This window comes from Paracoccus salipaludis (assembly GCF_002287065.1).
Taxonomy (GTDB): domain Bacteria; phylum Pseudomonadota; class Alphaproteobacteria; order Rhodobacterales; family Rhodobacteraceae; genus Paracoccus; species Paracoccus salipaludis.
Genome location: NZ_NSJZ01000004.1, coordinates 168,498 through 279,443 on the forward strand (window position 1 = coordinate 168,498; position 110,946 = coordinate 279,443).

The following is a 110,946-nucleotide window of genomic DNA, read 5'->3' on the forward strand; positions in this document are numbered from 1 at the left end:
CCATGGCCGTCTTGGGCTTCGTGCCTGGGATGCCCACGCTGATGTTCCTGGCCATCGCGGCACTCGCGGGCTGGTTCGCCTGGCGCAACGCCACCCGTCCTCCTGCGGCGCCCGAGGAGAACAAGGCCGCCTCCCTGCCCGCGCCGGAAGCCCGTGCGCGCATCGGCGATGTCCTGGACACGGACGAGATCTGCGTGGAAATCGGCGCGGACCTCATCGCGGCCGCGCTCGACCCCGCGCGGGGCCTCGGCGGGCGGATCAACAACCTGCGCATCCACATCGCCCGCAGCTTCGGCATCATCCTGCCCGAGGTGCGGATCACCGATGCGGTCGGGATGGGGGGCGGCGACTATGTCATCCGCGTCCACGGCGTCGTGCGCGCGCGCGGGCGCCTGAACCCGCACCAGATCCTCGCGCTGGGGTCCGAAGACACCCTGGCCGGCATCCCCGGCGAGCGGACGCGCGAGCCTGTCTATGACAGCCCTGCCCGTTGGATCGACCCTTCGCACCAGGACGAGGCCGCCATCGCGGGCGCCAGCGTCGTGACGCCGATGGAGGTCCTGTCGACCCACCTGATGGAGACCGTGAAGTCCCAGATGCCCGCGCTGCTGACGCTGGGCTCGATGCAGCGGCTGATGCAGGAACTTCGCTCGCTGTCGGACGAGGCGCGGGCCCAGGCCTATCAGCGTGTGTTCGACAGCATGGTCCCCGACAAGGTCGCGCCCGAGCATCTTCTGTCCGTGCTGCGACTGCTGCTGGAAGACCGCATCTCGATCCGCAACCTCGCGCTGATCGTCGAGGCGGTCCACGAAAGCCGCTCGCCCGACCCCGAGGCTGCCGCCGAATTCGTCCGCCGCCGGTTGCGCGGCCAGATCACCGAGGCCCTGACGGACCCGGAGGGGCAGCTGGATGTCCTGCAACTGCATCCGGGATGGGAGGCCGAGTTCCTCCGCGCCGAGGCAGAGCCCGGCCGCACGGCCGGCGCCGTGACCCCGCCGCTGATGCAGCGCCTGACCGAGAAGCTGCGCCAGGCTGCGGCCGGCCTGCCGCCCGAAGCCCAGCCCGCCCTGGTCGTCCCTGACCATCGCCGCCGGCTGGTTCGCGCGGTGGCCGCGGGCGCGGGCCTTTCCTGGCCGATCCTCGGCATCGACGAGGTCGATCCCCAGGCCCGCATCCGGCTGGTGGGCTCGGTGGAGCCATGACGCTGGCTCCGCAGCTTCTTCCCTGGCTGATGCCGCTGCTGCTGGTCTATGCCCGCATCCAGGCCTGCCTGCTGGCGATGCCCGGCTTGGGCGAGCGCATGATTCCCATTCGGGTCCGCGTGGCCGCCGCGATGGCGCTGACGCCGCTTTACGCGGGCGCCGCGCGGCCTGCATCGCTGCCCGCGCCGCTGCAACTCGCGGGCCTGGTCGCGGCCGAGATCGTCGCGGGGCTGGCACTGGGCCTCATGGTGCGGGTGGTCGCAATGGCGCTCGACATGGCCTCGACGACCTTGGCGCAAAGCGCCTCGATGTCGGCGATGCTGGGCATCTCCGAGGACATGCCGCCCCATCCGATCGGCAACCTCATGCACATGGCGGGCATGGCGCTGCTGATGGCGCTGGGCCTGCCGGTTCTGGTCTGCCGGCTCCTGACCGACAGCTTCGCGCTGAAGCCCGCAGGGCTCTGGCCCGAGATCGGGCAGGTTTGGCCTGCCTTCTTGGCGCTGGTCGTGCAGGGCTTCACCCTCGCGCTGCTGATCGCCTCGCCCTTCGTGCTGGGCGGGCTTCTGTTCCAGATGCTCTCGGGCGTGGTCTCGCGGGTCATGCCGGCCATGCCCGTTGTCTTCGTGGCCGCACCCGCCGCCATCCTGCTGGCGCTGGTGGCGCTTGCGCTGCTGACACCGGGGCTGCTGGCGATCTGGGCCGACGCCGTCCTGTCGATCGACCTGCCGGGGCTGCGATGAGCGGCGGCGAGGACAAGGACGACCGCCAGCACGAGCCGAGCGAGCAGAAGCTGCGTAAGGCCCGCGAGCAGGGCGACGTGCCGCGATCCGCCGAGGCCACGACGGCTCTGACCTACCTGGGCGTCTTCGGGGCCTTCGCCATGGGCATGGCGGTGGTGGTGCCGGCGTGGCTCGGCCTGGCCGAGCGGCTGCTGGGGGCCGAAACCCTGCCCGACGGCGCCGAGAGCGTCGCACGCTCGCTGGGACTTCTGTCGGGGGGGGCGGTGCTGGGCGTGGCACTGGTTCCGGCCGCGCTGGTCGTGGCGGGGCTGCTGGCGCAGCGCGGGCTTGTCGTCACGCCCTCGCGGCTGGCTCCCGATCTGAAAAGGATCGATCCCTTCAGGAACGCGGGCCAGAAGTTCGGCAAGACCGGGCTGGTAAGCTTTGCCATCTCGCTGGCCAAGCTTTGCGGCGTCACGCTGGGGGGCGTGCTGCTGTTTTCCACTCTGGGCCGGACCGTGGCGCAGGCGGCAAGCATGGGCGCCACGGCCTGGATCGGGGCCCTGCCGGTCCTGATCCGCCAGGTTCTGCTGCTGGCGCTGTCGGTGGCGGCGGTCTTCGCGGGCATCGACCTGCTGTGGAAGCATTTCGATTTCCGCCGGCGCAACCGCATGACCCGGAAAGAGGTCGAGGATGAACACAAGGACAGCGAGGGCGATCCCCATCTCAAGGCCGCGCGCCGGCAGAAGGCGGTCGATCTGGCCCTGGGCTCGATGCTGGCGGATGTCGAACGTGCCGACGTGGTGATCGTGAACCCGACCCATTACGCGGTCGCGCTGGAATGGAAGCGGGGCAGCGGCCGGGCCCCGGTGTGCCTGGCCAAGGGCGTGGACGAGGTGGCCGCCCGCATCCGCCAGCGCGCCCGCGACCACAAGGTCCCGATCTGGTCCGACCCGCCCTGTGCCCGCGCGCTGCACGCCGGGGTCAGGATCGGCGACGAGATCCCGTGCACCGAGTTCGGCCCCGTCGCCGCCGCCATCCGCTTTGCCGAGGCCATGCGGGCCAAGGCGCGGCGCGGCTATGACGGCGCCCTCGAGGGAGCCGCGCGATGATGTCCACGGGAAAGCCCTGCCCCGGTTTCGTCGCGGGCCGAAAGGGAAAGCCCCGTGGAACAAGGGGAGCTTGCGGGCGCGGACCTGACCGCGCCGGCCGGACGGGGGCGCCCGACCGGTCCGCTGCGGGAACCGGCCGGACCCCGAGGGCCAGACCGGCAGCGCGCTATTCACCCTGGGTCATGAGCCGCGGGCCCGCCACGGTTGCGCGAGTTCGGCCGCTTGCCACGGGGCGCGGGAAATGAGCCGCAAGGCCGATCAGCTCGGCAAGCTCGCGCGGATCGCGCGCCTCAAGGCCGATGCCGACCTGCGGCGCTATTCGGCCTATCGCGCCCATGCAGACGCGATGCAGCGGCAGGTCGAGGGCATCCGGACCGAACTTGCCGAGGCGATCGCTGCACCGGTTTCGGACGGCCTCGACCAGTGGCGGCTGACCACCGCCCTGATTGCCTACCGCGCCCGAGAGGTGCAGCGCAGCGAAACGGCGCTGGCACGGATGAAGCCGGGACTCGACGCGGCCCATCGCGCCGCCGTTCTGGCCTTCGGACGGGCCGAGGCGCTGCTGCAGGTGCAACGGGAAATCCTGGCGCAGGAGAAGACCGAGGCAGAGCGCAGGCGATGGTGACACGCACTTCGGCCCTGATCCTGGACAGGATCCCCTGCCCTTGCCTCCTGCCATGCCGTCTGTGCCCGAGCCGTCGTCAGACCGCGCCCGTTTCACCCGCCGAGCGGCATCCGTCTTGAGGCCGCCTGCGGACCGGACGGCTGCCCTGACGGGGGCTTCGGGACACAGTGCCCGGCCTTGCAGCCGATCAGGCCAAGACCACGCTGCATGGCCAAAGGCTTTCGCGATAAGGGTGGAACTTCGGCCTGCGCCCCGGGATCAGGCGCGCGCTGCACCGGGATCACCATGGCGCTTCATGACGCGGCCGACATCACGGTGGCCCGGCGCTGAAGCACCCTGCTTTCTCCCGGACCATCCTGAAAAGTGCGTCCCGGGAAGAACCATCCCGGGAGAGGGCAGTCCGGCCTGACACCGCTCTCTGTCGCGCCGCGGCGGCGAGTGTCCACGCGCCTTCGGCAGCGCCGGCCGCGAGCCCGGGTTCGTCGGCCCGGCGATGGAATGTTTCCGGAGCGGTCCTTCCGTCAGGCTGGCTGCGCCAGCCCATGCCGCATCACCACGGCGTCGATGCCGGGGGCATAATAGGCCGGGCGGCGCCCGACGCTGTCCCAGCCTGTCCGGTGATAAAGCCCCAGGGCGGCCTTGTTGTCCGATGCGACCTCGAGAAAGGCCGCCTCGGCGCCCTCGGCGGCGCAATGCGCAAGGAAACGCTCGACCAGCGCGCGACCCTGACCCGAGCGGCGCGCCTCGGGCGCGACGGCAAGGGTCAGAAGTTCGCCCTCGCCCCCTGCGACCCGGCCGAGAAGAAAGCCCATCGGCGCCGTCAGCAGGACGCAGCCGGGCGCCGAGAGCAGTCCTGCGAACTCGGCGGCAGTCCAGGGGCGGGGCGTCACGAAGCACCGGCCGTGCAGCGCGGCGAGTTGCTCGGGGCTCATCGAAGGATCACGGGCGGCGGGTCGCGTGGCGGCGCGGCATCGGCCGGACGCAGGTAAAGCGGTGCAGGGCGCGGACCCGAGGCCGCAAAGCCCGGGAAAGCCTGCAAGCTGCCGTCCGCAATGCTTGCGGCGCCCGAAGTCATGCGCTCATGCGCGGCCAGCGCGACGGCGACCGCCACGGGCCAGAGGGGGGTGCAGACAGGCGGGCCGGACGGGAGGCCGTCGATGTGGCCAAGCCTGGGACCGGGCGCGAAGGAGCAGCCCGCGCCGTCCTCTTTCTTGCCTGCCGGGACGTGGGACAGGGCAGCCTCGGCGAAGGGCAGAGCTTTGCCCCTGTCCGCCCTTGTGTCCGCGCCCTGGCGCTCGGGTCCGGGGGGATTGGCCACGGCCTCGTGGATTGCGCCGGGAGAAAGCGCGGGCCCGTCTTCCGCCGTCCTGCCGGGCGGCTGAGACTCGCCCGCCTGTCCGTCCTTCCCAAGGCCCGGGCGGGGCCATGCCGTCCCCAGCACGTCGTGATCAGCAGTGCCGCCCAGTGAAGAATCCGGGGATAGGGCATTCCCTTCCGGCATGGTCGCGGCAGGTTCAGGCCCCGCCGCGCGTTCTGCCGCCGCACAGGTCTTTCCGGGCGCCGGTCCGCCTTCTGCAGGGCCGGAGGGGCCTGCCTGCCCAAGCGCGATCATGGCCTTTTGCGGCCCCGCGCCGTCCTGCGGCAGGCCGAAGTCCTCCCACACGACCTCGTCGCCGCGCAGTGGGACCACCGCGCGGCAGGGGCGGGGCGCGCCACAGGCGGCGGCCTCGGTCGCGCTGATCCCGATCGCCGGGATGCCCAGCGACAGTGCCAGGCCGCGCGCCGCCGCCACGGAAATGCGCACGCCCGTGAAATTGCCCGGCCCGATGCCCACGCCGATAGCGTCGAGGTCGGACCAGGCCAGCCCCGCCTGCGCCATCACCTCGCCGATCAGGGGAAACAGCCGCTCGGCCTGACCCTTGGTCATGGCTTCGGCGCGTTCGGCCAGAACCCGGTCGCCGCAAACGACAGCGGCCGCGCAATGCGCGGCCGACGTGTCCAAGCCAAGCACCCGAAGAGGGTCAGGCAACGGGACGCACCTCGACGACTTCGGGGATATAGTGGCGCAGCAGGTTCTCGATCCCCATCTTCAGCGTCAGGGTCGAGGACGGGCAGCCCGCGCAGGCCCCCTGCATGTGCAGGTAGACCACGCCCCGGTCGAAACCGTGGAAGGTGATGTCACCGCCGTCCTGGGCAACCGCCGGCCGGACGCGGGTATCCAGCAGTTCCTTGATCTGGCTGACGATGTCCGCGTCGGGGCCGTCATGGGCGGCATGCGCGCTGGCCTGGGTCGCGGCCGCGCCCGGCATCACGGCCTCGCCGGACTGGTAATGGTCCATGATCGCGCCAAGGATGGACGGCTTGATCTGGTCCCAGATCGCCGCGTCGGACTTGGTCACGGTCACGAAGTCAGACCCCAGGAACACGCCCGCGACGCCGGGCACCGCGAAGATGCGGCGCGCGAGGGGGCTGGCCGCCGCGCCCTCGGAGGTCGGGAAATCGGCGGTGCCGCTGCCCAGCACGGTCTCGCCGGGCAGGAACTTGAGCGTGGCGGGGTTCGGCGTGGTTTCGGTCTGAATGAACATCGGATGCTCCTCGGTCAGGCCCGATATGGTCCCGGCGGCCCCCAAGTCAAGGCTGGCGGCCTTGTCCCCGCCTCAGGTGATCTTCTCCAGCCGCTCGCGCGAGATGTCGCCCGGCACGATGGTCAGCGGACAGGGCAGGGAGGTCAGTTCGCGCATCAGCCGCGTGACCAGAGGGCCGGGCCCGCCGCTGTCCGAGGCCGCCGCCAGCACCACCACGGCGATCTCGGGATCGTCGCTGATCTGGGCGATCAGCTCGGCCCCGGGGTCGCCTTCGCGCACGACCAGCTCCGGCTCGACGCCGGGGCGGTCACGCATCCACTTTGCGAACACCTCGAACTGCTGCTCGATCCGTTCGCGGGCCTCGGCGCGCATGACATCGGCCACGCCGAAGCCGTGCTGGATCTCGCTGGCCGGGATAACCGCCAGCACCTGCACCGCGCCGCCCGTGTTGGCCGCCCTGAGCGCGGCATAGCGGATCGCGTTCAGGCACTCCTTGCTGTCGTCCAGCACGACAAGAAACTTGCGCATCGTCCGTCCCTTCGGTGCCGTCGGCCAATTCCTGCCGGTCAGAGTCGCAAAACTGCATCAGCTTCTCAACCCCCGAACGGGAGGGGGGTTTGCTGCACTTGCAATGCCCCCCCACTATGTTAACCGCGATCAGGGTCCCCAGCATGACCAACCAAAGGTGGCAGGGCAAGTGACGGTCCAACACGACTGGAACAGCGAAAAGATCGGTCTTGCCCCGTTCCTGGCCCCCCTGCCGGGCGACGGGAGCCTGATCGCGTCCCCGCCTGTCCGCCGTGCGCCAGGTGCGGGGATAACCCTCGGCAAGCGGCTGTTCGACGTGGCGCTGGCACTGCTGCTGCTGGTGCCCTTGTCGGTCCTGATGCTTGCGGTCGCCGGGCTTCTGCTGGTCTTCGAGGGCCGGCCTATCCTCTATGTCTCGGAACGGATGCGTGCGCCCGGCCAGCCCTTCCAGCTGATCAAGTTCCGCACCATGACCGCGGTCGAGAAGGACGCCGGCGCGACGGGCGCGCACAAGGCCTGGCGGATCACGCGCCTGGGCTGCGTCCTGCGCCGCACCCGCATCGACGAGCTGCCGCAGCTGTTCAACATCCTCAAGGGCGACATGAGCTTTGTCGGCCCCCGCCCGCCCCTTCGCGAGTATGTCGAGCGCTTTCCCCGCCGCTATACCCAGGTGCTGCGGACGCGGCCGGGCGTCACGGGCCTCGCCACGCTGATCTATCACGCGCATGAGGACCGGATCATGGCGCGCTGCCATTCGCCCGAAGCGACCGAGGCCGCCTATTACCGGCGCTGCCTGCCGACCAAGCTGCGGCTGGACCTGATCTACCAGCAGCGCCGGACGCTGGGACTGGACCTGTGGATCATCTTCAACACCGTGATGACGGTCATCATTCCCGGCTGGAAGCGGCGTCGCTGAACGGGTCCGCCGGGTAGTCCACCCCCACGAGATAAAGCCCCTGCGGCGGGCAGACCGGCCCGCAGGCGGCACGGTCGCGCGCATCGAGCGCGTCACGCACCCGCCCGGGCGCCCAAGCCCCTGCCCCCACGCGTTCCAGCGTGCCCACGATGGACCGGACCTGGTTGTGCAGGAAGGACCGCGCGGACAGGTGGAAGCGGTATTCCGCGCCATGGGGAACCGCGATCTCCTCGATGGCGATGCGGTCCAGCGTCTTCACCGGGCTGGCCGCCTGGCACATGGTCGAGCGGAAGGTGGTGAAGTCGTGCCGCCCGACGAGGTGCGCCGCCCCCTGCCGCATCGCCTCGACGTCCAGCGGGTGGACAACCTGCCAGACGCGGCCCCGGTCGTGGGTCGCAGGCGCCCGGCGGGACAGCAGGCGGAACAGATAGCACCGCCCCTGCGCCGAGAAGCGGGCGTGGAAGTCGTCGCCCACCCGCGCCGCGGCCAGCACCGCCACGGGCGCGGGCTTCAGGTGCCAGTTCAGCGCCTCGGACAGCCGGAAGGGGTCCCAGTCGCGCGTCAGGTCCGCATGGGCCACCTGCCCCGTCGCATGGACCCCGGCATCGGTCCGCCCCGCCGCCGCGATCCGCGCGCCCGCGCGGAAGCCGGGGTCGAGCGCCGCCAGCGCGCGTTCGACCGCGCCCTGGACCGAGGGCAGCTCGGCCTGCGCCTGCCAGCCGGCGAAGGGCCCGCCGTCATATTCGATCTTCAGCGCGAAGCGCGGCATGGGACTAGCGGCGACGGAGGTTCTCGGGGATGCGGAACAGCTCGTCCGCGGTCTGCTCGGCGCGGTCCTCCAGCAGGGCGCCCTCGGGCGGGCGGACGCCCTCGCGCGCGAGGCGGTCGCGCAGGACCTGGATCTCGATGTCCATGTCGGTGCGCCCGCCCTCGTGCAGCCGCTGGGTCACGGCCTGGAAGCCGGCCTCGAGGTCGCCCAGCAGGGCTTCGTACTGAGCCCGCGCCTCTTGGTCGCGGGTGCGGGAATAAAGATCGACGAACTTGACCGTCGCGTCGCGCGCCCCGATCAGGTAGACGCCCAGATAGCGGCGGGCCGCGGCCAGCGCGTTGGGGTTCTGCTCGACCCCGTCGAACAGGTGGCGCGCGGTCGCGGCGAACATCCCCACCCGCGCCTCAAGCCGCCGGTCGCCCACACGCTTGATCGCGTCGGTGATGCCTGCCAGGTGCTTTTCGGCCTCTTCGACCATGCGGGCGGCGCGGTCCTGCTGGAAGCTGTCCACGCCTTCCATGCCCTTGTCGCTCATGGGGTCGGGGCCGAAGGTCAGCCAGTGCAGGATCGAGCCCGTGAAGCCGATGGCGAGCGCGCCCCCCAGCGCCCCCGGCTCGGCCGCGCCCACGGCAAGGCCAAGGCCGGTCAGCACGCCGCCGAACAGCTTGCGCGGGATCGCCGGGCGGCGGGCCACGCGGCGCGCGTCATAGGCGGCCTCGGCCTGCAGGCCTTCGCGCGTCATCCACATCGCGCCCGCCGTGATGCCGAAGCCCGCGAGGCTGGTCGCCATCACCACAGGGTCGCTCTGGAAGAAGGCCGTCAGCAGGAACGGCGAGGCCATGAAGGTGATCCACTTGGTCCGCCCTTCATGCGGATGCCGCACCTCGCCCGGCGCCGGGCGCGCGGGCGGGCCGTTGTCCGCGCGGTCTGCGTTGGGGGAATACTTGCCACCGAACCGTTTCGCCATGATCCCGCCCTCAGCCCGCGCCGAAGAGCGAGGCGTAAAGCGTCACCCCCATCAGAAGGAAGAAGGACAGGCGCTGCACGGCGGGACGGGACATGGGCGTGGTCTTTCGGCGGATCGGGCGTTGCGGCGGTGGCCGCCCTTGCGGTCGCACGGGGGTGGCCGCACGGTCAACCCCGCAACGGCCCGCCCGTTCCGGACGCGGCGCGGGAAAGGCGCGGGATGTGCCTGGGGTTCCATGGCCGGAACATCCCGGCCGCGCCAGCGGTTATGGCCGGCGGGTCGCTTCATGGCGGCCCGGACAGACCGTGACCCAGAGGTGCCCCGTGTTCTGGCGCACAGTCCTTGTTGCAGCCTTCGCCTGTTTCTTCCTTGCCGTGCCCGACGTGGACCTGCTGCTTCTGTCGCTGCTGCACCACCGCTCGATCCTGACCCATTCGGCTCTGCCCGCCGTGATCCCTTTCCTTTTCCGCCGCAGGATCGGCCTGATGCCCACGGCCGGGGCCCTGATCGGGCTTCATGTCCACCTGATCTGCGACGCGCTGTCACCGGCCGTGGGCTTCGGGCAGGTCTGGCTGCCGGCGCCCTTCAAGACACCGCTCGGTGCGCTCAGCCCCCTGTGGCTGATCGTGAACGCCGGCTTCTGCTTCGCCTCGGCGCAGGCGATCTGCCGCCGCCGGATGCCCGGCCTGTCCGGAGCGGTCATGGTGGCACTGACGGGCGGCGTGATCGGGGTTCTTTACGGACTGCTCAACGAAAGGTCGGTCCTGTCCGCCGCCGTCTGCCTGATCTTTCCCGGTTTCCTGGCCCTAGCGATCCGGCAACGGCTCCGCAAGGCTCCCTCGGGCGCCTAGGGGCGGCCTGTCCTGCATGCCGCTGTCGGCCGAAGGGAAGGATTGGAGCGGGTGATGGGAATCGAACCCACGTATTCAGCTTGGAAGGCTGCTGCTCTACCATTGAGCTACACCCGCATGAGGCGCAGCTTTACCCAAGCGGGCCTGCCTGCGCAAGCGGGCCGCGCTTGACCGGCGCAAGGGACAAGGGCAGTCAGGGGGGATGATCGACATCCGCCCCGTCGTCCAGGCGATCTCCAAGCTTTCGGTCGCCATGGGCGGGCTGATGCTGCTGCCGGCCGCCGTGGACTGGAGCGTGGGCGACCCGAACTGGCGCGCCTTCGCGGCGGCCGCTGCCGGGACGGTCGTTCTGGGCCTGATGACCATGCTGGCGACCCGTGGCGAAAGCGGGCGGCTGCAGATCGAGCAGGCCTTTCTTCTGACCACGGGCCTCTGGGCGGCCCTGCCGGTGCTTGGCGCCTTGCCCTTCATGCTGGGGGCGCCGGGGGCAAGCTGGACCGACGCGATGTTCGAATCGATGTCGGGCATGACCACGACCGGGGCGACGGCCTTCCAGAAGCTCGACAGCCTGCCGCTGGGCACGCATCTGTGGCGCGGGATCCTGCAATGGTCGGGGGGCCTGGGGATCGTCGTCGTGGCGATGGCCTTCCTGCCGATCATGCGGGTGGGTGGGATGCAGTTCTTCCGGTCGGAAGGCTTCGACACCATGGGCAAGGTCATGCCGCGGGCGGGCCAGATCGCGGCCGAGATGGCCCAGCTTTACCTGGGCATCACCACCGCCTGCGCGCTGACCTATGCCGCGCTGGGGATGAGCGGCTTCGACGCGGTGATGCACGCGCTGACGACCTGTTCCACCGGCGGCTTCGGGCGCTATGACGCAAGCTTCGCGCCCTTTGCCGGCCCGCTCGAATACGCGGCCTCGTTCTTCACGATCGTCGCCTCGATCCCCTTCGTGCGGATGCTGCAGCTTGCCCATGGAGACCCCGTGCCGATCTGGCGCGACAGCCAGATCCGCACCTACCTGGGCATCATCGTCGCGCTGTGCGTGCTGATCATCGCCTACCAGGCACTCAGGGGCACGGCCGCCCTTTCGTTCGACCTACTGCGCGAGGTCGTCTTCAACGTCGTCACTATCATCTCGGGCACGGGCTTCGCTTCGGCCGACGTGACCCAATGGGGTCACCTGCCCTTCGTGCTGCTGGTGCTGGCGGGGCTGATCGGGGGCTGCACGGGATCGACCGCCTGTTCGATCAAGGTCTTCCGCTACCAGGTGCTGTTCGAGGCGCTGCGCGGCCAACTGGTGCAGATGCATTCGCCCCATCGCGTCCGGCCGCTGCGGCTGCAGGGGCGCAGGCTGGACGCCGAGGTGGTGAACTCGGTCATGGCCTTCTTCACGCTGTTCGTGCTGACCTTTGGGGCGCTGATCGTGGCCCTGGCGCTGAGCGGGCTGCATTCCCGGACCGCCCTGACCGCCGCCTGGACCGCCATCGCCAACGTGGGCCCAATGTGGGGCCCCGAGGTGACCGCCAACGGCAGCGTCGCCGCTTTCCCCGAGACCTCGAAGTGGCTGATGATCCTGGGGATGTACCTCGGCCGGCTGGAACTGATCACCGTCCTGGTGGTGCTGCTGCCGCGATTCTGGCGGCAGTAGTCAGGCGGGATCGGCGGCGGTCTCGGCGGGGCCTTCCGCCTGGGGCGCGGGTTCCGGCGCGGGGGTCGCCCGCAGGCTGTCGAGGACCTCGGCCGCGACATGCGGCTGGTCCCCGGCGTCCATCACCGGCCAGATCAGCACCACGCCCTGAACCCGGCCATCGACGACCCGCGCCTCGGCCTGGCCGATATGGGTGTCGTTGCGCCCGATCAGCGAGGCGCGGCCCTGCGTCACCTGCCGCTCGGGCGAGGGCACCCAGCCCAGCGCGGTGACAAGGCCGGTGAAGTCCAGCATCTCCTGCTGGCCGCCCGGCGCGCCGTAAAGGATCAGCGCCGCGCCGGATTCGTCCTTCGGCCCGTAGATCGACAGCCCCTGTTCGTTGCGGTCGAACTGCAGCCGGTCCATCGGCACCATCAGCGACAGGCCCGACTGCGGGTCGTCCAGTTGCGTCAGGTTCATCCCGGCGCGCCATTCCTCGCGCCGGTCGATCAGCGCCCGCATGGTTTCGGCGGCATCCGGGGAGGCCCGCAGCGCCAGCACCTCGGCGGCGATGGCCGCGCGGGTCTGCGGGCCGTCCTTGCCGTCGATCCCGCCGTTGTAATGACCCGCCCAGCGCAGGGCGCGCTGGACGTCCTCCAGCGGCGGCATCTCGGCGCCGGGGCCGGGCGCGGGCAGTTCGATGGCGCCCGCAGGCTCCAGCGGCTGACCCAGGTCGTCGGGCGGCAGGACGGATGCGAAGCGGCCCACCCGCTCGGCCCGGCGGAAGGCGCCCAGCCAGGCCTCGGCCACGGCGGCGGGCATTGGACCCAGCGCGATGGCCAAGCCCCCGTCCGGCTGCTGGAACAGGCCCGCCTCGGGGAAATCTTCGCGCCAGGTCGCCAGCGCCGCATCCGCCGCTTCGCGCGTGTCGAAACGCTGCAGGCGCAGGTAGTCGCCGGGCGGCGGCGCAATGACAGGCTCGGCGGCCGTGCCAGGCGCAGGGCTTGCGGTTGCATCGGCCGTGTCCGCACCCTGCGGCGCGGAGGTGGTCAAGGCCCCTGCCGCCGGACCCGCCCCGTCAGGCTGAGCGCCGGCGGTCCCGGCCACGGCAGCCGTCACCGGCTGCGCGCCCTCGGGCACCGGCACGATGAAGCTGTCGCCGGGGATCTCGCCCGCCGCGCTGAGCCGCGCGAGTTCCGCCTCGGCCTCCTCGCGCTCCATCGGCCCAAGGCCGATGCCGGTCCAGCCGCCGGGCAGCGGGAAGCGCATCACCTCGGGGTAGCGGCCGGCCCAGCGGGCGGTCATCGCCTCGGCGGCTGCGGCGCGCTGCGCCTCGACCCGCAGCACCACGGGCTCGGCCAGCGCCGCCCCCGGCAGCATCGCGCAGATCAGAAAGGCCAAGCCCCGCATCGGTCACATCCCTTGCCCCGTGGGCCGATTGACCCGGCCCGGACCGCACCCTATGAGCGGCCTGCATTCGCGTCAGTTATGCGAAAGGACGCCGGGATGACCAGCCCCGAACAGGCCGACCGGCCACGCTGTTTCCAGGACGTGATCCTGCGCCTGCAGAGCTATTGGGCGGCCACCGGCTGCGCGATCCTGCAGCCCTACGACATGGAGGTGGGCGCGGGCACCTTCCACCCGGCGACCACGCTGCGGTCCCTGGGCACCCGCCCCTGGGCCGCCGCCTACGTGCAGCCCTCGCGCCGCCCGACCGACGGGCGCTACGGCGAGAACCCGAACCGGCTGCAGCATTACTACCAGTACCAGGTCATCATCAAACCCTCGCCCCCGAACCTGCAGGAGCTTTACCTGGGCTCGCTGAAGGCGATCGGGCTGGACCCGCTGGTCCACGATGTCCGCTTCGTCGAGGACGACTGGGAATCCCCCACCCTCGGCGCCTGGGGCCTTGGGTGGGAGGTCTGGTGCGACGGCATGGAGGTCAGCCAGTTCACCTATTTCCAGCAGGTCGGCGGCCACGACTGCCGCCCCGTCTCGGGCGAGCTGACCTACGGCCTGGAACGGCTGGCGATGTATGTGCTGGGGGTGGAACATGTCATGGACATGCCCTTCAACGCCCCCGACGCGCCGATCCCGCTGACCTACGGCGACGTCTTCCGCCAGACCGAGCGCGAATATTCCCGCTGGAACTTCGAGGTTGCCGACACCGAGATGCTGTTCCAGCACTTCAAGGACGCCGAGGCCGAATGCGCCCGCATCCTGGATGCCCCCGCGCAGGACAGCGCCGGGCGGCAGATCCCGATGGCGCACCCCGCCTATGACCAGGCGATCAAGGCCAGCCACATCTTCAACCTGCTGGACGCCCGCGGCGTCATCAGCGTCACCGAGCGGCAGGCCTATATCGGCCGCGTGCGGGCGCTGGCCAAGGCCTGCGCCGACCTGTTCGCGACCACCGAGGCCGCGACGGGCACCAACGCGGGGGATGCCGCGTGACCAGCGGAAAGATCATGGCGTCCATGCTGGTGCTGGTGGCGGTGCTTGCGGGCGTCGCCGTCTGGTACCTGCAGGTCTACGGCTTCTACGAGGACGTGGACGAGATCACCGGCGCCTCGCAGATGATGGTGACGCTGCCCGACGGCGCGACCCGGCCCGTGACGGTCGGAGAGTTCAAGGCCATCGACGCGGAGTCCTCGCCGATCCGCTGGCGCGCCTGCTTCACGCTGGACCCGGCCGAGGTCGCGGACGCCGCGCCCTTCCCGGCGGCCACGCCCCTGAACGGGCCGAACTGGTTCCAGTGCTATTCGGCAAAGGCCCTGACCGCCGACCTCGAGGCGGGGAACGCCCGCGCGATCCTCGGCCAGGCGGAAGTCCATCCCGACGTGGACCGCATCATCGCCGTCTATCCCGACGGCCGCGCCTTTGGCTGGCACCAGTTGAACGACAAGACCCCGGAACGCGGAGTGATGGACTGATGGACCTGCTGATCGAGCTGTTTTCCGAGGAAATCCCCGCCCGGATGCAGCCCCGCGCACGCGAGGACCTCAAGCGGCTCATCACCGACGGGCTGGTGGACGCGGGCCTGACCTATGCCTCGGCCGGGGCCTTTTCCACGCCCCGCCGCCTCGCGCTGGCTGTCGAGGGGCTGACGGCCGAGTCGAAGCCCGTGCGCGAGGAGCGCAAGGGCCCCCGCACCGACGCGCCCGAGAAGGCCATCGAGGGCTTCCTGCGCTCGACCGGCCTGACGCTGGACCAGCTGGAACGCCGCGCCGAGAAGAAGGGCGAGGTCTTCTTCGCCGTCATCGAAAAGCCGGGCCGCAAGGCTGCCGACATCGTGGCCGAGGTGCTGGACGCCACCATCCGCGACTTCCCCTGGCCCAAGTCGATGCGCTGGGGTTCGGGCTCGCTGCGCTGGGTCCGCCCGCTGCATTCGATCATCGCGATCCTGTCGGACGAGGGCGGCGCGCAGGTCGTGCCGCTGACCGTGGACGGAATCGAGGCCGGCGACACGACGCGCGGCCACCGCTTCATGGCCCCCGACGCCTTCCGCGTGACGGGCTTCGACGACTATGCCGCCAAGCTGCGCCGGGCCAGGGTCATGCTCGACCCCGCCGAGCGCGAAGCCGCGATCCGGCAGGAGGCCGCGAACCTCGCCTTCGCGCGCGGGTGGGAGATCATGCCCGACGAGGGCCTGATGACAGAGCTTGCCGGGCTGGTGGAATGGCCCGTGCCGCTGATGGGCGTGATCGAGCAGCGGTTCCTCGACCTGCCGCCCGAGGTGCTGCAAACCTCGATGAAGGAACACCAGAAGTTCCTGTCGGCCCGCAACCCGAAGACAGGCCGGATCGAGGGCTATGTGACCGTCGCCAACATCGAGACGCCCGACCACGGCGCGACGATCCTGGCCGGCAACCAGCGCGTCCTGGCCGCCCGCCTGTCCGACGCCGCCTTCTTCTGGGAAAACGACCTGCGCGAGGCTCGCGCGGGGATGGAGTCGTGGAAGGAGGGCCTGAAGGCCGTGACCTTCCACGCCAAGCTGGGTTCGCAGGCCGACCGGGTGGAACGCATCGCCGCGCTGGCCCGCGAGATCGCTCCCGCCGTGAACGCGGACCAAGATCAGGTGGAGCAGGCCGCGAGAATCGCCAAGCTGGACCTGCGCTCGGCCATGGTCGGCGAGTTCCCCGAGTTGCAGGGCACGATGGGCCGCTATTACGCGCAGGCCGCCGGGCTGCCGGATGCGGTGGCGGACGCCGCCCGCGACCACTATTCGCCGCTGGGGCCCTCGGACGAGGTGCCCAGCGCGCCGGTCTCGGTCGCCGTGGCGCTGGCCGACAAGCTGGACACGCTGACCGGCTTCTGGGCCATCGACGAGAAACCCACAGGGAGCAAGGATCCCTTCGCCCTGCGCAGGGCGGCGCTGGGGGTGATCCGGCTGGTGCTGGGGAATGGGGTGCGCCTCAATCTGTCCAAGACTGTAGGTTCACAAATTGCATTTTTATTCAGTCAGCTCCAGATGCGTGGGTTCGAGGAGCAAGTGGTCAGCCTCGATGCTCTGCCGGACGATATCGCAACTGACGCTCGTATGCGCATCGAGGCACGAATGGTGCCTTCCGATCCAGAAAGCGGCGTTCAAGGTCTTGGTAGGCATGAGAAGTGGGGTGCGCAAACGACCTCCGACCTCCTCTCCTTCCTCCACGACCGCCTCAAGGTCCATCTCCGCGATCAGGGCATCCGCCATGACGTGATCGACGCGGTGCTGGCGATGCCCGGGTCGGACGACCTCACGCTGGTCGTGCGCCGCGCGACCGCTCTGAACGGGATGCTGGCATCCGAGGACGGCCCGAACCTGCTGCAGGGGCTCAAGCGCGCCGCCAACATCCTGGCGCAGGCCGAGGAAAAGGACGGCGTCGAATATTCCTTCGGCGCGGACCCGAAGTTCGCGGAAACCGACGAGGAACGCGCGCTGTTTGCCGCGCTGGACGCCGCCGAGCCGAAGATCGCCGCCGCCATGCAGGCCGAGGATTTCCCCGCCGCCATGTCCGCCATCGCCGCCCTGCGCGCGCCCATCGACGCCTTCTTCGAGGCGGTGCAGGTCAACACCGACAACCAGGTGGTCCGCCGCAACCGCCTGAACCTTCTGTCCCGCATCCGCGAGGCCGGCCGCCTGATCGCGGATTTCGGCAAGGTCGAGGGGTGAGGAACGTCCGCAAACGGTCCGATGGACCGTTTGCAGTTCCGAAGGCCGGAAGCGAAAGCGAAGGGCCGGACCGGATCAGGAAAAGGTCCGGTGGACCTTTCCCCCGGCGAACGTCCGAAGCGAAGCCGAGGGGCCGGCAGGACGGCCGCAAACGGTCCGGTGGACGGTTTGCAGTCCCGGAGGCCCGGAGCGCAGGCCAAGATCGGGGCGGATCGGCATGGGCCCGGAGGGCTTTCCTTCGCACCCACGCCGCCGACGCCATGCCGCGCCCGGACCGACTTTCCTGCCGGTGTTCCGCTGGACCCGGATGGCGGCAAGGACGCCATGACGGATTTTTCCCGATTTGCCTTGCGTTCCGCGGATCAGCAGCCCCGAGGCTATCGAGAAGCCGTGGGGGCAGGCAGGTGCGGCATCGGGTCGCAATCCCCCTGCCCTGCCCCTGCGATCGCAGCGGTTCCTTGATCTTGCGGCCGCCGGTTGCGCTAATAGCCTCGGGCCAAGGGAGAGCCTCATGACCGACTTCGCCGCCACGCGCGACGCCTTCCGCCTGCCGGAGGGAATCACCTATCTCGACGGCAACTCGCTGGGGCCGATGCCGCGCCATGCCGCCGACCGGGTGGCGGCGATGATGCGGGACCAGTGGTCGGAAATGCTCATCACCGGCTGGAACCGGGCGGGCTGGTATGTCCAGCCGCGCCGCGTGGGCGACCGGATCGCGCGGCTGATCGGCGCGGGCGAGGGGCAGGTCGTCATGGGCGACACGCTGTCGATCAAGGTCTTCCAGGCGCTGTCGGCGGCGCTGCGGCTGCGACCCGGGCGGCGCGTGATCCTGTCGGACAGCGGCAACTTCCCTTCGGACCTCTACGTCGCGCAGGGGCTGGCCGAGACGGTCGGGGCCGAGCTGCGCGTGGTCGCCCCCGAGGACGTGGCGGCGCACACCACCCCCGACCTTGCCGTCCTGATGCTGACCGAGGTCGATTACCGCACCGGGCGGCGTCACGACATGGCCGCCCTGACGGCCGCCGCGCATGAGGCGGGGGCGCTGGCTGTCTGGGACCTTGCCCATTCGGCGGGGGCGGTGGACGTGGACCTGCTGGGCACGGGCGCGGATTTCGCGGTGGGCTGCACCTACAAGTATCTCAATGGCGGGCCGGGCGCGCCGGCCTTCATCTGGGTCCATCCCGACCATGCCGAGGCCGCCCGCCCCTGCCTGCAGGGCTGGATGGGCCATGTCCAGCCCTTCGCCTTCGACGCCGCCTATGCCCCCGCGCCCGGGATCGAACGGATGCGGGTCGGCACGCCCCCGGTCATCGCGCTGGCGGCGCTGGACGCGGCGCTGGTCATATGGGAGGGCGTGGACATGGCCACGCTCCGCGCCCGCTCGATCGAACTGTCGGAAGCCTTCATCGCGGGCGTCGAGGCCGCCTGTCCCGAACTGACGCTGCATTCCCCGCGCGATCCGGCCCGGCGCGGCAGCCAGGTGGGCTTCCGCCACCCCCAGGCCTATGCCGTGATGCAGGCGCTGATCGCCGAAGGGGTGGTGGGCGACTTCCGCGCGCCCGACGTGCTGCGCTTCGGCTTCGCGCCGCTTTACAACGACATGGAGGACGTGGACCGCGCGGTTGCGGTGCTGGCGGGGATCCTGCGCCGGGGCCTCTGGGACCGGCCCGAGCATCACCGCCGGGCGGCGGTGACCTGACATGGCGGCCCCGGCTTTCCCTGCGGCATCACTGCAACCCTGAGACCCACGTGGCCCCCGGAGGCTCCGCTTGACCGTTCGCCCGCTTCTGACCGTCTGCGCGATCGTCCTGGGGAACGGCGCCTCATGGGCCGACGACGCCCCCATCGCCGTCGAGATCGTTCCCGTCGAGGAACGCCCGCTCACCTTCGAGATCAAGCTGACCGGCACCATTGCCGCGCAGGACAGCATCGACCTGTCCTTCCCGGCCGGGGGCAGGATCACCAGCATCCTCGTTCAGGCGGGCGACCGGGTCACGGGAGGCTATGCGCTGGCGCGCAGCGACAATGTCCAGCAGCAGCAGGCGCTGGTGCAGGCGCTGGCGGGGGTCGAGGCCGCCGAGGCCGCCGAGCAGCAGGCCGCGCAGGCGGCCACGCGCACCGCCGGGCTGCTGCAACGGGGAGTGGGCACGCGCGCCGCCGCCGATGCCGCCGACCAGGCGCTGGCCGCGGCGCGGGGACAGCTGGAAAGCGCCCTCACCAGCCTCAGGCAGGCGCGGCGCGCCGTGCTCGACACCGTGATCCGCGCGCCGCAGACGGCGGTGGTGACCGCGCGCTGGGCCGAGCCGGGGCAGGTCGTGGGCGCGGCCCAGCCGATCCTGACGCTGGCGGCGCTGACGAGGCTGGAGGCGGTGTTCCAAGTTCCCGACACCCCGCAGCTTGAGCGCGCGGCGGGCGTGCGCGTGTCGCTGGCACCGCTGGAGCGGCCGGGGGTGGAACTGACCGCCCGCGTGACCGAGATCGCGCCCCTGGTGGATCCGGCCACCGGCTCGGTCACGGTGCGCGCAACGATCGAGGGACCGTTCGACACAAGCCTGCTGGGCGCAGCCGTGCAGGGCACGCTGCACATGCCGGCCGGAACCGGGATCGAGGTGCCCTGGACCGCGCTGAGCGCGGCTGGCCAGTCCCCCGTGGTCTGGCGGGTGGAGCCGGACGGCACCGTGGCCATCGTCCCCGTCGAGATCGAGCGCTTCGCAACCGGTCGGGTGGTGCTGCGGTCGGGCGTCTCGCCCGGCGATTCGGTCGTGGGCGAGGGCTCGCAGCTGATGTTCCCCGGCCGCCGCGTCGTGCCGGGCAAGGGGCGTTGAGGATGCGGGCGGCGGCGATCCTGATCCTCTGCCTGCTGGCGGGTGCGCCCGCATGGGCCCTGACCCTTCCCTTCGGGCAGGAAGAAGCGCAGGTGCCGCCCGCACCCCCCCGTCCCGTCGTGTCCGAGATCCTGGAAGGCGGCACGACCACCGCGACCGTCCGCAGCATTCCCGGCGTGATCGCGGCGGCGACCGAGGTGCAGATGGCCTTCCAGACGCTCGGCCGGATGATCGAGCGGCCGGTCGATCTCGGCGACCGCGTGAAGGCGGGCGACCTGCTGGCGCGGCTCGACCCCGAGGACCTGGCCGCCTCGACCCGCGCGGCCGAGGCGGCGCTGGTCGCGGCCGAAGTGGACCTGACCACCGCCCGGAACACCGCTGACCGGGCGCGGTCGCTGGCGCAGCGCAGCGTCGCCTCGACGGCGCAGCTGGAACTGGCCGAGCAGGTGCTGTCGGGGGCGCAATCGGCGGTGGAACAGGCCCGCGCCCGGCTGGAAAGCGCGCGCGACGCGGAAGGACATGCAGTGATGACAGCACCCATCGACGGCGTGGTCAGCGCCATCCGTGCCGCCCCCGGGGCGGTCGTGGCCGCAGGCGATCCGGTCCTCAGGCTGTCATCCGAGAACGAGCTCGAGGCGCGCGTGGACCTGACCGCGGCCGAGCTGGACGGCATCACGCCGGGGACCGAGTTCCTGATCTCCCGCGACCAGGACGACGCCCAGCCGATCCGGGGGCGCGTGGACCGCATTTCGCCGGTGGCGGATGCGCAGACCCGGACCCGCCGCGTCCATATCGCGCTGCCGAAGGGCAGCGGGCTGCGACTGGGCAACCTGGTGCGGGCCAGCCGCGTGACAGGGCAGACCCTTGCCCTCACCATGCCCGCCGCCGCCCTGCTGGACTCGCCGCAGGGTCCGGCGGTCTGGATCGTCCACCGCCAGGGCGACACGGCCCATGTGGGGCTGCAACTGGTGGAAACCGGCGCGCGCGTCGGCGACCGCATCGAGGTCATCCGGGGCCTGGCGCCCGGGGCCGAGGTCGTCACCCGGGGCATCCATTCCCTGACGGACGGCCAGCCCGTCGGCCGCAGGGTCGCGCCATGATCCGACAACGTCGCTTCAACCTGTCGGACTGGGCGCTGAAGCACCGCTCGCTGGTGTGGTTCCTGCTGATCGTGTCGATGGTCGCGGGCATCATGGCCTATCGCGGCCTCGGCCGCGAGGAAGACCCCAGCTTCACCGTCAAGGTCATGGTGATCACCGCCGCCATGCCCGGCGCCACCATCGGGGAAACGCTGGACCAGGTCACGGACCGGATCGAGACCAAGCTCGAGGAACTCGACACGCTCAAGTTCACCCGGTCTGTCACCCTGCCGGGGCAGGCGGTGGTTTATGTCGAGCTGCTGCCCACCGTGCGGGGCGAGGACGTGTCGCGCACCTGGCAGCGGGTGCGCAACATGATGGCCGACATCCGCCCCGAGTTCCCCCAGGAATTTGCGGGCTTCCAGTTCAACGACAGCTTCGGCGACGTTTTCGGCAACATCTACGCCTTCACCTCGGACGGGTTTTCCCAGCGCGAGCTGCGCGACCGGGTCGAGGACATCCGCAAGCAGGTCCAGTCCCTTCCCGCCGCCGGCAAGACCTCTCTTCTGGGGGTGCGCGAGGAACAGATCTACATCGAGTTCTCGCCCGCCCGGCTGGCCGCGCTCGGGCTGAACGAGGTGCAGGTCCTGCAGACGCTGGCCGCACAGAATGCCATCGCGCAGTCGGGCATCGTGCAGTCGGGCCCCGAACAGGTGCTGGTCCGGGTGGATGGCCAGTTCGACACGGCGCAGGCCATCGCGGCGGTCAACCTGCGGATCGGCGAGCGCTTCTTCAACCTGGGCGAGGTGGCCGAGGTCCGGCGCGGCTATGCCGACCCGCCCTCGGTCCTGTTCCGCTACAATGGCCGCGAGGCCATCGGGCTCGAGGTCGCCATGCGGCAGGGAGAGAACATCCAGGCCTATGGCGCGCAGCTGGACGAGATGATGGACCGGGTCGCGCAGGACCTGCCCATCGGCATCGAGATGCACAAGTTCGCCGACCAGCCCCATGTCGTCGCCGAGGCGGTCGGCCATTTCGTGCAGGCCTTGGCCGAGGCGGTGGCCATCGTGCTGCTGGTCAGCTTCATCAGCCTCGGGCTGCGGGCGGGCTTTGTTGTCGCGCTGACGATCCCGCTGGTGCTGGCGATCACCTTCGTGATCCTGGACATATGGGGGATCACCCTGCAGCGGATTTCCCTTGGCGCGCTGATCATCGCGCTGGGGCTGCTGGTGGATGACGCGATGATCGCCATCGAGACCATGATCTCGCGGCTGGAACTGGGCGAAAGCCTGACCGAGGCCGCAAGCTACGCCTGGACCTCGATCGCCTTTCCGATGCTGACGGGCACGCTGGTCACGGTCGCGGGCTTCATCCCCATCGGGCTGAACAGCTCGGCCGCGGGCGAGTTCACCTTTTCGCTTTTCGTCGTCATCGCCGTGTCGCTGCTGGTCAGCTGGATCGTCGCGGTGCTGTTCGCGCCGCTGCTGGGCGTGACCTTCCTGCCCCGCCAGCTGAAGCATCACGCGGGCCGCGCCGGTCCCCTGCGGCGGGCCTTCCACGCGATGCTGCGCGCGGCCATGCGCTTCCGCTGGACGACACTCGCCGTGACCCTGCTGCTGTTTGCGGGGTCGGTCTGGGGAATGCGCTTCGTCGAGCAGCAGTTCTTCCCCACCTCGGACCGGCCCGAGGTGATGATCGACATCACCGAACGCCACAACGCCTCGATCGCGCGCACTGACGCCTCGATCACCAGACTGGACGCCTTTCTCGCCAGCCAGCCCGAGGCGCTGTTCTGGACGAGCTACGTGGGCCGGGGCGCGCCGCGCTTCGTGCTGGCGATGGACGTGCCGACGCCGGGGCCCTTCATGGGGCAGATCGTGGTCCAGACGCCCGATATCGCCGCCCGTGACGCGCTGAAGGAAAAGCTGTCCGCCTTTGCCACGGCCGAGATGGTCGGCACGGACGTTTACCTGAAGAACCTGGAGATCGGCCCGCCCGTGGGCAAACCCGTGCAGTACCGCGTCAGCGCCACCGATCCGGCCGAGGCGCGCGACGCCGCCCGCGGCCTGGCCGCCGTGCTTGCCGGCGAGCCCCGGCTGCGCGACATCGCGCTGGACTGGAACGAGCCTGCGCGCGTGGTCCGCGTCGAGGTGGACCAGGACCGCGCCCGCCAGCTGGGCCTGTCCAGCCAAGACATCTCGAACGCGCTGGCCGCGCTGTTCTCGGGCAGGACGGTCACGCAACTGCGCGACGGGATCTTCCTGATCGACGTGGTGGCGCGCGGAGAGGAAGCCGACCGGCAGTCGCTGGACTCGATCCAGAACCTGGAACTCGCACGGCCCACCGGCACGCCCATCCCGCTGGCCGCCCTGGCGCGGCTCAGCTACGACACCGAGCAGCCGGTCATCATGCAGCGCGACGGTGTGCCCACGGTGACCGTCAAGGCGGCGGTCGCAACGGCCGACCAGCCCGCGACGCTGGTGGCGGCACTTGCGCCGCGCGTGGCGGACTATGCCGCGAGCCTGCCGCCTTCGGTCCGCATCGCCGTCGGCGGCACGGTCGAGACCTCGGGCGAAAGCCAGCAGCCGATCGCGGCGGTGGTGCCGCTGATGCTGCTGATCATGGCGACGCTGGTGATGATCCAGACGCAAAGCTTCCGCCTGTCGCTGATCGTCTTTGCCGCCGCCCCCCTCGGCCTCATCGGGGTCGTGGCGACGCTTGTGCCTTTTGGCGTGCCCATGGGTTTCGTGGCGATCCTCGGCATCCTCGCGCTGATCGGCATCCTGATCCGCAACTCGATCATCCTGGTCCACGAGATCCAGGCGCTGCTGGCGCAGGGCCGCAGCCAGTGGCAGGCCGTGTTCGAGGCCTCGGACAGCCGCGCCCGGCCGATCCTGCTGACGGCGGCGGCGGCGAGCCTCGCGCTGATCCCGATCTCGAGGCAGGTGTTCTGGGGACCCATGGCCTATGCGATGATGGGCGGCATCATCGCGGGGACGCTGATCACGCTGCTGTTCGTGCCGGCGCTGTATTGCGTGGTCTTCCGGGTGAAGACGCCTGCAGAGGCGGGCGGCTGAGCCTCAGCCCTCGGCGATCTCCTGCGCGAAGGCCGCGCCGAACCGGTCCAGCCGGGCGGCATCGAGATAGCGCGAAAGATCGCGGGGCCGGTCCTCGGCGATGCGGCGCAACTGGCTGGCCGTCAGCGACAGGGGCTTTTCCGTGCCGTCCTCGCCACGGGCGAGCCGCTGCGCCGCCTCGGCCAGACGGTCGTAAAGCGCGCCCGAGGCGCGGCCTGCCAGCGCCCGGCGCGCGGGATGCATCTCGGGCGCCTCGCCCGCGATGACGGACAGGAAGGCCGCGCCGTAGCTTTCCAGCTTCTTGGCGCCCACCCCGCCGATGCGGGCCATCTCGTCCAGCGTCTGGGGGCGGGCCTGCGCCATCTCGATCAGGGTGCGGTCGGGGAAGATGACATAAGCGGGCACCCGCTGCGCCTCGGCCAGCGCCCGGCGCTTGGCCTTCAATGCCGAAAGCAACGGCGCGTCCTCGTCGTCCACCTGCGTGCGCACGACCGTGGCGGGCCTGGCGCGGCGGATCAGGTCGCGGCGCAGGGTGACGGGGGTTTCGCCGCGCAGCACCGGATGGGCGGCGGCGGTGATGCGCAGGCCCCCGTGGCGTTCGGGATCGGGGCGGATCAGGTCATGGCCCAGCATCTGCCGCAGGATCGCCTGCCATTCGGCCTTGGAGGTCGCCTTTCCCACGCCGAAGGTCGGCAGCTGGTCATGGCCGCGCTGGGTGACCTTGTCGGTGGCGTTGCCCGTCAGCACGTCGATGACGTGTCCCTGCCCGAACCATTCCCCCGTCCGCAGGATCGCCGACAGCGCCATGCGGACGGGCTGGGTCGCGTCGAAGACCTCGGGCGGCGTGTCGCACAGATCGCAGTTGCCGCAGGGCTCGGCGGTTTCGCCGAAATAGGCCAGCAGGTGCTGGCGGCGGCAGCCGGTCGCCTCGGCCAGTCCCAACAGAGCGTTCAGGCGGCCGTGGTCGGCTTCCTTCCGTTCCGCCGGGGCCAGCCCCTCGTCAACCTGCGTGCGGCGCAGGCGGATGTCGTCGGGGCCATACAGCGTCAGGGTTTCCGCAGGCGCCCCGTCGCGGCCGGCGCGACCGATTTCCTGGTAATAGGACTCGATCGACTTCGGCAGGTCGGCATGCGCCACCCAGCGGATGTCGGGCTTGTCGATGCCCATGCCGAAGGCGACGGTGGCCACCACGACCAGACCGTCCTCGCGCTGGAAGCGGGCCTCGACCTCGCGGCGCGTCTCGGCCTCCATGCCGCCGTGATAGGCGACGGCGGGGATGCCCGCGGCGTTCAGCGCGGCTTCCAGCGTCTCGGTCTTGGCGCGGGTGGCGCAGTAGATGATGCCGGACTGGCCGCGCCGGGCGCTTGCGAAGTCCATGATCTGGCGGCGGGGGCTGTCCTTGGGCTGGAAGGCCAGGTGGATGTTCGGCCGGTCGAAGCCGCGCAGGAAGGTCAGCGGCGCGCGGCCGTCGAACAGGCGCGCGACGATCTCGTCCCGCGTCTCGGCGTCGGCCGTGGCGGTGAAGGCGGCCAGCGGCACGCCCAGCGCGCGCCTCAGGTCGCCCACGCGCAGGTAGTCGGGGCGGAAGTCATGGCCCCACTGGCTGACGCAATGCGCCTCGTCCACGGCGATGGCGGTGACGCCCGCGCGCCTGAGCATCGGCACCGTCGCCCCGGACGCCAGCCGCTCGGGCGCCATGTAGAGCAGCTTGAGGCTGCCCTCGGACAGCGCCCGGAAGACCTCGTCGCTTTCACCTTCGGTATTGCCCGAGGTCAGCGCGCCCGCGGCCACCCCCGCCTCGCGCAGGGACCGCACCTGGTCGCGCATCAGTGCGATCAGGGGCGAGATAACGACGGTCACGCCCTCGCGCATCAGCGCGGGCAGCTGGTAGCACAGCGACTTGCCGCCGCCCGTGGGCATGATCGCCAGCACGTCGCGGCCCTCGGCCACGGCCTCGACGATCTCCTGCTGGCCGGGGCGGAATCCGTCGAAGCCCCAGACCTGCCGCAGCAAGTCGGTCGGCATCAGTAGCCCAGGAAGAACCCGGCGTTGTTCACCAGCGCCCGCTGCAGGATGATGATGCCGATGAAGACCACCAGCGGCGCCAGGTCCAGCCCGCCGAGGTCCGGCAGGATGTTGCGGATCGGGCGATACAGCGGTTCCAGCAGGCGCGACAGCCCGTCCCAGACCTGCCGCACCAGCGGCTGGCGCAGGTTCAGCACGTCGAAGTTGATCAGCCACGACATGATGATATGCGCGATCATGATGAACCACAGCACATCCAGGATCAGCATCAGCGCCTGAAACAATGTCGTCATCCGTGGTCCGCCCTTTTCCGCATGTGCGCCCGAGGTAGGCGAGCATGCCCCCTCGCGCAAGCGCCCGCGCGCAATGCCGCGCCGTCGTGATTGACGCCCGCCGCCCGCCCCCTTAGCGCAGGGCCGAAAGGAGCCGGCTCATGTATCCAATCCTGCGCTTCCTGGGCGAGGTCGCCTCGGCCCGCCGCGCCCCCCGGCTGGGGCCGCTGGAGCCCCATGTCTCGACGCACCGCATCTCTCCGCTCGACCTCGACCCGTGGTGGGAACTGAACAACGGCCGGACGCTGACGATCTATGACCTGGGCAGGATTCCGATGGCGATCCGGCTGGGAATCACCGAAACGCTGAAGAAGAACGGCTGGGGCTTCACCGTGGCCGGGAACACGGTTCGCTATCGCCGCCGCATCAAGGCCTTCCAGCGCGTCACGCAGGTTTCACGTACGATCGGCTGGGACGACCGCTTCATCTACATGGAGCAGTCGATGTGGGCCAAGGGCGACTGCCTGAACCACATGCTGCTGCGCGTGGCCATCGTCGGCGGAGCCGCCCGCAAGGGGCTGGTCTCGCCGGCCGAGTTCATGGCCGCCCTGGGCTATTCCGACCCCAGCCCGTCCCTGCCCGGCTGGGTGGCCGCCTGGATCGAGGCGGATGCCCTGCGCCCTTGGCCGCCTGTCCTGCCCCCGATGACCGACCGCACGGACGACTTGCCAGCCTGACCGGCATCGCGCCTTATGCGCCTCGCATGGGGCACGGGGGCACGATGAACCGAAAACGCATCTGGGGCTGGTGGTTCTTCGACTTCGCCAGCCAGCCCTATGCCACGCTGCTGCTGACCTTCATCTTCTCGATCTACTTCGCCGAGGTGGCAAGGACCCGCTTCGTGCTGGAGGGCATGGAGCCCGCGCAGGCCGGCGCCGGGGCGCAGGCGCTGTGGGGCTGGGGGCTTGCCGCCTCGGGCATGGCCATCGCGGTGCTGGCGCCGATCCTGGGCGCGGTCGCCGACACCACGGGGCGGCGGATGCCCTGGATCTGGCTCTTCTCGGGCTTCTATGTCGCGGGCGCGGGGGGGCTCTGGTTCCTGACGCCCGACGGAGGCGGGCTGGTGCTGGCGCTGGCCTGCTTCGGCCTCGGCCTGATCGGGATGGAGTTCGCCACCATCTTCACCAACGCCCTGATGCCGACGCTGGGCACGCGCGACGAGATCGGCCGCATCTCGGGATCGGGCTTCGCCTTCGGCTATGTCGGCGGCGTGCTGGCGCTGGCGCTGATGCTGGGCTTCTTCGCCGAAAGCGCCACGACCGGGCTGACGCTGCTGGGCAGGCCGCCCGCCCTGGGACTGGACGGCGCGGCGCGCGAAGGCACGCGCTTCGTCGGCCCCTTCACGGCGCTGTGGTATCTTCTGTTCATGATCCCCTTCTTCGCCTGGGTGCGAGAGCCGCGCGGCGCCGCCCGTCCCCTGCGGCTGGGTGCGGCGATGCGCGACCTCGGCGCGCTGCTGCGCAGCCTGCGGCACCGGCGCTCGCTGGCGGCATGGCTCGTGTCGTCCATGTTCTCGCGCGACGCCCTGAACGCCCTTTACGGCTTCGGCGGGGTTTATGCGGGAACGGTGCTGGGCTGGCCGGTGATCCTGTCGGGGATCTTCGGCGTCGTCAGCGCGGTCTCGGCCGCCCTCATCTGCTGGCTGGGCGGGCGCGCCGACCGGCGCTGGGGGCCGCGGCCGGTGATCGCCGCCTGCACGCTGGTGCTGATCGCCGTCTGCCTGCTGGTCGTGGGCATGGACCGAACCAGCATCTTCGGCGTCCCACTGGCCGCCGGCTCGCGCCTGCCCGACGCGCTGTTCTTCGCCTGCGGCGTCGCCATCGGCGGCGCGGGCGGCGTGGTCCAGGCGGCCAGCCGCACCATGATGGTGCGCCACACCTCGGCCGAAAAGGCGACCGGTGCCTTCGGCCTTTACGCGCTGTCGGGCAAGGCCACGGCCTTCCTTGCGCCTTTCCTGATCGCCAGTGTCACCGCGGCCACGGGCAACCAGCGGCTGGGCATCTCGCCCCTGATCGTGATGTTCCTTCTGTCGCTCGCCCTGCTAGTCTGGGTGAAACCCGAGGGAGAACCCGAGCCGTGATCCGCAACCTGAAATCCGTCCTGGCCGCGCTGGTCCTGTCGGCCCTTGCCCTGCCCGCGTCGGCCGACCCGCTGGCCAAGGACGTCTTCGGCGCCTTCCGGCAGTCGAACGGAGGGCCGGCGGGTGCCTTCGGCGCCTATTCCCGCGGCTGCGCCACCGGCAACATCCAGCTGCCCGAGACGGGACCCACCTGGCAGGCGATGCGGCTGTCGCGCAACCGCAACTGGGGCAACCCGCAGCTGGTCGACTTCCTGGTGGGCCTGTCGCAGCAGGCGACGCGCTACGGCTGGGCCGGGCTTTACATCGGCGACATGAGCCAGCCGATGGGCGGGCCGATGACCTCGGGCCACGCAAGCCACCAGATCGGGCTGGACGCCGACATCTGGATGCTGCCGCCCTCGTCGCTGCGGCTGACGCCCGCGCAGCGCGAAAACCTGTCCCCGCAATCGGTGGTGGCGAAGAACGGCATCCGGCCCAGCCCGCTCTGGTCGGCCAGCCACCACGCCATCATCCGCGCCGCCGCCTCCGACCCGCGCGTGGCGCGCATCTTCGTCGATCCCGTGGCCAAGGTCGCGATGTGCCAGGCCGAACGCGGCAACCGCGCCTATCTTCGCAAGATCCGCCCCATCAACGCGCATGACTATCACTTCCACGTCCGCCTGTCCTGCCCCAACCAGGGCTGCGAGAACCAGGACGCCCCGCCCCCCGGCGACGGTTGCGAGGAAGCCGCGCAGTGGATCCGCAACCGCATCGATCCGCCGCCGCCCGAACCCGCCAACCCCGACTACCGCCATCCCCGCACCTACCGGCTGAGCGAGCTTCCCCGGACATGCCAGGCCCTCGTCGCGCGCTGATCGCGGCGGCGCTGGCATGGGGGCTGTCGGCGCCCGCCCATGCGGCCGCCCTGATCGTCGATTACCTGGGCACCCATGTCTGGACCGGGGCCGACGAGGACTTCGGGGGCTTCTCGGGGATCGAGATGTCCGCGGACGGGCGCAGCTACACTGCGCTGTCCGACCGCGCCACGGTGCGCTGGGGCAGCATCGAACGCGACAGCCAGGGCCGCATCCGCTCGCTGTCCACCGCCGGCCGCGCGCGGCTGCAGGACAGCAGCGGCACCAAGCTGAAGCCGGGGTATCTGGGCGATGCCGAGGGGCTGGCCATCGACGCGGAAGGACGGATGTACGTCAGCTTCGAGGGGCTGGACCGCATCGCCCGCTTTGACGATCCCGACCGCCCGGCCGAGCGCATCCCCCCTGCCCCCGCCTTCAAGGGGCTGGTGCGCAACGCGGGCCTCGAGGCGCTGGCCGTCACGCCCGAGGGCGACATCCTGACCATGCCCGAGCAATGGGAATCGTCCCCGCCCATGACGCCCGTCTGGCGCTTCCGCGACGGGACCTGGTCCACCGCATTCCGGTTGCCCCGCGACGGTGTCTGGGCCCCGGTCGGCGCCGATGTGGGGCCGGACGGCAAGCTTTACGTGCTGGAACGCGACTTCCGCGGCCTGCGCGGCTTCGCCAGCCGCGTGCGCCGCTATGCCATGGACGGCGACAGCGTCGGCCCCCCCGAGCATATCCTGACCACCAGCCTGCTGCAGTTCGACAACCTCGAAGGCATCGCCGTCTGGGCGGACGGCCAAGGCATCCGCATCACCATGATCTCGGATGACAACTTCCTGTTCGTCCAGCGCACCGAACTGGTCGAATACCGGGTGCGCTGAAGCCCCGGTGCGTTCTTCTTCGCCCAAATATCCTGGGGGAGCGCGCAGCGCGGGGGCAAAGCCCCCCTCTTCGCTGCTCCGTCCGGCTTGACTTGGCCGGGGGCTTGGGCGTAGGCGCCCCTCGTCCCGCCGTTGCGGGGCCGAGTTCTTCCGCGACCTTGTAAAACGGAAACATCCATGCGCCCGATTCTTCCCGCCATCCTGGCGATGGCCGCGACCGTGCTGGCCTCGAACATCCTTGTCCAGTTCCGCCTGGGCGACTGGCTCACCTGGGGGGCGCTGACCTACCCGGTCGCCTTTCTCGTCACCGACATCACCAACCGCATCCAGGGCCTGGGCGCCGCGCGCCGGGTCGTGGTGGCGGGCTTCGTGATCGGGATCCTGTGCTCGCTGGCGGCGGCGGCTGGCGGCGGGACCACGCTGCGCATCGCCGTGGCGTCGGGCGCGGCCTTCCTGCTGGCGCAACTGCTGGACGTGTGGCTTTTCGACCGCCTGCGCCACCGCGACTGGTGGCAGGCGCCGTTCCTGTCCTCGGTCGTGGGCTCGATCCTCGACACGGTGCTGTTCTTCACCATCGCCTTCGGGGTTTTCCTGCCCGCCGACGCCAACACCGGCTGGTCGAACGAGGCCGTGCCGCTTCTGGGCACGGGCCCGCTGGCGCCCTTGTGGGTGTCCTTGGGGATTGCCGACTGGCTGTGCAAGATGACCCTTGCGGTGCTTGCTCTTGTGCCTTTCCGGGTGCTGGTCCGCAAAATCTTGTCTGCCCCCGCCCGCGGCTATTGACTTGCTGCCCGCCTGTGCCAACCTCGGCCTTACGAGCAACATTGAAAGGAGGTGGTCCAGTGTCGAGAGTGATGTTGGAGAGAGGTGCCGGGACAGCCAGGGGGGTCAGCGCCTGAGGGCAGCCCCAAGGGTGCAGAACCCTTGTCTGGGACGGATCATCCATCCCTAACCGGACCATCTTCCTGATCTCGCGGGCCGTTCCCAGGGGGCGGCCCGTTCGGTTTTCCGGGCGCATCAGGCGTCCATGAAAAAACCCCGGCCGCGTTTCCACGGCCGGGGTTTCTGTTGTCAAAAGGCGTCAGATGCGCTCGATCGCCAGCGCGATGCCCTGGCCGCCGCCGATGCACATGGTGATCAGCCCGTACCTGCCGCCGGTGCGCTCAAGCTCGTACAGCGCCTTGACCGTCAGGATCGCGCCGGTCGCGCCGATCGGGTGGCCCAGGGCGATCGCGCCGCCGTTCGGGTTCACCTTGGACGAATCGAGCCCCAGCCCCTTGTTCACCGCCAGCGCCTGCGCGGCAAAGGCCTCGTTCGATTCGATCACGTCGAAGTCGTCCACGCCCAGGCCGATCTTCTCCAGCAGCTTCTGGACCGCCGGGATCGGGCCGATGCCCATGACCTCGGGGCGGACTCCGGCATGGGCATAGCCCAGCAGGCGCGCCCGGGGCTTGAGGCCCGCGCGCTCGGCGGCTTCCGCGCGCGCCATGACGATGGCGGCCGCGCCGTCGTTGATGCCGCTGGCGTTGCCCGCCGTCACGGTGCCCCCGTCCTTCCTGAAGGCCGGGCGCAGGCCCGCCAGCGCCTCGGCCGAGGTCTGCTTGGGATGCTCGTCGGTGTCGAAGCTGACGACGCCCTTGCGGGTCTTGATCTGGATCGGGACGATCTGCTCCTTGAAGCGGCCCTCGGCGATGGCCTCGGCGGCGCGCTTCTGGCTTTCCAGCGCAAAGGCGTCCTGCTCGTCGCGCCCGATCTGGTACTCGGCCGCGACGTTTTCGGCGGTCACGCCCATGTGCCCGGTGCCCATCGGGTCGGTCAGCGCGCCCACCATCATGTCCAGCGCCTGCTGGTCGCCCATCTTGGCGCCGTGGCGCATGGACGGGATGATGAAGGGCCCGCGGCTCATGCTTTCGGCCCCGCCCGCCAGGGCGAAGTCCGCGTCACCCAGCATCAGCGACTGCGCGGCCGAGGCGATGGCCTGCGCACCCGACCCGCAAAGCCGGTTCACGTTCATCGCCGGGGTGGTGTCCGGAATCCCGGCGTTCAGCATCGCCACACGCGACAGGTACATGTCGCGCGGCTCGGTGTTGATGACATGACCATAGGCAACGTTGCCGATCTGCTCGGGCGAGACGCCCGCGCGTGCCATCGCCTCCTTGGCGACGGTGGCCGCAAGCTCGATGGGCGGAACGCTTGCCAGGCTGCCGCCGAACCCGCCGATGGCGGTCCGCACGCCCGACAGGATCACGATGTCGCTGTCTGCCATTCTGAATTCTCCCCCTCGTACAAGACTGTCGCCCGAGATTAGCGACTGCGTCTGGCGGGATACAAGGGAAACTCGGCACGGCTCCGCCGTCCTCCCTCCGCCGCTTCTGACGCAAAGGCGATTTTACTGCGCGGCGCGAGGCCCTAAGATGCCCCGAAAAAGAAAAGAACCCGAGGGCACAGGCAATGAACACCTACCTGAAGCTGGCCATCGTCATGCTGGTCGCGTCCTGCGGCGGGGGCGGCGGCAACTTCAAGGCGCCGCGCGACCTGGACAACGCCTGCTCGATTGTGGCGCAGCGCCCCGCCTATCTGCGCGCGATGAAGTCGGCGGAACGCCGCTGGGGCGTGCCGGTCGCCGTGCAGATGGCCTCGATCCACCAGGAATCCAAGTTCGTGGGCGATGCCCGCACGCCGCACCAGTTCGCGCTGGGCATCATTCCCATCGGGCGGCAAAGCTCGGCCTACGGCTATTCGCAGGCGCTGGACGGCACCTGGGAGGAATACCTGAAGGCCACCGGCAAGCGCCGCGCGCGCCGCGACGACATCCGCGACGCCACCGACTTCATGGGCTGGTATATGGACGGGACCGCGCGGAGGCTGGGTGTTTCCAAGGCGGACGCGGCGAACCAGTATCTCGCCTATCACGAGGGACGCTCGGGCTATGCCCGCGGCAGCCACCTGTCCAAGACCTGGCTGCTGGGCGTCGCGGGCCAGGTGCAGCAGCGCGCGGTCATGTACCAGGCGCAACTGTCCGCCTGCGGCCGGGCCTGAGCCCGGACGCAGGGGCCGGCGGGCGTCTCAGCGCCGGCGCTCGGCCTCGGCCGTGATGGAAAAGCGCGAGGGCGGAATCTGCACGCCCTTCTGCATCTCGCCCAGGATCACCGTGGTCTTCTTGCCCTTGTCGTCGGTCACGACCCACTGGCGCAGCTCGGTCGGGTTGGCCGTGAAGACCATCTGGATGTTGCCGTATTCCGGGTGCTGAGGATCCTGCGCCGTCACGACCGTGGTGTTCTTGCGCTCGCTGTGACCGATGACCGATCCGTTGCGGCCCAGGTTCACGTTCTCGGCCAGGATGATGTTCAGCGGCGTGCGCGACAGCGGATACTGCTGGGCGCCGGTGTTGGACTTCTTGTCGAACACGGCCACCTGCCCGCCCGAGGCCAGCACAAGCGTGCTGTCGCCCTTGTATTCGAAGCGCACCCGGCCGGGGCGCTGGATGAAGACGCGGCCCGGCGTCACCGATCCGTCGGCGTTCACCTGGGTGAAGTCGGCCACCACGGTCTTGAGGCCGTTGAGATAGCGCGAGATTTCGTTGAGCGAGATCTTCTCGGCCGCCGCGGGCAGCGCGAAGACCAGGGCGAAGGCGGGCGCAAGAGCGAGAGAGCGAAGGTTCATGAGCGAAGTGATACCGCCTTTCCAAGGACTTGCACGTCACGAAACGGGGACGGCACCGCCCCGAACGCTCGCGCGCAAGTGAGGGTTCCGGGCTACAGCGGACGGCCGGTCAGCAGCCGCGGCATGGGCGCGACCGCCAGCCCCGCCGCCTGCCGCATGAAGGCCCTCCGCAGGGGCGCGATGGCCGTGACAAGGCCCATTCCCAGCCCCCGCGCCTGCCGCAGGACCGGAAGGTCGTTGGAAAACAGCCGGTTCACCGTGTCCATGCCCAAGCCCAGGGCAGTCGCATCGAATCGCCGCCAGCGCTGGTAACGCTCCAGCACGTCGGGGGCGCCGATGTCCTCGCCGCGCCGTGCGGCCTCGACCACGACCTCGGCCAAGGCAGCCACGTCCCGCAGCCCGAGGTTCAGCCCCTGCCCTGCAACGGGATGGACCCCATGGGCGGCATCGCCCACCAGCGCGACGCGGGGCGCGACGTAGGATTCAGCCAGGCTCAGGCTCAGGGGATAGGAGAATCGGGGCCCGGCCAGCCGGATCTCGCCCAGGTAGTCGCCGAAGCGGGGGCGCAGGACCTCCAGGAACTCGTCGTCCGGCAGGGCCGCAATGGCGTGGGCATTCTCGTCCGCTTCGGACCAGACGATGGAGCTGCGGTTCCCCGGCAGGGGCAGGATCGCCAGCGGCCCGGTCGGCATGAAATACTGCCAGGCGGTGCCGTTGTGGGGCTTTTCGTGATCGACCGCGCAGACCAGCGCCGTCTGGCCATAGCCATGCCCGCGCCGGGTGATCCCCGCCCGCGCGGCCACGCTCGATCCGCGCCCGTCCGCCCCGACCAGCAGCCGCCCCGTCAGCATCCGCCCGTCGTCCAGCGTCACCGCGACGTGGCCCGGGTGCTCCTGCTGCCCCGTGACCTGTCGGCCGGGCAGATGGGTGACGCGGCCTTCCATGGCATCGACAAGGGCCGCATAAAGGAAGCGGTCCTCCAGCATGTGGCCGACCGGGCCTTCCTCGATCTCGGCCGAATCGAAGACCAGGTGGAACGGCCCGGCCCCCTCGCCCGGCTGGCCCTGCGCGGCCTCGACCCGCAGGATCGGCTGCGCCTTGTCCGCCAGCCCGCCCCATAGCCCCAGCGCCGTCAGCAAGCGGCGCGAAGCCAGCGCCAGCGCATAGGCGCGCCCGTCGAAGCCCGCCTCGGCCCGGGCGCGGGCGGGCCGCGCGTCGATGACGGCGACCGACAGTCCCGCCTGGGACAGCGCAAGCGCCAGCGTGGGCCCGTTCAGCCCACCCCCGGCAATGATGATGTCATGATCCACGGCCATGACCCGCACCCTATCCCGCGACCCGGCCGCGGTCCATGCGGCGTCTGGCACCGGGCTCCATCTTCTTCGTGCAAGTATCCCGGGGTCCGGGGCAGCGCCCCGGTCCGGCATTGCCGCCCCGGCCCCGCGCCGCTAGCGTAAGGCCAACACTTTCAGGGAACACCGCATGGACTGGCTCAAGGCGTCGGCGACGGAACAGGGGCGCGCGATCATGGCCGGGCTGGTCAGCCCCGTCGATCTGGCCGAGGGCTATCTGGACGCCATCGGGCGCGCCCCCCTCAGCCCCCGCATCTTTGCCCGCGTCACGCCCGAACGCGCCCGGGCCGAGGCCATCGCCGCCCATGACCGCGCCAAGGCGGGCTTGAGGCGCAGCCTGCTGGACGGGGTGACGCTGGCCTGGAAGGACAACATCGACAGCGCGGGCGTGGCGACCGAGGCCGGCTCCATGCTGCTGGAGGGCCGCGTTCCCACACAGGACGCGGCGGTGCTGGCGACGGCGACGCTGCAGGGGGCGGTCTGCCTCGGCAAGACCCACATGACCGAACTGGCCTTCTCGGGCCTCGGCCTGAACCCGACGGTCGCCACGGTGCCCAACGCTTATGACGCAAGCCTCGTGGCGGGCGGCTCCTCGGGCGGCTCGGCCGTGGCGGTGGCAATGGGACTGTCGGCGGCGGCGATCGGATCGGACACCGGCGGCTCGATCCGCCTGCCCGCCGCCTGGAACGGCATCGTCGGCTTCAAGCCCAGCCCCGGCGCGGTGGACATGACCGGCACGCTGCCGCTCTGCCGCCGCTTCGACGTCGTGGGGCCGCTCGGGCGGACGGTCGAGGACTGCGCCGAGGTCTTCGCGCTGATCCAGGGCATCCCCGCCCCCGACCTGCGCGAGGCCGAGCCGCGCGGGCTGCGCCTGATGGTGCTGGACGGCCTGCCCTTCGAGGGCGCCCGCGAGGAACCCGTCGCCGCCTTCGAGGAAGCGGTGGAGCGCCTTGCCGCCGCGGGCGTGTCCATCACCCGCGCCGCGCCTGCCTGCGTCGCAGACGCGGCCGCGCTGTCGCCCACGCTGTTCGCACCGGAAGCCTATGGCCTGTGGCGCGACCAGATCGAGGCCGCGCCCGAGGTGATGTACCTGCCGATCCTGGAACGCTTCCGGGGCGGGCGCGAGGTCAGCGCCGCCGATTACGTCGCCGGGTGGGAGCGTCTGATCCACCTGCGCCGGGACTGGGCGGCCACCGTCGCCCCCTATGATGCGGTGATCCTGCCCACCGCGCCGATCCTTCCGCCCGAGATCGTCCGGCTGGAAGAGGACGCCATCTTCTTCGCGGCCGAGAACCTCTTGGCCTTGCGCAACACCCGCATCGGCAATTCTATGGGCCTGCCCGCGATCAGCCTGCCCACGGCCCGTCCGGCCTGCGGGCTGATGCTGATGGGCCAGGCAGGGGGCGATCTCGCGCTGCTGCGGGTGGCGCAGGCGGTCGAGGCCGCGCTGCGGGACTGATCCGGACCGGCCTTTGTCTGGACGCATCGGCCCTTTGCCGATAGTCTGGCGCCAAACGGGACGGCAGATCCCGTGATAGCGAGGCAGCATGGCATCCCCCGAGCGGTTTTCGAACCTGCCGGACTATGCGTTTCCGCGCCTGCGGAAGCTCTTGTCCGACGTGGCCCCCGGCCCCGATCCGATCGTCATGACGATCGGCGAGCCGCGCCACGGCATCCCCGATTTCGTGGCCCCCATCCTGTCGCGGACCGTGGAAGAACTGGGGAAATACCCGCCGAACGAGGGCACGCCGCAGCTGCTGGCCGCGATCTCGGGCTGGCTTCGCGCGCGCCACGGGATCGAGGTGCCGCCCGAAGGCATCACAAGCGTCAACGGCACGCGCGAGGGGCTGTTCAACGCGGCCCTCGCCCTTTGCCCGGAACGCAAGAACGGCGCGGTGCCGCGAATCCTCGTGCCGAATCCCTTCTACCAGGTCTATGCCGTCGCGGCGGCCGCCGTGGGCGCCGAGCCGGTCTTCGTCAACGCGACCGGGGCGACCGGCCACCTGCCCGATTTCGCCGCGCTGGACCGGGCCACGCTGGACGCCGCCGCCATCTGCTATCTCTGCTCGCCCGCGAATCCCCAGGGCGCGGTCGCGGACCGCGACTACCTGGAACGCCTGGTGGAACTGGCCGAGCGGCACGACTTCCTGATCTTCGCCGACGAATGCTATTCCGAGATCTGGCGGACCGCGCCTCCGCCCGGCGCCCTGGCCGTCGCCATGGGAATGGGGCTGGGCCACCGGGTCATCATGTTCAACTCGCTGTCGAAGCGGTCGAACCTGCCCGGCCTGCGCTCGGGCTTCGTGGCGGGCGCGGCAGAGCACATCGCGCGGCTGCGGACGCTGCGCAGCTATTCCGGCGCGCCGGTTCCCCTGCCCCACCAGCGCGTCAGCGAGGCGGCCTGGGCCGACGAGGCGCATGTCGGGGCGAACCGCGCGCTTTACCAGGAGAAATACGCCATCGCCGACCGCGTTTTCGGCAATGTGCCGGGCTATGTCCCGCCGGAGGGGGGCTTCTTCCTGTGGCTGCCCGCCGAGGATGGCGAGGCCGCCGCCCGCAGGCTGTGGGCCGAGGCGGGGGTGCAGGTGCTGCCCGGCGCCTATCTGTCGCGCGACACCGCCGAGGGCAATCCGGGCAAGGGCTACATCCGCGTGGCGCTGGTGGGTCCGGCCGGGGAAACCGAGGATGCGCTGACCCGCATCCGCGACACGCTGTATGGGAAAGGGTAAACGGGGCATGGCCAGCTGGCAGGCGAAACACCGCGATCCGCTGTTCGACCAGTCCACGCAGGTGGCGCTGGAACGACGGGTCAAGGAACTGGTCGGCGCGGGCCTGATCGTCGCGGGCGTGCTGGTCGCCATCATGCTGTTTTCCTTCAACCCCGACGATCCGGGCGTGGGCACCGCGACCGATCAGCCGGCGCAGAACCTGCTGGGCCGGGTCGGGGCCTACATCGCCTCGGCGCTGTTCATGATCGTGGGCCTGGGCAGCTGGATGCTGGCCGTCTCGGGCATCGTCTGGGGCCTGCGGCTGATGCTGCACCGGGGCGAGGAGCGGCTGCTGCGCGGCGTCTTCACGCCGATCGCCATGGTCGTGGCCTCGCTGCACGCCTCGTCGATGGTCCCGCCGCCGGACTGGACGCAGAGCTTCGGCATGGGCGGGCACCTGGGCGACATGCTGATGGGGGGGATGATCGGCATCCTGCCCTTCAGCGCCGCCGTGGGACTGAAGATCCTGGCGCTGCTGACCGCTGCCGGGGCAGTGGCCATGGCGGCCTTCGTGCTGGGCTTCGACCGGCGCGAGCTGATGGGGATCGGCCGCTTTCTCGCCACGGGGCTGGCCACCGCCTATGACCTCGCCATGACGGCGGTGGGGCACGGGGCCTCGGCCTCGGTGGCCGCCGCGCGCGAGGTCCGCCGCCGGGCCGAGGCGCGCCGCCGCCGCATGGCCGGCGAGGAAGCGCCCGCCGAGCTTGCGCCCGAAGCCCAGTCCCGGACCCCCGCGCAGGCCATGTTCTCGCGCCTGCGCGGCACCGCCCCCCTGCCCCCGGCCGAGGACGCGGTCCTGCCCCCTGAACTGGTCGAGCCCGCCCCGCAGTATGACGAGGCGCCCCCCGCGCCCGATGCGCAGGTCGTCCGCGAGCGGATCACCGAGGCCATCCGCCACCATCACGAGCCCGCGCCCGAGATCCCGGTCGAGCCTGACGGCCGCTCGGTCCTTTCGGCGGTCACCGCCCGGCTGACGGGACGCGCGCAATCGGTCCCGCCCGTCCCCCCGGCGCCGCCCACGGACACCTCGCGCGTGGTGATGCCGCCCGCGCGGCAGCTTGCGCCCTCGCGCCAGGCGATGGCCGAGGCGCAGCCGGGGCTGGGCTTCGACAGCGCCGCCGTCGCCTACGAGCGCCCGCCCCTGTCGCTGCTGGCCGCCCCCGGCACCATCGAGCGCCACATGGCGAGCCCCGAGGCCCTGGCCGAGAACGCCCGGATGCTGGAAGCCGTGCTGGACGACTATGGCGTCAAGGGCCAGATCACCGCCGTCCATCCTGGCCCCGTGGTCACGCTTTACGAACTGGAACCCGCGCCCGGCCTGAAGGCCAGCCGCGTCATCGGGCTGGCCGACGACATCGCGCGCTCGATGTCGGCGCTGTCGGCCCGCGTCTCGACCGTCCCGGGCCGCACCGTGATCGGGATCGAGCTTCCGAACCAGCGCCGCGAAAAGGTCGTGCTGCGCGAGATCCTGTCGGCCAGCGCCTTCGGCGACAGCTCGGTGCCCCTGCCGCTGGCGCTGGGCAAGGACATCGGCGGCGAGCCGGTGGTGGCCAACCTCGCCAAGATGCCGCACCTGCTGATCGCGGGCACCACCGGCTCGGGGAAATCCGTCGCCATCAACACGATGATCCTGTCACTTCTCTACAAGCTGACGCCCGAGGAATGCCGGCTGATCATGATCGACCCCAAGATGCTGGAACTGTCGGTCTACGACGGCATCCCGCATCTGCTGTCCCCCGTCGTGACCGACCCCAAGAAGGCCGTGGTGGCCCTGAAATGGGTCGTGTCCGAGATGGAGGAACGCTACCGCAAGATGTCCAAGATGGGCGTGCGCAACATCGAGGGCTACAACAGCCGCGTACGCGAGGCGCTGTCGCGGGGCGAGCTGTTCCGGCGCACCATGCAGACGGGCTTTGACGAGGAAACGGGCGAACCCGTCTTCGAGACCGAGGAATTCCAGCCCGAAACCTTCCCCTATATCGTCGTGATCGTGGACGAGATGGCCGACCTGATGATGGTCGCGGGGAAAGAGATCGAGGCCTGCATCCAGCGCCTCGCCCAGATGGCGCGGGCCTCGGGCATCCATATCGTCATGGCGACGCAGCGCCCCTCGGTCGATGTGATCACCGGCACGATCAAGGCGAACTTCCCGACCCGGATCTCCTTCCAGGTCACCTCCAAGATCGATTCGCGCACGATCCTCGGCGAACAGGGGGCCGAGCAGCTTCTGGGCATGGGCGACATGCTCTACATGGCCGGGGGCAGCCGCATCACCCGTGTCCACGGGCCGTTCGTCAGCGACGAGGAGGTGGAGGAGGTCGTCAACCACCTCAAGTCCTTCGGGCCGCCGCAATATGTGTCCAACGTGGTCGAAAGCCCCGAGGACGAGCGCGACGCCGAGATCGACGCGATCCTGGCCTCGGACGGCTCGGACGACGCGCTTTACGACCAGGCGGTGGCGATCGTGGCCAAGGACCGCAAGTGTTCCACCAGCTACATCCAGCGCAAGCTCGCCATCGGCTACAACAAGGCCGCCCGCCTCGTCGAGCAGATGGAGGAGCAGGGCGTCGTGAGCCCGGCCAACCACGTCGGCAAGCGCGAGGTCCTGGTGCCCGAGGTCTGACCCCGGATGCCCTACTGGCAGGTCCATTTCCTGAACGCCCGCCACGCCCTGACCGGCATCATGCCCGAGGTCCGCGCGGCAGTGGCCGATGCGGTGGCGCGGGTTTCGGACCATCTGGAACTGCCCGACTTCGACCTCGTGGTGCGGGCGGGTGAGGGCGGGTCCGACTGGGGCGTCACGGGCGCTGCGCCTGCGCCGGGGATGGTCGAGCTGACCCTGTCGCCCGCGCGATTCGCCCACGACCTGACAGTGCGGCGGATGCTGCGCGAACTGCACCACATCGCCCGCTGGGACGGGCCCGGCTACGGCCGGTCCCTGGGCGAAGTTCTGGTCAGCGAAGGCCTGGCCGGTCATTTCGTGTCCCGGCTGCTGGGCGGGCCGCCCGATCCCTGGGATGTGACCACGCCGCCCTCGGGGCTGGCGAAGCGGGCGATGACGGAATGGGCCTGGCGCGACCTCGATCGTGGACTGTGGTTCGAGGGCCGCGGCAACATCCGCAAATGGGCGGGCTACGGTCTCGCGCACCGGCTGCTGGCCGAGCACCTGTCGCGCGAACCGGATCTGGAAGCCGCCGACCTGGTCCATATCCCGGCCGAGGCGCTGCGCCCGGCCATGCGGCGGCTGAGCGGCGCGCCCGAGGCCGGGCCGGACCCCGACGCCCCGGCGCAGGAACCTGCCGGCGAAGCGCCGGGCGAGGACGCCCCCCCGCGTCCCGACGCGGGGCCGCAGCCGCCCGCCGAGGACGCGCAGGAAACAGGTGCCTTGCCCCGGACTTCGGTCCCGCCTGCCGAGGGCGCCGAGGAAACGGAGCCGCCCGAGCAGGCCTGACCTACCGCCTTCGTGGCTGGTAAAGCGCACCCATTGCCAGTCCGGCCAGGGCGCCGCCCAGGTGGGCCTGCCAGGCGATGTTCGGCACGGCCAGTGTCAGCGCCACGTTCAGCAGCACGAACTGCAGGACCGGCCCCATGAGCGGGCGCAGGCTGCCGCCCTTGCCCAGCTGGATGCGGGCGGCGATGGCGATCTCGGCCCCTGCCAACCCGAAGATCGCACCCGAGGCGCCCACCACGGGAAGCGGGCTGTCGGACAGCCACAGCTGCACCAGCCCTGCCGCGACCTGCGCCACGAAATACAGCGCCACCATGGCTGCCCCGGACATGGCGACGGACAGCGAGCGGGCAAGCACGTAAAGCGCCAGCATGTTCATTCCCAGGTGCAGAAGCCCGCCATGGAGGAAGCCGTAGGTCAGGAACATCGTCACCTGCTGGCCCGGGAACATCGGCCGGACGTCCCCGAGCAGATCCGGCCACAGCGCCCCGTGCAGCATCACCCATCCGTCCCAGGCGGGTATCAGCATTGCCAGCTGGACCGCCACGCAGGCCAGGATGACCCCCAGGAAGACGCGGGGGACGGACGGACGGGGGAAGGTCTGGATCGGCTCGGTCATGGAAACAGCATAAGGCCGGATCGGGCGGCGGGAAGCCTCATGCCGCCTGCGCCACGGCCCCGCGGCGGCCAAGGCGACCCGAGAGCGTTTCGGGCACGACCAGCCGCGTGCCGGGCGCGGCCTCGGCGGCCAGCCGGACCAGGTCGCGCCGGGCGAAGGCGATGCAGCCCGCCGTGGGATAGCGCGGCCGCCGCCACTGGTGCAGGAAGATGGCCGAGCCCTTCCCGGCCCTCGCCTCGGGCCAGTTCCAGTCGGTGACCAGCACCAGATCATACAGCGGGTCTGCCCGCCGCAGCCGTTCATGGCTGGCGGCAAAGGGCGAGCGCACCCAGTGGTTATAGGCGGGATGGCCGCTGTCGTCGCACCAAAGGTCCTGCGGGCCGATGGGCTCGGCCCAGGGCGCGGGCCGCGCGATGCGGTCGGGCCGGAAAAGCAGCCCGACGATCCGGTGGACCCCGGCCGGGGTGGCGCCGTCGCCCTCGCGCTTGGCGGCCGAGACGCCGCCCCGGCCGATGCTGCAGGGGATCAGGCGGCCCGCGAAGCGGAGGCCCGCAGGGGTCAGCACCATGTCCTCGGGGCCGGGAATCATAGCAGGTGCCCCGACTTGTCGCGCTTGACGGAAAGGTAGGCGTCGTTCCAGCGGTTGCGGCCGACCTGCAGGGGGACGCGATCGACCACGCGGATGCCGTGGCCTTCCATCATCGCCACCTTGCGCGGGTTGTTGGTCATCAGCCGCACCGCCGAAAACCCGAGCTGCCGCAGCATCGCGGCGCCCAGGCGGAAGTCGCGCTCGTCATCCTCGAAGCCCAGCCGGTGGTTGGCCTGCACCGTGTCGAAGCCCTGTGCCTGCAGGTCATAGGCGCGCATCTTGTTGGCCAGCCCGATGCCCCGGCCTTCCTGGTTCAGATACAGCAGCACCCCTGCCCCTTCCGCCCCCATCGCGGAAAGCGCCGCGTGCAACTGGGGCCCGCAGTCGCACTTGAGGCTGCCCAGCACGTCGCCGGTGAAGCAGGCCGAATGCAGCCGCGCCAGAACGGGGGCGTCGCGGGGCGGATCGCCGATCTCGACGGCGTAATGCTCGGACCCGCCGTCCTCGGCGCGCAGGATGTGCAGGCGCGTGTGCTCGGCCGCCGCGATGGGCAGGCGCGCTGCGGCGACAGGGGCCAGTGCCGTCTCAGCGGCAAGTTGCGCAAGCACGGGGCCGGCGGGCAGGACCGTCAGGCCCGGGGGCGGCTCGGCCACGGGCACCATCAGCACCGCGGGCAGAAGCTCGGCCGATTTCGCCAGCGCCAGCGCCGCGCGGTGGGGGGCGGCCTCGCCCTCGCGCCGGGTGAACAGCGGACCCTTCATCGGCACCCGCAGGTCGTCGGCGGGGTCGGCGACCGCCCGCAGCCAGGAAAGGTCGGCCTCGCCCGGCACCTCGACCCGCGCGAGATCGCCGTCATAGGCCCGCGCCTTCAGCGTCTCGGCCCGGCGCGCGGTCAGCGCCAGCACGGGCCTGCCGAAGGCCCGCAGGGCCGCCAGCCGGCCAGGCGACAGCGTTTCCACCGCCGCGGCCAGCTGGCCGTCGATCACGACCGGCAGCCCCACCCGCAGATCGGTGCGGGCGCGGCTGATCGTCTCGGTCAGGGTGGGCAGCAGGGACATCGGGCCATAGATCCTGAAACATTCCGTAACATAAGGGCGCCCGGCCACAACTGCTTGTGAGAAACATTGCAAGCCGCTGGACGCGGGCGCCAGCGGAGCCATCTTCCCCGCAAACGCCACCCGAAGGAGGTTCCCATGGCCGGACTGAAGAAGATCCTGCTTGTCGACGACGAGGAAGACCTGCGCGAGGCGCTGGCCGAGCAGCTGGTCGCCACCGAGGATTTCGACGTCTTCGAGGCGGGCAGCGGGGCCGAGGCCATCGAGAAGACCAAGGGCGCCATCTTCGACCTGGTGGTGCTGGACGTGGGCCTGCCCGACACCGACGGGCGCGAGCTGTGCAAGCGGATGCGCAAGCAGGGCGTGAAATGCCCCATCGTCATGCTGACCGGCCACGACACGGACGCCGACACCATCCTGGGGCTGGATTCCGGGGCCAACGACTACATCACCAAGCCGTTCAAGTTCCCGGTCCTGCTGGCCCGCCTGCGCGCGCAGCTTCGCACGCACGAGCAGTCCGAGGACGCGATCTTCCAGCTTGGGCCCTATACCTTCAAGCCCTCGATGAAGATGCTGATCGACGGCAAGGACCGGAAGATCCGCCTGACCGAGAAGGAAACCAACATCCTCAAGTTCCTGTACCGCGCGCAGGACGGGGTGGTGCCGCGCGACGTGCTGCTGCACGAGGTCTGGGGCTACAACGCGGGCGTCACGACCCACACGCTGGAAACCCACATCTACCGCCTGCGCCAGAAGATCGAGCCCGATCCCTCGAACGCGCGGCTTTTGGTGACGGAAAGCGGCGGCTACCGGCTGGTGGCGTGATTTATTTGCGCGAAAGCCCGGAACCAGCTTCGCAGCCGCGGGTTGATCGAGGGAAGCCCAGTGGCCGGGGACGCGGCCACATTCCTCCCTCCCTGTCTCACTGGCCCCGGCATCTCGCCGGGGTTTTTTTCTGGGCGCCTGTGTCTGCGCGCTCAGCCGCGGCCGTGGGGCTGGTCCCAGTCGATCACAGGATTGATCGGGATCAGCCCGTGCGGGTTCAGGTCGGGATGGCTGCGATAGTAGTGGTGGGTGATGTGGTCCTGCCGGACGGTGGGGGCGATGCCCGGCATCTGGTAAAGCTCGCGCGTCCAGGCCCAGAGGTCCGGATAGTCGCGCAGCCACTGGCGGTTGCACTTGAAATGCGTGTGATAGACCGTGTCGAAGCGCACGGCGCTGGTGAACATCCGCCAGTCGGCCTCGGTCAGCCGGTCCCCGGTCAGGTAGCGGTTGCGGGACAGCACGTCGTCGGCCCATGCCATCGTCTCGAAGACGGGCCCGATGGCCTCGTCATAGGCCTCCTGCCGGGCGGCGAAGCCCGCGCGATAGACCCCGTTGTTGAAGTTCGGATAAACGCGGTCGTTCACGGCCTCGATGGCGTCGCGCAGGTCCTCGGGCCAGTAATGCGTGTCATTGCCGGTCAGCGCGTCGAAGGCGCTGTCGAACATGCGGATGATCTCGCTCGATTCGTTGGAAACGATGGTGTTCCTCTGCTTGTCCCAGAGGACCGGCACCGTGACCTTGCCCGTCATGTGCGGATCGGCGCGCAGGTAGATGTCGCGCAGGAACCCGGCCCCGAACAGCGGGTCGCCCGTGGCCCCGTCGAAGTCGCTGGCGAAGGTCCAGCCCTCGTCGCCCATGACCGGATGGACCACCGAAACCCCGATATGCGGCGCAAGGCCCTTCAGTTCGCGGAAGATCAGCGTCCGGTGCGCCCAAGGGCAGGCGTAGGAGACGTAAAGGTGATAGCGCCCGCTTTCCGCCGCGAAGCCGCCCTGCCCCGACGGGCCCGGCGCGCCGTCGGGCGTGATCCAGTTGCGGAAGCCCGCGTTCTGGCGCTTGTAGGCGCCGTCCTTCCTGCTCGCCCCGATGCTGCCCTTGGTCCAGACCCCGTCCACCAGCTGGTTCATCGGCTTCCCCTTTCCCGCGCTGCGCGTTAAGTCGCCCCCATGTTCACCATTGCCACCTGGAACATCAACTCGGTCCGCCTGCGGGCCGGTCTTGTCACCCGTCTGCTGGGCGAGGAAGCCCCGGACATCCTCTGCCTGCAGGAATGCAAGTCGCCGGTCGAGAAGATGCCCTTCGAGCTGTTTCACGAACTCGGCTACCGCTGGATCGTGGCGCGCGGCCAGCGCGGCTACAACGGCGTCGCGATCATGTCGCGCCTGCCGATCACGGATGCGGGCGACCGCGACCACGCGGGCCTGGGCCACGCCCGCCACGTCGCGGCGCGGCTGGAGAACGGCGTCACGATCCACAACGTCTATGTGCCCGCGGGCGGCGACGTTCCCGACCGGGACCAGAACGTCAAGTTCGGCCAGAAGCTCGACTACCTGACCGACATGCGCGACAGCTTCCATGCCGAGAAGCCCGAACGGTCCATCCTCGTGGGCGACCTCAACATCGCGCCGATGGAGGACGACGTCTGGTCGCACAAGGCGATGCAGAAGATCGTCAGCCACACGCCCGTCGAGATCGAGCACCTGGCGCAGGCGCAGGACGCGGGCGGCTGGGTGGACGTGACCCGCAAGGACATCCCCCAGGGCAAGCTTTATTCCTGGTGGAGCTATCGCGCCCGCGACTGGGACGCGGCCGACAAGGGCCGCCGGCTGGACCACATCTGGGCGACGGGCGACATCGCGCAGGCGGGCCATGCCAGCCGCATCCTGCGAACGGTGCGGGGATGGGACCAGCCCAGCGACCACGTTCCCGTCTTCGCCTGCTTCGACCTGAGGGTGTAAGCAAGGCCCCTTCCGGTCTTCCGCCGCAGCGCCCATATTGCGGCCAAGCACGGAAACAGACCGGGGATCAGGACGATGCTGCTGCAAGGCTCGGGCGAGACGGCGCCGAACACCGCCGATTTCATCAAGGACGTGACCGAGGCGGACTTCATGGCCGAGGTCGTGGACGCCTCGATGCAGGTGCCGGTGATCGTCGACTTCTGGGCGCCCTGGTGCGGTCCCTGCAAGACGCTGGGCCCGCAGCTCGAGGCCGAGGTCGCCCGCCACAAGGGCCGTGTCCGCATGGCCAAGGTCAACGTGGACGAGAACCAGATGATCGCGGGCCAGCTGCGCGTGCAGTCGATCCCGACCGTTTACGCCTTCTTCCAGGGCCGCCCCGTGGATGCCTTCCAGGGCGCGATCCCGCAAAGCCAGATCAAGCAGTTCGTGGAAAAGCTGGTCGCCCTCGGGGGCGATGACGGCGGCCTCGGCGACGCCCTGGACGCCGCCGAGGCGATGCTGGCCGAGGGCGCGGCGCTGGACGCCGCCGAAACCTTCGCCGCGATCCTGGGCGAAGAGCCCGAGAATGCCCAGGCCTGGGGCGGGCTGGTCCGCGCGCATCTGGCCGCCGGCGACGCCGCATCCGCCGAGGAAGCCCTGGCGCAGGTGCCTGCGCCGGTCGCCAGCGCCGCCCCGGTCGAGGCCGCCCGCGCCCAGCTGGCGCTGGCGCGGCAGGCCGAGAAGGCCGGGCCGCTGGCCGAGCTTGAGGCGCGGGTGACCGCCGATCCCGCCGACCACCAGGCGCGCTTCGACTATGCGACCGCGCTGCATGCGGGGGGCCGGGTCGAGGAGGCGATCGACCAGCTGCTCGAATCCTTCCGGCGCGACCGCGACTGGAACGAGGGCGCGGCCAAGGCGCAGCTGCTGACGATCTTCGACGCGCTGCCCGCGACCGATCCGCTGGTCCAGAAGGGGCGCCGGCGGCTGTCGTCGCTGATCTTCGCGTGACCCCCCGGGGCGCCCTGCCCGACACGATCCCGCTGTTTCCGCTCCCGGGCGCGGTGCTTCTGCCGCGCACGCGCCTGCCGCTGCACATCTTCGAGCCGCGCTATCTGCAGATGCTGGACGACGCGCTGAAATCCGGGCACCGGCTGATCGGCATGATCCAGCCCATCGGCGACGGACTGGCCGCCGTGGGCACGGCGGGCCGCGTCACGATGTTTTCCGAAATGGACGACGGGCGGCTGATGATCTCGCTGCGGGCCATCTCGCGCTTCCGGCTGGAGGAGGTGATCGAGGGCTTCACCCCCTATCTGCGCGGCCGGGTGGACTGGTCGCCCTTCAAGGCCGACCGCGCGCCCTCGGTGCCGCCCGACCAGGATTTCGACCGCCCGGCCTTCCTCGAGCGGCTGCAGCGCTACATGGACGAACGCGAGCTTTCGACCGACTGGAACGCCGCCGAGGAAGCGGACGACGAGCTGCTGGTCAACAGCCTGTCCATGCTGCTGCCGCTGGGCGTCGAGGAAAAGCAGGCGCTGCTGGAGGCCGCGGACCTGCCCGCCCGGCGCGAGATGCTGGACGGGTTGCTGGAATACGCCCTGCACGGGGGCGGCGACGACGAGGAGATGCTGCATTGACGAACCAACCCGGCCCCGCCTTCGACCGGCACATGCTGGAGGCGCTGGTCTGCCCGGTCACGCATGGCCCCCTGGACTATGACGCGGCCCGGCAGGAACTGGTGTCGCGCACGGCGGGGCTGGCCTTCCCCATCCGGGCGGGCATTCCGATCATGCTGGTCGGCGAGGCGCGCCAGATCAAGGCGGACTGAGCGCGGGGCCGTCGCAAGGGGGGCTGTCCGCCCCCCATCGCCCGGCGGCGATTCGCCCCGGGGGTATCCGGCTCGTGGAGGAAGGGCTCAGAGGCCCCTGTCCTCCTCGGCCCCGATCATCAGGTTGAGGTTCTGCACCGCCGCACCCGATGCGCCCTTGCCGAGGTTGTCCAGAACCGCGACCAGCACCGCGCAGCCGTTCTCGTCGCTGCCATGGACCGAAAGCCGCATCTCGTTGGTGTCGTTCAGGATCGTGGGGATCACCCGGGCCTCGGGCTCGACGACCCTGACGAAGCGCGCGTCCCGGTAATGCGCGGCCAGCGCGTCGCGCAGGTCGGCGAGCTTGCGGTTCCCGAGATGCAGGGGGATCTGCACGGCCATGCCCTGCGCGAACTGCCCCACCGAGGGCGCGAAGACGGGCCGGCGGGTCAGGCCCGAGTGCTTCATGATCTCGGGCAGGTGCTTGTGGCCCTGGCCCAGCGCATAAACGAAATGCGCGGGCGCGTCCCCGGCCTCCATCTCGGCGATCAGTTCCTTGCCGCCGCCGGTATAGCCGGACACGGCATTGATCGAGGCGATCTCGTCCGGGGCCACCAGCCCGGCCGCGACCAGGGGGGCGGCCAGCGCGATGGCGCCGGTGGAATAGCAGCCGGGGTTCGAGACGCGGGCGGCACCCGCGATGGCCTCGCGCGCGCCGGGGGTCAGTTCGGGGAATCCGAAGACCCAGCCGTCGGCCACCCGGTGCGCGGTCGAGGCGTCGATGAAGCGCACGTCCAGCCCCTCGGCCAGCGCGACCGCTTCCTTCGCGGCGGCGTCGGGCAGGCAGAGGATGGCGATCTCGGCCTCGGCCAGCGCCGCGCGCCGCGCCTGCGGGTCCTTGCGGCGGGCAGGGTCGAGCTGGACCAGCTCGATGTCGGGGCGAGGGGCCAGACGCTCGCGGATCTGCAGCCCCGTGGTCCCGGCCTCGCCGTCGATGAACACCTTGTGCGCCATGTCGCCCCCTTTCGCCTGAGCCGCGATGTGGCCCGTCCGCTCAGGCGGTGCAAGTGGGCGGGCGCAGGATGAAATGGCGGTCCAGCGCATTGTCGAGGCTGAAGCCCGACCCGCGGCCGGGCACCGCGTCCACCAGCAGGTCGGTGTCGGCCCAGGCTTCGGCCTGCAAGGCCCCGGTCCAGAAGGGGGCCGCGCCCACGGTGCCAAGCTGCACGTCGTTGCTGCCGATGCGGAAGTCGCCGTTGCGATAGACCATCGGCGCGGTGCCGTCGCAGCAGCCGCCCGACAGGTGGAACATGACCGAGCCGTGCGCGGCCTCGATCTCGGCCAGCAGGTCCAGCGCGGCGGGGGTGGCGGTGACGCGGTTCATGCGGAAAGCCTTTGCCTGAGGAACTCCAGCACCTGCCGCTCTTCGGGGCGCAGCGCGGGCTTATCCAGTTCCTCGGCGATCTCCTCGCCGATTTCCAGCGCCAGTTCGTCGGACAGGTAGCTGTCGATCACCTGCGGGTGGACATAGCACTTGCGGCAGATCGTGGGGGTGTTGCCCAGGCGGGCCGAGACCTGCTCGATCGCCTCGCGAACATTGCGCTTGGCGGCGGCCTGGCTGTCGGCCTTTTCGTATTCCGCCAAGGCCAGCGCCGCCAGCACCGTGCCGGTCCAGGTGCGGAAGTCCTTGGCGGTGATGTCGGTGCCGGAAATCTCGCGCAGGTAAGCGTTCACGTCGCCCGAGGTGACGCTGCGCCGCTCGCCCTCGTCGTCGAGATACTGGAACAGGTGCTGGCCCGGCAGGTCCTGGCTGGCCTTGACGATCCGCGCCACGCGGCGGTCGCGGATGCCGAGGTCCCATTCCTTGCCGCTTTTCCCCTTGAAGCGGAAGCGGATCTGAGCGCCGTCCACCTTCACATGGCGGTCGTTCAGCGTGGTCAGCCCGTGCGACTTGTTCTGTTTGGCATAATCGGCGTTTCCGACGCGGATCATGGTGGTTTCCAGCAGGTGCACGACCGTCGCCAGCACCTTTTCGCGCGGCATCCCCCGGCGGCTCATGTCCTCGTCCACCCGCGCGCGCAGGGCCGGGAGGGCTGCGGCGAAATCCAGCATCCGCTCGTATTTGGTGCTGTCGCGGGCCTCGCGGAAGCGGGGGTGATAACGGTACTGCTTGCGCCCGCGCGCATCGCGGCCCGTGGCCTGGATGTGGCCGTTCGGATCGGCGCAGATCCAGACGTCCGTGTAGGCGGGCGGAATCGCCAGCGAGCGGATTCGGTCCAGCGTTTCCCGGTCCTTGACCGCCCTGCCCTCCGGGTCGCGGTAGCTGAAGCCCTTGCCCGCGCGGCGGCGGGTGATGCCGGGTTCCGAGTCGCTGACATAGACCAGCCCCGCGCTGATCGCGGCGTCCTGCGGATCGACGATACTGCCTGTCGCCATCATCCGCTCCCTGCGGCTGTGGCCCCGAACGCGGGGCGGGCCGGTTTGGTTCGCCGAGGGGTCAGTCCCATTCCATCTCGGCATAGGCGGCGGCGGCGTTCCTTGCGGTCGTCGCCTGGTAATCCGCCCAGCCCCCGGCCAGCGGGCCCATGGCCCCGGCCACGGCCGGGACCGCCGATGAAAGGCCCTGCCCTGCGTCCAGCGCCGCCCGCACAGCCTCGCGCAGCGCGGCGAGATAGGATTGCTGCGCGGCACTGGCCTCGGCGAAGGACGCGGCAACCGGCCCATGCCCGGGGATCACCGGCGCGCCCCCGTGCGGCTGGGCAAGCCAGTCGAGCCAGCCCTTCAGCGAGCCGTCCACCACCGGCGTCAGCCCCCGGAACAGCAGGTCGCCCGTGAACAGCGCCCCCGTGGCGCTGTCGCGCACGGTCAGGTCGCTGTCGGTATGGGCGCGGGGGGCGGGGGTCAGTTCCAAAGTCCGGCCGCCGAGGTCCAGCACCTCCGGCCCCGCGATGGTCCGGGTCGGGCCGATCAGGACCGTGCCCGCCCAGGCATCCGCACCGATCTGGGCGGGGATGCTTTCGGCCCAGGTGTCGCGGCGAAGCTCCAGCGCCTCGGGCAGGCGGGCGTCGGCGACGATCTCGGCGCCGGCTTCGGCGAAGACCTCGGCGCCCGCGATATGGTCGGGGTGCATGTGGGTCAGCACCACGGGGCCGATGGGCTTGTCGGACAGGCGGCGGATGGCGGCGTAAAGCGCCTCGCCCTGCGCGCGCGATCCGCCGGGGTCGATCACCGCCACGCGGTCCCGGCCCAGGATGACGCCGAGGTTGGCGATCCGGCCCCCGTTTTCGGGGGAAAGCTGCGCATCGGCGCCGCGATACACGTGGACGCCCGCAGCGACCTCGGAAAGCTCAAGCGCCGGGGCCTCGGACAGGGGCGCGCAGCGCCGGTCCCGGCCGGTCAGGTCGGGGTGGGCGGCCAGCCACGCGGCGGCGGCCTCGCCGGCCAGAGCCTCGCAGGCGCCCATGTCCGGTGACTCCGCCGCAGGCAGCAGCCGGTCCGCGCAAGCCGAAGGATCGGCGGCAAGGCAGGCCGTCAGGATCAGGACATGCATGGGCGGGCCTCCTTGCCCGAAGGATGACGCGCGCGGGCGCGGTGTGCATCAGGCAGGCCCGCTTCTACGACCTTCGTCGGGGTCGCCGCACCCGCCCCCGCCTTGTCACCATTGTCCCGCATCCGCGCCGGTCCCACCGGCCAAAGGGAGATTCGCCATGTCCCTTCCCCTTGCCGCCCCGATCCGGCTTGCCGCCCTTGCGATGGCACTTGCAGGAGCGCCCGCGCTGGCGGCGGAAAACCCGCTGCAACCCTCGCCCGCCTGGGAGGACATGCGGTCCAGCGTGACCGGCAGCGACATCGAGCCGCCGATCGACCCTGCCGTCTTCGACCTCGAGGCGCCGATGCGGGCGGAAAACCCCGCGCTGGTCCCGATCCGCGTCACCCAGGTCCCCGGCAGCCCGCGCATCACGAAGCTGGCGCTGGTCGTCGACCATAACCCCGCGCCCGTTGCCGGAGAGTTCACCTTCGGCCCCGCCACCGCGCCCCTGGACTTCGAGGTGCGGGTGCGGGTGGACGCCTATTCCGACGTCCGCGCCATCGCCACGCTGGAGGACGGGCGGCAGGTCATGGCCGGGCGCTTCGTCAAGGCCTCGGGCGGCTGCGCGGCGCCTGCGGGTGGCGGCGACAAGGCGCGCGAGGGGATGGGTGAGATGCGCTTCCGCAGCGAACCGCAGGGCGACCGGGCCATGGGCACGCTGATGATCCGGCATCCCAACTTCTCGGGTCTCCAGCGCGATCAGGTGACGCTGCTGAACATCCCGGCCGAGTTCGTCCAGACCATCGAGCTGAAGCAGGGCGACGAGGTGCTGATGACGATGGAGGGCGGGATCTCGATTTCCGAGAACCCGGTGTTCCGCTTGGGCTACCGGCCCAACGGCCAGCCGGTCGCCGTTCATGCCGAGGACACCGACGGCCGCGTCTTCGACGCAAGCTTCCCGGCGGCGGGGGGCTGAGCGGTTGCACGCGGCGGCCGGCGCTGTCAGGTTGCCCCCGCATCCGCGACGGGACCCTTCATGATCGAGACACGCAAGCTGGGCGGGCTGACCGTCAGCGACATCTGCCTGGGCACCATGACCTTCGGCAAGGACACGCCCCCGGCCGAGGCGCTGGCCCTGATGGACCGGGCGCTGGACGCCGGGATCAGCTTCTGGGACACGGCCGAGATGTATCCGGTCAACCCCGCCGCCGCCGAGACCTATGGCCGGACCGAGGAGATCATCGGCGAATGGCTCGCCTCTCGCGGGCGGCGGGACGAGGTGCGGATCGCCACAAAGGCCAGCGGCCCGAACGGCGGCCACACGCGCGGCGGCAAGGGCTTCGAGCCGGGCAACATCGCCGAAGCCGTGGACGAGTCGCTGCGGCGGCTGGGGACGGACCGCATCGACCTGTACCAGCTGCACTGGCCCAAGCGCGGCAGCTACGCCTTCCGCCAGAACTGGACCTACGACCCGAGCCGCGCCTCGAAGGCGCGCGCGCAGGAACACATGGAGGGCATCCTCGAGGCGCTGCGCGACGTGGTCGCCGCGGGCAAGGTGCGCGAGTTCGGCCTGTCGAATGAGACCGCCTGGGGCACCATGTCCTGGCTTGCGGCGGCCGAGCGGACGGGCGGCCCGCGCGTTGTCTCGGTGCAGAACGAATACGGCCCGCTGCACCGGCTTTACGACACCGACATGGCCGAGGTGGGCCAGAAGGAAAACGTGACGCTGCTGGCCTATTCGCCGCTGGCGGCGGGGCTGCTGACGGGAAAATACGCGGGTGGCGCCCTTCCCCAGGGCAGCCGCGCCGGGAACGAGCGGCTGCGCGGCGGCGAGGGCGACCTGCACGGCCGCGTCACTCCGCGTGGACTGGCCGCGGCCGAGGCCTGGGGAAAGATGGCGCGCGGCCTCGGGCTCGACCCGGTCCACGCGGCCATCGCCTTCGTGCGGCAGCGGCCCTTTCCGGCGATCCCGATCCTCGGGGCGACGCGGCTGGCGCAGCTCGACCACCTGATCGCCGGACTGGATGTCCGGCTGAACGCCGAGGCGATGCGCGCCATCGACGCCTTCCACCGCGCCCACCCCCTGCCCTTCTGACGCTGCGGCGGAGACCCCGGGCGGGGGTTGCGGGTCCCGCCCGGCCCCGCATCATGGCCGCATCCGGCCACAAGGGGGGAACCATGCTGCCGCCGATCCTGTCGAACCTGCGCCTGCCCGTGGTGGCCTCGCCCATGTTCATCGTCTCGGGCCCCGACCTGGTCATCGCCCAGTGCAAGGCGGGGATCGTGGGCTCGTTCCCTGCGCTGAACGCGCGCGAGGCCGACGGAGAGCCGCCGCTGCTGGACGCCTGGCTGCGGCGCATCCAGGAGGAACTGGACCGCCACAACCAGGCCAACCCCGACAGCCCGGCCGCGCCCTTCGCGGTGAACCAGATCGTCCACCGCTCGAACGCGCGGCTGGAACGCGACATCGAGATCTGCCACCGCCACAGGGTGCCGATCTGGATCACCTCGCTGGGCGCCCGCCCCGAGGTCAACGAGGCGGCCCATGACTGCGGCGGCATCACCCTGCACGACGTCATCAACGCCACCTTCGCCCGCAAGGCGCTGGAAAAGGGTGCGGACGGCCTGATCGCCGTCGCGGCGGGCGCGGGCGGCCATGCGGGGCCGCAAAGCCCCTTTGCGCTGATCCAGGAAATCCGCGAGTTCTTCGACGGCCCGCTTCTGCTCTCGGGCTCCATCGCCACGGGGCGCGCCATCCTTGCCGCGCAGGCGATGGGGGCGGACCTCGCCTATATCGGCAGCCCCTTCATCGCGACCGCCGAAGCCAACGCCACCGCCGACTACAAGCGGATGATCGTGGAGTCGGGCGCCGAGGACATCGTCTACACCCCCGTCTTCACGGGCATCCACGGCAACTACCTCAAGCCCTCGATCCGCTCGGCCGGGATGGACCCCGAGGCGCTGGATGCCAGCCACGCCGAGGGAATGGACTTCGGCAAGTCAGGGGCCAAGGCCAAAGCCTGGAGCCAGATCTGGGGCTCGGGCCAGGGCATCGGCGCGGTGAAGGAGGTCGTGCCCGCGGGGGCGCTGGTGGACCGGCTCGCGGGCGAATACGCCGAAGCGCGCCGGTCGCTGCTGGAGGGATAAGGGGGAGGGGGCGCGAGGCCCCCGCCCTCAATGCGCGTCGGCCTGGGCCGCGGCGCGGGTCAGTTCCGCCTGGTCGACATGGCGGGCGCCGTTGAAGAACCAGTTGAGGAACACCGCCGACAGCGCGGCCAGAAGGATGCCCGAATGCGTCAGCACCTTGGTTGACGCGGGCAGCCACTGGTCGAAGCTGTTGGCGATCATGGGGATCATCCCCATGCCGATGGACACCGCCACGACGAACAGGTTGTGGCGGTTGCCCGTGAAATCGACCTGCGACAGCACCCGGATGCCGGTCGCCGCGACCATGCCGAACATCACCAGCCCGGCGCCGCCCAGAACGACCGTGGGCAGCGCCTCGACCAGCGCCCCCATCTTGGGGATCAGCCCGAGGACGACCATGATCACGCCGCCCGCCACGCAGACATGGCGCGAGCGCACCCCGGTCACGGCCACGAGCCCCACGTTCTGGCTGAACGAGGTATAAGGGAAGGTGTTGAAGACGCCGCCCAGCAGCGTGCCGACACCATCCGCGCGCAACCCTGCGGCAAGCCTCGGCTGGTCGATCCGCTGGTCCACCATGTTGCCCAGCGCAAGGAACATCCCCGTTGATTCGATCATCACCACCAGCATGACCATCGTCATGGTCAGGATCATGAGGGGGTCGAAGGTGGGCGTGCCGAAGTGGAAGGGCCGGATCGGCGCGAACCAGGCGGCGGCCGCGACCTTCTCGAAATGCATCAGGCCCAGGGCGGTGGCGAGCAGGCCGCCGACAAGGATGCCGACAAGGACCGCGATGTTGGAAAGGAACCCCCGCGCGAAGCGGGCGATCAGCAGGATCGTGGCCAGCACCACGGCGGCGACCACCATGTTGCCGGGCGCGGCGTAAAGCGGGTTCTGCATCGTCGGCGCGAGCTTCAGCCCTTCGGGCACGCCCCCGGTCGCGACCTGCGCGTCCAGCCAGGCCTGCATCGCCGGATCGACCAGCATCGGCGCGGTCGGCCCCGCCTGAAGCCCGAAGATCCAGTTGATGCCGATGGGCATCAGGCTGACCCCGATCACCAGGATCACCGTCCCGGTCACGACGGGCGGGAAGAAGCGCAGCATCCGGCTGATCACCGGCGCCAGGAAGATCGAGATCACCCCCGCCCCGATCACCGCGCCGAACAGCGCCCGCGCGCCCTCGGCCCCCGGCGCGGCCCCGGCGATGGCGACCATGGGCCCCACGGCGGCGAAGGTCACGCCCATCATCACCGGCATCCTGACACCCAGCCAGGGCCCCGCCCCTAGCGACTGGATGATCGAGGCGATGCCGCAGACAAACAGGTCGGCCGAGATCAGGAAGGCCACGTCCTCGGGCGGCAGTTGCAGCGCCCGCCCCACGATCAGCGGCACCGCGATCGCGCCCGCATACATCACCAGGACGTGCTGCAGCCCCAGCGTGAACAGGCGGGGCGCGGGCAGCATGGCATCCACCGGATGCACGCCGTCGCGTCGATGAGTCAGATCGGTCATATGTCCTCCCGCCGGGTTGCAGTCTTCTCGGGCCCGGTCTTTCGCCTGCAAGACTGCAACAGCGCGCGGGGGTCGCAAAGGCTTTCACCGGATTTTCCGCGATGCGGATTGCGGGGTGCCGCCATTTGCGTCAGCTTGGCGCGCGCCATGAACGACATCCGCCCACAGAAAGGCCCCGCCGCCTCGTCCGGCCGCCCCTTGCGCGAAGGGCCGGCGGCAGGCTCGCCGGCGGTGGACCGGGCCCTGATGCTGCTGGAAACGCTTGCCGAGGGCGACGGGCTCACGCTTTCCGAGCTGGGCCGGCGGCTGGGGCTCGCCCCCTCGACCGTGCACCGGCTGCTGGCGGCGCTGGCCGCGCGCAGGCTGGCCGAGGCCGATCCCGCCACGCAACTGTGGGGCGTGGGCCCCGGCGCCTTCCGCCTGGGCGCGGCCTTCCTGCGGCGCGGAGGACTGGCTGACCGCGCCCGTCCCGTGCTGGCGCGGCTGGCCGAGGCCAGCGGCGAGACGGCGGTGCTGGCCGTCGCGGACGGCGACGCCGCGCTGGTCGTGGCCGAGATGCCGGGCGCGTCCAGCCTGCGGGCGGTCCTGCCCCCCGGCACCCGCCTGCCTTATCACGCGACCGCGCCCGGCAAGGCGCTGATCGCGCATCTGCCCCTAGCGCAGGTCCGCGCGCTGCTGGGCCGCGCGCCCCTGCCCGCGCTGACGCCGCGCACGCTGACCGACCAGGGGGAACTGACCGCCGATCTCGCCACCCTGCGCCACGGGGGCTGGCTGGCCGAGCGGAGCGAATCCGCCACCGGCCAGAACGGCATCGCCGCGCCGGTCTTCGGCGGAGCGGGCGACCCGGTGGCGGCCCTGGGGGTGACAGGCCCCGCGGCCCGGCTGGACGACGCGGCGCTGGCCGCGCTGGGGCCGCAACTGGCCGAGGCCGCCGCCACCCTGGGCGCGGCGCTGGGCGGGCCTGCCCGGCATCTTCCCCCGGCTGCCCGGGGGCGGTAGTTTCGCGGGCATGACCACGCCCCTTCCCGCCCTTGCCGCCATCGGCGACGCCGACGAGACGCTGACCGCCACCCTGGCCCGCGTGCTGGGGGCCGTCCTGCGCCCGGGCGACACGCTGCTGCTGGAGGGCCCCGTCGGCGCCGGCAAGACCCATTTCGCCCGCGCCCTGATCCGCGCCCGCCAGGGCGACGCGGCCGAGGACGTGCCGAGCCCGACCTTCACCCTGGTCCAGACCTATGACGACGCGGCGGGCGTCGAGATCTGGCACGCCGACCTTTACCGCCTGACCGACCCCTCGGAACTGGTGGAACTGGGCCTGGACGAGGCGATGGAGCAGGCCGTCACCCTGATCGAATGGCCCGACCGCCTGGGCGAGCCGCTGGCCGGCGCGCTGACGGTGGCGCTGACTCCCTCGGGCGAGGACCGCCGCCAGATCGTGCTGTCGGGCGATCCCGCCCGCTGGCGGGGCGTTGGCCGCCTGCTGGAGATCGCGCGCTTCCTGCGCGGCACCGACTGGGCCGGGGCGCGGGTCGAGCCGCTGGCCGGGGACGCCTCGGCCCGGCGCTATTTCCGGCTGCACGGCGACGGGGGCAGCGCCGTCCTGATGGACGATCCCACGGGCGGGATGGGCCGCTATCTGGCGATGACCGACTGGCTGCGCCAGCGCGGCTTCCACGCCCCCGCCGTCCTTGCCGAGTCTCAGGCACAGGGCCTGCTGATCGCCGAGGACCTGGGCGACACTCTCGTGGCCCGGGTGCTGGACCGCGCGCCCGAAGCCGCGCCCGCCATCTACGACCGCATCACGGACCTGATCGTCGATCTGCACGCCCACCGTCCGCCCGACTTCGTTCCCGCGCTCGACGGCCCCGCCCTGGCCGAGCAGGTGGCGCTGTTCGCTGACTATCCCGCCGCAGCCGGCGTTCCCGGCGCGGGCGCGGGGGTGCCGCAGGCCATCGCCGCCCTTCACGCCGACCTGTGCGCGGATGCCCTGCCGGTCGTCTCGCTGCGCGACTTCCACGCCGAGAACCTGGTCTGGCGGGGCGAGGCCGCCTTGGGCCTGCTGGACTTCCAGGACGCGGTGGCCACGCATCCGGCCTATGAACTGGCCTCGGTCCTGCAGGACGCGCGCCGCGACGTGCCGCCCGGGATCGAGGAAGGCGCGATCGCCCGCTATCTGACAGCGACCGGCATGGACGATGCCGCGTTCCGCGCCGCCTATGCGTTGCTGGGCGCGCAGCGGAACCTGCGGATCATGGGCATCTTCACGCGGCTCTGCCTGAGGGACGGCAAGCCGCGCTATCTCGACATGATGCCCCGCGTCTGGGCGGCGATCACCCGCGACCTGTCCCATCCGGCGCTGGTCCCCTTGGCCGCCGCGCTGGCCGATGTGCCCCCGCCCACGCCCGAGATCATCGCCGCGATCCGCGCCCGCTGCGGGACCCAGCCATGAGCGCGCCCGACAGCCTGATGCTGTTCGCGGCGGGCAAGGGGACGCGCATGGCGCCCCTGACGGACGTGACGCCGAAGCCGCTGATCCCGGTGGCGGGCCGTCCTCTGCTCGACCATGCGCTGGCGCTGGCCCGCGCGGGCGGTGCGCGGCGGATCGTGGTCAATGTCCATCACCTCGGCGGCCAGATCGTCGATCATCTCGCGGGCAGCGACGTCGCCGTCTCGGACGAAAGCGGGGCGCTTCTGGAAACGGGCGGCGGGCTGAGGAAGGCGCTGCCGCTGCTGGGCCCGGGTCCGGTGCTGACGATGAACCCCGACGTGGTCTGGACCGGGCCGAACCCCGTCGCCGCGCTGCGGGCCGCCTGGGACGACAGGATGGACGCGCTGCTGATGCTGGTCCCGGTGGACCGCGCGCAGGGCCGCATCGGGGGCGGCGATTTCGCGCGGGACGCAAAGGGTCGCATCGCGCGCGGCGGGCCCTTCGTCTATACCGGCTGCCAGATCATCCGCACCGAGGGACTGGCCGGGATCGACGCCGAGATGTTCTCGCTCAACCTTCTCTGGGACCGCATGATCGCGCAGGGCCGCGCCTACGGCCTGATCCATCCCGGCGGCTGGTGCGACGTGGGCCGCCCCGACTGCATCCCGCTGGCCGAGGCGATGTTGAGGGAGGCCGCATGACGGGAATGCAGGGCCTTTACGCACTGCCGCCCGGCGTCGATTTCGCGGGCGAGGTCGTGCGCGGCCTTCTGGACCGCATGGGCCACCTTCCGCCCGAGGCGCTGGCCGGCGTCACGATCTACGGCAATTCCAGCCACACGCTGCGGGCAATCGAGGCCGCCTTCCACGAGGCGGGGCCGGTGCTGCTGCCGCGCCTGCGGCTGCTGGCCGAGATCGGCAGCGAATGCGGCTTTCCACCCCCCGCGCCCCCCCTGGCGCGGCAACTGGAACTGGCGCATCTGGTCGCCCGCGCGATGGCCAGCGACGACACGGGCCAGTCGGTCGCCGCCATGACCCGCTCGCTGGCCGAACTCATGGCCGAGATGCAGGCCGAGGGCCTTGGCGCCGAGGCGCTGGACGGCATCGACGCCGAGGATCACGCCGCCCACTGGCAGCGCGCCCTGGCCTTCCTGCGCATCGCCGCGCGCTTTCACCTGGACGGCACCCCCATCGACCGCGAGGCCCAGGCACGCGCCGCCGCCGAACGGCTGGCCGCCGACTGGGCCGAGGGACGCAACCTGCCCCAGGGGCCGGTGATCGTCGCGGGCTCCAGCGGCTCGCACGGGGCCACGCGGCTGTTCATGGAGGCCGTGGCGCATCTGCCCCAAGGGGCCGTCATCCTGCCCGGCTACGATCCCGCCCTGCCCGAATCCGTGGCCGCCATGCTGCGCGACGGGAACGAGGATCATCCGCAGGCGCGCCTGGCCCCGCTGGCCGCCTCCTGCGGGGCGCCGCGCCCCTGGACCGATGCCGCCCCGCCCGATGCGGCGCGGAACCGGCTTCTCAGCCTGGCCCTGCGGCCTGCGCCCGTGACCGACCAGTGGGTGGCCGAGGGGCCCTCGCTGGGCGATCTCGGGATAGCCGCCGCCGGCATGACGCTGATCGAGGCCGACAGCCCCGCCGCCGAGGCGGGCGCGCTGGCCGTCCTGATCCGCGACGCCGTCCACCGGGGCGAGGAGGTCACGCTGATCTCGGCCGAGCGCGGGCTGACGCGCCGGGTCGCCGCCGCGCTGGACCGCTGGGGGATCATCCCCGACGACAGCGCGGGCGTGCCGCTGCCCCTGACCGCCGCCGGCCGCTTCGCCCGCCACATCGCGGAACTGCCCGGCCGCCCCCTGGGGATCGACACGGCGCTGATCCTGCTCAAGCACCCGCTGACGGCCACGGGCCGGGGGCGCTGGGCGCGCCGCGCCCACCTGCTGCGCACGCGCGAGCTGGAACTGCACCTGCGCCGCAACGGCCCCGCCTTCCCCGACGGCGCGGCGCTGCGGAAATGGGGCGAGCAGCCCCGGCGCGGCAAGCGCGACGAGGCCCGCGTCGCCTGGGCCGAGGGGATTGCCGCGCTGCTGGACGCGACCCTGCCCCTGATCGCCAACGCAGGCCCCCTGCCCCTGGCCGAGCGCGCCGCGCGCCACCGGCAACTGGCCGAACTGTGGGCGGCGGGACCGGGCGGCTCGGCCGAAGCCTCGGCGCTTTATGCGGAACGTCCGGGCGAAAAGCTGCGGGCAGTCATGGACCACATCGCGCTGCACGCCGCGCGGGGGCCGCTCATGTCGGCGCGCGACTTCGCCCGGCTGCTGTCGGACCAGTTGCAGGCCCAGGCCGTGCGCGCGGATGTCGAGGCGCATCCGCTGGTCCGCATCCGCGGCCCGCGCGAGGCCCGGACCGAGGCGCGGGGCCTCGTGATCCTGGGCGGGCTGAACGAGGGCGGCTGGCCGCAGCCCTTGGACCCCGACCCCTGGCTCAGCCGTCCGATGCGGCGGCAGGCGGGGCTGACCCTGCCGGAACGGCGCATCGGGCTGGCCGCCCACGATTTCCAGATCGCCGCCGCTGCGCCGAAGGTCGTGCTGTCCCGCGCCCATCGCAGCGACGAGGCCGAGACGATTCCCTCGCGCTGGCTGAACCGGCTGGTGAACCTGATGAACGGCCTGGGCGCGCAGAACGGGCCCGCCGCGCTGGCCGCGATGCGCGCGCGGGGGCAGCACTGGCTGGACTGCGCGGCGGCGCTGGCGGCGCCCGGTCCTTCGGACATGGCCCCCCTGTCGCCCCGCCCCTCGCCGCGCCCGCCTGCGCCTGCCCTGCGCGAGCTGTCCGTCACGGCCGTGTCGCAGCTGATCCGCGACCCTTACGCGATCTACGCCCGCCATGTCCTGCGCCTGCGCCCGCTGGACCCGCTGCGCCCCGAACCCGACGCGGCCGAACGCGGCAACGTCCTGCACGCCATCATCCAGACCTTCCTGTCGCCCCCGCCCGCGCCCGACCTGCCGCCCGAGGCGCTGATGGCGCGGCTGATGGAAGCGGCCGACCGGGTGCTGGCGCAGGTGCCCTGGCCTTCGGTCCGGCTGTTCTGGCGCGCCCGGATCGCGGGCATCGCCCGCCAGCTTGTGCGCGACGAACACGAGCGGCTGCAACTGGGCACGCCGCTGGCCGTCGAGACGCGCTACCAGATCAAGGTCGCGGGGATGGAGTTCACCCTGACCGCCCGGCCCGACCGCATCGACCGGCTGGCCGACGGCACCGCCGTGATCTACGACTACAAGTCCGGCACGCCCCCCAGCCGCCCGCAGATCCTGTCTTTCGACAAGCAGCTTCCGCTGGAGGCCGCGATGGCCGAACGCGGCGTCTTCGGCCCGCCGATGAAGGTGGCGGACCTGCGCTATATCCGCCTGGGCGGCGAGGGCGAGACGACGCCGCGCGGCTGGGACGACGAAATGCAGCAGACATGGGACCAGTTCGTGGCCCTGATCTCGGCCTATCTGCGGGGCGAGCACGGCTTCACCGCCCGCCGCGCGATGGAGCGGATGGGCTTCGGCTCGGACTACGACCACCTCGCCCGCTATGGCGAATGGTCCGAGGCCGATCCGCCGCAAGCGATCAGGGTGGGCCATGAATGATCTTTCGCTGAAGGCCATGGGCCCCGATCCCGCGACCCGCGCCCAGCATGTGGCGGCGGACCCCGACCGCTCGACCTGGCTGACGGCCAACGCGGGCTCGGGCAAGACCAGCGTGCTGACCGACCGGGTGGCGCGGCTTCTGCTGGCGGGGACGCGGCCGGAACGCATCCTCTGCCTGACCTACACCAAGGCCGCCGCGACCGAGATGCAGAACCGCCTGCTCAAGCGGCTGGGCGAGTGGGCGATGCTGGACGACGCGGCCCTGACCCAGCGGCTGGCCCGCATGGGCGTGGGCGCGGGCGCCGACCTGAACGCGGCGCGACGGCTGTTCGCGCAGGCCATCGAAACCCCGGGCGGGCTGAAGGTCCAGACCATCCACAGCTTCTGCGCGGGCGTCCTGCGGCGCTTTCCGCTGGAGGCCGGGGTGCCGCACGGATTCGCGGAACTCGATGAGCGCAGCGCCGCCAACCTGCGCGCCGAGATCATCGAGGCCATGGCCCGCGACGGCGCCCCCGAGATGGCCGACCTGCTGGCGCTGCAATCCGACAACGGGCTGGACGGCTTTCTCGGCGGGCTGCGCGACTATGACCGGCCGCCCTGCGCCCGGACGCTCTGGGGCGACTGCGGGCTGCCCGAGGGCTTCGACGACGCCGCGCTGCTGGCGGACTGCCTGGACGGGGATGAGGCGACGCTGATCCCCGCGCTGATCCCGCTGCTGAAGGCGGGCGGCAAGACCGACGCGGGCGCGGCCGAGAAGCTGTGCAAGGGCGCCTGGGACCGCGCGGGCGTGGACGAGCTTGCGATCCTCGAACAGGTGCTGCTGACGGGCGAGGGCGCCAAGGCGCCCTTTGCCGCCAAGATCGGCGCCTTCCCGACCAAGGCGCTGCGCGAGGGCGCCTGCGCCGCGCTGATGGACCGGCTGGACGAGCTGATGTCCCGCGTCGAGGCGGCGCGTCCCATGCGGCTGGCCCTGGCGCATGCCCAGCGCACGCTGGCCCTGCAGCGCTTCGGCCATGCCTTCTGCCGGCGCTATGCGGCGGCCAAGTCGGGGGGCGGCTGGCTCGACTTCGACGACCTGATCCAGCGGACGGCGACGCTGCTGGACCACCCGACCATGGCGCAATGGGTGCTGTTCCGGCTGGACGGGGGGATCGACCACATCCTCGTGGACGAGGCGCAGGACACCTCGCCGCTGCAATGGCAGGTGATCCAGCGGCTGACGGACGAGTTCACGGCCGGCGCGGGCGCCGCCGACCGGCCGCGCACCCTGTTCGTGGTGGGCGACCCCAAGCAGTCGATCTATTCCTTCCAGGGCGCCGACATCGCCGTCTTCGAGGCGCGGCGCTCCGAGTTCTCGATGGCCTTCGAGGCCGCGGGCCAGCCCATGCAGGACGCGGCGCTGCGGCATTCCTTCCGCTCGTCGCCCGCGATCCTGCGGCTGACCGACGCGGTGTTCCAGGGCGAGGCCGCGCAGGGCCTAGGCGACACTCCGGCGCATATCGCCTTCCACGAGGGGATGCCCGGCCGGGTGGACCTGTGGCCCCCCGTGCCTGATCCCGGCAAGCCCGAACCCACCCCCTGGCACGCGCCGGTGGACTCGGTCGCGGCCAACGCGGCCCCCCGCGTTCTGGCCGATGCGGTGGCCAGGGCCGCCCGCGACATGATCGGCACCCCCATCACCCTGCGGAACGGGCAGGTCCGGCCGCTGCGGCCGGGCGACATCCTGATCCTCGTCCAGCGCCGCTCGGCCATCTTCCACGACATCATCCGCGCGCTGAAACAGGCCGGGCTGCCCGTCGCGGGCGCCGACCGGCTGCGGCTGGGGGGCGAGCTTGCCGTGCGCGACATCCGCGCCGTCCTGTCGGTGCTGGCCACGCCCGAGGACGACCTGTCGCTGGCCGCCGCCCTGCGCTCGCCCCTGTTCGGGCTGACCGAGGACGAGCTTTACCGCCTCGCCGCCCCGCGCCCCGGCCTGCTGATCGAGGCGCTGCGCAAGTCGCCCCACGAACAGGCGCGTGCGATGCTGGCCGACCTTCAGGGGCAGGCGGACTTCCTGCGGCCCTATGACCTGATTTCGCGCCTGCTGGTGCGCCACGGCGGCCGCGCCCGGCTGATCGGGCGCCTGGGCCCCGAGGCCGAGGACGGCATCGACGAGCTTCTGTCGCAGGCGCTGACCTATGAGACGACGGAAACGCCCTCGCTGACGGGCTTTCTGGTGTGGCTGGCCGATGACGAGGCGCAGGTGAAGCGCCAGCCGGGAGCGGCGCAGGAGGGCGGCGGCCTGATCCGGGTGATGACGGTGCATGGCGCCAAGGGGCTGGAAAGCCCCGTGGTGATCCTGCCCGACTGCGCGAAACGGAAGGGCGCGGGGCGCGGCGCGCCCACGATCCTGCCCGACAACGGCCCGCCCGCCCATTGGCGCGCGGCCAGGGCCTGGCAGACGCCGCAGGTGCAGGAATGGATCGCCCGCGACCAGCAGCGGCAGGAGGAGGAGCGGCGGCGGCTTCTTTACGTGGGCCTCACGCGGGCGGAAAGCTGGCTGATCGTGGCGGCGGCGGGCGAGACCGGCACGGGCTGCGAAAGCTGGCACGCGATGGTGGCGGACGGGTTCTCCCGTGCCGACGGGCTGTCGCAAGCGGACCTGCCCTGCGACTGGGGCGACTGCGGCATCCGCCGCCTGTCCTTCGGCGACTGGCCCGCCGAGGCGGCGGCCGAAGCCACGCCCGCCTCGCGCGAGACGTCCCTGCCCGACTGGCTGCGCGAACCGGCCACCGTGATGTCCCGCGCGCCCGGCCCGGTCGCCGCGACGGCGCTGGGGGGCGACAAGGTGCTGCCCTCGGACCTTGCCGCCGCTGGCGCGGGCGACCGCGAGGCCGCGCTGCTGGCCGGCACCCGGCTGCACCTGCTGCTGGAACACCTGCCCGGCGTCCCGCCCGAGGACCGCGCCGCCCGCGCCCGGGATCTGCTGGCGGGTTCCGAGGGGGGGCTGCCCACGGAAGCCGAACTGTCGGCGCTGCTGGAAGACCTGTCGGCGCTGCTGGAAGCCGAGGACCTGGCGCCCCTGCTGTCGCCCGAGGGCGCCACCGTCCTGCGCGAGGTGGCGCTGTCGGCGCCCCTGCCGAACGGGCGCAGGCTTTCGGGCACCATCGACCGGCTGGTCGTCACGCCCGAGCGCGTCACCGCCATCGACTACAAGTCGAACGCCGCGGTGCCCGCACGGGCCGAGGACGTTCCCGAGGGCTACCTGCGCCAGATGGCTGCCTATCGCCACGCCCTGCGCGGGATCTATCCGGGCCGCGCAGTGGACTGCGCGATCCTCTGGACCCGCGCGCGGTCGGCCATGATGCTGCCCGACACGCTTCTGGACGCTGCATGGGAGGCTGCCATGCGTGCCCTTGACCCCGCCGGGACGGGCCCATAGCTCTCCCTGACCCTCCAATCCCCCGCAAGGAGCTTTCCCATGGCCACGTCCAAAGCCACCGACGCCGATTTCGACAGCGTTGTCCGTCAGTCCGATGTCCCCGTTGTCGTGGATTTCTGGGCCGAATGGTGCGGCCCTTGCCGCCAGATCGGCCCGGCGCTGGAAGAACTGTCCGAGGAATATGCCGGCCGCGTGAAGATCGTGAAGGTCAACGTGGACGAGAACCCCGACACCCCGGCGACTCTGGGCGTGCGCGGCATCCCGGCGCTGTTCATGTTCAAGGACGGCGAGGTCGTGTCGAACCGCATGGGCGCGGCGCCCAAGGCCTCGCTGAAGGCCTGGATCGACGAGGCCGTCTGATCCGAAAGGCTGAACGCCGCTCCCCTGCGGGAGCGGCGTTCAGGCCACTGCCGTCCGGGTCTGGTAAAGCTCGGACAGGCGACGCGGCCGGTCGTAGTAATAGCCCTGCACCAGCCGCACCCCTGCCGCGCGCAGGCATTCCAGTTCCTCGTCCGTCTCGATCCCCTCGGCTACCACGGTCAGCCCCAGGTCGTCGCACAGGTTGACGACATGGCGCAGCACCATCCAGGCCCGGTCGGCGGTGCAGCAGTCGGCGATGAAGTCGCGCGACAGCTTGATCCCGTCGAATAGCCCCGAGCTGACATGCGAAAGGGCGGCGTATTCCGTCCCGAAATCGTCCAGCACCAGCCGGAAGCCGTGCCGACGCAGCGCCTCGATCTCGGCCCCCGGCGCGACGGTGCTAACCGCGACGCTTTCGGTCAGTTCCAGCGTCAGCCGCTGGGGGTCCAGCCCATGCGCGCGCACGATCGCCGCCGCCGCCTCGGCGAAGCCCGGCTCGGCCAGCTGCCGCGCCGAGACATTGACGGCCAGCTGCAACCCGTCGGGCGCGCGCAGCAGGTCGGCGCAGGCGCGGTTCAGGACCCAGCGCCCAAGTTCCCCGATCATGCCGTTCTGCTCGGCCAGGCGGACGAAGACCGAGGGCTCGATGCGCCCGAGCGTGGGATGCTGCCAGCGCAGCAGGGCCTCGAAGGCAACGGGGCTGTCGCTGTCCAGCGAGATGATGGGCTGGTATTCCAGGAAGAACTCGTCGTTGCGGCAGGCGGTGCCGATGGCATGCAGCAGCAACTCGCGCGCGTCGGCCTCGTCCTGCATGGCCGGGGTGAACTGCAGGGCTGACCCGGGCTGCGTCTTGGCGGAATAAAGCGCCAGATCGGCCCGCCGCAGCACGGTCGAGACGGGGTTGAGCGCGCTCCAGTCCGCATCGGCGATGCCCGCGCTGAAATCCGGCACGCAGAAGACGGCACCGAGCGCCATTCCCGCGGTGCAGACCGTCTTGAGCCGCGCGCAAAGCGCCCGCGCCTCGGCCGCGTCCGCGACGACGGCGCAGAACTCGTCGCCGCCCATGCGCGCGCAGACGGCATGGGCAGGCGCGCAGGCGACCAGTGCCTGGGCCAGCCGCACAAGGAAGCGGTCGCCGATCTGGTGGCCATGAAGGTCGTTGATCGCCTTGAAGCGGTCCACGTCGATCAGGACCACGCTGGCGGTCGCATCCTTGCCGCGCAGGCGATGCAGATGTTCATACAGGGTGCGCCGGCTGCCCAGGCCCGTCAGCGCATCCCGTTCCGCCAGATAGCGCGCGCGTTCCAGGGCCAGCCGCTCCTCGTGCATGTCCTCAAGCGTGCCGACCCACTCGGCCGGATGGCCCTCGGATTCCGGGATCAGCACGCCCCGCGCCCGTACCCAGCGCCAATGGCCCTGCGCATCCCGCACGCGGCATTCCACCTGCAGGCGGTCGCGGCCCTGCAGGCTGCGGAAATCCAGCCGGCCGCGATCCTCGGGGTGGAAGCGGTCGAGGCAGTCGCGGCCAAGGGCAAGGCGATCGGGCTGACCGGTCAGGGTCTCCCATCCCATGGCGGCGCAGATGCGCCCCTCGAGGTCCGCCCACCACAGCACCAGCGCCCCTGCCTTCAGCGCCGCGCGATAGCGATCGCTGCTGCGCCGGAAATCCGGCTTCGCACTGCGCGACGCCTCGCCGTCAAAGCCGAAGTCGTCGTGGTGCAAATCCATCGTGGGTTCATCCGCCAGCGGAAATCGTCCCTTTTGTATAGGCAAACATCCGCCGGTCAAAAGGAATCCGCAGCCTCGCCGGTCTGATGGAGAATCCTGTTCGTGGTGGTGACCGAGAACCCGATGCGCGATGAGCGGGAAAATCCCTCGGCGGCATCGGGCCGGGAAGACTGCACCACGCTTCAGTGGCCTGCCTTGGTCGGCAGGGCACGCGGCGGCTGCGTCAGAAGTGCGGCCGCCGCGATGATCCGGCGTTCCGGGCAGCCCGGATCGAGTTCCCTGCCCCATGGCCCCTGCGCAGGCGGGGTGCCTGCACAGGGGGCGCGGGAGCGCACCACAGCCCCAGCCGGGTCGCCGCCCCTGCTCAGGCCCGGGCTACCACAGGAAGTCGTCGGACCCCAGATCGGCAAGCTGCGTCCATTCGATCCGCAGCATGTGGCCGTCCTGCCGGAACTCGACATGGTTGCCGGCCTGGACCAGTTGGCCGCGCACGTCGGCCCATGTCTCCAGCCCCGCGAAGCTGCGCAGGTCGATGGCATCCTGCGCGGCGTCGAAGTTGCGGACCGTGTCCGCCCCGCCGGTGAACACGAAGCGGTCCGCCCCCGTGCCCCCGCGCAGCAGATCGTTGCCCGCCCCGCCGTCCAGCAGATCGCGCCCGCTCTGGGCCGCGAGATCGTCGTTGCCGGTCCCGCCCAGCAGCGTGTCATCGCCCGCGCCGCCGATCAGGATGTCGTTCCCGGCATCCCCTTGGATGCGGTCAGCGCCATTCTGCCCGAACAGCCGGTCGCCGCCATTGCCGCCTTCGATCAGGTCGTTGCCGCCATTGCCCGAGATGGTGTCGGACCCCGCTGCCCCGAGCAGCCGGTCATTGCCGCTGCCACCGGCCAGCGCATCGTTGCCAAGGCCGCCGTCCAGCAGGTTCACGCCGCCCGCGTCCGACAGCCGGTCGTCGCCCGCGCCGCCGTAAAGCGAATCGTTGCCCAAGCCCCCGGCCATCTGGTCGTTGCCGTCCTCGCCCCACAGCCGGTCGTTGCCGTCGCCGCCGTTCAGGACGTCCGCTCCGGCACGGCCGTAAAGCTGGTCCGCGCCCGCGTTGCCCGTCAGCCGGTTGGCTGCGGCATTGCCGATGATCGTGTCGGCGCCCGAGCCGCCGGTCGCATCCTCGATCACCGTGTCGGGGGCGATCTGCATGTTTCCCACCGCGCCCATCACGTTGGAAACCGCGCCCGGCGTCAGGTCGATCCGCTGGGCCGCACCGGTGCCCGAGAAGTTCACCGCATCCCGCCCGCCGTGGTCGGCGATCAGAAAGGTCGCCTGCGCCCCCAGCCGCGCCATCGCGTCCAGGGACCCGCCCGCGTTCGAGTTCACGCCATAGGTCGTGTTGCCCGTGTGCATGGCCGGCGCGGCATACATCTGCCGCAGGGCCAGATAATCGGCCAGCATCGGGGTCAGGTGATAGGCCTTGGTGGCATTGACCCAGGTGTTCTCGTCCTGGTCGAAATAGGACATGATGCTCATCTGCCAGCTGTCATTGGCGATGGCGGACTGCCGGAACTCCTCGACGCGGTCATAGTCCTGCGGATGGCCCAGCCCCAGGGCGTGCAGGGTTTCATGCACATAGGTGCGGAAGGCGTAGCTGCCGTAGCTGTCGCCCGGCTCGACCCGGTCGGCCGCGATCCGCACGGTCGCAGTGTTGATGGTGGTTCCCGAATAGGTCGTGCGCGTGTTGGCCCCCGACCCTTCGTGGCTGTAGGTGATCTTGGCCGAGCCCGCCGTTTCGCGGAAGCTCAGCCCCGTCATCCGGGCGATCTCGGCCAGCGCGTTGCGGGCAAGGCCCTGTTCCTGCGCGGTCAGGCCCGTGACGTTGAAGGTGATGGTGCCTTCCGAGCCCGGCCGCATGGTGCGGATGGCGCCTTCCCCGTAGTTGCTGGTCATCAGGCGTTGGGCGAACTGCTGGGCGGTCAGAACCTGCATGAGCGACTCCTTCTGGACATGGCAGGTCCGAGGCTAGGCAGGGATCGCGCCCCATCCAACCTAAAGTTGAACACTTCGTTAACAATCGCCGCGGGGCTGCAGCCCCTGCGCTCAGCCGCGCAGGGTGCCGCCCGTGGCCTTGCCCACCTTCTCGACGATCTTCGCCGCGACCGCCTCGATTTCCGATTCGGTCAGGGTCTTGTCCCTGGGCTGCAGGCGGACGGTCAGGGCGATGGACTTCTTGCCCGGACCCATCTGCGCCTCGGCCCGCTCGCCCTTGAACTCGTCGAAGACGGTGACGCGTTCGACCAGGGACTTGTCGGCGCCCTGCGCGGCATTGACCAGCGTCAGCGCCTCGACGCGGTTGTCCACGACAAAGGCGAAGTCGCGCTCCACCGCCTGAAGGTCGCTGATCTCAAGCGCGGGGCGGGTGGGCGTCTTCACCTTCGGCAGCGGCACGTTGGCGAGGTGGACCGTGAAGGCCACCGCCGGTCCCTTGACGTCCAGCGCCTTGAGGATGCGGGGATGGACCTCACCGAAACTGGCCAGCCGCTTGGGCCCCAGCGCGATGTTGCCGGCACGGCCGGGATGCCACCAGCCGTCCAGCTTGCGGTCGATCTGGGCGCGCGCGGGTGCGCCGATGGCGGACAGGATCGCCTCGGCATCGGCCTTGGCGTCATAGATGTCCACCGGGCGGCGCGAGCCATGCGGATCGCGCGCGGCGCTGGCGCCGACCAGCAGGCCCGACAGCTGCACCGCCTGCTCGCCCGGCTCGCCGCCGGTGAAGACGGGACCGACCTCGAACAGCGACAGGTCCATGAAGCCCCGCGCCTGATTGCGCGCCGCTGCGGCCAGCAGGCCCGGCAGCAGGTCGGGGCGCAGGTGCGTCATCTCGGACGAGATCGGGTTCTCGATCCGCACCGCGTCCGAGCCGCCGCCGAACAGCGCGGCCGAGGGCTGGTCGATGAAGCTGTAGGTGACGCATTCGTTGTAGCCCAAGGCCGCCGCCATCCGCCGGGCGGCGGATTCGCGGCGCTGCAGCGGCGTCAGCACCGGCTGCGGCACGCCCGCGCGGGGGCGCGGCAGGGGCTGGCCCTGAAGGCGCGAAAGGCTGGCGATGCGGACGATTTCCTCGACCAGGTCGGCCTCGCCCTGCACGTCGGGGCGCCAGCTCGGCACTTGGGCCATGTCGCCCTCGAGCCGGAAACCAAGGGCCTCCAGCGTGGCGCGCTGCTCGGATTCGGGGATCTCGAGGCCCACGAGGCTTTGCGTCCGCGCGGGGTCCAGCCGGTAGGCGCGGGAGTGATCCGGGGCGGCGCCCGCCTCGACCACGTGGCTGGGTTCCCCGCCGCAGAGGTCGAGGATCAGGCGCGTCGCCAGTTCCAGCCCGTCACGGGTGAAGGCCGGGTCCACGCCGCGCTCGAAGCGGTAGCGGGCGTCCGAGTTGACCTTGAGCGCCCGGCCCGTCGCCGCGATGCCGATGGGCTGCCAGAAGGCGCTTTCCAGGAAGACGTCGGTCGTGTCCTCGGTCACGCCCGAGGCGTCGCCGCCCATGATGCCCCCAAGGCTTTCGGGGCCGTTGTCATCCGCGATCACCAGGTCGCCCGCGCGCAGGGCATAGGTCTTGCCGTCCAGCGCGAGCAGGCTTTCGCCCTCGGTTGCGCCGCGCACGGTCAGGTCGCCCTGCACCTTGCCTGCGTCAAAGACATGCAGCGGGCGGTTCAGGTCGAAGGTGAACAGGTTGGTGATGTCCACCAGCGTGGAAATCGGCCGCAGGCCGATCGCCTTCAGACGCTGCTGCAGCCAATCCGGCGAGGAGCCGTTCCTGACGCCCCGGATCAGCCGGCCGGTGAAATGGGGGACGCGGTCCAGCACGTCCGCCTCGATCGTCACGCCGATGGGGCTGTCGAAGCTGCCCGCGACGGCCTGAACCTCCAGCGGCTTCAGCACCCCGAGCCCCCGCGCGGCGAGGTCGCGGGCGATCCCCCGCACGCCCAGCGCATCGGGCCGGTTCGGGGTGATCTTGATGTGGATCATCGGGTCGATCTTTTCGGGCGCGTTCTCGGCCAGCCAGTCGATGAAACGCTGCCCGACCTGACCCGAGGGCAGCTCGATGATGCCGTTGTGCTCGTCGGAAAGCTCAAGCTCGCGTTCCGAGGCCATCATGCCGTGGCTCTCGATTCCGCGGATCTTGCCGACGCCGAGGGTGGTGTCGATGCCCGGCACATAGTCGCCGGGCTTGGCCAGCACGCCGACCAGCCCCGCCCGCGCGTTCGGCGCGCCGCAGACGACCTGCTTCTCGCCCTCGCTTGTCGCCACCCGCAGCACCCGCAGCCGGTCGGCGTCGGGATGCGGCTCGGCATGCTCGATCCGGGCGATGGTGAAGGCGGAGAGCTTCGCGGCGGGATCGACGACCTCCTCGACCTCGAGCCCGAGGTCGGTCAGCGCGTCGGTGATCTCGGTCAGGGTGGCCGTGGTGTCGAGATGGTCACGGAGCCAGGAGAGGGTGAGTTTCATTTAAGTCCGAAGCTCCTTTTTCATTGCTTCGACTAGACGCTTACTTTCTACAGTAACATTATCCCAGAGCGTTCGCCCTTTTCCGTCTATCGAAGAGATTATCCAGTCTTTCTCTCTCGTCCAATAGTCGTTGATTGCAACGACCACTCCAGCAGACGCTTCAGTGACGCCCTTCTCTGCCACTAGTTCGACTTCTGACTGAAGCGACCAAAGCTTCCTTATTTCAGGATCGAGATGCCAGTTTTCTCTGCTTCGACCATCCCTAGCGGTGCATTTCTCCACTTGCCTTAAAAACTGACGGTAAAGTTCGCGCTTCTCCGCCTTGAGCTTTACATACTCTCCCAATAGCGTCTGACGCTCCCAAATCAGCAGCGAAATCCCACCACCGATTATCAAAGCCCAAACCGGGTTCGCAGCAAAACTTTTTAAAACTTCGACGAAGTCATTCATCGGAGAAAATATTGCAAGGGTTACTACTACCGCGAAGGAACCCAGCAACACACCTTTCATTATCGCGATAGTCCGCCGCTGACACTCGGCACATCCCCCGCCGCAAACCCGTAGTGCCGCAGCCAGCGCAAGTCGCTCTCGAAGAACGCCCGCAGGTCGGGGATGCCATATTTCAGCATGGCGATCCGGTCGATACCCATGCCGAAGGCGAAGCCCTGCCACTCGGCGGGATCGATCCCCCCGGCCTGCAGCACCTTGGGATGGACCATGCCCGAGCCGAGGATCTCCAGCCAGCTTTCCCCCTGCCCGATCTTCAGCTGGCCGCCGGACCAGTCGCAGCGGATGTCCACCTCGGCCGAGGGCTCGGTGAAGGGGAAATGCGAGGCGCGGAAGCGCAGCTCGACCTCGTCCACCTCGAAGAAGGCGCGGCAGAATTCCTCGAGCGTCCATTTCAGGTTGGCCATCGAGATGTCGCGGCCGATCGCCAGCCCCTCGACCTGGTGGAACATCGGCGTGTGGGTCTGGTCCATGTCCATGCGATAAACGCGGCCCGGCGCGATCACGCGGATGGGCGCGCCCTGCGCCTGCATGGCGCGGATCTGGACGGGCGAGGTGTGGGTGCGCAGGACATGGGGCGGGCGGTCGTCGCCTGCCGCGCGGGCCATGAAGAAGGTGTCGTGTTCCTGCCGCGCGGGGTGTTCGGGCGGGATGTTCAGGGCGTCGAAGTTGTACCAGTCGGATTCGACCTGCGGCCCCTCGGCCACGGCGAACCCCATGTCGGCGAAGATGGCCGTCACCTCGTCCATGACCTGGGACACGGGGTGGATCGTGCCCTGCGGACGGGGGCGGCCGGGCAGCGTGACGTCCAGCCACTCCCCTGCAAGCCGCGCGTCCAGCGCCGCGTCCTCAAGCGCCAGCTTGCGGGCGCGCAGGGCCGCGTCGATCTCGTCCTTGACGCGGTTCAGGGCCGCGCCGGTGGTCTGCCGCTCCTCGGGGGTCATGCGGCCCAGTTCGCGCATCATCAGCGCGATCTCGCCCTTCTTGCCGAGGGCCGCCAGGCGGACCTCCTCCAGCGCGGGGGCGTCGGCCGCCTGGGCGACGCGGCCAAGCCAGGTGGAACGCAAGCTGTCGGGATCGGTCATGGGCGGCCTCGCGGGAATTGCGGGCCGGACCTAGCACGGGGGCCGCGCGGTTTCTAGCGCGGCGTGGCCCGCAGCCAGACGCCGCCTTCGGGCCGCAGCGTCAGGATCATCCGGGGCACCGGCACCCGGCCGGGAACCAGCGCGAAGTCGAAGCGGGCCAGCAGCGTGGCGAGGATGATCGCGGCCTCCTGCAGGGCAAAGCTGGCGCCGATGCAGATGCGGGGACCGCCGCCGAAGGGCAGGAAGGAAAAGCGGTCGCGTTCCACGCCGGGGGCGAAGCGCTCGGGGTCGAAGGCGTCGGGGTTCTCCCACAGCAGGTGGTGACGGTGCAGCGCATAGATCGGCAGCATGACGGTGTCGCCGGGTTCGATCCGCCGCCCGCCCAGGCTGTCGGCGCGGCGGGCCGTGCGCGAGATGAAGGCGGCCGGCGGGTAAAGCCGCAGGGATTCCTGCACGACCTGCTGGACGTATGGCAGGCGCGGCAGTTCGGCGGCGGTGATGCGGGGGCCCGCCGCCTGCGCCTCGGCCGCGGCGCGAGCCTGCACGGCGGGATCGAAGGCGCAAAGGTAAAGCGCCCAGGACAGCGTCAGCGCCGTCGTCTCGTGCCCCGCCACGATGAAGGTCAGCAGGTTGTCGCGCAGTTCCGAGGCGTTCATGGACCGCCCCGTTTCCGGGTCCACGCCCGAGCGCAGCAGGTCCAGCAGGTCCGGCGGCACCCGGGGCCCGCGCCGCGCACGTTCCGCGATGGCCCGGTCGGCGAGCTTCTTCGTTTCCCGCAGCCCCTGCCCCGAGAAGATGCGGCCCGGGCGCGGCACCCAGGGCGGCGCCCCCAGCACGTCCAGCACCGACACCCGCGCGGTCGAGGCGATATAGCCGTTGATCGCGTGGTGGACGGCATCGCGGTCAAATCCCTCGTCGCCGGAAAATGTCACGTCGCTGATGACGTCGAAGGTCGCGGCGACCATCTCGGCATAGGCGTCGAAGGGCTGGGCGGCGGCGGCGATGCGCGCGGCCGAGGCCTCGGCGGCGGCGGTCATGACCGGGGCCAGCGCCTCGACGTTGCGGGCGGCAAAGGCGGGGGTGGCGGCCAGCCGCTGCCAGCGCCACTGCGCGCCTTCGGCGATGAACAGGCTGTCGCCGATGGCGGGCTCCAGCAGCAGCTTGGTGACGGTGGACTTGGGGTAATCCTCGACCCGGTCCTTCAGCACGCGCCGCAGCGCGCCCGGGTCCATGACCATGTGCCAGCGGATGCCCAGGCGCCCCGAGACCATCGGCTGGCGCAGCGCGATTTCCGGAATCAGTTCCAGCACGTTGCGCCGCGCCGTCAGCGCCGAGCCGACGATTCCAAGCGGGCGCGAGGCAAGGGGCACACGGGGCGGCAGGAGGTTGACGCTGTCCATGCCTTTCCAATTCCCGAACCGCAGCGTAGTTGCAGGCGCGCATCGGCCGTCACGCCGGCGTGATGGCCCCTTGGGGCCAGAGGCTCGCGCACGATTGCGTCACCGCCGCGATCAACCCTTCCGGGGGATCACGCGCTGACGGCGGCGACCGACCTGCGTGCCGCCCCCGGGGCTGTCAGGGATCGTTCCTTGACAGCGGTCCCCTGGGCCAGGGGAAATCCAGCACATGGCCAGGGTCCCCTGCCTCTGACCGGACGCAGTCGCAGGTGGCAGCGAATGGCCGGAGAAAAGCGCCGACACCGCCGCTCGCCGATGATCCGGCAAACGCGGTCGCCGGAACATGAACGTCGTCCGGCCCCATGGCACGAGCGATGTGATGCACGTCCCGCACAGGTCGCAGGCTCAGGTCTCCAGGCTGGCGATCGTGCGGAGAATCTGGTCCCGGTGCGCCTTCCATACCAGCAGAGTTTCCCGGAGCACCCGCAGCAGGGCTTCAGCCTCGGCCGTATTCTGACCCTGTGACCGCATGAGCGCCATCAGTTCCTCCTGCCGGAAGACCCGGTCCTCGCCTTCGATGACGTCGCGCTCGGCCAAGGCAAGATGGGCACGTTCCATCGCAAGATCCGGCATGGTTCCTTCCCCCATGAGGTGGACGCCGCCCTGGCAAAGCGGCGTTCCCTGCGCTGACAGGCCCATGACAAGGGAACACGCCATCACCGGATGCAGTTTCCTCTGAGTGGAATGAACAGATGGAGCGATGCATGGACGAGCGCGACATCATCGTGATTGGCGGCTCGTCGGGTGCGACCGCACCCCTCAAGGCGATCCTGGGCGGCCTGCCCCGGGATCTGCCCGCCGCCGTCTTCGTGGTCCTGCATATCCCGGCGCGCAGCATCGGCATCCTGGCCACTGTCCCTCAGGCCGCCAGCAATCTGCCGGTGCAGCCCGCAGAGGACGGAATGGAGATCCGGCCCGGCCACGTCTATCTGGGCGTGCCGGATCGCCACCTGCTGCTGGCCGATGGCCGTATCCGCCTGGGCCGGGGCCCGCGCGAGAACATGGCGCGCCCGGCCATCGATCCGCTGTTCCGATCGGCCGCGATCGCCTATGGCCCGCGGGTGGTGGGCGTGCTGCTCAGCGGGCTGTTGAATGACGGCGCCTCGGGACTGTCGGCGATCAAGCGTTGCGGCGGTCTGGCGCTGGTTCAGGACCCGCAGGACGCCATTGCCGACGAGATGCCGCTGGCGGGCCTTCGCGCCGTGTCCGCCGACCTGGTGGCGCCGGGCGAACGCATCGGCGACGTGCTGGCCGACCTGGCGCGCGAAGCTGCCGGGCCCCGCGTGCCCATCCCGCCCGAGATCCGGCTGGAAGTGGACATCGCCGCGGGCGAGCGCGTCGACAGCGAGGTTCTCGGCCGCATCGCCGATCCCGCGCCGCTCATCTGCCCGGACTGCGGCGGCGTCATGTCGCAACTGCGCGAGCCCGGCCCCCTGCGCTTCCGCTGTCAGGTCGGACATGCCAAGACCGCCGAGGTCCTGGCCTACGAGCAGGAAAGGTCCGTGGACGAGGCGCTGCGCGTGGCGCTGCGGATCATCGAGGAACGGGCCGAGCTGGTGTCCCGCATGGCCGAGGACGGCCGCATCGCCGGTCGCCGCGCCGTGGCCGAGATGTATGAGGAACGCGCCCGGGAATACCGCCGTTATGGCGACACGATCCGGCGCGCGGTGCTGAATTCGATGCGCCCTCCCGAGCCGTCGGGCGACGAAGGGGGGCAGGATCAGGCTTGAAGGAACCGCCTGCCGATGACAGATGATTGCACGTCCCGCCGCCCGGAGACCTAGGGCCGTCCTGCCAGGAAGGGGCATGTTTCGCGATGACGGATGCGAAAGGCCGGGTAGAGATGTCCAAGGATACGGTTTCCGACCGGGGCGAGCCTGCGCAGGTCATCGCGGCGATCACGGCCTCGGCAGCAAAAGCCGCCTCGTTCCAGGAACTGCTGCGGCGGCTGCCGCCCCAGCCCGAGGCCGCCCTTGTCCTCGTCCTGCAGCACATGGAAGCCTTCGACGAGGGCGGTTTCCGTCAGGCCGCCTCCGAGGGCGGGCACGATCCCGTCCTGATCGCCAACGGGATGCCGGTCGAGGCCGGCCGGCTTTACGTCAATCCGCCCGACATGATCGTGACCGTCGAAGGTGGCCGCTTCGCGGCCCAGCCCACCGACTAGGCCCCGGCATCGCAGGGCGTCATCGACAGCTTCCTGGTGTCGCTGGCCCGCGATCAGGGCGACCGGGCGATCGGCGTCGCGCTGGACGGCACGGATGGCGAGGGCACCCTGGGCGCGCGCGAGCTGAAGGCCGCGGGCGGGCTGGTGCTGGCCGAATGCGTGCCGGAGAACCTTGCCCACAGCGACGCCGCGGCCGCACTGGCCGATGCCGTCCTTCCCGTGGACGAGGTCCCGGACCGCCTCGTGTCGCTGATCGAACAGGCTGCGCGGGGCCTCAGCAGGACCGAGGCACCGGCCAGCGAGGACATTCAGGCCGCCGGCACGGTCGAGGCGCTGAACGCGATCGCCGGGCTGCTGTGCCAGAAGACCGGCCACGACTTCCACGGCTACAAGCGCGGCACCTTCCTGCGCCGCGTCCAGCGCCGGATGCAGGCGCTGCTGATCGACGAGCTGCCCGCCTATATCGAACTGCTCCGCACCTCCGCCGACGAGGCGCAGAACCTGTTCAACGATCTTCTGATCGGCGTGACCGAATTCTTCCGCGACGGAAAGGAATGGGCCATCCTCGAACAGGACGTGATCCCGCACCTGTTCAAGGGCAAGCACCGGCGCGAGCCGCTGCGGGTCTGGGTCGTCGGTTGCTCGACCGGCGAGGAGGCCTATTCCCTGGCGATCCTGCTGGCCGAACATCGCGCCAAGGTGGAAGAGCCACCCCCGATCCAGATCTTCGCTTCGGACCTGGACGGGCAGGCGCTGGCGGCGGGGCGGGCCGGCCGATATTCCGACAGCATCGCCAGGCAGATGACGCCCGAGCGGCTGGCACGATGGTTCGTCAAGGAAGGCGACACCTATTGCGTGGTCAAGGAACTGCGCGAGATGTGCATCTTCTCCCAGCACAGCCTGATCAAGGACGCGCCCTTCTCGCGGCTCGACCTCGTTTCCTGCCGGAACCTGCTGATCTACCTGGACGCGGAACTGCAGGAGAAGGTGATCCCGCTGTTCCACTTTGCCCTGCGCCCCGGCGGCTTCCTGTTCTTGGGTAATTCCGAGAACGCCTCGCGCCACCAGAACCTGTTCGTGCCCGTCGAGCCGCGCTCGCGCATCTTCCGGCGGCTGGATACGGCAACGCGCGTCTTCCCCGACTTCCCCTTCACCTCGGTGGACCGGCCCCGGATCGCCCGCAGCGCGGGTCACGGCGCGTCCATGATCCAGCCCACCGCCGCGCGCGATCTGACCCGCTGGGCCGAGCATGCGATGGAGCGGCACAACCCCGCCTTTGTCGTCATCGACGAGGGCCACAACGTGCTGCATTTCTCGGGGCCGATGGGGCGCTTTCTCGCGCCCGCCAGCGGGGCGGCCTCGCTGAACCTGCTGCAGCTCGTCCATCCGGCCCTGCGGGCGGAATTGCGGAATGCCCTCAGCCGCGCGGCGGTCGAGGAGCATAGCGTCGAGCTGCCGGGACGGGAGCTTGGAACCAACGGCCAGCGCCTGCGGGTGAACCTGATCATCGAGCCGCGCCTGGCCGTGTCCGACAGGCAGCCGGGCTTCCTTGTCGTCTTCAAGGACTGAGACGCCCTGCCCGATCACGACATGCTCGGGGACACAGTCCCCGACCGGCGACGAGCACCTGCGCCGGCTGGAGGAAGAACTGCGCCTGACCCGCGACCGCCTGCAGGCCACCATCGAGGAACTGGAAAGCACCAACGAGGAGCTGAAGTCCTCGAACGAGGAATACCAGTCGCTGAACGAGGAGCTGCAAAGCGCCAACGAGGAGCTGGAAACCTCGAAGGAGGAGCTTCAGTCCGTCAACGAGGAGCTGACCACCGTCAACGGCGAGCTGGCCCACCGGGTGCAGGAACTGGCGCGGGCGAACAGCGACCTCAAGAACTTCCTCGAATCCACCCAGATCGCCACGCTGTTCCTGGACAGCGAACTGAAGGTGACGAACTTCACCCCTGCCATCGTCGATATCTTCCACCTGGTCGAATCCGACGAGGGTCGTCCCATCGAACACATCAAGGCCCGCGTCGCGCATGACGGCCTGGCCGAAGACGCGCGCCGCGTGCTGCGCACCCTGGCGCCTGTCGAGCGCGAGGTGGACAATCCCGAGACGCAGGCCCGCTACATCGCCCGCATCCTGCCCTATCGCAGCACCGACAACTTCATCGCGGGCGTGGTCATCACCTTTGTCGATGTCACCGCCCGGCGCGAGGCCGAGGAACGGCTGCGCCGCAGCGAGGAGCGGTTCCGCGCCATCGTGGAAACCGCGCGCGACTATGCCATCTTCACCACCGACACGGCAGGCAGGATCGAGACCTGGCCGGCCGGGGCCGAGCAGGTCTTCGGCTGGAGCGAGGACGAGGCAACCGGCCGACCGGTGGACATCACCTTCACGCCCGAGGACCGCGAGAAGGGGGTGCCTGGCAAGAGCGCCAGACCGCCCTGGACGACGGTCTGGCGGCCGATGTGCGCTGGCACCTGCGCAAGGATGGCATGCGCGTCTTCATCAACGGCACGACCCGGCCCCTGCCGGGGCCGGATGGCCGGCAGACGGGCTTCCTGAAGATCGGCCAGGACGTGACCGGCCAGCGGGCAACAGAGGCCGCGCTGCGCGCCAGCGAGGCTCGGCAAGCCTTCCTGCTGAGGCTGTCGGACGCCCTGAGGCCGCTGACCGATCCGGCTGCGATCCAGGGCACGGCGTCGCGGATCCTGGCCGAGCACATGGACGTGGACCGCGCCTATTACGTCGAGGTGGACGAGAAGGCCGGAACTGCCAGGGTCGGGCGCGATCACGTCCGGGATGGCGCGCCGTCGCTGGCGGGCGAGCACCAGATCGCGGACTTCGCCTGGTCGGTCGAGATCCTGCGCCGCGGCGAGTGCCACGCGATCGCGGACACCGGCATCTCGCCCCTGGTGCCCGCGACCGGGCGGCCCGCCTCGGCCGCGCTGGACATCATCGCCTGGGCGGGCGCGCCGCTCATCAAGGAAGGGCGGCTGGTGAGTGCGCTCTGCGTCGCCGCTGCCGAGCCGCGCGACTGGACCGCGGAGGAGATGACGACGCTGCGCGAGACAGCCGAGCGCGTCTGGGCCGCGGTCGAGCAGGCCCGGGCCGAGACCCGGCTGCGCGAAACCGAGGCCCGCCTGACCGCCTTCGGCGAGGCCTCCCTGGACGTGCTGTGGATCAGGAACGCCGAAACGCTCAACTTCGAGTATGTCAGCCCGGCGTTCGAGCGGATCTACGGCATCGGGCGCGACGAGGTGCTGCAGGGCGACACCCTGCGCAACTGGCTGGACAGGATCCTGCCCGAGGACCGGGAACGCGCCTGCGAGGCCATGGAGCGCGTCCGTCAAGGAGAGCGGCATCCCTTCGAGTACCGCATCACCTGTCCCCGGATCGGGCAGGTCCGCCTGCTGCGCGACACCGGCTTTCCCATCCGCGACCCGGGCGGCCGGGTGCTGTGGATCGCGGGCGTCGGCCATGACGCCACCGACGAGGCCGCCTCGGCCAAGCAGCTGAAGGTGCTGGTGGCCGAACTGCAGCACCGTACCCGCAATCTGCTTGGCGTGGTCCGCTCCGTCATGGAACGGACAGTGCACAGCAGCACCTCGCTGAACGATTTCAACGAGCGTATCGGTGAACGGCTGGGGGCGCTTGCCCGCGCCAACGGATTGCTGTCGCGCCTGAAGGAGGGCGACCGCATCGACTTCGACGAACTGCTCCGCTCCGAACTCGATGCGCACGGAGCCCTGGACGGCGACCAGGGTCCGCAGATCAGCCTGAGCGGACCCAAAGGGATAAGGCTGAAGTCCTCGACCGTGCAGACGCTGGCGCTTGGGTTGCATGAACTCGCCACCAACGCGCTGAAACACGGCGCACTGTCGCAACCCGACGGGCGGCTGGACATCCGCTGGTCGCTGTTGACGATCCCCGACGGATCGCCCCGGCTGAGAGTGGAATGGCGCGAAAGCGGCGTCCACGTGGCTGTGCCGGAAACCGGTGACGCGGGGAACCCGGCCAGCCCCATGGCACCGCAGGGCTACGGCCGCGAGCTGATCGAGCAGGCGCTGCCTTATCAGCTGGGCGCGGAGGTCGACTACGATCTGGCCTCGAAGGGCGTGCGTTGCACGATCACGATTCCCCTTTCGACCAGCATGAACGAGGCCCTGCCGGCAACACCGCAGATGCATGGCTGATCGGGGCCCACCGACCGGCAATGCCGCAGGCATGGGCGGGCTGCGCGGCCGGCATGTGCCTGTGGTCGAGGACGATTATCTTCTGGCAGGAGAGTTTCGGAACCGGCTTGCAGGGGAAGGCACCCCGGTCCTCGGCCCGGTGCCGCGCGTGGATGCAGCGCTGCATCTGCTGGGCCGCAGCGCGCGGTTGTCGCTGGCGGTCCCGGATATCAATCTGCAGGGAGAACGGTCCGGCGGGTTGCGGACGCACTGATGGCCCGCGACATCCCCTTCGTCCTTGTCACCGGCCATGACGCCGAGGTCATTTCCCGCGCCTATGCGCAGGCTCCCTGCCGAAAAGCCGATCGATCTAGGACAGCTGTCGCGCCTGCTGCTGCCCGCCCTCTCCTGACGGCGCGCTGCACAGGCTTGCCACCGCGGCCAGCAGGCTTTCGATGCGGAAGGGCTTGGTAAGAAACGGCCGCCCCTGGTGCTTTGCAGGCACCAGGTCGACATCATAGCCAGTGGCGAACAGGAAGGGGATTCCGCGTTCGGCCAGCAGATCCGCCACCTCGTAGACCGCGCGACCGCGCAGATTGATGTCCAGCACCGCCACGTCGACCGAGGGTTCCTCTTCCAACGCTTCCAGCGCGGTCTTCAGCGAAGGAAAGGGACCGACCAACCGGGCGCCGGCATTCGCCAGTGCCTGTGCCAGATCCTTGGCCTGAAAGAACTCGTCCTCGACCACCAGGACAGAGCGGCCGCTCAGGGAACCAGGCTGATGTGGGGCGGCAGTCATGGCACTTTCCTCTTCATCACAGGCTTGTGAGCACGGAAGGACGATGGCACCGCCGGCAGCGGATTGCAGCGGGGTCTTCAGCAAAAAATATCATAATGAAGGCCGCCCAGCGATGATTGATTGTCGCTGACACATGGCGGACGATGCTTACGCACGCTGCAGAAGTGATGGAGCGGGATGAGGGCAAGAAGTATGGCCGGACCCGAGCCGCAGACGCAGACGCAGAGCGATGCCGCAGCCCACCTGGGGGAATTGAGCCGCCGTCTTGGCAACAGCTATGCCATGCTGCGCTCGATCATCCGCCGCTCGGCCGAAAGCGCGACCAGCGTCGAAAGCTTTGCCTGGCATCTCGAAGGCCGCCTTGACGTCATCGGTCGGATCATGCTGGCCGCGATGCGCGGACCGGACGTATCGTTCGATCTGTGCCGACTGATCGAGACCGAGTTGAGCGATCAGCACGCAGGCGGCGGGGGCGACACCTGGTCGCTGAATGGCCCGCCTGTGACCATGAACTCCGCTGGCGCCGAGGTGCTGGGGCTGCTGTTCTATGAACTGGTCACCAACTCGATCGAGCATGGCATCCTCGGCGCCGAAGACGTTGGAGAGTTGCAGGTGACCTGGCGGGTCGAACAGGGTGCGGACGGCGAGTTGCTCCACCTCGACTGGATCGAACGCGGGGCGCCGGCAACGTCGGCCCGGGAGGGTTTCGGAAGCATGGTCCTGGAAGGGATGCTGCGTTACCAGCTCGACGCCGAGGCCACGCGTGAGTTCGGCCCGGAAGGCGTGCGGATTTCCCTCTCGGTTCCGATGCGCAGCCTTGTGCAGGACGATGCCGGACCGGCCCTCGCCTGAGCGTGGCGGGCCGCCGCCCGGAACCAGTCGGGGAACGCGGTATTTTCAGGAAACGCCGCATGGACGGGGAAACCGGTCGCACATCGCCCGGTCAAGAGGCTGACCATGACAGGGATGACACTCGCGCAGGCCTGGCCCACCCTGTTCACCCCGCAAGACGCGCAGCTTCTGTCTGGCAAGCAGGACCTGGTTGTGCCGTTCCGGCCGCGCGAGCAGATCCTGCGCTCGGGAAAGGTTGCAGACCGACTGCTCTTCATCTCGCGGGGTTTCGTGGGAAACTATCGGGTCGACCGGTTCGGACGCCGGCAGTTCCTGGCAATCCAGGTGCCGGGCGACTTTGTCGATCTGCCCGGCTTCCTTCTGGGCCACCGCGACATGGACGCCGAAGCTCTGGGTCCGGTCGAGTTGTGCGCCCTGTCGCCGGAACACCTGCAATCGCTGGAAGCCGAGGCACCCGCAGTCGATCGGAAGCTTTGGCGCATCTCCATGATCGACGCCGCGAGCGGTTGGCACTGGATCTTCCGCCTCGGCCGCCTGGGCGGCCGCGCCCGGGTGGCCAGTTTCTTCTGCGATATGCTGGTGCGGCTCTACGCGCGGGGACTCTGCACCTTCGACGGGTTCGACCTGCCCCTGACCCAGACGGACCTGGCCGAGGTGAGCGGAATGACCCCGGTACATGTCAGTCGCATGTTGTCAGAGTTGCGCGAGGAAGGCATCTGCGCCTTCGCGCAGGGCGCCGTGCAGATACTGAACCTGCCCGCACTGTTCCAAACGGGTCAGTATCGCTGGGATCATCTTTATCTCGGCGACGATCTGGACCGGGAGATCGCCGACAAGGCAGGCATGCGCGCCACCCCGAAACGCACGCATGTGGCGCTGTAGACCGACCCGGCTGAACTGCCCGTGCCTCGGCGGAACATTCCGGGCGCCGGCGCAGGTCACAGGGGACGCCGCGCTTGCGAAGCTTTCGCGAGAGCCACGGCGTCGCTGCGCCTGTCTCGATGGCGACGCTGGTGCAGCCCGGTCCTTGGCGCGACAGGACATCGGCGAATGCGTCCGGGTCCGAAGTCATGGACGCGTCGAACACCCGTGCGCCGGCATCGTTCAGAACACGGACATGAGCCTCGGCGAGAGACACATCGAGGCCCACGAACAGGCCAGGGGTATGCCCGGCCATCTTGCCCCTCTCCTTGGTGCGGCAGGTCCATGGCACCGACGATTGGGCCAGAGCGCAGGACCGCAGCTGGTAGGGCGTAGTACGGACCGAAAGATCCGGCGCCGAGGCCCGAAACGCAAGAACCCGCGCCGAGGCGCGGGTTCCCTGCAATTCATCCTGTGGGAAGGATCAGGCCGCGACGGCGACCGGGGTGCCGGCGGCGGCCTTTGCCTGGGCCACGATGGCGTTGAACGCCTCGGGCTCGTGCACGGCCAGATCGGCCAGGACCTTGCGGTCCACCTCGATCCCCGCCTTCGACAGCGCGGCGATGAAGCGCGAATAGGTCATCTCGGCATCGACCGCGCGGACGGCGGCGTTGATGCGCGCGATCCACAGCGCGCGGAAGTTCCGCTTGCGGACCTTGCGGTCGCGGGTGGCGTACTGCTGCGCCTTGTCCACGGCCTGGGTGGCGGTGCGGAAGTTGCGCGAACGGTTGCCGTAATAGCCCTTGGCGGCGTCAAGGACCTTCTTGTGGCGGGCGTGGGTGACCTTGCCGGATTTAACGCGGGACATGGTTCAGATCCTCTCAGCGGTCGTAGGGCATGTATTTCTTGACGATCTTCGCGTCCTGGTCGGACAGGATCATGGTCCCCGTCACGTCCCGGATGAACTTCGTCGAGCGCTTGATCATGCCATGGCGCTTGCCCGCGGGGCCCGCCTTGACGCGGCCGCTTGCCGTCATCGAGAACCGCTTCTTCGCGGCCGACTTGGTCTTCATCTTCGGCATTTTCGTCTCCTTGTCAGAGTGAACGCGCGACTCGGCAATGCCATGGGGCCGGCCACGCGGAGATTGGAAGCGCGCCTGATAACGGCGCGCAGGCAGAATGGCAAGGGAAAGTTGCCGCTTACAGCCGGATCTGGCCCGCCAGAAGACGCTGCCACGCCAGTCCCAGATCCTGCACCCGGAAAGGCGTCGGGTCCATCCAGGCGCCAAGGAACAGGGCCGCCACGCCGACAACGAAGGCAATGGCCGCACCCCGCGGCGGCTCGATCCGGGCCAGCGCGGCGATCGCCAGGATGACCGACACCGCCATCAGCGCGGTGCCCAGAAGGATAAGTACGTCGGACATTGCTTCGAACTCGTGTGGGAAGGCGGACCGCCCCGTCATTCGGGGTCGGTGCTGGATAGCAACAGCTCGTCGCAGGATGCAACGCGAAGAATGTTGGTGGACCCGGCCGTGTTGAAGGGCACCCCCGCAATCACGATGACCTTGCGCGTGCGGTCCGCGAAGTCGAATTCCTGCGCCGCGTTCACGGCGTTCAGCACCGCCTGCTTGAAGCGCTCCAGGATCGGCGTGCCCACGCAATGGGCCCCCCAGACCAGCGCCATGCGCCGCAGGACATGGGGTTCCGAGCTCATGGCGATGATCGGGACCTTGGGGCGTTCCCGCGCGACCAGCCGCACGGTGGTCGAGGACTGGGTATAGGCGCAGATGGCGGCGATGTCGGTCGTTTCGGCGATCTCGCGCGCGGCGACGGCCATGGAATCGGCCACGCTGGTGCGGTTGTCGGTGCCGCGCGAGCCGTCGATGATGATGCGGTAGGTCGGGTCGCTCTCGACCGAGCGGGCCACGCTGTCCATCGTGGTCACCGCCTCGACCGGATATCGGCCCGCCGCCGATTCGGCCGACAGCATGACGGCGTCCGCGCCCTCGTAGATGGCGGTCGCGACGTCGCTGACCTCGGCCCGCGTGGGCATGGGGCTTTCGATCATCGATTCCAGCATCTGCGTCGCCACGATCACGGGCTTGGCCGCCTGCCGGCAGGCGCGGACCAGGCGCTTCTGGATCGGCGGCACCGAATGGACCGGCAGTTCCACCCCCAGGTCGCCGCGGGCCACCATGATCCCGTCCGAGACCTTGAGGATCTCGGCAAAGCATTCGACGGCGGCGGGCTTCTCGATCTTGGACAGGATGGCGGCGCGGCCGCGGGCCAGCCCGCGCGCCTCGGTCACGTCCTCGGGACGCTGGACGAAGGACAGGGCCAGCCAGTCCACCCCCAGCCCGCAGGCGAATTCCAGATCGGCGCGGTCCTTGTCGGACAGGGCCTTCAGCGGCAGCACCGTGTCGGGGACATTGACGCCCTTGCGGTTCGAGATCGTGTCGCCCGCCGTCACCACGCAGTCGGCGAAATCGGGTCCGCAGTGTTCGACGCGCAGACGGATCTTGCCGTCGTTCACCAGCAACCGCGAACCGACCTTCAGCGCCGCGAAGATCTCGGGATGCGGCAGTTGCACCCGCCGTCCGTCGCCCGGCGCGGGGTCGAGATCGAAGCGGAAGCGGTCGCCTTCCTCGAGATCGTGCGCGCCGCTGGCGAAGACGCCCACCCGCAGTTTGGGTCCCTGCAGGTCGGCCAGCACCGCGATGGGGCGGCCCATCTCGGCCTCGACCGCCCGGATGGCGTCATACCGGGCCTTCTGCTCGGCATGGTCGCCATGGCTCATGTTCAGGCGGAAGACGTCGGCGCCCGCCTCGAACAGCGCGCGGATGGTTGCCAGATCGCTGGACGACGGGCCCAGGGTCGCCACGATCTTCACGTTGCGGTGTCGTCTCATCTGCCGGTCCCTTCCCGTCCTCGCGGCGGCCCGCCCGCCATGTTTGCGCTATCGTCTACCTTCCGGGGGCCCCGCGGGCAACTGGCGTGACCGCCCGGCGGGACTTATATCCCGCAGGATCATGAACGCGCATGACACCGATCAGATCGACACCCCGCCCTTCACCATCGAGGGAGAAGACCGCCCCTCGCGCTGGCTCGTCACCTGCGACCATGCCACCAACCGCGTGCCGCCATGGGTCAATGGCGGCGACCTCGGGATTGCGGCGCCCGACATGGCGCGCCACATCGCCTATGACGTGGGCGCGGCGGGCTTGGCGTCTGCACTGGCGCGCAGGCTGGATGCGCCGGTGATCAGGTCGGATTTCTCGCGCCTCGTGATCGACCCGAACCGGGGCGAGGACGATCCGACGCTGCTGATGCGCCTTTACGACGGCACGGTGATCCCGGCGAACCGCCGCGCGGATGGGGCGGAACGGGAACGGCGGCTCGACCGGCTTTACCGCCCTTATCACCGGGAACTGGCGCGCCTGGCCGCCGCCCATCCCGCACGGGCGATCTGCGCGGTCCACAGCTTCACCCCGCAGCTCAAGGGCCGCCCGCTCCGGCCCTGGCTGGTCGGCATCCTGTATTCCCACCGGGACGAGCGCCTCGGCCCCGCGATGGTCCAGGCCTGCCGCGCACGGGGCTGGATCACCGGCGACAATGAGCCCTACAGCGGTCATCTGGACGGCGATTCCATCGACACCCACGCGCTGGCGCATGGCCGTCCGAACCTTCTCATCGAGGTCAGGAACGACCTGATCCGCGACGCCGGCGGGCAGGAACTCTGGGCGGCCAGACTGGCTCCCGTGCTCGAATCCGTGTTGACCGACAGCGGGGCGTAAGGCGGTTTCCGCCCCCCACCCCGGATCAGGAAGACCCCGGCAGGCATCTTCTTCCTGATCCAAATACCCGATCCGGCAGCGCCACCCTGCACAGCGTTGCCCGGCCGGGAACCGCGCTTTCCAGCCTCACAGGAAGCTCTGCGGGTCGATGTCCACCGCAAGCCGCAGGTTCGTGGGCGCCTTGGGCGCTTTCGCCAGCCATGCGGCGATGGCCGATTGCAGGGGCGCCTGGCGTGGCGCGCGGACCAGCATCCGAACGCGATAGCGCGCACGGACCCGGGCGATGGGGGCGGGGGCGGGACCGAACAGCTCGGCCCCGATCTCGTCCAGGGGACCGGCGCGGCGGGCGAGTTCCTGCGCATAGGCCTCGACCACCGGCTGGTCGGGATGGGACAGGATGATGCCGGCCAGGCGCGAGAAGGGCGGCATCCGGGCGGCGTGGCGGGATTCGGCCTCGGCGTTCCAGAAGGCTTCGTCGTCGCCCGACAGGATCGCGCGGATCACCGGATGCTCGGGCTGGTGCGTCTGCAGCAGCGCCACGCCGGGGCGGTCGCCCGCCTGCCGCCCTGCCCGCCCCGCGACCTGCCGCATCAGCTGGAAGGACCGCTCCGCCGCCCGCAGGTCCGCCCCCTGCAGTCCGAGGTCCGCGTCGATCACCCCCACCAAGGTCAGCGCCGGGAAGTTGTGCCCCTTGGCGACGATCTGGGTGCCGATGATGATGTCGGCGTCCCCGGCCGCGATGTTGGCGATCGTTTCCTTCAGCGCCCGCGCCGAGGTGTAAAGGTCCGAGGACAGCACCACCGCCCGCTTGCCCGGAAAGCGCTCGGCCACCTCCTCGCCCAGCCGTTCGACCCCGGGGCCGATGGCGGCGAGCTTCCCCTCGACGCCGCAGGCGGGGCAGGCGACGGGGATCGGCTTCGACGCGCCGCACTGGTGGCAGATCAGCCGCCGCTGAAAGCGATGCTCGACCATCCGCGCGTCGCAGTCGTCGCAGCCGATCTGATGCCCGCAGGCGCGGCAGGTCGTCACCGGCGCATAGCCCCGGCGGTTGAGGAACAGCAGCGACTGCTCGCCGCGCTCCAGCCGCTCCTCGACCGCCCGGCCAAGGGTGGGCGAGATCCAGCGCCCCGAGGGCATCTCCTCCTTCCGCAGGTCGATGGCGGCCATGTCGGGCAGTTCCGCCTCGCCATAGCGGGCGCGCAGGTCCACGCGGCGGTACTTGCCCGTGGCCGCGTTCACCCAGGTCTCGACTGACGGCGTGGCCGAGGCCAGCACCACCTGCGCGCCCTCGATGCTGGCGCGCAGCACGGCCATGTCGCGGGCGCTGTAATGGACCGTCTCGTCCTGCTTGTAGGAACTGTCGTGTTCCTCATCGACCACGATCAGGCCCAGGTCGCGGAAGGGCAGGAACAGCGCCGAGCGGGCGCCCACGACCAGCCCGACCTCTCCCCTGCCCGCCATGTGCCACAGGCGGCGGCGTTCGGTGCGGGTGATGCCGCTGTGCCACTCGCCGGGGCGGGCGCCGAAGCGGGCCTCGACGCGGTCGATGAACTCGGCCGACAGCGCGATCTCGGGCAGAAGGACCAGCGCCTGCCGGCCCATGCGCAGGGTCTCGGCCACGGCTTCCAGGTAGACCTCGGTCTTGCCCGAGCCGGTGACGCCCCGCAGCAGCGTCGTCGCATAGCCGCCGCCGCGCAGGCCCGTCCGCAGCGCCTCGGCCGCCACCGCCTGATCGGGGGCGAGCGGCTTGCCCGGCAGCGAGGGATCGAGCCGGGGATAAGGCGCATCCTTCGGCGCCTCGGTCTCGACCAGCGTGCCGGTGCCGACCAGCCCCTTGATGACCGACGTGCCGACGCCCGCCAGTTGCGCGAGTTCCGAGGGCGCGAAGCCCGCGCCGCCATGTTCGTCGATGACCCACAGGACGGCGGCCCGCGCCTCGGTCATTCGGTCGGGCGCGGGCCCCACGCGATGGACGACGCGGCGGGCGGCAGGCGGCTGGTCCAGGTCGGGCGCGCGCAGGGTCATCCGCAGCATCACCGGCAGGGGCGTCAGGGTATAATCGGCGGCGCGCCCGATGAACTCCAGCATCCCCTCGCCGAAGGGGGCCGCGTCCACCAGCCGGGCCACGGGCCGCAGTTTCGCCGCATCGAAGTCGCCCGTCCCCTTGCCCCAGACGACGCCCAGCACCCGGCGCGGCCCCAGCGGCACCACGACCAGTTGCCCCAGCAGCACGCCCCCCTCGGGCGAGAGGTAGTCGAGCAGGCCCACCGGCTCGGTCGTCAGCACCCCGATGCGGGCGCCCTGGGGGAAATGCGTGGTCATGAACTCCTGCGGGTGGCGGGGCGGGACGTCCCCTACCTAATCATGTCGCCGCCTCCTGTCAGGGGCGAGACCCCCGGGGCGTCAGATGTCCGACAGGAAGAACCGCTGGAACACGAAGGCGCAGGCGGCGACGCCGATCACCGCCAGCAGCATCTGCCCGGTGCTGAAGGCCCAGATCGTCAGGGCGAAGACGATCGCGGTCACGGCATAGCGCAGGATCAGGGGCCAGCCGCTCATGATTCCACCGGGACCATGGTGCCCAGCAGGGTGGCGACGTGCTTGCGGCCCTTGTCCCCTTCCGCGAACACGTCAGACGCCACCGCGACGATGCGGCGGCCGGGGCGGATCACCCGCCCCTCGGCCACCATCCGGTCGCCCACGGCGGGCGACAGCAGGTTGATCTTCATCTCGACGGTGACGACCTCGGCCCCGTCCGGCAGGACCGACAGCGCCGCATAACCCGCCGCGGAATCGCCGATGGCGAAGGCCAGCGCGGCATGGGCGAAACCCTGCTGCTGCAGCACGTGCGGCGCGATGGGGGCGGAGATGCGGGTGCGGCCCTCGGCGGCCTCCTCGAGTTCGGCCCCGAGGGTCTGCATCATCGTCTGCCGGGCAAAGCTGCCCCGCAGGCGCGCTTCAACGTCATTCATCGAACAATCCTGCCTGCGCGGCCCTGGGCATGTCCAGCCCCAGGTGCCGCCACCCGAGTTGCCCCAGCATCCGGCCACGCGGCGTCCGCATGATCAAGCCCTGTTGCAGCAGATAGGGCTCGATCACCTCCTCGATGGCGTCGCGGCTTTCGGACAGGGCGGCGGACAGGGTTTCCACCCCGACCGGCCCGCCGCCGTAATGCTCGGCCATCAGCGTCAGGTAACGCCGGTCGGCGGAGTCGAGCCCGAGGTCGTCCACCCCCAGCCGCGTCAGCGCCATGTCGGCAAGATCCCGCGTCAGCCGCCCGTCGCCTTCCACCAGCGCGAAGTCCACCACACGGCGCAGCAGGCGGCCCGCGATGCGGGGGGTGCCCCGCGCGCGGCGGGCGATTTCCAGCGTGCCGTCCGGCTCGGCCCTGATCCCCATCAGCCGCGCACCGCGGGCGACGATCAGGTCAAGCTCATCGACCGTGTAGAACTGCAGCCGCGTCGGGATGCCGAAGCGGTCGCGCAGCGGCGTCGTCAGCAGACCCAGCCGGGTCGTGGCGCCCACCAGCGTGAAGGGCTGAAGCTCGATCCTGACGGTGCGGGCGGCCGGCCCCTCGCCGATCACGAGGTCCAGCTCGAAATCCTCCATCGCCGGATAAAGGACTTCCTCGACCGCCGGGTTCATCCGGTGGATCTCGTCGATGAACAGCACGTCGCGCGCTTCCAGGTTGGTCAGGATCGCCGCGAGGTCGCCCGCGCGCGCCAGCACCGGCCCCGAGGTCATCTTGAAGTTCACGCCCAGTTCCCGCGCCATGATCTGCGCAAGTGTCGTCTTCCCAAGCCCCGGAGGCCCGTGGAACAGCGTGTGGTCCATCGCCTGCCCCCGCATCCGGGCGCTGTCGATGAAGACGCGCAGGTTGGCGCGGGCCTCGGCCTGACCGATGAACTCTTCCAGCTTCTGGGGGCGAAGCGCGCGGTCCTCGGCCTCGCCTTCCATCCGTTCGCCGCGCAGGGTGGGGTCGGGCGTCATCCGCGGCGCACCGGGGGAACGGAGCTGCGGGCGAAGGACGGCGCGGCGGGCGCGACCTGCATCCGCGCCAGCAGGTCGATGCGTTCCTGCGTGGACGGGTGGGTCGAGAACAGCCGATCCATCCGCAGCGCCCCCAGAGGGTTGATGATGAACATGGACGCCGAGGCCGGGTTGCGTTCCGCCGGGATGTTGACCGTGCGCCCCGCCGCATTGGCGATCTTGGCCAGCGCCGAGGCCAGCGCCATCGGATTGCCGCAGATTTCCGCCCCCGAGCGGTCCGCCACATATTCCCGCGACCGCGAGACCGCCATCTGCACCAGCATCGCGGCCAGCGGCGCGAGGATCATGGCGAGGATGCCGCCCAGCGCGCCCCCGGGCCGGTCCCGGTCCCCGGTGAACAGCATCAGGTTGCCCAGCATGGCGATGGCCCCCGCCATGGTCGCGGTCACGGTCATGGTCAGCGTGTCCCGGTGCCTGATATGCGCCAGCTCATGCGCGATCACGCCCGCGAGTTCGTCGCGCGTGAGAATGCGCATCAGCCCCTGCGTCACCGCCACGGCCGAGTTCTCGGGATTGCGCCCGGTCGCGAAGGCATTCGGCTGCTCGGTCGCCAGCACGTAGACCTTGGGCATCGGCAGCCCCGCGCGGTCGGCCAACTGGCGGACCATCCGCACCAGCTCGGGCGCCTCGGCTTCCGTCACCGGCATGGCGCCATGCTGGCGCAGCACCGCCTTGTCGCTGTTCCACCAGGCCCAGATGTTGCCCACCCCTGCGAAGACCAGCGCGAGCACTGCCCCGCCCTGCCCCCCGATCAGCCAGCCCATCCCCATCAGCAGCGCGGTCATCGCCGCCATGAGGAGAAAGGTGCGCATGTTTCCGTGCATCGCCCCAGCCTTTATTCCTTGGGCGCCAGTGACTTGAGCGCCGCCCGGATCAACGCGGCGGTGCCCGCGCCGGGTTCCCGGGCAGAGGCCTCGGCCACCGCGGTCGCGGCCTCGGATGGGCCGTAGCCCAGGTTCGTCAGCGCTGACAGCGCGTCCGCCGAGGCCGCCGCGGAACTGGCCCCCTTCGCGGGCGCGGGCTTCGGGGCGGCGGCGGGCGTGCCGGGCTCGATGCCCGGTTCGTCCGCATCCACGACTGCGCCCGCGTCCACCGTCAGCGCGCCGCCCATGGCGATGATGCCCGGCGCCTTGTCCTTCAGTTCCAGCACCACCCGTTGCGCGAGCTTCGGGCCCACGCCGGGCGCGCGGCGCACCGCCGCCCAGTCGCCCAGCGCGATGGCGCGGCCCAGCCCCTCGGGGCCCAGCGTGCCCAGGATCGCCAGCGAGGCCTTGGCTCCGATGCCCTGGACGCTCGTCAGCAGCCGGTGCCATTCCTTTTCCAGCAGCGTCGGAAAGCCGAACAGTTGCAGCAGGTCCTCGCGCACCAGCAGATCGGTATAAAGCGCCGCCGCCTGCCCGACCGGGGGCAGGCTCGCGGCGGTGCGCTCGCTCACATGGACGATGTAGCCCACGCCGCGCACGTCGATCAGCACGTGGTCGGCGGCGCGGTGCAGGATCAGCCCGGCGATGCGACCGATCATGCGACGACCTTGATCCGCAGGCTGCGGCTCTGCAGATGGCGCGCGTGGCAGATGGCAATGGCCAGCGCGTCGGCCGCGTCAGGCCCGGCAAGCTCGACCCCCGGCAACTGAAACCGGACCATGTGCTCCACCTGCTGCTTCTGGGCGTGGCCGACGCCGACGATGGCCTTCTTCACCGCGTTGGGCGCATATTCCCCGACGGCGATCCCGGCCTGCGCGGGGGCCAGCAGCGCGACCCCCCGTGCCTGACCCAGCTTCAGCGTGCCGACCGCATCCTTGTTGACAAAGGTCTGTTCCACCGCCGCCGCGTCGGGCGCATGCAGGGCGATCACCGCCACCAGCCCCCGGTGCAGGTCGCAGAGCCGCGCGGCAAGGCTGGTGCTGTCGGACCGGATGATCCCGTTCGCCACGTGCCGCAGGCGCGAGCCGTCGGCGACGATGATCCCCCAGCCCATGTTCACCAGGCCGGGGTCGATGCCCAGAACCTTCATGCCCGCCCCTTCGGCCTTGTTTTCCCAAGGGCTAGCACGAAGCGCGAACATCGCCTAGCCGGTTTCGTCATGTGCTTGACACGCGGCGGCGCGCTTGGGACACCCCTCCAAATCTGAGGAGCCCATGTCCCCAGCCCTGATCGCCATCCTGCCGTTCCTGGGCGCCCTGCTGCCGGGCCTCATGGTCCGTTCGGGCCGCAGCGCCGCCGCCATCGCCTGCGGGGCCGTCACCGCCTTCGCGGCCCTGGGCCTGCTTCTGCACATCCCCGCTGTTCTGGCAGGCGAGGTCGCCACCGCCCGCCTGTCCTGGATGCCGCAGATCGGGCTGAACGCGGATTTCATGCTGGACGGGCTTGGCCTTCTGTTCGGCATCCTGATCCTGGGGATCGGGCTGCTGATCACCCTTTACGCGCGCTTCTACCTGTCCGAACGCGACCCGGCGGGGCCGTTCCTCACCTACCTGATGCTGTTCCAGGGCGCGATGACGGGCATCGTGCTGTCCGACAACATCCTGATGATGCTGGTCTTCTGGGAACTGACCTCCTTGTCCTCGTTCCTGCTGATCGGTTTCTGGAAGCACCTGCCCGAAGGGCGCCAGGGCGCGCGCATGGCGCTGACCGTGACCGCGACAGGCGGCCTTGCCATGATCGCGGGCTGCCTGATGCTGGGGCAGGTCGCGGGATCGTACCGCCTGTCCGAGATCATCGCCCAGCGCGAGGCGATCCAGGGCTCGGCCCTTTACCTGCCGGCGCTGCTTCTGATCCTGCTGGGGGCCTTCACCAAGTCGGCGCAGTTCCCCTTCCACTTCTGGCTGCCGCGCGCGATGGCCGCGCCGACGCCGGTGTCCGCCTACCTGCATTCGGCCACCATGGTGAAGGCCGGGATCTTCCTGATGGCGCGGCTGTGGCCGGTGCTGGCGGGCACGCCCGAATGGTTCTGGATCGTCGCCACGACCGGCCTTGCCACGATGCTGGTCGGCGGCGTGATCGCGCTGTTCCAGGACGACCTGAAGGGCCTTCTGGCCTATTCCACGGTCAGCCACCTGGGGCTGATCACCATGCTGCTGGGCTTCGGCACCGAAGCCGCCGCCACCGCCGCCATGTTCCACATAATCGCCCATGCCACCTTCAAGGCGGCGCTGTTCATGGGCGCGGGCATCATCGATCACGGAACGCACACGCGGTCCATCCGGCAGTTGGGCGGCCTCAGGTCGCTGATGCCCCTGACCTTCGGCCTGATCCTCGTCGCCGCGCTGTCGATGGCGGGCATTCCGCCCTTCAACGGCTTCCTGTCCAAGGAGATGATGCTGGAGCAGGCCGCCCACCAGGGAGAGACGGGGGCGGGCTGGATCATCGGCGCGCTGGCCACCCTGGCCGCGCTCGTCTCGGTCGCCTATTCGCTGCGGCTGGTCGCCCACGTCTTCCTGGGGCCGGCGCGCGACGATTACCCGCACGCGCCCCATGATCCCGGCCCGGGCCTTTGGGCCGGTCCGGCGCTGCTGGTGGGGCTGGTCGTGGTCACGGGGCTGTTCCCGAACGCGATGCTGGGCTGGCTGGTCGCCGCCGCGGCCGCAGCCGTCACCCAGGCGCCGCAGCACCCCCATTTCGCCCTTTGGCACGGGCTGACCCCGGCGCTGGCCATGTCGGCGCTGGCCATCCTGGGCGGCATCCTGCTGCTGCGGCACTGGCACGCGGCCGAGGCGCTGCGCCGGCACCTGCCCCGCCCCGACGCCAAGCGCATCTTCGACGCCACGGAACGCGTCATCGCCCGCATCGCGCGCGGCTTCACCGAAAGCTTCACCAACGGGTCCATGTCGCGCGCCCTGTCGCTGCTGATGCTGACCTGCGTGATCTGCGGGGTCGCCGCCTGGCACACGGGGCTGGCCCGACCGGACCTGCGGCCCATGCTGCCGGTCACGCCCGTGGCGCTGATGGGCTGGGTGCTGATGCTGGTGGCGACCGGCACCATGGTGGCCCTGCACCGCCGCCGCATCCTGGCGCTGGTGCTGGTCGGCATCGTCGGGCTGATCGTGTCCTGCACATTCGTCTACTTCTCGGCCCCCGACCTGGCGCTGACCCAGATCACGGTCGAGGTCGTCACGGTCATCCTGATGCTTCTGGCGCTGAACTTCCTGCCCAAGCGCACGGCCCTGGACACCGGCAACGTCAAGCGCGGGGCGGACGCCTTTGTCGCGACGCTGGCGGGACTGGGCGTCGGCATCCTCACCTATGCCATCCTGCGGCGCGACTTCGCCTTTCCCTCGATCGCCGGCTACATGGTCGAGAACAGCTACAAGCTGGGCGGGGGCGACAACGTCGTCAACGTGATCCTTGTCGATTTCCGCGGCTTCGACACCTATGGCGAGATCACCGTCCTGGGCATCGCCGGTCTGGCCATCTTCGCCATGACCGAGGCCCTGCTGCGCGGGCGCGCCTCGGCCCGGCTGCGGGCCTGGGTCGGCGACATGCGCCGCGCGGGCGACCGCCACCCGCTGATGCTGGTGGTGGTGACGCGGGTGCTGATGCCGCTGTCGCTGGTCGTGGGCCTTTTCATCTTCCTGCGCGGCCACAACGCGCCGGGCGGCGGCTTCATCGCAGGCCTTGTCGTCTCGGTGGCGCTGGTCATGCAGTACATGGCCTCGGGGTATGCCTGGGCCATGGCGCGGCAGAACATCCCCTATCACGCGCTGATCGGGCTGGGCGTTCTGGCTGCCGGCATCACCGGCGCGGGCGCCTGGTTCGCGGGAATGCCCTTCCTGACCTCGGCCTACGGCTATGTCCACCTGTGGGGCGTCGAACCCGTCGAATGGGCCACCGCCATGGGCTTCGACACCGGCGTCTTCCTGGCTGTCGTGGGGGCGGTGATGCTGGCGCTGAACTCGCTGTCGCGCATCGCCCGCGCGGCCGGGCAGGACGGCGCCCCATCGGGCACCCCCCAGAAAGGAAGCCGCTGAGATGGAGTTCCTGCTGGCCTCGGCCATCGGCTGCCTGACTGCCGCCGGAGTCTACCTGACCCTGCGCAAGCGCAGCTTCGCCGTCGTCCTCGGCATGACGATGCTGAGCTATGCGACCAACCTGTTCCTGTTCGCCACGGGGCGGCTGGTCGTCGACCGCCCGCCGATCCTGCAGGACGGGGTGGCGGGCTATACCGACCCGATCCCGCAGGCGCTGGTGCTGACGGCCATCGTGATCTCCTTCGGGATGACGGCGCTGGTGGTGATGATGGCGCTGGGCGCATTCGTCGAAGGAGGAGACGACCGCATCGACCTGCCCCGCCGCGACCGCAAGGGACCGGGCGCATGAACCACTGGCTTGTGGTCCCGGTGGTCCTGCCCGCCTTCGCGGGTCCGCTGATCGTCCTGGGGATGCGGCGCGACCTGCTGCTGCAGCGGGTCTTCGGCACCGCCGCGACCGCCGCGCAGCTTGCGCTGGCCATCTGGCTGATGGTCCAAGCGATGGGCGGCGAGGTGCAGGTCTATCGCCTGGGCAACTGGGCCGCCCCCTTCGGCATCGTGCTGATGCTGGACCGCCTGGCCGCGCTGATGCTGGTGCTGGCGGGGCTGGTCGGGCTGGTCGTCCAGCTTTACGCCATCGGTTCCGGCTGGGACCGCCGGGGCTGGCATTTCCACGCCCTGTGGCAGTTCCAGCTGATGGGCATCAACGGCGCCTTCCTGACCGGCGACGCCTTCAACCTGTTCGTCTTCTTCGAGATCCTGCTGATCGCCAGCTACGGCCTGATGATCCATTCGGGCGGAGAGCTGCGGCTGCGCGCAGGCGTGCAATACGTGATCTACAACCTTGCCGGGTCGTCGCTGTTCCTGGCGGCGCTGGGGACGATCTATTCGGCCACGGGCACGCTGAACATGGCCGACCTCGCGCTGCGCGTGGCGCAGATGCCCGCGGGCGACACGGCGGTGCTGCGGGTCGGCGCGGTGCTGCTGATGCTGGTCTTCGCCATCAAGGCCGCGCTGGTGCCGCTGCATTTCTGGCTGCCCTCGACCTATGCGCGCGCACCGGGCCCCGTGGCCGCGCTGTTTGCCATCATGACCAAGGTGGGGATCTACGCGATCATCCGCTTCTTCACGCTGGTCTTCCCGGCCGACAGCGTGATCGAGCGTCTGGCCGCCGACATCCTGCTGCCCGCGGCCCTGGTCACGCTGATCGTGGGGCAGCTCGGCGTTCTGGGCTCGCGCCACCTGGGCCGGATGGCGGCCTTTGCCGCCCTGGGATCGGTCGGCACGGCGATGGTGGCGGTCGCGCAGTTCCGGCTGCCGGGGCTGACGGCGGGGATCTGGTACATGGTCCATTCCACGCTGGCCTCGGCCGCGCTGTTTCTGGCCGTGGACCTGATCGCCGCGCGCAGGCCCGGCGCCGGCCAGTGGCTGCGGCTGGCGCCGCCCATCGCTCAGGGAGGGATCGTGGCGGCGCTGTTCTTCGCGGCGGCCATCGGCATCGCGGGGCTGCCGCCCTTGTCGGGCTTTCCGGGCAAGCTCGCGGTCATGCAGTCGGTCCGCGACGCCGACGGCGCGGCGGCGATCTGGGCGATCATCCTGGTTTCCTCGCTGCTGGCCATCGCCGGGCTGACGCGCGCGGGCTCGCTGGTCTTCTGGAAGGCCCATGCGGCGCAGGACGCCCCGCCCCCGCAGGCCGAGCCCGACGAGCCGCCGCATGATCCTGCCCCGACGTCGGCGGCACTGGCGCTGACCGCCACGGCGGCGCTGGTCGCGGGAATGGTGGCGCTGACCGTCTTCGCCGGGCCCATGATGCGCTATGCCGACGCGACCGCCCGCCAGCTGGTCGACCCCGAACCCTATATCGGGGCCGTGCTGCGGGACCAGGAGGGCGTGAAATGATCCGCCGCATCCTGCCCCATCCCGTCCTGTCGCTGGCCGTCGTGCTGCTGTGGCTGCTGCTGGTCAACCGCTTCGCCTGGGGCTCGCTGGTCTTCGCGCTGGCGCTGGGGCTGGTCATCCCGATCGTGACCGCCCCCTACTGGCCCGGCCGCGCCCGCCTGCGCAGCCCCGCCCGCATCCTGGGTTATCTGGGCATCGTCATCCACGACATCATCAAGGCCAACATCGACGTGGCCCGGATCGTGCTGTTCATGCCCAAGGCCGAGTTGCGCCCCTGCTGGCTGGCCGTGCCGCTGGACATCCAGGCGCCCGAGGCCATCGCCGTCCTGATGGGCACCATCACCCTGACCCCCGGCACGGTCAGCTGCGACCTGGCCGAGGACGGGTCGGCCCTGCTGGTCCACGCGCTGCACTGCCCCGACCCCGCCGCCACGGTGGACGAGATCAAGACCCGCTACGAGGCCCGCCTGAAGGAGATCTTCCGATGAGCATCCTGGCCGCCGCCCTCTGGTTCGCCTTCGGCTGCTTCGCGCTGGCGCAGCTTCTGTGCCTTTACCGCGTCGTCCGCGCGCCCGGCTTCAGCGACCGTGTGCTGGCGCTGGACACCATGACCATCAACATGATCGCGCTGATCACGCTGTTCGGCATCCAGCGCGGCACCAGCTTCTATTTCGAGGCCACGATGCTGTTCGCCATGGTAGGCTTCGTCTCGACCGTCGCCTTCGCCAAGTTCATCCTGCGCGGGAACATCATCGAATGACCCTGCTGGCGGACATCCTGATCGCGGCCCTGCTGGTGGCGGGCGGGGTCTTCGGCCTTGTCGGCTCGTGGGGGGTGGTGCGGCTGCCCGACATGATGACGCGCCTGCACGGGCCGACCAAGGCGGCAACACTGGGGGTGGGCTCGGTCCTGCTCGCCTCGATGATCTTCTTCTGGGCGCATCACGGCCATTTCAGCTGGCACGAGCTGCTGATCGCGCTGTTCGTCTTCCTGACCTCGCCCATCACCGGGCTGTTCATCGCCAAGGCGCACATGCACCTGTCCTGGACGCACGGGGAACTGCCGCAGCCCCCCTCGGGCGCCGAATGGGCGACCTGGGGCCAGGGCGCCGAGACGAGCCCCATCGTCACCGTCCCCGAGGATGCCCCCGAGGGAGAGTGACGGCGTTTAGCGCCGGGGATGCGCGGCGCGGTGGACGGCCAGCAGATGCGCGTCGTCCACGCCGGTATAGACCTGCGTGGTGGACAGGCTCGCATGGCCCAGAAGCTCCTGGATGGTGCGGAGGTCGCCGCCGGCCGCCAGCAGATGCGTGGCGAAGCTGTGGCGCAGGGCGTGCGGCGTCGCCGTTTCCGGCAGGCCCAGCGACTGGCGCAGGGACGCCATCGCGCCCTCGATGGCGCCCGCGTAAAGCCGCTTGCCCTTGACGGTGAAGAACAGCGGCCCTTCGGGGGTCAGCGGAAAGGGGCAGATCCGCAGATAGGCCGCGACCGCCTGCCGCGCGGCGGGCAGGACGGGAACCATCCGTTCCCGCCCGCCCTTGCCGCGGATCACGAGCGAATCCCCCATCGGCCAGTCCCGGCCGTTCAGTGCCAGCGCCTCGCTGATGCGCAGCCCAAGCCCGTAAAGCAGGGTCAGCACCGCCACGTCGCGGGCAGCAACCCAGGGGGTTGGATGCCGCTCGCCCGCAAGGTCGAGGACGGCCCGCGCCTGCTCCACCGGGATCGGACGCGGCAGGCTGCGGCGATAGCGGGGACTGCGGGCGGACAGGGCGCGGCTGGCGTCGAAGCCCTCGCGGTCGCTGATCCAGCGCAGGAAGCTGCGGATCGCGGACAGGCGGCGGGCGAGGCTGCGGGGGGACAGGCCCCGCGCGCGCTCGGCGGCGGCAAAGGCGCGCAGGTCGGTCTGGGTCAGGGCGGCCAGGGTGCGCGGCAGCGCGGCTTCGCCGTGATGGCCGCCCAGGAAGGACAGGAAGGCCAGCAGGTCGCCCTGGTAGGCGGTGATGGTGTGTTCGGACCGGCCGCGCGTCGCGCGCTCGCCGTCAAGCCAGCGCGCCAGCGCGTCCGACATGGCCGGGGCCAGCGCCAGCGGGGGCACCGGACCCTGCCCGCTCATCCCCGGAGCCACCCGATCAGGACCAGCCGGAAGACCTGCGCGAAGAAGCGCAGAAGGTCGGTGCCCTGCGCGGGCGAGAACCGTCCCACATCGCGCGAGCCCATGACCAGAAGCGCGGGCCGGCGGCCGGGGCCGAGGTCCAGCGGCAGCAGCGCCTCGGACCGGACCTCGGTGCCGTGGACACCCAGCGTCTCGGGGCTGGCGCGCCGCAGCACGATGTCGTCCCCGCGCGGGGCCTTGCGCCCCGCCGCGATCAGGCGCCCGACGCTGCCCGTCGGCATCACCACCAGCGGCCCCGTGTCCGACGGCGCGGCGTCCTCGGGCGCTTCCATCACCAGCTTCAGCGTCTCGACCCGCAGGATCGGGGCAACGTCGGTTTCCAGCGTTTCCAGAAAGCCCGCGAAGTCCATCGGCTCGAGCAGGGACAGCACCGCACGGTGGACCGTCTGCGTGCCCGCCTGGTTTTCATAGGCGGCCGAGATCACGCTTTCATGCGCCGATTCCAGACGGTCCAGCCGCTGTTCCAGCGCCTGCATGGCGCGGCCGCGGATGTCGATGACATTCTCGCCCAGCTCCGCCTCGCGCGCGGCGACCAGCGCGCGCATCAGCTCGCGGTCGCCCAGGATCAGCGCCGGGTCGGCCAGCAGCCTGTCGCGCGTGCCGGGGTCCAGCGCGGCCTCGGCTGCCTTGTCGGGCGTCCCCGTCACAGGCCGATCTTCTGGCCGGTCTTGGCCCAGTCGGCGTTGAACTGTTCCAGGCCCTTGTCGGTCAGGACATGGCTCGCCATCGCCTTGATGACGGCGGGGGGCGCGGTGATCACGTCCGCGCCGATGCGGGCGCATTCGATGATGTGGTTCACCGACCGGATCGAGGCGGCGAGCACGTTCGTCTCGTAGCCGTAGTTGTCATAGATGCGGCGGATGTCGGCGATCAGCTCCATCCCGTCCAGGCCGATGTCGTCCAGCCGGCCGATGAAGGGGCTGATGAAGGTCGCGCCCGCCTTGGCCGCCAGGATCGCCTGCGCGGGCGTGAAGCACAGCGTGACGTTGACCATGTGGCCGTCGTCCGTCAGCGCCTTGCAGGCCTTGAGCCCGTCCCAGGTCAGCGGCACCTTGACCGTGACGTTGGGGGCGATCTGCGCCAGGTGCTTGCCTTCGCGGATCATGCCCTCGGCATCCGAGGCCACGACCTCGGCGCTGACGGGGCCCGGGACCATCTCGCAGATCTCGCGCGTGACCTCGGCGATGTTGCGGCCCGATTTCAGGATCAGCGAGGGGTTGGTGGTGACGCCGTCCACCATGCCCAGTTCGTGCAGTTCGCGGATGGCGGCGATGTCGGCGGTATCGACGAAGAATCTCATGGCGCGGCGGCCTCCTGACCTTTGGGTTGCGCGTGGTTTAGACCAGAACGCCCGAAGCGAAAAGCCCGGCGCGGACTTGCCTCGGGCCGGGCCCGCCCGTATCTGCCCGCGAAAAGCGGCAAAAGGGACACGCATGGAAAAGGGCTTCGAGCGGCTGATCTTCGCCTCGCGCTGGCTGATGGCGCCGATGTATCTGGGACTGGTCGCCGTGCTGGGGATGATGCTGGCGGTGTTCCTGCGCCAGACCTTCTACTACGTCCCGCAGGCGCTGACGATGTCGGCGGAAACCGCGATCCTGGCGGCGCTGTCGCTGATCGACCTGACGCTGGCGGCGAACCTTCTGCTGATCGTGATCTTCTCGGGCTACGAGAATTTCGTCTCGCGGCTGGACGTGGGCGAGGATGCCGAGCGGCCCGGCTGGATGGGCACGGTGGATTTCTCGGGGCTGAAGATGAAGCTGATCGCCTCGATCGTGGCGATCTCGGCCATCGACCTGCTCAAGCGTTTCATGGAGCTGGGGCGCCCGAACATCACGCCCCTTGGTGACCGCGAGCTGCGCTGGCTGGTCGTCATCCACGTGGTCTTCGTGGTCTCGGGCCTGCTGATGGCGGCGATGGACTGGCTGATCGCCCGCAGCGGCAAGAAATACGGCGGTCCGTAAGGGCCGCCGTTCCGGTCAGGGAGTCAGCCCCTCGGGTTCCGGCAGGCCGTTCGCCCGCGCCGTCGCGGTCAGGGTGTTCGCCAGAAGGCAGGCGATGGTCATGGGGCCGACGCCGCCCGGAACCGGCGTGATGGCCCCGGCAACTTCGCGCACGGCGTCGAAGTCCACGTCGCCGACCAGCCCGTCCCCCGTGCGGTTGATGCCCACGTCGATCACGGTCGCGCCCGGCTTGATCCAGTCGCCCTGAACGAAGCGCGCCCGGCCCACGGCGGCCACGACGATATCCGCGCGGCGGCAGAGGTCGGGCAGGTCCCGCGTGCGCGAATGGGCCACGGTCACGGTGGCGCTGTCGGCCAGCAGAAGCTGGGCCATGGGCTTGCCCACGATGTTCGACCGCCCGATCACCAGCGCATCCTTGCCCGCCAGCGATCCCAGCCGGTCGCGCAGCAGCATCAGGCAGCCCAGCGGCGTGCAGGGCACCATCGCCTTCTGCCCCGTGGCCAGCCGCCCGGCGTTCAGCACGGTGAAGCCGTCCACGTCCTTTTCCGGCGCGATGGCGTTGATGACGGCCGCCTCGTCCATGTGCCTGGGCAAGGGAAGCTGCACCAGGATGCCGTTCACGGCGGGGTCATCGTTCAGCCGGGCGATGAGGGCCAGCAGTTCCTCCTGCGGGGCCTCGGCGGACAGGCGGTGCTGGAAGCCTTCCATGCCCACCTCGACCGTGGCCTTGCCCTTGCTGCGGACATAGACCGACGAGGCCGGGTCCTCGCCCACCAGCACGACGGCAAGGCCCGGCGTGATCCCGTGCTCGGCCCTGAGGGCGGCGACCGCGGTGGCGATGCGGCCCCGCAGGGCGGCGGCGAAGGCCTTGCCGTCGATCAGTTCGGCAGTCATGCGTGTTCCCCCAGATGCCGGGCTTCCTGCGCGATGAAATGTTCCATCATCAGGCGCCACAGGGCCTCGGCGAGGTCGGGGTCGTAGCCCGCGGCCTCGGCGTTCCGGCGCGCCTTCCCGGCGACCTCCTCGACCCGCTCGTCGATGCGGGCGAGCAGGCCGGCGCCGGCCTTGATCTGCGCCGCACGGTCGATCAGCAGCGTCCGTTCGGCCAGCAGTCCGGCGAGCCGCAGGTCCAGCGCGTCGATCGCCGCGCGCAGCGCCTGCATGTCGGGGATGGCGGAAATCTCGGCTTTGTTCATGGCGGCCTCATGCCCCGCGCGGCCCCGGCACGCAAGCCCCGCAGCCCCGCTGGGCCGGAATCCCGCCCGGCATCCGAGCCCTGCCCGCAACGGAAAACCCCGGCCCAAGGGCCGGGGTCCGTCATGTTCGGAAGGGTTTCAGGCCGTGGGCACGGGCGCGGGCCCACCGCTGGCCGGAGGAATGCGCGGCACCGCCGGGACCGCCGGAATCGCGGAACTCGGCGTGTCGTCGTCGCCGCCCAGGGGCTCGCCCCGGATGACCTTGCCGATCTCCTCGCCGGTCAGGGTCTCGTATTCCAGCAGGCCGCGCGCGAGCCGCTCGAACTCCTCGGACTTCTCCAGAAGGATCTGGCGGGCGTGCTGATAGCCTTCCTCGATCAGGTCGCGGACTTCCTGCTCGATCAGCTCCTTGGTCTTAGTGGACACCGAGAAGCCGCCGGTGTTGCCGGAATAGCCCTCATGCGCCTCGGCATAGTCCACGGCGCCGACCTTGTCGGACATGCCCCAGCGCATCACCATCGCACGCGCCAGGGCCGAGGCCTGCTGGATGTCGCCGGCAGGACCGTTGGACACGCCTTCCTCGCCATACTTGATGATCTCGGCGGCCTTGCCGGCCATGGTCATGGCGATCTTCTGCTTGGCCTCGTCCTTGTGATAGTTCAGCCGGTCCATCTCGGGCAGGCTGACGACCATGCCCAACGCGCCGCCGCGCGGGATGATCGTGGCTTTATACACCGGATCGCACTTGGGCAGCGACAGGCCGACGATGGCATGGCCCGCCTCGTGATAGGCGGTCTTTTCCTTCTGTTCGGGCGTCAGGACCATGCTGCGGCGCTCGACGCCCAGCATCACCTTGTCCTTGGCGTTCTCGAAATCCTCCATCGTGACGAAGCGGCGGCCGATGCGCGCGGCCATCAGCGCGGCCTCGTTCACGAGGTTCATCAGGTCGGCGCCCGAGAAGCCGGGGGTGCCGCGGGCGATGATCCGCAGGTCCACGTCGGGGCCCTGCGGCACCTTGCGGGCATGAACGTTCAGGATCTTCTCGCGGCCCTTGATGTCGGGGTTCGGGACGTGGATCTGGCGGTCGAAGCGGCCCGGGCGCAGCAGCGCGGGGTCCAGCACGTCCTTGCGGTTCGTGGCGGCGATGATGATGATCCCCTCGTTCGCCTCGAAGCCGTCCATTTCCACCAGAAGCTGGTTCAGCGTCTGCTCGCGCTCGTCGTTGCCGCCGCCGATGCCGACGCCACGGGCGCGGCCCACCGCGTCGATCTCGTCGATGAAGACGATGCAGGGGGCGGATTTCTTGGCCTGCTCGAACATGTCGCGCACGCGGGACGCACCCACGCCCACGAACATCTCGACGAAGTCCGAACCCGAGATGGTGAAGAAGGGCACGCCCGCCTCGCCCGCGATCGCGCGCGCAAGCAGCGTCTTGCCGGTGCCGGGCGGGCCGACCAGCAGCGCGCCTTTCGGGATCTTGCCGCCGAGGCGGCTGAACTTCTGCGGGTTGCGCAGGAACTCGACGATCTCCTCAAGCTCCTCCTTGGCCTCGTCGATGCCCGCCACGTCGTCAAAGGTGACGCGGCCGTGCTTTTCGGTCAGCAGCTTGGCCTTGGACTTGCCGAAGCCCATGGCGCCCCCTTTGCCGCCCCCCTGCATCCGGTTCATCATGAAGATCCAGACGCCGATCAGCAGGATGAAGGGCAGCCAGACGCCCAGCAGGGACATGAAGCCCGACTGCTGCTGGCGCTCGACCTTGACCTCGACGCCGTTCTCGATCAGCCGGTCGGCCAGGTCCTCGCCCACGGGGCGCACGGTCGAATAGCGGCGGCCGTCGGTGCCGGTCACGATAACGGTCTCGCCGTCGATGGTGGCCGCCGTGACCTGGTCGTTCTCGACCCTCTGGATGAAATCGGAATAAGCGATCTGGGTGCTGTTCATCTGCGCGCTGTTGCCGCCGAAGGCATTGAACAGGGCCAGGATCATCAGGAACAGGACCACCCAGAAGGCGATGTTGCGCGCGTTGCCCAAGGGCATGTCCTCCGCGGGATGGAAGTCTTTCCCCGTGAAAATAGGGGCTGGGGAAGCGGGTATCAATGCGCTCGCAGGATTGCGAGGAACTCGTAAACTCCCCGCAGCGGGACGGCGCCGACAGGCGAAGGATCAAGCAGCGGCAGGATGACCCTTTCACCGAGAATCACGGCGGGCGAGGAGGCCAGCGCCGCGCGCGGCAGGCCCGCCTTCCGCCAGTCGCGCCCCGCCAGCACCGCCTCTCCGGCAGCCGTCACGACGGCACCCTCGGGCAGCCCCGTCAGACGCCAGCGCCGGTCCCAGAGAACCTCGCCCGGGCGCTTCTTCCTGACCCAAATACCCCGGGGTCCGGGGCAGCGCCCCGGTCCGGCCGTGCCACTTCGCGCAGCCGCCGCAGGTTCGCGCAGGAACTCGATGGTCTCGCCCCGCACCCGGGCGATCACCCCGTCCAGGGTCCCCTGCCCACCTGCCGCCAGCGTTGCCATCAGCCGCGCCACGTCGGCCCCGCGCGGCGGATAGTCGGCGCCCGTGATCCAGCGCAGTGCCCCGACCACCAGCCGCCGCCGGATCTCGGGGCTTGCGGCCAGCACCCGCCGGGGCAGGCGCAGCATCCCGCGATCCGCCTCGGCGCCTCGGGCCGCAGCGACGGCGGCTTCGGCCAGGGCGGCGCGGGCCTCGGCCAGGTTCGCGGCCGAGCGCGCCAAGGCCTCGACCGGCAGGTCCAGGGCGGCAATCGCCTGCCGGACGCGGACGCGCCCATAGGCATCGTCCTCGTTCGAGGGGTCGTCCACCCAGTCGATGCCGCGCGCTGTCAGCCAGTCCCGCAAGGCCTGCCGCCGCAGACCCAGCATCGGCCGCAGCCACCGCAGCCCGTGCTGTTCGCGCGAGGCCGCCATTCCCGACAGCCCATCCAGCCCCGCCCCGCGTCCCAGCCGCATGAGCAGCGTTTCCGCCTGGTCGTCCTGGGTGTGCCCCAGCGCGATCGCCGCAAGGCTCCGGTCCCCGGCCCAGTCGGCCAGCAGGCCCATCCGCGCCCGGCGGGCGGCATCCATGACATTGCCTTCAACGCCCTCGTGCTGCCAGGTCAGGATGGCATGGGGCAGGTCCAGTCCCTCGGCCATCCGCCCGACCCATGCCGCCTCGGCCGCGGCTTCGGGCCGCAGGCGGTGGTCCACGGTCGCGGCTTCGATCCGCACGCCCCGCGCGCGGGCCCATTCATGGGCCATGTGCAGCAGCGCGACCGAATCGCTGCCGCCCGAGACGGCAATGCCCAACGCGGGCAGGTCGCCCGCCAGCCGGTCGAGTTCGGCGGAAACCTCGGCCTGCGGCTCAGCCGCCATTCGCGTCGGGTGCCGCCTCGCAACCGGCCGAAACCATGCGCCGCGCGGCTTCCTCGGCCTGGGGCGTGTCGGGGAAGCGCGTGGTCAGCTCGGCCAGGTAGACGCAGCCCTCCGAAGGCGGGCGTCCCGCCACCGACACCCGCGACAGGCCCAGCAGCGTATCGGGCGCGCGGGGGCCGGCCGGCTCGGCGGCGAAGGCCTGCAGCCAGGCGGCCGCCGCGCCCTTGGGGTCATTCGCGCTGTCCAGCGCCGCGCCCTTCAGAAACAGCGCCTCGGCGGCGGCCGGGCTGCCCGCATGGGTTTCGGCGAAGCGGCCGAACAGCTCGGCCGCGCGGGTGAAGTCGCCCGCCTGCATCGCCTCGCGCGCATGGCCCAGGTCGGCCTGTTCCTGGGCGGTCAGCGGCGCGTCCGGGGCCGCGGGCGCAGGCCCGCCCAGCGAGGGCTGCAGGACACCGCCGCCCGTGTCCGCCTCTCCCAGGGTGGGCGTGGTCAGCGCGCCCAGGTCGCAGCCGTCCTCCATCTCGCACAAGCGGAACTCGAGATCGCCGATGCGGTTGGTGCCGTCGCGCACGACGCCGTCGATGCGGTGCTTCAGCCGCTCGGTCTCGCCGGTCAGGCGGGTGATCTCGCGCTCCATCGCGTTCATGCGGTCGATGGCGCTGTCGCCGCCCGCCGCGCGGAAGCCCTCGGCGCCCGAGGCGTTCAGCTCGGCCCGAAGCGCGCGCAGCTCGGCCCCTACGGCGCGCAGGTCGGCGCGCAGGTCGGCCAGGGTCCGGCCCGAGGGCGCGGCGGCCGCAGGCGGGGCCGCCTCCTGCGCCAGCACGGGCGCGGCCAGCACCATCCCCATGCCAAGAACAAGCGCGCGCAGCATCAGACGCCCGCCCCCGGCGCGACCACCGTCACCGCGCGGCGGTTCTGCGCCTGGCAGGCGGGGTCCGAGCAGACCTGGATCGGGCGTTCCTTGCCGAACGAGCTGGTGCGGATGCGCCCCGCCTCGACCCCTTGCGAGATCAGGTATTCCTGCACGGCACTGGCGCGGCGCGCGCCGAGCGCGAGGTTGTATTCCCGCGTGCCCTGCTCGTCCGAATGCCCTTCGACGACCGAGGAGAAGCTGCCGTTCTGCTTGAGCCACTCGGCCTGCCGCACCAGCGTCGCCCGCGCGGTGCCGTCCAGCGCGGCGTCGTTTTCGGGGAACAGCACCGTGTCGCCGGCGGTGCGGCGGAAATCCTCGGCCGTGGCGCCGGGCAGGCTGCCGCCGGGCAGCGTGCCGGTGTAGCGGCTGCCCGCATAGGGGTCCGTGACCACCGCCGGCGGCGGGGCCTGGGTGCAGGCGCCAAGGCCGGCAAGGACAAGAACGGCGACGGCGATGCGAAGGCCGGTCATTGGGGGCAAGCTCCTCATGGCAAAAGCGGTCCCCAGTCGGGGTCGGATGCGGCGCCCTCGATCGACAGCGGGCGCATGTTCCGGCCGGTCACGTCCACCGAATGCAGGCGCGGGGTGCCGTCGCCGCCCGGCGTCTGGCGCGTGAACATGACAACGCGGCCATTGGGGGCCCAGGACGGGCCCTCGTCAAGGAAGGATTCCGTCAGCAGCTTTTCCTCGGTCCCGTCCGGCCGCATCACGCCGATGTGGAACTTGTCGCCGTTGCGCTTGGTGAAGGCGATCAGGTCGCCGGTCGGCGACCAGGCGGGGGTGCCGTAGCTGCCCTCGCCGAAGCTGATGCGCGCGGGCTCGGCCGAGCCGTCGGCGGGCATGACATAGATCTGCTGGGTGCCCGACTGGTCGCTTTCGAAGACGATCTGCCGTCCGTCGGGGGAAAAGAAGGGCGAGGTCTCGATCGCGGCCGTTTCCGTCAGCGGGCGTTCCGCCCCGGTCGCCACGTCCATCTGCCAGATGTCGGTGTTGCCGCCCTTTTCGCGCGAATACACGATCCAGCGGCCGTCGGGCGAGAAGCGGGGCGCGAAGCTCATGGTCCCCGCCTCCTGCTTCAGCGGCCGGGACTGGACGGTGGCCACGTCCATCAGCATGACCTGCGGCATCCCGTTGCCGAAGCTGGTGTAAAGAAGCTGCGACCCGTCCGGCGAGAAGCGGGGCGAGACGACCAGTGCGCTGTCGTCCGTCACCCACAGGGGATTGGCGCCGTCATAATCCATGATCCCGATGCGCTTGAGCCGCGCGTCCTTGGGCCCGGTTTCGGACACGAATGTCACGCGGCTGTCGAAATACGGGCCTTCGCCGGTGATGCGGGCATAAACCTGGTCGGCCAGCTTGTGGGCCACGCGCCGCCAGCCCGCCTCGGGAGCGTCGAACTGCATCCCGTCACCCAGGGGCTGGCCCGAGAAGACGTCGAACAGCCGGAACCGCGCCGTGACCTGCCCGTCGCGGAGCGCCACCGAGCCCAGGATCAGCGCCTCGGCATTGACCGCACGCCAGTCGGGATAGGCCACCGGGTCGTCGAAGCCCGAGGGCCGCGCCACATGGGCCGAGGCGGGGATCTCCCGGAACAGGTCGGTGCCGGTCAGATCGGCGGTCACGACCTCCTGGATGCGGGCGGCCATCTCGGCCGCGCCACCCTCGTCGAAGAAGGGGGCGATCGCGATGGGCATCGGCTCGACCTGGCCGCCCGTGATCTCGATCCGCAGCGGACCCTCGTCCCCGGTGGCGGGCAGGGCCAGGGGCGCGGCCGCGTCCTGCGCGGCGGCGGGCCCGGCCAGGACCAGCGCGGCGGCAAGAACAAGCGGGAGGCGGGCGAGAGAGGCGGAAAACGGCATGATGCACAGAGCCTAACCTGTTTGGGATGCGATGGAAATGCGGGCCATCGTCACCGGATCGAGGGGCCGCCCTGGGGGCGGAAGTCGATGATCGTGTCGCGCCAGCGGCCGTATTTCTCGGCCGGCAGGTTGTAGCCGTCGCCCTGCAGGGCGCAGCGCAGGATGGCGCGGCGCGCGGCCTCGAAGGCCTGCGCCGCGGCCGCGTCCGAGCCGCCGTCGAAGGCGATCATCCGCACGCTGTCGGCGTCGGGCATCCCGTCGGCGGACATCGAGAACTGGACCGACACGGCCGTCCGCTGCGCTTCGCGCGACAGCGAGCCGATGTTCCAGCAGGCCTCGATCTGAAGCCGCAGC

Annotated in this window: 104 protein-coding genes, 1 tRNA gene and 2 pseudogenes (2 of these 107 running past the window's edge); 54 read left to right on the forward strand and 53 right to left on the reverse strand. The window is 70.3% G+C overall.

The window, feature by feature from the left end; translation table 11 throughout:
• From CK240_RS07170 to CK240_RS07185, 4 genes are all read left to right on the forward strand, one after another.
• Positions 1–1,202 carry the 3' portion of a flagellar biosynthesis protein FlhA gene (locus CK240_RS07170; protein ID WP_095639651.1) on the forward strand. It extends 877 nt beyond the left edge of the window, so the window shows 1,202 of its 2,079 coding nt (coding positions 878–2,079); its start codon lies beyond the left edge, outside the window; the stop codon is at positions 1,200–1,202.
• A complete protein-coding gene (locus CK240_RS07175) occupies positions 1,199–1,945 on the forward strand; it encodes a flagellar biosynthetic protein FliR (protein WP_095639652.1) in 747 nt (248 codons plus the stop codon). Before CK240_RS07170 ends, CK240_RS07175 begins: the two co-directional genes overlap by 4 nt.
• Positions 1,942–3,036: a flagellar type III secretion system protein FlhB gene (gene flhB, locus CK240_RS07180; RefSeq protein WP_095639653.1), complete on the forward strand. Its 1,095-nt coding sequence runs from the start codon at positions 1,942–1,944 to the stop codon at positions 3,034–3,036. Before CK240_RS07175 ends, flhB begins: the two co-directional genes overlap by 4 nt.
• A gap of 241 nt (positions 3,037–3,277) precedes the next feature.
• A complete protein-coding gene (locus CK240_RS07185) occupies positions 3,278–3,661 on the forward strand; it encodes a hypothetical protein (RefSeq protein WP_095639654.1) in 384 nt (127 codons plus the stop codon).
• A gap of 521 nt (positions 3,662–4,182) precedes the next feature.
• On the opposite strand, the gene CK240_RS07190 is transcribed toward CK240_RS07185, so the two are convergent.
• The 4 genes from CK240_RS07190 to CK240_RS07205 all read right to left on the reverse strand — a co-directional run bounded on the left by CK240_RS07190 (position 4,183) and on the right by CK240_RS07205 (position 6,774).
• Entirely contained in the window at positions 4,183–4,593 is a 411-nt protein-coding gene (locus CK240_RS07190; protein ID WP_095639655.1) for a GNAT family N-acetyltransferase, read from the reverse strand.
• The gene (gene tsaB / locus CK240_RS19565; protein WP_420818616.1) at positions 4,590–5,690 is read right to left on the reverse strand and encodes a tRNA (adenosine(37)-N6)-threonylcarbamoyltransferase complex dimerization subunit type 1 TsaB; all 1,101 of its coding nucleotides are present in this window, start codon (positions 5,688–5,690) and stop codon (positions 4,590–4,592) included. The genes CK240_RS07190 and tsaB overlap by 4 nt, the downstream gene beginning before the upstream one ends.
• Positions 5,683–6,246: a NifU family protein gene (locus CK240_RS07200; RefSeq protein ID WP_095639656.1), complete on the reverse strand. Its 564-nt coding sequence runs from the start codon at positions 6,244–6,246 to the stop codon at positions 5,683–5,685. The genes tsaB and CK240_RS07200 overlap by 8 nt, the downstream gene beginning before the upstream one ends.
• Positions 6,247–6,318: 72 nt before the next feature.
• On the reverse strand, positions 6,319–6,774 hold the full coding sequence (locus tag CK240_RS07205) for a universal stress protein (RefSeq protein ID WP_095639657.1): 456 nt from the start codon (positions 6,772–6,774) through the stop codon (positions 6,319–6,321).
• Positions 6,775–7,063: 289 nt separating this feature from the next.
• Here CK240_RS07205 and CK240_RS07210 point away from each other — a divergent pair, with 289 nt between their 5' ends.
• Positions 7,064–7,690, forward strand: a complete 627-nt coding sequence (locus tag CK240_RS07210; RefSeq protein WP_167649992.1) for a sugar transferase — start codon at positions 7,064–7,066, stop codon at positions 7,688–7,690.
• Here CK240_RS07210 and truA read toward each other — a convergent pair.
• From truA to CK240_RS18635, 3 genes are read right to left on the reverse strand one after another with little or no spacing between them, the layout of a single operon-like run.
• On the reverse strand, positions 7,662–8,459 hold the full coding sequence (gene truA, locus CK240_RS07215; protein WP_095639659.1) for a tRNA pseudouridine(38-40) synthase TruA: 798 nt from the start codon (positions 8,457–8,459) through the stop codon (positions 7,662–7,664). The two genes, CK240_RS07210 and truA, sit on opposite strands and share 29 nt — an antisense overlap.
• Before the next feature lie 4 nt (positions 8,460–8,463).
• Complete coding sequence (locus CK240_RS07220) at positions 8,464–9,426, reverse strand: 5-bromo-4-chloroindolyl phosphate hydrolysis family protein (protein ID WP_095639660.1); 963 nt, start codon at positions 9,424–9,426, stop codon at positions 8,464–8,466.
• A gap of 10 nt (positions 9,427–9,436) precedes the next feature.
• Positions 9,437–9,577: a hypothetical protein gene (locus CK240_RS18635; protein ID WP_167649983.1), complete on the reverse strand. Its 141-nt coding sequence runs from the start codon at positions 9,575–9,577 to the stop codon at positions 9,437–9,439.
• A gap of 172 nt (positions 9,578–9,749) precedes the next feature.
• Here CK240_RS18635 and CK240_RS07225 point away from each other — a divergent pair, with 172 nt between their 5' ends.
• Positions 9,750–10,277 carry a hypothetical protein gene (locus CK240_RS07225; protein ID WP_095639661.1) on the forward strand — a complete coding sequence of 176 codons (528 nt, stop codon included), beginning with the start codon at positions 9,750–9,752 and terminating at the stop codon, positions 10,275–10,277.
• A 43-nt stretch (positions 10,278–10,320) separates the two neighbouring features.
• Here the strand turns inward: CK240_RS07225 and CK240_RS07230 are convergent.
• Positions 10,321–10,394: transfer RNA gene (locus tag CK240_RS07230), tRNA-Gly, on the reverse strand.
• Between the two features lie 85 nt (positions 10,395–10,479).
• Here CK240_RS07230 and CK240_RS07235 point away from each other — a divergent pair.
• On the forward strand, positions 10,480–11,928 hold the full coding sequence (locus tag CK240_RS07235; RefSeq protein ID WP_095639662.1) for a TrkH family potassium uptake protein: 1,449 nt from the start codon (positions 10,480–10,482) through the stop codon (positions 11,926–11,928).
• Here CK240_RS07235 and CK240_RS07240 read toward each other — a convergent pair whose 3' ends face one another.
• The gene (locus CK240_RS07240; RefSeq protein WP_095639663.1) at positions 11,929–13,317 is read right to left on the reverse strand and encodes a peptidoglycan-binding domain-containing protein; all 1,389 of its coding nucleotides are present in this window, start codon (positions 13,315–13,317) and stop codon (positions 11,929–11,931) included. It lies immediately after the preceding gene.
• A gap of 96 nt (positions 13,318–13,413) precedes the next feature.
• Here CK240_RS07240 and CK240_RS07245 point away from each other — a divergent pair, with 96 nt between their 5' ends.
• The 7 genes from CK240_RS07245 to CK240_RS07275 all read left to right on the forward strand — a co-directional run bounded on the left by CK240_RS07245 (position 13,414) and on the right by CK240_RS07275 (position 24,043).
• Positions 13,414–14,361, forward strand: coding sequence for a glycine--tRNA ligase subunit alpha (locus CK240_RS07245; protein ID WP_095639664.1), 948 nt, complete (start codon positions 13,414–13,416; stop codon positions 14,359–14,361).
• On the forward strand, positions 14,358–14,840 hold the full coding sequence (locus tag CK240_RS07250; RefSeq protein WP_095639665.1) for a DUF6446 family protein: 483 nt from the start codon (positions 14,358–14,360) through the stop codon (positions 14,838–14,840). Before CK240_RS07245 ends, CK240_RS07250 begins: the two co-directional genes overlap by 4 nt.
• The gene (gene glyS, locus CK240_RS07255) at positions 14,837–17,062 is read left to right on the forward strand and encodes a glycine--tRNA ligase subunit beta (protein WP_095639756.1); all 2,226 of its coding nucleotides are present in this window, start codon (positions 14,837–14,839) and stop codon (positions 17,060–17,062) included. Before CK240_RS07250 ends, glyS begins: the two co-directional genes overlap by 4 nt.
• 511 nt (positions 17,063–17,573) lie before the next feature.
• Positions 17,574–18,761, forward strand: coding sequence for a kynureninase (gene kynU / locus CK240_RS07260; RefSeq protein WP_095639666.1), 1,188 nt, complete (start codon positions 17,574–17,576; stop codon positions 18,759–18,761).
• A 70-nt stretch (positions 18,762–18,831) separates the two neighbouring features.
• Positions 18,832–19,887, forward strand: a complete 1,056-nt coding sequence (locus CK240_RS07265) for an efflux RND transporter periplasmic adaptor subunit (protein ID WP_095639667.1) — start codon at positions 18,832–18,834, stop codon at positions 19,885–19,887.
• Between the two features lie 2 nt (positions 19,888–19,889).
• A complete protein-coding gene (locus CK240_RS07270; RefSeq protein ID WP_095639668.1) occupies positions 19,890–20,987 on the forward strand; it encodes an efflux RND transporter periplasmic adaptor subunit in 1,098 nt (365 codons plus the stop codon).
• Positions 20,984–24,043, forward strand: a complete 3,060-nt coding sequence (locus CK240_RS07275; protein ID WP_135058804.1) for an efflux RND transporter permease subunit — start codon at positions 20,984–20,986, stop codon at positions 24,041–24,043. Before CK240_RS07270 ends, CK240_RS07275 begins: the two co-directional genes overlap by 4 nt.
• A 3-nt stretch (positions 24,044–24,046) precedes the next feature.
• Here the strand turns inward: CK240_RS07275 and recQ are convergent, their stop codons facing one another.
• Both recQ and CK240_RS07285 read right to left on the reverse strand, forming a co-directional pair.
• On the reverse strand, positions 24,047–26,068 hold the full coding sequence (gene recQ / locus CK240_RS07280) for a DNA helicase RecQ (protein WP_095639669.1): 2,022 nt from the start codon (positions 26,066–26,068) through the stop codon (positions 24,047–24,049).
• Positions 26,068–26,361: a YggT family protein gene (locus tag CK240_RS07285; protein WP_090751758.1), complete on the reverse strand. Its 294-nt coding sequence runs from the start codon at positions 26,359–26,361 to the stop codon at positions 26,068–26,070. Before CK240_RS07285 ends, recQ begins: the two co-directional genes overlap by 1 nt.
• 140 nt (positions 26,362–26,501) lie before the next feature.
• Between CK240_RS07285 and CK240_RS07290 the strand changes: the two genes are divergently transcribed.
• From CK240_RS07290 to CK240_RS07310, 5 genes are all read left to right on the forward strand, one after another.
• Entirely contained in the window at positions 26,502–27,077 is a 576-nt protein-coding gene (locus CK240_RS07290) for an acyl-CoA thioesterase (RefSeq protein WP_095639670.1), read from the forward strand.
• Between the two features lie 44 nt (positions 27,078–27,121).
• A complete protein-coding gene (locus CK240_RS07295; RefSeq protein WP_095639671.1) occupies positions 27,122–28,480 on the forward strand; it encodes an MFS transporter in 1,359 nt (452 codons plus the stop codon).
• Positions 28,477–29,334: a penicillin-insensitive murein endopeptidase gene (mepA, locus tag CK240_RS07300; RefSeq protein ID WP_095639672.1), complete on the forward strand. Its 858-nt coding sequence runs from the start codon at positions 28,477–28,479 to the stop codon at positions 29,332–29,334. The genes CK240_RS07295 and mepA overlap by 4 nt, the downstream gene beginning before the upstream one ends.
• The gene (locus CK240_RS07305; protein WP_095639673.1) at positions 29,310–30,200 is read left to right on the forward strand and encodes an esterase-like activity of phytase family protein; all 891 of its coding nucleotides are present in this window, start codon (positions 29,310–29,312) and stop codon (positions 30,198–30,200) included. Before mepA ends, CK240_RS07305 begins: the two co-directional genes overlap by 25 nt.
• A gap of 177 nt (positions 30,201–30,377) precedes the next feature.
• Positions 30,378–30,983 (forward strand): queuosine precursor transporter, encoded by a 606-nt coding sequence (locus CK240_RS07310; protein ID WP_095639674.1) that lies wholly within the window; start codon positions 30,378–30,380, stop codon positions 30,981–30,983.
• Between the two features lie 298 nt (positions 30,984–31,281).
• On the opposite strand, the gene CK240_RS07315 is transcribed toward CK240_RS07310, so the two are convergent.
• Positions 31,282–32,466: an acetyl-CoA C-acyltransferase family protein gene (locus CK240_RS07315; protein WP_095639675.1), complete on the reverse strand. Its 1,185-nt coding sequence runs from the start codon at positions 32,464–32,466 to the stop codon at positions 31,282–31,284.
• 185 nt (positions 32,467–32,651) lie between these two features.
• Between CK240_RS07315 and CK240_RS07320 the strand changes: the two genes are divergently transcribed.
• A complete protein-coding gene (locus CK240_RS07320; protein ID WP_095639676.1) occupies positions 32,652–33,239 on the forward strand; it encodes a transglycosylase SLT domain-containing protein in 588 nt (195 codons plus the stop codon).
• Positions 33,240–33,266: 27 nt separating this feature from the next.
• Here the strand turns inward: CK240_RS07320 and CK240_RS07325 are convergent, their stop codons facing one another.
• The gene (locus CK240_RS07325; protein WP_095639677.1) at positions 33,267–33,863 is read right to left on the reverse strand and encodes a LolA family protein; all 597 of its coding nucleotides are present in this window, start codon (positions 33,861–33,863) and stop codon (positions 33,267–33,269) included.
• Positions 33,864–33,955: 92 nt separating this feature from the next.
• Positions 33,956–35,179, reverse strand: coding sequence for an FAD-dependent monooxygenase (locus tag CK240_RS07330; RefSeq protein ID WP_095639678.1), 1,224 nt, complete (start codon positions 35,177–35,179; stop codon positions 33,956–33,958).
• A 166-nt stretch (positions 35,180–35,345) separates the two neighbouring features.
• On the opposite strand from CK240_RS07330, the gene CK240_RS07335 reads away from it, so the two are divergent.
• The 4 genes from CK240_RS07335 to CK240_RS07350 all read left to right on the forward strand — a co-directional run bounded on the left by CK240_RS07335 (position 35,346) and on the right by CK240_RS07350 (position 41,434).
• Positions 35,346–36,674: an amidase gene (locus tag CK240_RS07335; protein ID WP_095639679.1), complete on the forward strand. Its 1,329-nt coding sequence runs from the start codon at positions 35,346–35,348 to the stop codon at positions 36,672–36,674.
• 88 nt (positions 36,675–36,762) lie between these two features.
• Positions 36,763–37,944: an aminotransferase class I/II-fold pyridoxal phosphate-dependent enzyme gene (locus CK240_RS07340; RefSeq protein WP_095639680.1), complete on the forward strand. Its 1,182-nt coding sequence runs from the start codon at positions 36,763–36,765 to the stop codon at positions 37,942–37,944.
• A 7-nt stretch (positions 37,945–37,951) separates the two neighbouring features.
• Entirely contained in the window at positions 37,952–40,606 is a 2,655-nt protein-coding gene (locus CK240_RS07345) for a DNA translocase FtsK (protein WP_095639681.1), read from the forward strand.
• A 6-nt stretch (positions 40,607–40,612) separates the two neighbouring features.
• Entirely contained in the window at positions 40,613–41,434 is an 822-nt protein-coding gene (locus CK240_RS07350) for a DUF2268 domain-containing putative Zn-dependent protease (RefSeq protein WP_095639682.1), read from the forward strand.
• 1 nt (position 41,435) lies between these two features.
• Here CK240_RS07350 and CK240_RS07355 read toward each other — a convergent pair whose 3' ends face one another.
• From CK240_RS07355 to ribA, 3 genes are read right to left on the reverse strand one after another with little or no spacing between them, the layout of a single operon-like run.
• Positions 41,436–42,050, reverse strand: coding sequence for a rhomboid family intramembrane serine protease (locus CK240_RS07355; protein WP_095639683.1), 615 nt, complete (start codon positions 42,048–42,050; stop codon positions 41,436–41,438).
• Between the two features lie 37 nt (positions 42,051–42,087).
• Positions 42,088–42,639 carry a L,D-transpeptidase family protein gene (locus tag CK240_RS07360; RefSeq protein WP_095639684.1) on the reverse strand — a complete coding sequence of 184 codons (552 nt, stop codon included), beginning with the start codon at positions 42,637–42,639 and terminating at the stop codon, positions 42,088–42,090.
• The gene (gene ribA / locus CK240_RS07365; protein WP_095639685.1) at positions 42,636–43,697 is read right to left on the reverse strand and encodes a GTP cyclohydrolase II; all 1,062 of its coding nucleotides are present in this window, start codon (positions 43,695–43,697) and stop codon (positions 42,636–42,638) included. The genes CK240_RS07360 and ribA overlap by 4 nt, the downstream gene beginning before the upstream one ends.
• A gap of 135 nt (positions 43,698–43,832) precedes the next feature.
• Between ribA and CK240_RS07370 the strand changes: the two genes are divergently transcribed.
• Positions 43,833–44,519 (forward strand): response regulator transcription factor, encoded by a 687-nt coding sequence (locus CK240_RS07370; RefSeq protein WP_095639686.1) that lies wholly within the window; start codon positions 43,833–43,835, stop codon positions 44,517–44,519.
• A gap of 152 nt (positions 44,520–44,671) precedes the next feature.
• On the opposite strand, the gene CK240_RS07375 is transcribed toward CK240_RS07370, so the two are convergent.
• Positions 44,672–45,646, reverse strand: coding sequence for a glutathione S-transferase family protein (locus CK240_RS07375; RefSeq protein ID WP_095639687.1), 975 nt, complete (start codon positions 45,644–45,646; stop codon positions 44,672–44,674).
• A 39-nt stretch (positions 45,647–45,685) separates the two neighbouring features.
• Here CK240_RS07375 and CK240_RS07380 point away from each other — a divergent pair, with 39 nt between their 5' ends.
• From CK240_RS07380 to CK240_RS07395, 4 genes are all read left to right on the forward strand, one after another.
• Entirely contained in the window at positions 45,686–46,477 is a 792-nt protein-coding gene (locus tag CK240_RS07380) for an exodeoxyribonuclease III (RefSeq protein WP_095639688.1), read from the forward strand.
• Positions 46,478–46,552: 75 nt separating this feature from the next.
• Positions 46,553–47,464 carry a thioredoxin family protein gene (locus tag CK240_RS07385; RefSeq protein ID WP_095639689.1) on the forward strand — a complete coding sequence of 304 codons (912 nt, stop codon included), beginning with the start codon at positions 46,553–46,555 and terminating at the stop codon, positions 47,462–47,464.
• On the forward strand, positions 47,461–48,093 hold the full coding sequence (locus CK240_RS07390) for an LON peptidase substrate-binding domain-containing protein (RefSeq protein WP_095639690.1): 633 nt from the start codon (positions 47,461–47,463) through the stop codon (positions 48,091–48,093). Before CK240_RS07385 ends, CK240_RS07390 begins: the two co-directional genes overlap by 4 nt.
• A gap of 32 nt (positions 48,094–48,125) precedes the next feature.
• Entirely contained in the window at positions 48,126–48,284 is a 159-nt protein-coding gene (locus CK240_RS07395) for a Trm112 family protein (RefSeq protein ID WP_095639758.1), read from the forward strand.
• Between the two features lie 87 nt (positions 48,285–48,371).
• Here the strand turns inward: CK240_RS07395 and argC are convergent, their stop codons facing one another.
• From argC to CK240_RS07415, 4 genes are all read right to left on the reverse strand, one after another.
• The gene (argC, locus tag CK240_RS07400; RefSeq protein ID WP_095639691.1) at positions 48,372–49,277 is read right to left on the reverse strand and encodes an N-acetyl-gamma-glutamyl-phosphate reductase; all 906 of its coding nucleotides are present in this window, start codon (positions 49,275–49,277) and stop codon (positions 48,372–48,374) included.
• A gap of 40 nt (positions 49,278–49,317) precedes the next feature.
• Entirely contained in the window at positions 49,318–49,647 is a 330-nt protein-coding gene (locus tag CK240_RS07405; RefSeq protein ID WP_095639692.1) for a DUF779 domain-containing protein, read from the reverse strand.
• On the reverse strand, positions 49,644–50,699 hold the full coding sequence (locus CK240_RS07410; RefSeq protein ID WP_240517328.1) for a DNA topoisomerase IB: 1,056 nt from the start codon (positions 50,697–50,699) through the stop codon (positions 49,644–49,646). The genes CK240_RS07405 and CK240_RS07410 overlap by 4 nt, the downstream gene beginning before the upstream one ends.
• Before the next feature lie 61 nt (positions 50,700–50,760).
• Positions 50,761–51,813: a quinoprotein relay system zinc metallohydrolase 2 gene (locus tag CK240_RS07415; RefSeq protein ID WP_095639694.1), complete on the reverse strand. Its 1,053-nt coding sequence runs from the start codon at positions 51,811–51,813 to the stop codon at positions 50,761–50,763.
• Positions 51,814–51,970: 157 nt separating this feature from the next.
• Here CK240_RS07415 and CK240_RS07420 point away from each other — a divergent pair, with 157 nt between their 5' ends.
• The 3 genes from CK240_RS07420 to CK240_RS07430 all read left to right on the forward strand — a co-directional run bounded on the left by CK240_RS07420 (position 51,971) and on the right by CK240_RS07430 (position 54,939).
• On the forward strand, positions 51,971–52,768 hold the full coding sequence (locus CK240_RS07420; protein ID WP_205957775.1) for a quinoprotein dehydrogenase-associated SoxYZ-like carrier: 798 nt from the start codon (positions 51,971–51,973) through the stop codon (positions 52,766–52,768).
• 63 nt (positions 52,769–52,831) lie between these two features.
• The gene (locus tag CK240_RS07425) at positions 52,832–53,887 is read left to right on the forward strand and encodes an aldo/keto reductase (RefSeq protein ID WP_095639760.1); all 1,056 of its coding nucleotides are present in this window, start codon (positions 52,832–52,834) and stop codon (positions 53,885–53,887) included.
• An 83-nt stretch (positions 53,888–53,970) separates the two neighbouring features.
• Positions 53,971–54,939, forward strand: coding sequence for an NAD(P)H-dependent flavin oxidoreductase (locus CK240_RS07430; protein ID WP_095639695.1), 969 nt, complete (start codon positions 53,971–53,973; stop codon positions 54,937–54,939).
• A gap of 27 nt (positions 54,940–54,966) precedes the next feature.
• Here the strand turns inward: CK240_RS07430 and CK240_RS07435 are convergent, their stop codons facing one another.
• Entirely contained in the window at positions 54,967–56,451 is a 1,485-nt protein-coding gene (locus CK240_RS07435; RefSeq protein ID WP_095639696.1) for a nucleobase:cation symporter-2 family protein, read from the reverse strand.
• Positions 56,452–56,598: 147 nt separating this feature from the next.
• Here CK240_RS07435 and CK240_RS18215 point away from each other — a divergent pair, with 147 nt between their 5' ends.
• Genes CK240_RS18215 through trxA form a run of 6 tightly spaced genes read left to right on the forward strand, consistent with a single transcriptional unit; the run spans position 56,599 to position 66,294 of the window.
• Positions 56,599–57,450, forward strand: coding sequence for an IclR family transcriptional regulator (locus CK240_RS18215; RefSeq protein WP_167649984.1), 852 nt, complete (start codon positions 56,599–56,601; stop codon positions 57,448–57,450).
• A gap of 10 nt (positions 57,451–57,460) precedes the next feature.
• Entirely contained in the window at positions 57,461–58,900 is a 1,440-nt protein-coding gene (tsaE, locus tag CK240_RS07450) for a tRNA (adenosine(37)-N6)-threonylcarbamoyltransferase complex ATPase subunit type 1 TsaE (protein WP_095639697.1), read from the forward strand.
• Positions 58,897–59,580: a nucleotidyltransferase family protein gene (locus tag CK240_RS07455; protein WP_095639698.1), complete on the forward strand. Its 684-nt coding sequence runs from the start codon at positions 58,897–58,899 to the stop codon at positions 59,578–59,580. The genes tsaE and CK240_RS07455 overlap by 4 nt, the downstream gene beginning before the upstream one ends.
• A complete protein-coding gene (gene addB / locus CK240_RS07460; RefSeq protein WP_095639699.1) occupies positions 59,577–62,513 on the forward strand; it encodes a double-strand break repair protein AddB in 2,937 nt (978 codons plus the stop codon). The genes CK240_RS07455 and addB overlap by 4 nt, the downstream gene beginning before the upstream one ends.
• Positions 62,506–65,934, forward strand: coding sequence for a double-strand break repair helicase AddA (gene addA / locus CK240_RS07465; protein WP_240517329.1), 3,429 nt, complete (start codon positions 62,506–62,508; stop codon positions 65,932–65,934). Before addB ends, addA begins: the two co-directional genes overlap by 8 nt.
• Positions 65,935–65,940: 6 nt before the next feature.
• A complete protein-coding gene (gene trxA / locus CK240_RS07470; RefSeq protein WP_338048958.1) occupies positions 65,941–66,294 on the forward strand; it encodes a thioredoxin in 354 nt (117 codons plus the stop codon).
• Between the two features lie 39 nt (positions 66,295–66,333).
• On the opposite strand, the gene CK240_RS07475 is transcribed toward trxA, so the two are convergent.
• The 7 genes from CK240_RS07475 to CK240_RS07500 form a co-directional block, all read right to left on the reverse strand.
• Entirely contained in the window at positions 66,334–68,022 is a 1,689-nt protein-coding gene (locus tag CK240_RS07475; protein WP_167649985.1) for a putative bifunctional diguanylate cyclase/phosphodiesterase, read from the reverse strand.
• A gap of 375 nt (positions 68,023–68,397) precedes the next feature.
• Positions 68,398–69,996, reverse strand: coding sequence for a M10 family metallopeptidase (locus CK240_RS07480; RefSeq protein ID WP_095639702.1), 1,599 nt, complete (start codon positions 69,994–69,996; stop codon positions 68,398–68,400).
• Positions 69,997–70,107: 111 nt separating this feature from the next.
• The gene (gene pheT, locus CK240_RS07485) at positions 70,108–72,513 is read right to left on the reverse strand and encodes a phenylalanine--tRNA ligase subunit beta (RefSeq protein ID WP_095639703.1); all 2,406 of its coding nucleotides are present in this window, start codon (positions 72,511–72,513) and stop codon (positions 70,108–70,110) included.
• Complete coding sequence (locus CK240_RS18220) at positions 72,514–72,963, reverse strand: hypothetical protein (RefSeq protein WP_135058806.1); 450 nt, start codon at positions 72,961–72,963, stop codon at positions 72,514–72,516.
• Positions 72,964–73,022: 59 nt separating this feature from the next.
• Positions 73,023–74,105: a phenylalanine--tRNA ligase subunit alpha gene (gene pheS, locus CK240_RS07490; RefSeq protein WP_095639704.1), complete on the reverse strand. Its 1,083-nt coding sequence runs from the start codon at positions 74,103–74,105 to the stop codon at positions 73,023–73,025.
• Between the two features lie 53 nt (positions 74,106–74,158).
• Entirely contained in the window at positions 74,159–75,505 is a 1,347-nt protein-coding gene (locus tag CK240_RS07495) for a cytochrome P450 (RefSeq protein WP_095639705.1), read from the reverse strand.
• A gap of 402 nt (positions 75,506–75,907) precedes the next feature.
• Positions 75,908–76,201 (reverse strand): hypothetical protein, encoded by a 294-nt coding sequence (locus CK240_RS07500; RefSeq protein ID WP_135058807.1) that lies wholly within the window; start codon positions 76,199–76,201, stop codon positions 75,908–75,910.
• Between the two features lie 65 nt (positions 76,202–76,266).
• Between CK240_RS07500 and CK240_RS07505 the strand changes: the two genes are divergently transcribed.
• The 6 genes and pseudogenes from CK240_RS07505 to CK240_RS07520 all read left to right on the forward strand — a co-directional run bounded on the left by CK240_RS07505 (position 76,267) and on the right by CK240_RS07520 (position 82,173).
• Positions 76,267–77,292, forward strand: a complete 1,026-nt coding sequence (locus CK240_RS07505; protein WP_095639707.1) for a chemotaxis protein CheB — start codon at positions 76,267–76,269, stop codon at positions 77,290–77,292.
• Positions 77,293–77,405: 113 nt separating this feature from the next.
• A pseudogene (locus tag CK240_RS19180) lies at positions 77,406–78,197 on the forward strand (chemotaxis protein CheB); the annotation flags it as partial.
• A 54-nt stretch (positions 78,198–78,251) separates the two neighbouring features.
• Positions 78,252–79,295, forward strand: a complete 1,044-nt coding sequence (locus CK240_RS18930) for a CheR family methyltransferase (RefSeq protein ID WP_276304170.1) — start codon at positions 78,252–78,254, stop codon at positions 79,293–79,295.
• A complete protein-coding gene (locus CK240_RS18935) occupies positions 79,276–80,289 on the forward strand; it encodes a PAS domain-containing protein (RefSeq protein ID WP_205957778.1) in 1,014 nt (337 codons plus the stop codon). The genes CK240_RS18930 and CK240_RS18935 overlap by 20 nt, the downstream gene beginning before the upstream one ends.
• Entirely contained in the window at positions 80,220–81,920 is a 1,701-nt protein-coding gene (locus tag CK240_RS07515; RefSeq protein ID WP_095639708.1) for a sensor histidine kinase, read from the forward strand. The genes CK240_RS18935 and CK240_RS07515 overlap by 70 nt, the downstream gene beginning before the upstream one ends.
• A complete protein-coding gene (locus CK240_RS07520; RefSeq protein ID WP_167649986.1) occupies positions 81,913–82,173 on the forward strand; it encodes a response regulator in 261 nt (86 codons plus the stop codon). The genes CK240_RS07515 and CK240_RS07520 overlap by 8 nt, the downstream gene beginning before the upstream one ends.
• Before the next feature lie 96 nt (positions 82,174–82,269).
• Here the strand turns inward: CK240_RS07520 and CK240_RS07525 are convergent, their stop codons facing one another.
• On the reverse strand, positions 82,270–82,698 hold the full coding sequence (locus CK240_RS07525; RefSeq protein WP_095639710.1) for a response regulator: 429 nt from the start codon (positions 82,696–82,698) through the stop codon (positions 82,270–82,272).
• Positions 82,699–82,890: 192 nt separating this feature from the next.
• Between CK240_RS07525 and CK240_RS07530 the strand changes: the two genes are divergently transcribed.
• Both CK240_RS07530 and CK240_RS07535 read left to right on the forward strand, forming a co-directional pair.
• Positions 82,891–83,550, forward strand: a complete 660-nt coding sequence (locus CK240_RS07530; RefSeq protein WP_167649987.1) for a sensor histidine kinase — start codon at positions 82,891–82,893, stop codon at positions 83,548–83,550.
• Positions 83,551–83,664: 114 nt separating this feature from the next.
• Positions 83,665–84,432: a Crp/Fnr family transcriptional regulator gene (locus CK240_RS07535; RefSeq protein ID WP_167649988.1), complete on the forward strand. Its 768-nt coding sequence runs from the start codon at positions 83,665–83,667 to the stop codon at positions 84,430–84,432.
• A 463-nt stretch (positions 84,433–84,895) separates the two neighbouring features.
• Here CK240_RS07535 and rplT read toward each other — a convergent pair whose 3' ends face one another.
• From rplT to pyk, 4 genes are all read right to left on the reverse strand, one after another.
• Positions 84,896–85,279: a 50S ribosomal protein L20 gene (gene rplT / locus CK240_RS07540; protein WP_095639713.1), complete on the reverse strand. Its 384-nt coding sequence runs from the start codon at positions 85,277–85,279 to the stop codon at positions 84,896–84,898.
• Positions 85,280–85,292: 13 nt separating this feature from the next.
• Entirely contained in the window at positions 85,293–85,493 is a 201-nt protein-coding gene (rpmI, locus tag CK240_RS07545; RefSeq protein ID WP_095639714.1) for a 50S ribosomal protein L35, read from the reverse strand.
• A 118-nt stretch (positions 85,494–85,611) separates the two neighbouring features.
• Positions 85,612–85,836 (reverse strand): hypothetical protein, encoded by a 225-nt coding sequence (locus CK240_RS07550; protein ID WP_095639715.1) that lies wholly within the window; start codon positions 85,834–85,836, stop codon positions 85,612–85,614.
• Positions 85,837–85,871: 35 nt separating this feature from the next.
• Complete coding sequence (pyk, locus tag CK240_RS07555; RefSeq protein ID WP_095639716.1) at positions 85,872–87,320, reverse strand: pyruvate kinase; 1,449 nt, start codon at positions 87,318–87,320, stop codon at positions 85,872–85,874.
• A gap of 121 nt (positions 87,321–87,441) precedes the next feature.
• Between pyk and CK240_RS07560 the strand changes: the two genes are divergently transcribed.
• Positions 87,442–88,206 (forward strand): N-formylglutamate amidohydrolase, encoded by a 765-nt coding sequence (locus tag CK240_RS07560; protein WP_167649989.1) that lies wholly within the window; start codon positions 87,442–87,444, stop codon positions 88,204–88,206.
• A gap of 126 nt (positions 88,207–88,332) precedes the next feature.
• Here CK240_RS07560 and CK240_RS07565 read toward each other — a convergent pair whose 3' ends face one another.
• The 7 genes from CK240_RS07565 to ruvC form a co-directional block, all read right to left on the reverse strand.
• Positions 88,333–90,528 (reverse strand): primosomal protein N', encoded by a 2,196-nt coding sequence (locus CK240_RS07565; RefSeq protein WP_095639717.1) that lies wholly within the window; start codon positions 90,526–90,528, stop codon positions 88,333–88,335.
• 81 nt (positions 90,529–90,609) lie between these two features.
• Positions 90,610–90,765 carry a hypothetical protein gene (locus tag CK240_RS18640; RefSeq protein ID WP_167649990.1) on the reverse strand — a complete coding sequence of 52 codons (156 nt, stop codon included), beginning with the start codon at positions 90,763–90,765 and terminating at the stop codon, positions 90,610–90,612.
• Positions 90,762–91,178: a PaaI family thioesterase gene (locus CK240_RS07570; protein ID WP_095639718.1), complete on the reverse strand. Its 417-nt coding sequence runs from the start codon at positions 91,176–91,178 to the stop codon at positions 90,762–90,764. The genes CK240_RS18640 and CK240_RS07570 overlap by 4 nt, the downstream gene beginning before the upstream one ends.
• On the reverse strand, positions 91,171–92,196 hold the full coding sequence (gene ruvB / locus CK240_RS07575) for a Holliday junction branch migration DNA helicase RuvB (RefSeq protein ID WP_095639719.1): 1,026 nt from the start codon (positions 92,194–92,196) through the stop codon (positions 91,171–91,173). Before ruvB ends, CK240_RS07570 begins: the two co-directional genes overlap by 8 nt.
• Positions 92,193–93,080, reverse strand: a complete 888-nt coding sequence (gene htpX / locus CK240_RS07580; RefSeq protein WP_095639720.1) for a zinc metalloprotease HtpX — start codon at positions 93,078–93,080, stop codon at positions 92,193–92,195. Before htpX ends, ruvB begins: the two co-directional genes overlap by 4 nt.
• Before the next feature lie 11 nt (positions 93,081–93,091).
• Positions 93,092–93,778 (reverse strand): Holliday junction branch migration protein RuvA, encoded by a 687-nt coding sequence (gene ruvA, locus CK240_RS07585; RefSeq protein WP_095639721.1) that lies wholly within the window; start codon positions 93,776–93,778, stop codon positions 93,092–93,094.
• A complete protein-coding gene (gene ruvC, locus CK240_RS07590; RefSeq protein ID WP_095639722.1) occupies positions 93,775–94,269 on the reverse strand; it encodes a crossover junction endodeoxyribonuclease RuvC in 495 nt (164 codons plus the stop codon). Before ruvC ends, ruvA begins: the two co-directional genes overlap by 4 nt.
• Positions 94,270–94,393: 124 nt before the next feature.
• On the opposite strand from ruvC, the gene CK240_RS07595 reads away from it, so the two are divergent.
• The 6 genes from CK240_RS07595 to CK240_RS07620 are packed head-to-tail and all read left to right on the forward strand — an operon-like array spanning position 94,394 to position 100,282.
• On the forward strand, positions 94,394–97,222 hold the full coding sequence (locus tag CK240_RS07595) for a monovalent cation/H+ antiporter subunit A (RefSeq protein WP_095639723.1): 2,829 nt from the start codon (positions 94,394–94,396) through the stop codon (positions 97,220–97,222).
• 1 nt (position 97,223) lies between these two features.
• Positions 97,224–97,571: a Na+/H+ antiporter subunit C gene (locus CK240_RS07600; protein ID WP_095639724.1), complete on the forward strand. Its 348-nt coding sequence runs from the start codon at positions 97,224–97,226 to the stop codon at positions 97,569–97,571.
• The gene (locus CK240_RS07605; protein ID WP_095639725.1) at positions 97,568–99,121 is read left to right on the forward strand and encodes a monovalent cation/H+ antiporter subunit D; all 1,554 of its coding nucleotides are present in this window, start codon (positions 97,568–97,570) and stop codon (positions 99,119–99,121) included. Before CK240_RS07600 ends, CK240_RS07605 begins: the two co-directional genes overlap by 4 nt.
• Positions 99,118–99,609, forward strand: coding sequence for a Na+/H+ antiporter subunit E (locus tag CK240_RS07610; protein ID WP_095639726.1), 492 nt, complete (start codon positions 99,118–99,120; stop codon positions 99,607–99,609). Before CK240_RS07605 ends, CK240_RS07610 begins: the two co-directional genes overlap by 4 nt.
• Before the next feature lie 2 nt (positions 99,610–99,611).
• Complete coding sequence (locus CK240_RS07615; protein WP_095639764.1) at positions 99,612–99,881, forward strand: K+/H+ antiporter subunit F; 270 nt, start codon at positions 99,612–99,614, stop codon at positions 99,879–99,881.
• On the forward strand, positions 99,878–100,282 hold the full coding sequence (locus tag CK240_RS07620; protein ID WP_095639727.1) for a Na+/H+ antiporter subunit G: 405 nt from the start codon (positions 99,878–99,880) through the stop codon (positions 100,280–100,282). Before CK240_RS07615 ends, CK240_RS07620 begins: the two co-directional genes overlap by 4 nt.
• A 6-nt stretch (positions 100,283–100,288) precedes the next feature.
• On the opposite strand, the gene CK240_RS07625 is transcribed toward CK240_RS07620, so the two are convergent.
• From CK240_RS07625 to fsa, 3 genes are read right to left on the reverse strand one after another with little or no spacing between them, the layout of a single operon-like run.
• The gene (locus CK240_RS07625; protein WP_095639728.1) at positions 100,289–101,233 is read right to left on the reverse strand and encodes a tyrosine recombinase XerC; all 945 of its coding nucleotides are present in this window, start codon (positions 101,231–101,233) and stop codon (positions 100,289–100,291) included.
• The gene (locus CK240_RS07630; RefSeq protein WP_240517330.1) at positions 101,230–101,940 is read right to left on the reverse strand and encodes a DUF484 family protein; all 711 of its coding nucleotides are present in this window, start codon (positions 101,938–101,940) and stop codon (positions 101,230–101,232) included. The genes CK240_RS07625 and CK240_RS07630 overlap by 4 nt, the downstream gene beginning before the upstream one ends.
• Positions 101,937–102,593, reverse strand: a complete 657-nt coding sequence (gene fsa, locus CK240_RS07635; protein ID WP_095639729.1) for a fructose-6-phosphate aldolase — start codon at positions 102,591–102,593, stop codon at positions 101,937–101,939. The genes CK240_RS07630 and fsa overlap by 4 nt, the downstream gene beginning before the upstream one ends.
• 133 nt (positions 102,594–102,726) lie before the next feature.
• On the opposite strand from fsa, the gene CK240_RS07640 reads away from it, so the two are divergent.
• Positions 102,727–103,254 carry a TIGR00645 family protein gene (locus CK240_RS07640; RefSeq protein WP_095639730.1) on the forward strand — a complete coding sequence of 176 codons (528 nt, stop codon included), beginning with the start codon at positions 102,727–102,729 and terminating at the stop codon, positions 103,252–103,254.
• Between the two features lie 15 nt (positions 103,255–103,269).
• Here CK240_RS07640 and folD read toward each other — a convergent pair whose 3' ends face one another.
• The 8 genes and pseudogenes from folD to CK240_RS18645 form a co-directional block, all read right to left on the reverse strand.
• Entirely contained in the window at positions 103,270–104,148 is an 879-nt protein-coding gene (gene folD, locus CK240_RS07645; RefSeq protein ID WP_095639731.1) for a bifunctional methylenetetrahydrofolate dehydrogenase/methenyltetrahydrofolate cyclohydrolase FolD, read from the reverse strand.
• Entirely contained in the window at positions 104,145–104,450 is a 306-nt protein-coding gene (locus tag CK240_RS07650; protein WP_095639732.1) for a chorismate mutase, read from the reverse strand. Before CK240_RS07650 ends, folD begins: the two co-directional genes overlap by 4 nt.
• Before the next feature lie 138 nt (positions 104,451–104,588).
• On the reverse strand, positions 104,589–106,481 hold the full coding sequence (ftsH, locus tag CK240_RS07655; RefSeq protein ID WP_095639766.1) for an ATP-dependent zinc metalloprotease FtsH: 1,893 nt from the start codon (positions 106,479–106,481) through the stop codon (positions 104,589–104,591).
• 62 nt (positions 106,482–106,543) lie between these two features.
• Positions 106,544–107,821, reverse strand: a complete 1,278-nt coding sequence (gene tilS / locus CK240_RS07660; RefSeq protein WP_095639733.1) for a tRNA lysidine(34) synthetase TilS — start codon at positions 107,819–107,821, stop codon at positions 106,544–106,546.
• Positions 107,811–108,692, reverse strand: a complete 882-nt coding sequence (locus tag CK240_RS07665; protein ID WP_095639734.1) for a tol-pal system YbgF family protein — start codon at positions 108,690–108,692, stop codon at positions 107,811–107,813. The genes tilS and CK240_RS07665 overlap by 11 nt, the downstream gene beginning before the upstream one ends.
• Positions 108,692–109,204 carry an OmpA family protein gene (locus CK240_RS07670; protein WP_095639735.1) on the reverse strand — a complete coding sequence of 171 codons (513 nt, stop codon included), beginning with the start codon at positions 109,202–109,204 and terminating at the stop codon, positions 108,692–108,694. Before CK240_RS07670 ends, CK240_RS07665 begins: the two co-directional genes overlap by 1 nt.
• Positions 109,205–109,218: 14 nt before the next feature.
• A complete protein-coding gene (tolB, locus tag CK240_RS07675) occupies positions 109,219–110,592 on the reverse strand; it encodes a Tol-Pal system beta propeller repeat protein TolB (RefSeq protein ID WP_095639736.1) in 1,374 nt (457 codons plus the stop codon).
• A 50-nt stretch (positions 110,593–110,642) separates the two neighbouring features.
• A pseudogene (locus tag CK240_RS18645) lies at positions 110,643–110,946 on the reverse strand (protein TolA) (its annotated part continues 503 nt past the right edge of the window); the annotation flags it as partial.

What these genes read in the sequence shown, in the direction of transcription:
- CK240_RS07175 (WP_095639652.1), top strand. Translation starts at nt 1,199, where the DNA reads ATGACGCTGGCTCCGCAGCTTCTTCCCTGGCTGATGCCGCTGCTGCTG.
- flhB (WP_095639653.1), top strand. Translation starts at nt 1,942, where the DNA reads ATGAGCGGCGGCGAGGACAAGGACGACCGCCAGCACGAGCCGAGCGAG.
- CK240_RS07185 (WP_095639654.1), top strand. Translation starts at nt 3,278, where the DNA reads ATGAGCCGCAAGGCCGATCAGCTCGGCAAGCTCGCGCGGATCGCGCGC.
- CK240_RS07190 (WP_095639655.1), bottom strand. Translation starts at nt 4,593, where the DNA reads ATGAGCCCCGAGCAACTCGCCGCGCTGCACGGCCGGTGCTTCGTGACG.
- CK240_RS07200 (WP_095639656.1), bottom strand. Translation starts at nt 6,246, where the DNA reads ATGTTCATTCAGACCGAAACCACGCCGAACCCCGCCACGCTCAAGTTC.
- CK240_RS07205 (WP_095639657.1), bottom strand. Translation starts at nt 6,774, where the DNA reads ATGCGCAAGTTTCTTGTCGTGCTGGACGACAGCAAGGAGTGCCTGAAC.
- truA (WP_095639659.1), bottom strand. Translation starts at nt 8,459, where the DNA reads ATGCCGCGCTTCGCGCTGAAGATCGAATATGACGGCGGGCCCTTCGCC.
- CK240_RS07220 (WP_095639660.1), bottom strand. Translation starts at nt 9,426, where the DNA reads ATGGCGAAACGGTTCGGTGGCAAGTATTCCCCCAACGCAGACCGCGCG.
- CK240_RS07235 (WP_095639662.1), top strand. Translation starts at nt 10,480, where the DNA reads ATGATCGACATCCGCCCCGTCGTCCAGGCGATCTCCAAGCTTTCGGTC.
- CK240_RS07240 (WP_095639663.1), bottom strand. Translation starts at nt 13,317, where the DNA reads ATGCGGGGCTTGGCCTTTCTGATCTGCGCGATGCTGCCGGGGGCGGCG.
- CK240_RS07245 (WP_095639664.1), top strand. Translation starts at nt 13,414, where the DNA reads ATGACCAGCCCCGAACAGGCCGACCGGCCACGCTGTTTCCAGGACGTG.
- kynU (WP_095639666.1), top strand. Translation starts at nt 17,574, where the DNA reads ATGACCGACTTCGCCGCCACGCGCGACGCCTTCCGCCTGCCGGAGGGA.
- CK240_RS07270 (WP_095639668.1), top strand. Translation starts at nt 19,890, where the DNA reads ATGCGGGCGGCGGCGATCCTGATCCTCTGCCTGCTGGCGGGTGCGCCC.
- CK240_RS07275 (WP_135058804.1), top strand. Translation starts at nt 20,984, where the DNA reads ATGATCCGACAACGTCGCTTCAACCTGTCGGACTGGGCGCTGAAGCAC.
- recQ (WP_095639669.1), bottom strand. Translation starts at nt 26,068, where the DNA reads ATGCCGACCGACTTGCTGCGGCAGGTCTGGGGCTTCGACGGATTCCGC.
- CK240_RS07285 (WP_090751758.1), bottom strand. Translation starts at nt 26,361, where the DNA reads ATGACGACATTGTTTCAGGCGCTGATGCTGATCCTGGATGTGCTGTGG.
- CK240_RS07290 (WP_095639670.1), top strand. Translation starts at nt 26,502, where the DNA reads ATGTATCCAATCCTGCGCTTCCTGGGCGAGGTCGCCTCGGCCCGCCGC.
- CK240_RS07295 (WP_095639671.1), top strand. Translation starts at nt 27,122, where the DNA reads ATGAACCGAAAACGCATCTGGGGCTGGTGGTTCTTCGACTTCGCCAGC.
- CK240_RS07305 (WP_095639673.1), top strand. Translation starts at nt 29,310, where the DNA reads ATGCCAGGCCCTCGTCGCGCGCTGATCGCGGCGGCGCTGGCATGGGGG.
- CK240_RS07310 (WP_095639674.1), top strand. Translation starts at nt 30,378, where the DNA reads ATGCGCCCGATTCTTCCCGCCATCCTGGCGATGGCCGCGACCGTGCTG.
- CK240_RS07315 (WP_095639675.1), bottom strand. Translation starts at nt 32,466, where the DNA reads ATGGCAGACAGCGACATCGTGATCCTGTCGGGCGTGCGGACCGCCATC.
- CK240_RS07320 (WP_095639676.1), top strand. Translation starts at nt 32,652, where the DNA reads ATGAACACCTACCTGAAGCTGGCCATCGTCATGCTGGTCGCGTCCTGC.
- CK240_RS07325 (WP_095639677.1), bottom strand. Translation starts at nt 33,863, where the DNA reads ATGAACCTTCGCTCTCTCGCTCTTGCGCCCGCCTTCGCCCTGGTCTTC.
- CK240_RS07330 (WP_095639678.1), bottom strand. Translation starts at nt 35,179, where the DNA reads ATGGCCGTGGATCATGACATCATCATTGCCGGGGGTGGGCTGAACGGG.
- CK240_RS07335 (WP_095639679.1), top strand. Translation starts at nt 35,346, where the DNA reads ATGGACTGGCTCAAGGCGTCGGCGACGGAACAGGGGCGCGCGATCATG.
- CK240_RS07340 (WP_095639680.1), top strand. Translation starts at nt 36,763, where the DNA reads ATGGCATCCCCCGAGCGGTTTTCGAACCTGCCGGACTATGCGTTTCCG.
- CK240_RS07345 (WP_095639681.1), top strand. Translation starts at nt 37,952, where the DNA reads ATGGCCAGCTGGCAGGCGAAACACCGCGATCCGCTGTTCGACCAGTCC.
- CK240_RS07350 (WP_095639682.1), top strand. Translation starts at nt 40,613, where the DNA reads ATGCCCTACTGGCAGGTCCATTTCCTGAACGCCCGCCACGCCCTGACC.
- CK240_RS07355 (WP_095639683.1), bottom strand. Translation starts at nt 42,050, where the DNA reads ATGACCGAGCCGATCCAGACCTTCCCCCGTCCGTCCGTCCCCCGCGTC.
- CK240_RS07360 (WP_095639684.1), bottom strand. Translation starts at nt 42,639, where the DNA reads ATGATTCCCGGCCCCGAGGACATGGTGCTGACCCCTGCGGGCCTCCGC.
- ribA (WP_095639685.1), bottom strand. Translation starts at nt 43,697, where the DNA reads ATGTCCCTGCTGCCCACCCTGACCGAGACGATCAGCCGCGCCCGCACC.
- CK240_RS07370 (WP_095639686.1), top strand. Translation starts at nt 43,833, where the DNA reads ATGGCCGGACTGAAGAAGATCCTGCTTGTCGACGACGAGGAAGACCTG.
- CK240_RS07375 (WP_095639687.1), bottom strand. Translation starts at nt 45,646, where the DNA reads ATGAACCAGCTGGTGGACGGGGTCTGGACCAAGGGCAGCATCGGGGCG.
- CK240_RS07380 (WP_095639688.1), top strand. Translation starts at nt 45,686, where the DNA reads ATGTTCACCATTGCCACCTGGAACATCAACTCGGTCCGCCTGCGGGCC.
- CK240_RS07385 (WP_095639689.1), top strand. Translation starts at nt 46,553, where the DNA reads ATGCTGCTGCAAGGCTCGGGCGAGACGGCGCCGAACACCGCCGATTTC.
- CK240_RS07395 (WP_095639758.1), top strand. Translation starts at nt 48,126, where the DNA reads ATGCTGGAGGCGCTGGTCTGCCCGGTCACGCATGGCCCCCTGGACTAT.
- argC (WP_095639691.1), bottom strand. Translation starts at nt 49,277, where the DNA reads ATGGCGCACAAGGTGTTCATCGACGGCGAGGCCGGGACCACGGGGCTG.
- CK240_RS07405 (WP_095639692.1), bottom strand. Translation starts at nt 49,647, where the DNA reads ATGAACCGCGTCACCGCCACCCCCGCCGCGCTGGACCTGCTGGCCGAG.
- CK240_RS07410 (WP_240517328.1), bottom strand. Translation starts at nt 50,699, where the DNA reads ATGGCGACAGGCAGTATCGTCGATCCGCAGGACGCCGCGATCAGCGCG.
- CK240_RS07415 (WP_095639694.1), bottom strand. Translation starts at nt 51,813, where the DNA reads ATGCATGTCCTGATCCTGACGGCCTGCCTTGCCGCCGATCCTTCGGCT.
- CK240_RS07420 (WP_205957775.1), top strand. Translation starts at nt 51,971, where the DNA reads ATGTCCCTTCCCCTTGCCGCCCCGATCCGGCTTGCCGCCCTTGCGATG.
- CK240_RS07430 (WP_095639695.1), top strand. Translation starts at nt 53,971, where the DNA reads ATGCTGCCGCCGATCCTGTCGAACCTGCGCCTGCCCGTGGTGGCCTCG.
- CK240_RS07435 (WP_095639696.1), bottom strand. Translation starts at nt 56,451, where the DNA reads ATGACCGATCTGACTCATCGACGCGACGGCGTGCATCCGGTGGATGCC.
- CK240_RS18215 (WP_167649984.1), top strand. Translation starts at nt 56,599, where the DNA reads ATGAACGACATCCGCCCACAGAAAGGCCCCGCCGCCTCGTCCGGCCGC.
- tsaE (WP_095639697.1), top strand. Translation starts at nt 57,461, where the DNA reads ATGACCACGCCCCTTCCCGCCCTTGCCGCCATCGGCGACGCCGACGAG.
- CK240_RS07455 (WP_095639698.1), top strand. Translation starts at nt 58,897, where the DNA reads ATGAGCGCGCCCGACAGCCTGATGCTGTTCGCGGCGGGCAAGGGGACG.
- addB (WP_095639699.1), top strand. Translation starts at nt 59,577, where the DNA reads ATGACGGGAATGCAGGGCCTTTACGCACTGCCGCCCGGCGTCGATTTC.
- addA (WP_240517329.1), top strand. Translation starts at nt 62,506, where the DNA reads ATGAATGATCTTTCGCTGAAGGCCATGGGCCCCGATCCCGCGACCCGC.
- CK240_RS07475 (WP_167649985.1), bottom strand. Translation starts at nt 68,022, where the DNA reads ATGGATTTGCACCACGACGACTTCGGCTTTGACGGCGAGGCGTCGCGC.
- CK240_RS07480 (WP_095639702.1), bottom strand. Translation starts at nt 69,996, where the DNA reads ATGCAGGTTCTGACCGCCCAGCAGTTCGCCCAACGCCTGATGACCAGC.
- pheT (WP_095639703.1), bottom strand. Translation starts at nt 72,513, where the DNA reads ATGAAACTCACCCTCTCCTGGCTCCGTGACCATCTCGACACCACGGCC.
- CK240_RS18220 (WP_135058806.1), bottom strand. Translation starts at nt 72,963, where the DNA reads ATGAATGACTTCGTCGAAGTTTTAAAAAGTTTTGCTGCGAACCCGGTT.
- pheS (WP_095639704.1), bottom strand. Translation starts at nt 74,105, where the DNA reads ATGACCGATCCCGACAGCTTGCGTTCCACCTGGCTTGGCCGCGTCGCC.
- CK240_RS07495 (WP_095639705.1), bottom strand. Translation starts at nt 75,505, where the DNA reads ATGGACAGCGTCAACCTCCTGCCGCCCCGTGTGCCCCTTGCCTCGCGC.
- CK240_RS07500 (WP_135058807.1), bottom strand. Translation starts at nt 76,201, where the DNA reads ATGGGCCTGTCAGCGCAGGGAACGCCGCTTTGCCAGGGCGGCGTCCAC.
- CK240_RS07505 (WP_095639707.1), top strand. Translation starts at nt 76,267, where the DNA reads ATGGACGAGCGCGACATCATCGTGATTGGCGGCTCGTCGGGTGCGACC.
- CK240_RS07515 (WP_095639708.1), top strand. Translation starts at nt 80,220, where the DNA reads ATGCGCGTCTTCATCAACGGCACGACCCGGCCCCTGCCGGGGCCGGAT.
- CK240_RS07520 (WP_167649986.1), top strand. Translation starts at nt 81,913, where the DNA reads ATGGCTGATCGGGGCCCACCGACCGGCAATGCCGCAGGCATGGGCGGG.
- CK240_RS07525 (WP_095639710.1), bottom strand. Translation starts at nt 82,698, where the DNA reads ATGACTGCCGCCCCACATCAGCCTGGTTCCCTGAGCGGCCGCTCTGTC.
- CK240_RS07530 (WP_167649987.1), top strand. Translation starts at nt 82,891, where the DNA reads ATGGCCGGACCCGAGCCGCAGACGCAGACGCAGAGCGATGCCGCAGCC.
- CK240_RS07535 (WP_167649988.1), top strand. Translation starts at nt 83,665, where the DNA reads ATGACACTCGCGCAGGCCTGGCCCACCCTGTTCACCCCGCAAGACGCG.
- rplT (WP_095639713.1), bottom strand. Translation starts at nt 85,279, where the DNA reads ATGTCCCGCGTTAAATCCGGCAAGGTCACCCACGCCCGCCACAAGAAG.
- rpmI (WP_095639714.1), bottom strand. Translation starts at nt 85,493, where the DNA reads ATGCCGAAGATGAAGACCAAGTCGGCCGCGAAGAAGCGGTTCTCGATG.
- CK240_RS07550 (WP_095639715.1), bottom strand. Translation starts at nt 85,836, where the DNA reads ATGTCCGACGTACTTATCCTTCTGGGCACCGCGCTGATGGCGGTGTCG.
- pyk (WP_095639716.1), bottom strand. Translation starts at nt 87,320, where the DNA reads ATGAGACGACACCGCAACGTGAAGATCGTGGCGACCCTGGGCCCGTCG.
- CK240_RS07560 (WP_167649989.1), top strand. Translation starts at nt 87,442, where the DNA reads ATGAACGCGCATGACACCGATCAGATCGACACCCCGCCCTTCACCATC.
- CK240_RS07565 (WP_095639717.1), bottom strand. Translation starts at nt 90,528, where the DNA reads ATGACCACGCATTTCCCCCAGGGCGCCCGCATCGGGGTGCTGACGACC.
- CK240_RS18640 (WP_167649990.1), bottom strand. Translation starts at nt 90,765, where the DNA reads ATGAGCGGCTGGCCCCTGATCCTGCGCTATGCCGTGACCGCGATCGTC.
- CK240_RS07570 (WP_095639718.1), bottom strand. Translation starts at nt 91,178, where the DNA reads ATGAATGACGTTGAAGCGCGCCTGCGGGGCAGCTTTGCCCGGCAGACG.
- ruvB (WP_095639719.1), bottom strand. Translation starts at nt 92,196, where the DNA reads ATGACGCCCGACCCCACCCTGCGCGGCGAACGGATGGAAGGCGAGGCC.
- htpX (WP_095639720.1), bottom strand. Translation starts at nt 93,080, where the DNA reads ATGCACGGAAACATGCGCACCTTTCTCCTCATGGCGGCGATGACCGCG.
- ruvA (WP_095639721.1), bottom strand. Translation starts at nt 93,778, where the DNA reads ATGATCGGTCGCATCGCCGGGCTGATCCTGCACCGCGCCGCCGACCAC.
- ruvC (WP_095639722.1), bottom strand. Translation starts at nt 94,269, where the DNA reads ATGAAGGTTCTGGGCATCGACCCCGGCCTGGTGAACATGGGCTGGGGG.
- CK240_RS07595 (WP_095639723.1), top strand. Translation starts at nt 94,394, where the DNA reads ATGTCCCCAGCCCTGATCGCCATCCTGCCGTTCCTGGGCGCCCTGCTG.
- CK240_RS07600 (WP_095639724.1), top strand. Translation starts at nt 97,224, where the DNA reads ATGGAGTTCCTGCTGGCCTCGGCCATCGGCTGCCTGACTGCCGCCGGA.
- CK240_RS07605 (WP_095639725.1), top strand. Translation starts at nt 97,568, where the DNA reads ATGAACCACTGGCTTGTGGTCCCGGTGGTCCTGCCCGCCTTCGCGGGT.
- CK240_RS07610 (WP_095639726.1), top strand. Translation starts at nt 99,118, where the DNA reads ATGATCCGCCGCATCCTGCCCCATCCCGTCCTGTCGCTGGCCGTCGTG.
- CK240_RS07620 (WP_095639727.1), top strand. Translation starts at nt 99,878, where the DNA reads ATGACCCTGCTGGCGGACATCCTGATCGCGGCCCTGCTGGTGGCGGGC.
- CK240_RS07625 (WP_095639728.1), bottom strand. Translation starts at nt 101,233, where the DNA reads ATGAGCGGGCAGGGTCCGGTGCCCCCGCTGGCGCTGGCCCCGGCCATG.
- fsa (WP_095639729.1), bottom strand. Translation starts at nt 102,593, where the DNA reads ATGAGATTCTTCGTCGATACCGCCGACATCGCCGCCATCCGCGAACTG.
- CK240_RS07640 (WP_095639730.1), top strand. Translation starts at nt 102,727, where the DNA reads ATGGAAAAGGGCTTCGAGCGGCTGATCTTCGCCTCGCGCTGGCTGATG.
- folD (WP_095639731.1), bottom strand. Translation starts at nt 104,148, where the DNA reads ATGACTGCCGAACTGATCGACGGCAAGGCCTTCGCCGCCGCCCTGCGG.
- CK240_RS07650 (WP_095639732.1), bottom strand. Translation starts at nt 104,450, where the DNA reads ATGAACAAAGCCGAGATTTCCGCCATCCCCGACATGCAGGCGCTGCGC.
- tilS (WP_095639733.1), bottom strand. Translation starts at nt 107,821, where the DNA reads ATGGCGGCTGAGCCGCAGGCCGAGGTTTCCGCCGAACTCGACCGGCTG.
- CK240_RS07665 (WP_095639734.1), bottom strand. Translation starts at nt 108,692, where the DNA reads ATGCTGCGCGCGCTTGTTCTTGGCATGGGGATGGTGCTGGCCGCGCCC.
- CK240_RS07670 (WP_095639735.1), bottom strand. Translation starts at nt 109,204, where the DNA reads ATGACCGGCCTTCGCATCGCCGTCGCCGTTCTTGTCCTTGCCGGCCTT.
- tolB (WP_095639736.1), bottom strand. Translation starts at nt 110,592, where the DNA reads ATGCCGTTTTCCGCCTCTCTCGCCCGCCTCCCGCTTGTTCTTGCCGCC.